Origin of the sequence: Jatrophihabitans endophyticus (genome assembly GCF_900129455.1) — a bacterium.
Taxonomy (GTDB): Bacteria; Actinomycetota; Actinomycetes; order Mycobacteriales; family Jatrophihabitantaceae; genus Jatrophihabitans; species Jatrophihabitans endophyticus.
This window is the reverse complement of sequence record NZ_FQVU01000002.1, coordinates 114877-225063: the sequence shown is the minus strand read 5'-3', so window position 1 is coordinate 225063 and position 110187 is coordinate 114877. Positions and strand designations below refer to the sequence as shown.

At 71.8% G+C, this 110187-nt stretch carries 125 protein-coding genes and 3 tRNA genes (2 of these 128 cut by a window edge); 90 read left to right on the top strand and 38 right to left on the bottom strand.

The features are described 5' to 3' along the window. The 4 genes in view from BUE29_RS06375 to BUE29_RS06360 are tightly spaced (at most 44 nt apart) and all read right to left on the bottom strand, a layout consistent with a single transcriptional unit that may run on beyond the window. Positions 1-413: the 5' portion of a succinate dehydrogenase/fumarate reductase iron-sulfur subunit gene (locus BUE29_RS06375; protein ID WP_084180789.1), read on the bottom strand. It extends 421 nt beyond the left edge of the window; only the first 413 of its 834 coding nucleotides appear in the window; its start codon is at positions 411-413; its stop codon lies beyond the left edge, outside the window. Positions 414-420: 7 nt separating this feature from the next. Next, positions 421-2349 carry a fumarate reductase/succinate dehydrogenase flavoprotein subunit gene (locus BUE29_RS06370; protein ID WP_073387774.1) on the bottom strand — a complete coding sequence of 643 codons (1929 nt, stop codon included), beginning with the start codon at positions 2347-2349 and terminating at the stop codon, positions 421-423. A 12-nt stretch (positions 2350-2361) separates the two neighbouring features. Then, positions 2362-3162: a hypothetical protein gene (locus BUE29_RS06365; RefSeq protein WP_073389413.1), complete on the bottom strand. Its 801-nt coding sequence runs from the start codon at positions 3160-3162 to the stop codon at positions 2362-2364. A gap of 44 nt (positions 3163-3206) precedes the next feature. Next, entirely contained in the window at positions 3207-3410 is a 204-nt protein-coding gene (locus BUE29_RS06360) for a hypothetical protein (protein WP_073387771.1), read from the bottom strand. Positions 3411-3608: 198 nt separating this feature from the next. Between BUE29_RS06360 and BUE29_RS06355 the strand changes: the two genes are divergently transcribed. The 8 genes from BUE29_RS06355 (at position 3609) to BUE29_RS06320 (ending at position 7685) form a co-directional block, all read left to right on the top strand. After that, positions 3609-3681 (top strand) — tRNA-Thr (locus BUE29_RS06355). A gap of 26 nt (positions 3682-3707) precedes the next feature. Then, positions 3708-3781, top strand: a tRNA-Met gene (locus tag BUE29_RS06350). Positions 3782-3834: 53 nt separating this feature from the next. Next, entirely contained in the window at positions 3835-3999 is a 165-nt protein-coding gene (gene rpmG / locus BUE29_RS06345) for a 50S ribosomal protein L33 (RefSeq protein ID WP_073387769.1), read from the top strand. Between the two features lie 285 nt (positions 4000-4284). Continuing rightward, positions 4285-4992 (top strand): TetR/AcrR family transcriptional regulator, encoded by a 708-nt coding sequence (locus BUE29_RS06340; protein WP_073387766.1) that lies wholly within the window; start codon positions 4285-4287, stop codon positions 4990-4992. Further along, the gene (locus tag BUE29_RS06335; protein WP_073387763.1) at positions 4989-5312 is read left to right on the top strand and encodes a DUF4873 domain-containing protein; all 324 of its coding nucleotides are present in this window, start codon (positions 4989-4991) and stop codon (positions 5310-5312) included. The genes BUE29_RS06340 and BUE29_RS06335 overlap by 4 nt, the downstream gene beginning before the upstream one ends. A 30-nt stretch (positions 5313-5342) precedes the next feature. Beyond that, positions 5343-5789 (top strand): MaoC family dehydratase N-terminal domain-containing protein, encoded by a 447-nt coding sequence (locus tag BUE29_RS06330; RefSeq protein ID WP_073387760.1) that lies wholly within the window; start codon positions 5343-5345, stop codon positions 5787-5789. Next, the gene (locus BUE29_RS06325) at positions 5786-6199 is read left to right on the top strand and encodes a MaoC family dehydratase (RefSeq protein WP_073387757.1); all 414 of its coding nucleotides are present in this window, start codon (positions 5786-5788) and stop codon (positions 6197-6199) included. The genes BUE29_RS06330 and BUE29_RS06325 overlap by 4 nt, the downstream gene beginning before the upstream one ends. A 10-nt stretch (positions 6200-6209) precedes the next feature. Further along, on the top strand, positions 6210-7685 hold the full coding sequence (locus BUE29_RS06320) for a M1 family aminopeptidase (protein ID WP_084180788.1): 1476 nt from the start codon (positions 6210-6212) through the stop codon (positions 7683-7685). 16 nt (positions 7686-7701) lie between these two features. Here BUE29_RS06320 and BUE29_RS06315 read toward each other — a convergent pair whose 3' ends face one another. Then, entirely contained in the window at positions 7702-8892 is a 1191-nt protein-coding gene (locus BUE29_RS06315) for a pyridoxal phosphate-dependent aminotransferase (RefSeq protein ID WP_073387754.1), read from the bottom strand. A 217-nt stretch (positions 8893-9109) separates the two neighbouring features. Here BUE29_RS06315 and BUE29_RS06310 point away from each other — a divergent pair. The 8 genes from BUE29_RS06310 (at position 9110) to rplL (ending at position 15355) form a co-directional block, all read left to right on the top strand. Beyond that, positions 9110-9182: transfer RNA gene (locus BUE29_RS06310), tRNA-Trp, on the top strand. Positions 9183-9241: 59 nt separating this feature from the next. Continuing rightward, the gene (secE, locus tag BUE29_RS06305; RefSeq protein ID WP_073387753.1) at positions 9242-9475 is read left to right on the top strand and encodes a preprotein translocase subunit SecE; all 234 of its coding nucleotides are present in this window, start codon (positions 9242-9244) and stop codon (positions 9473-9475) included. 208 nt (positions 9476-9683) lie between these two features. Beyond that, positions 9684-10601 carry a transcription termination/antitermination protein NusG gene (gene nusG / locus BUE29_RS23640; RefSeq protein ID WP_073389407.1) on the top strand — a complete coding sequence of 306 codons (918 nt, stop codon included), beginning with the start codon at positions 9684-9686 and terminating at the stop codon, positions 10599-10601. A 34-nt stretch (positions 10602-10635) separates the two neighbouring features. Continuing rightward, entirely contained in the window at positions 10636-11067 is a 432-nt protein-coding gene (gene rplK / locus BUE29_RS06295) for a 50S ribosomal protein L11 (RefSeq protein WP_073387750.1), read from the top strand. An 80-nt stretch (positions 11068-11147) separates the two neighbouring features. Then, positions 11148-11870 carry a 50S ribosomal protein L1 gene (rplA, locus tag BUE29_RS06290; protein ID WP_073387746.1) on the top strand — a complete coding sequence of 241 codons (723 nt, stop codon included), beginning with the start codon at positions 11148-11150 and terminating at the stop codon, positions 11868-11870. Positions 11871-11983: 113 nt separating this feature from the next. Next, complete coding sequence (locus BUE29_RS06285; RefSeq protein WP_073387743.1) at positions 11984-14101, top strand: hypothetical protein; 2118 nt, start codon at positions 11984-11986, stop codon at positions 14099-14101. Positions 14102-14330: 229 nt separating this feature from the next. Continuing rightward, on the top strand, positions 14331-14918 hold the full coding sequence (gene rplJ, locus BUE29_RS06280; RefSeq protein ID WP_073387740.1) for a 50S ribosomal protein L10: 588 nt from the start codon (positions 14331-14333) through the stop codon (positions 14916-14918). Positions 14919-14965: 47 nt separating this feature from the next. Then, a complete protein-coding gene (gene rplL, locus BUE29_RS06275) occupies positions 14966-15355 on the top strand; it encodes a 50S ribosomal protein L7/L12 (RefSeq protein ID WP_073387739.1) in 390 nt (129 codons plus the stop codon). Positions 15356-15427: 72 nt separating this feature from the next. Here the strand turns inward: rplL and BUE29_RS06270 are convergent, their stop codons facing one another. From BUE29_RS06270 to BUE29_RS06260, 3 genes are read right to left on the bottom strand one after another with little or no spacing between them, the layout of a single operon-like run. Further along, the gene (locus tag BUE29_RS06270) at positions 15428-16399 is read right to left on the bottom strand and encodes an asparaginase (protein ID WP_073387738.1); all 972 of its coding nucleotides are present in this window, start codon (positions 16397-16399) and stop codon (positions 15428-15430) included. Positions 16400-16401: 2 nt separating this feature from the next. Further along, on the bottom strand, positions 16402-17220 hold the full coding sequence (locus BUE29_RS06265) for a hypothetical protein (RefSeq protein WP_073387736.1): 819 nt from the start codon (positions 17218-17220) through the stop codon (positions 16402-16404). Then, a complete protein-coding gene (locus BUE29_RS06260) occupies positions 17217-17441 on the bottom strand; it encodes a hypothetical protein (protein WP_073387734.1) in 225 nt (74 codons plus the stop codon). The genes BUE29_RS06265 and BUE29_RS06260 overlap by 4 nt, the downstream gene beginning before the upstream one ends. A gap of 309 nt (positions 17442-17750) precedes the next feature. On the opposite strand from BUE29_RS06260, the gene BUE29_RS06255 reads away from it, so the two are divergent. The 13 genes from BUE29_RS06255 (at position 17751) to BUE29_RS06195 (ending at position 36867) form a co-directional block, all read left to right on the top strand. Beyond that, positions 17751-18902, top strand: coding sequence for an ABC transporter ATP-binding protein (locus tag BUE29_RS06255; protein ID WP_084180787.1), 1152 nt, complete (start codon positions 17751-17753; stop codon positions 18900-18902). Then, the gene (locus BUE29_RS06250) at positions 18902-19678 is read left to right on the top strand and encodes an MlaE family ABC transporter permease (protein WP_073387730.1); all 777 of its coding nucleotides are present in this window, start codon (positions 18902-18904) and stop codon (positions 19676-19678) included. Before BUE29_RS06255 ends, BUE29_RS06250 begins: the two co-directional genes overlap by 1 nt. A 1-nt stretch (position 19679) precedes the next feature. Next, positions 19680-20522, top strand: coding sequence for an MlaE family ABC transporter permease (locus BUE29_RS06245; protein WP_073387727.1), 843 nt, complete (start codon positions 19680-19682; stop codon positions 20520-20522). A 1-nt stretch (position 20523) separates the two neighbouring features. Beyond that, positions 20524-21822: an MCE family protein gene (locus BUE29_RS06240; RefSeq protein ID WP_073387724.1), complete on the top strand. Its 1299-nt coding sequence runs from the start codon at positions 20524-20526 to the stop codon at positions 21820-21822. Next, positions 21819-22859, top strand: a complete 1041-nt coding sequence (locus tag BUE29_RS06235) for an MCE family protein (RefSeq protein ID WP_073387722.1) — start codon at positions 21819-21821, stop codon at positions 22857-22859. The genes BUE29_RS06240 and BUE29_RS06235 overlap by 4 nt, the downstream gene beginning before the upstream one ends. Further along, a complete protein-coding gene (locus BUE29_RS06230) occupies positions 22859-23920 on the top strand; it encodes an MCE family protein (protein WP_084180906.1) in 1062 nt (353 codons plus the stop codon). The genes BUE29_RS06235 and BUE29_RS06230 overlap by 1 nt, the downstream gene beginning before the upstream one ends. Continuing rightward, positions 23920-25134 (top strand): MCE family protein, encoded by a 1215-nt coding sequence (locus BUE29_RS06225; protein ID WP_073387716.1) that lies wholly within the window; start codon positions 23920-23922, stop codon positions 25132-25134. Before BUE29_RS06230 ends, BUE29_RS06225 begins: the two co-directional genes overlap by 1 nt. Before the next feature lie 2 nt (positions 25135-25136). After that, on the top strand, positions 25137-26258 hold the full coding sequence (locus BUE29_RS06220; RefSeq protein ID WP_143168023.1) for an MCE family protein: 1122 nt from the start codon (positions 25137-25139) through the stop codon (positions 26256-26258). 7 nt (positions 26259-26265) lie between these two features. Further along, complete coding sequence (locus BUE29_RS06215; RefSeq protein ID WP_073387709.1) at positions 26266-27552, top strand: MCE family protein; 1287 nt, start codon at positions 26266-26268, stop codon at positions 27550-27552. Between the two features lie 79 nt (positions 27553-27631). Continuing rightward, positions 27632-28147 (top strand): hypothetical protein, encoded by a 516-nt coding sequence (locus BUE29_RS06210; RefSeq protein ID WP_073387706.1) that lies wholly within the window; start codon positions 27632-27634, stop codon positions 28145-28147. Continuing rightward, the gene (locus tag BUE29_RS06205; protein WP_073387703.1) at positions 28144-29052 is read left to right on the top strand and encodes a hypothetical protein; all 909 of its coding nucleotides are present in this window, start codon (positions 28144-28146) and stop codon (positions 29050-29052) included. Before BUE29_RS06210 ends, BUE29_RS06205 begins: the two co-directional genes overlap by 4 nt. 388 nt (positions 29053-29440) lie before the next feature. After that, on the top strand, positions 29441-32878 hold the full coding sequence (gene rpoB, locus BUE29_RS06200; protein WP_073387699.1) for a DNA-directed RNA polymerase subunit beta: 3438 nt from the start codon (positions 29441-29443) through the stop codon (positions 32876-32878). 86 nt (positions 32879-32964) lie between these two features. Then, the gene (locus BUE29_RS06195) at positions 32965-36867 is read left to right on the top strand and encodes a DNA-directed RNA polymerase subunit beta' (protein ID WP_073387694.1); all 3903 of its coding nucleotides are present in this window, start codon (positions 32965-32967) and stop codon (positions 36865-36867) included. 267 nt (positions 36868-37134) lie between these two features. Here BUE29_RS06195 and BUE29_RS06190 read toward each other — a convergent pair whose 3' ends face one another. Beyond that, on the bottom strand, positions 37135-37665 hold the full coding sequence (locus tag BUE29_RS06190) for a GNAT family N-acetyltransferase (protein WP_143168022.1): 531 nt from the start codon (positions 37663-37665) through the stop codon (positions 37135-37137). Positions 37666-38078: 413 nt separating this feature from the next. Here BUE29_RS06190 and rpsL point away from each other — a divergent pair, with 413 nt between their 5' ends. The 28 genes from rpsL to map all read left to right on the top strand — a co-directional run bounded on the left by rpsL (position 38079) and on the right by map (position 55267). Further along, positions 38079-38453 carry a 30S ribosomal protein S12 gene (gene rpsL, locus BUE29_RS06185; RefSeq protein WP_073387688.1) on the top strand — a complete coding sequence of 125 codons (375 nt, stop codon included), beginning with the start codon at positions 38079-38081 and terminating at the stop codon, positions 38451-38453. Continuing rightward, entirely contained in the window at positions 38453-38923 is a 471-nt protein-coding gene (gene rpsG / locus BUE29_RS06180; protein WP_073387684.1) for a 30S ribosomal protein S7, read from the top strand. Before rpsL ends, rpsG begins: the two co-directional genes overlap by 1 nt. 59 nt (positions 38924-38982) lie before the next feature. Next, entirely contained in the window at positions 38983-41079 is a 2097-nt protein-coding gene (gene fusA / locus BUE29_RS06175) for an elongation factor G (RefSeq protein WP_073387679.1), read from the top strand. 87 nt (positions 41080-41166) lie between these two features. Beyond that, positions 41167-42363 carry an elongation factor Tu gene (tuf, locus tag BUE29_RS06170; RefSeq protein ID WP_073387676.1) on the top strand — a complete coding sequence of 399 codons (1197 nt, stop codon included), beginning with the start codon at positions 41167-41169 and terminating at the stop codon, positions 42361-42363. A 144-nt stretch (positions 42364-42507) separates the two neighbouring features. Then, positions 42508-42813 carry a 30S ribosomal protein S10 gene (gene rpsJ / locus BUE29_RS06165; protein ID WP_040804197.1) on the top strand — a complete coding sequence of 102 codons (306 nt, stop codon included), beginning with the start codon at positions 42508-42510 and terminating at the stop codon, positions 42811-42813. A 14-nt stretch (positions 42814-42827) separates the two neighbouring features. After that, on the top strand, positions 42828-43499 hold the full coding sequence (gene rplC, locus BUE29_RS06160) for a 50S ribosomal protein L3 (RefSeq protein WP_073387672.1): 672 nt from the start codon (positions 42828-42830) through the stop codon (positions 43497-43499). Between the two features lie 4 nt (positions 43500-43503). Beyond that, positions 43504-44205: a 50S ribosomal protein L4 gene (gene rplD / locus BUE29_RS06155; protein ID WP_073387667.1), complete on the top strand. Its 702-nt coding sequence runs from the start codon at positions 43504-43506 to the stop codon at positions 44203-44205. Next, complete coding sequence (rplW, locus tag BUE29_RS06150; RefSeq protein WP_073387664.1) at positions 44205-44498, top strand: 50S ribosomal protein L23; 294 nt, start codon at positions 44205-44207, stop codon at positions 44496-44498. Before rplD ends, rplW begins: the two co-directional genes overlap by 1 nt. 8 nt (positions 44499-44506) lie before the next feature. Beyond that, positions 44507-45340: a 50S ribosomal protein L2 gene (gene rplB / locus BUE29_RS06145; RefSeq protein WP_073387660.1), complete on the top strand. Its 834-nt coding sequence runs from the start codon at positions 44507-44509 to the stop codon at positions 45338-45340. Positions 45341-45352: 12 nt separating this feature from the next. Continuing rightward, positions 45353-45634: a 30S ribosomal protein S19 gene (rpsS, locus tag BUE29_RS06140; protein WP_073387657.1), complete on the top strand. Its 282-nt coding sequence runs from the start codon at positions 45353-45355 to the stop codon at positions 45632-45634. 10 nt (positions 45635-45644) lie between these two features. After that, on the top strand, positions 45645-46034 hold the full coding sequence (gene rplV / locus BUE29_RS06135; protein ID WP_073387653.1) for a 50S ribosomal protein L22: 390 nt from the start codon (positions 45645-45647) through the stop codon (positions 46032-46034). Continuing rightward, on the top strand, positions 46034-47017 hold the full coding sequence (gene rpsC / locus BUE29_RS23635; protein WP_073387650.1) for a 30S ribosomal protein S3: 984 nt from the start codon (positions 46034-46036) through the stop codon (positions 47015-47017). The genes rplV and rpsC overlap by 1 nt, the downstream gene beginning before the upstream one ends. A 2-nt stretch (positions 47018-47019) precedes the next feature. Beyond that, entirely contained in the window at positions 47020-47436 is a 417-nt protein-coding gene (gene rplP, locus BUE29_RS06125; RefSeq protein ID WP_073387647.1) for a 50S ribosomal protein L16, read from the top strand. A gap of 5 nt (positions 47437-47441) precedes the next feature. Next, positions 47442-47675: a 50S ribosomal protein L29 gene (rpmC, locus tag BUE29_RS06120; RefSeq protein WP_073387643.1), complete on the top strand. Its 234-nt coding sequence runs from the start codon at positions 47442-47444 to the stop codon at positions 47673-47675. Further along, entirely contained in the window at positions 47672-47956 is a 285-nt protein-coding gene (rpsQ, locus tag BUE29_RS06115) for a 30S ribosomal protein S17 (RefSeq protein ID WP_073387639.1), read from the top strand. Before rpmC ends, rpsQ begins: the two co-directional genes overlap by 4 nt. Positions 47957-48038: 82 nt before the next feature. Then, a complete protein-coding gene (rplN, locus tag BUE29_RS06110) occupies positions 48039-48407 on the top strand; it encodes a 50S ribosomal protein L14 (RefSeq protein ID WP_073387636.1) in 369 nt (122 codons plus the stop codon). A gap of 2 nt (positions 48408-48409) precedes the next feature. Then, positions 48410-48730 carry a 50S ribosomal protein L24 gene (gene rplX / locus BUE29_RS06105; protein WP_073387632.1) on the top strand — a complete coding sequence of 107 codons (321 nt, stop codon included), beginning with the start codon at positions 48410-48412 and terminating at the stop codon, positions 48728-48730. Continuing rightward, positions 48727-49293, top strand: coding sequence for a 50S ribosomal protein L5 (rplE, locus tag BUE29_RS06100; protein WP_073387629.1), 567 nt, complete (start codon positions 48727-48729; stop codon positions 49291-49293). Before rplX ends, rplE begins: the two co-directional genes overlap by 4 nt. A gap of 3 nt (positions 49294-49296) precedes the next feature. Then, complete coding sequence (locus BUE29_RS06095; protein WP_073387625.1) at positions 49297-49482, top strand: type Z 30S ribosomal protein S14; 186 nt, start codon at positions 49297-49299, stop codon at positions 49480-49482. A gap of 75 nt (positions 49483-49557) precedes the next feature. Continuing rightward, positions 49558-49965 carry a 30S ribosomal protein S8 gene (gene rpsH, locus BUE29_RS06090; RefSeq protein ID WP_073387621.1) on the top strand — a complete coding sequence of 136 codons (408 nt, stop codon included), beginning with the start codon at positions 49558-49560 and terminating at the stop codon, positions 49963-49965. Positions 49966-49978: 13 nt separating this feature from the next. Then, complete coding sequence (gene rplF, locus BUE29_RS06085; RefSeq protein ID WP_073387617.1) at positions 49979-50521, top strand: 50S ribosomal protein L6; 543 nt, start codon at positions 49979-49981, stop codon at positions 50519-50521. Then, positions 50521-50910: a 50S ribosomal protein L18 gene (rplR, locus tag BUE29_RS06080; RefSeq protein ID WP_073387614.1), complete on the top strand. Its 390-nt coding sequence runs from the start codon at positions 50521-50523 to the stop codon at positions 50908-50910. Before rplF ends, rplR begins: the two co-directional genes overlap by 1 nt. A 34-nt stretch (positions 50911-50944) precedes the next feature. Further along, entirely contained in the window at positions 50945-51571 is a 627-nt protein-coding gene (gene rpsE / locus BUE29_RS06075) for a 30S ribosomal protein S5 (RefSeq protein ID WP_073387611.1), read from the top strand. Then, entirely contained in the window at positions 51571-51753 is a 183-nt protein-coding gene (gene rpmD, locus BUE29_RS06070) for a 50S ribosomal protein L30 (RefSeq protein WP_073387607.1), read from the top strand. The genes rpsE and rpmD overlap by 1 nt, the downstream gene beginning before the upstream one ends. Before the next feature lies 1 nt (position 51754). Continuing rightward, complete coding sequence (gene rplO, locus BUE29_RS06065) at positions 51755-52204, top strand: 50S ribosomal protein L15 (RefSeq protein ID WP_073387604.1); 450 nt, start codon at positions 51755-51757, stop codon at positions 52202-52204. A 199-nt stretch (positions 52205-52403) separates the two neighbouring features. Next, entirely contained in the window at positions 52404-53714 is a 1311-nt protein-coding gene (gene secY / locus BUE29_RS06060) for a preprotein translocase subunit SecY (protein WP_073387601.1), read from the top strand. A gap of 64 nt (positions 53715-53778) precedes the next feature. Next, positions 53779-54432: an adenylate kinase gene (locus BUE29_RS06055; protein WP_073387598.1), complete on the top strand. Its 654-nt coding sequence runs from the start codon at positions 53779-53781 to the stop codon at positions 54430-54432. Positions 54433-54448: 16 nt separating this feature from the next. After that, entirely contained in the window at positions 54449-55267 is an 819-nt protein-coding gene (gene map / locus BUE29_RS06050; protein WP_143168021.1) for a type I methionyl aminopeptidase, read from the top strand. Here the strand turns inward: map and BUE29_RS06045 are convergent. From BUE29_RS06045 to BUE29_RS06005, 10 genes are all read right to left on the bottom strand, one after another. Continuing rightward, positions 55242-56966 carry a class I SAM-dependent methyltransferase gene (locus BUE29_RS06045; RefSeq protein ID WP_143168020.1) on the bottom strand — a complete coding sequence of 575 codons (1725 nt, stop codon included), beginning with the start codon at positions 56964-56966 and terminating at the stop codon, positions 55242-55244. The two genes, map and BUE29_RS06045, sit on opposite strands and share 26 nt — an antisense overlap. 59 nt (positions 56967-57025) lie before the next feature. Then, positions 57026-57817 carry an ABC transporter permease gene (locus tag BUE29_RS06040; protein WP_084180786.1) on the bottom strand — a complete coding sequence of 264 codons (792 nt, stop codon included), beginning with the start codon at positions 57815-57817 and terminating at the stop codon, positions 57026-57028. Then, positions 57814-58779 carry an ABC transporter ATP-binding protein gene (locus tag BUE29_RS06035; RefSeq protein WP_073387588.1) on the bottom strand — a complete coding sequence of 322 codons (966 nt, stop codon included), beginning with the start codon at positions 58777-58779 and terminating at the stop codon, positions 57814-57816. The genes BUE29_RS06040 and BUE29_RS06035 overlap by 4 nt, the downstream gene beginning before the upstream one ends. Continuing rightward, entirely contained in the window at positions 58776-59330 is a 555-nt protein-coding gene (locus tag BUE29_RS22395) for a CPBP family glutamic-type intramembrane protease (protein WP_073387584.1), read from the bottom strand. Before BUE29_RS22395 ends, BUE29_RS06035 begins: the two co-directional genes overlap by 4 nt. After that, positions 59327-60190, bottom strand: a complete 864-nt coding sequence (locus BUE29_RS06025; protein ID WP_073387580.1) for a SagB/ThcOx family dehydrogenase — start codon at positions 60188-60190, stop codon at positions 59327-59329. Before BUE29_RS06025 ends, BUE29_RS22395 begins: the two co-directional genes overlap by 4 nt. Beyond that, entirely contained in the window at positions 60187-61458 is a 1272-nt protein-coding gene (locus BUE29_RS06020) for a YcaO-like family protein (RefSeq protein WP_073387576.1), read from the bottom strand. The genes BUE29_RS06025 and BUE29_RS06020 overlap by 4 nt, the downstream gene beginning before the upstream one ends. Then, entirely contained in the window at positions 61448-62383 is a 936-nt protein-coding gene (locus tag BUE29_RS06015; RefSeq protein WP_073387573.1) for a TOMM precursor leader peptide-binding protein, read from the bottom strand. Before BUE29_RS06015 ends, BUE29_RS06020 begins: the two co-directional genes overlap by 11 nt. A gap of 7 nt (positions 62384-62390) precedes the next feature. Further along, entirely contained in the window at positions 62391-62534 is a 144-nt protein-coding gene (locus BUE29_RS22390; RefSeq protein ID WP_159440832.1) for a hypothetical protein, read from the bottom strand. Positions 62535-62638: 104 nt separating this feature from the next. Next, positions 62639-63094, bottom strand: coding sequence for a hypothetical protein (locus tag BUE29_RS06010; RefSeq protein ID WP_084180784.1), 456 nt, complete (start codon positions 63092-63094; stop codon positions 62639-62641). Positions 63095-63223: 129 nt separating this feature from the next. Next, positions 63224-63604: a hypothetical protein gene (locus BUE29_RS06005; RefSeq protein ID WP_073387569.1), complete on the bottom strand. Its 381-nt coding sequence runs from the start codon at positions 63602-63604 to the stop codon at positions 63224-63226. 199 nt (positions 63605-63803) lie between these two features. On the opposite strand from BUE29_RS06005, the gene BUE29_RS06000 reads away from it, so the two are divergent. The 9 genes from BUE29_RS06000 to truA all read left to right on the top strand — a co-directional run bounded on the left by BUE29_RS06000 (position 63804) and on the right by truA (position 68885). Beyond that, positions 63804-64055, top strand: a complete 252-nt coding sequence (locus BUE29_RS06000) for a helix-turn-helix domain-containing protein (RefSeq protein ID WP_234971408.1) — start codon at positions 63804-63806, stop codon at positions 64053-64055. Between the two features lie 163 nt (positions 64056-64218). Continuing rightward, entirely contained in the window at positions 64219-64440 is a 222-nt protein-coding gene (infA, locus tag BUE29_RS05995; protein ID WP_073387564.1) for a translation initiation factor IF-1, read from the top strand. Between the two features lie 84 nt (positions 64441-64524). Continuing rightward, the gene (rpmJ, locus tag BUE29_RS05990) at positions 64525-64638 is read left to right on the top strand and encodes a 50S ribosomal protein L36 (RefSeq protein ID WP_062069916.1); all 114 of its coding nucleotides are present in this window, start codon (positions 64525-64527) and stop codon (positions 64636-64638) included. A 142-nt stretch (positions 64639-64780) separates the two neighbouring features. Then, on the top strand, positions 64781-65161 hold the full coding sequence (gene rpsM, locus BUE29_RS05985) for a 30S ribosomal protein S13 (protein ID WP_073387562.1): 381 nt from the start codon (positions 64781-64783) through the stop codon (positions 65159-65161). Beyond that, entirely contained in the window at positions 65161-65565 is a 405-nt protein-coding gene (rpsK, locus tag BUE29_RS05980; protein WP_073387558.1) for a 30S ribosomal protein S11, read from the top strand. The genes rpsM and rpsK overlap by 1 nt, the downstream gene beginning before the upstream one ends. Positions 65566-65567: 2 nt before the next feature. Continuing rightward, positions 65568-66173, top strand: a complete 606-nt coding sequence (rpsD, locus tag BUE29_RS05975) for a 30S ribosomal protein S4 (RefSeq protein WP_073387554.1) — start codon at positions 65568-65570, stop codon at positions 66171-66173. A 102-nt stretch (positions 66174-66275) separates the two neighbouring features. Beyond that, positions 66276-67301, top strand: a complete 1026-nt coding sequence (locus BUE29_RS05970; protein WP_073387551.1) for a DNA-directed RNA polymerase subunit alpha — start codon at positions 66276-66278, stop codon at positions 67299-67301. Between the two features lie 76 nt (positions 67302-67377). Continuing rightward, complete coding sequence (gene rplQ, locus BUE29_RS23630; protein ID WP_084180783.1) at positions 67378-68070, top strand: 50S ribosomal protein L17; 693 nt, start codon at positions 67378-67380, stop codon at positions 68068-68070. Positions 68071-68072: 2 nt separating this feature from the next. Continuing rightward, positions 68073-68885, top strand: a complete 813-nt coding sequence (truA, locus tag BUE29_RS05960) for a tRNA pseudouridine(38-40) synthase TruA (protein WP_084180782.1) — start codon at positions 68073-68075, stop codon at positions 68883-68885. A 54-nt stretch (positions 68886-68939) separates the two neighbouring features. Here truA and BUE29_RS05955 read toward each other — a convergent pair whose 3' ends face one another. Beyond that, on the bottom strand, positions 68940-69542 hold the full coding sequence (locus tag BUE29_RS05955; RefSeq protein WP_159440831.1) for a TetR/AcrR family transcriptional regulator: 603 nt from the start codon (positions 69540-69542) through the stop codon (positions 68940-68942). Between the two features lie 66 nt (positions 69543-69608). Here BUE29_RS05955 and BUE29_RS05950 point away from each other — a divergent pair, with 66 nt between their 5' ends. Further along, positions 69609-70523 carry a sterol desaturase family protein gene (locus BUE29_RS05950; protein ID WP_073387543.1) on the top strand — a complete coding sequence of 305 codons (915 nt, stop codon included), beginning with the start codon at positions 69609-69611 and terminating at the stop codon, positions 70521-70523. Positions 70524-70546: 23 nt separating this feature from the next. On the opposite strand, the gene BUE29_RS05945 is transcribed toward BUE29_RS05950, so the two are convergent. The 3 genes from BUE29_RS05945 to BUE29_RS05935 form a co-directional block, all read right to left on the bottom strand. Further along, positions 70547-71131, bottom strand: a complete 585-nt coding sequence (locus BUE29_RS05945) for an RBBP9/YdeN family alpha/beta hydrolase (protein WP_073387540.1) — start codon at positions 71129-71131, stop codon at positions 70547-70549. A gap of 105 nt (positions 71132-71236) precedes the next feature. Next, positions 71237-71881 carry a lysoplasmalogenase family protein gene (locus tag BUE29_RS05940; RefSeq protein ID WP_073387537.1) on the bottom strand — a complete coding sequence of 215 codons (645 nt, stop codon included), beginning with the start codon at positions 71879-71881 and terminating at the stop codon, positions 71237-71239. A 38-nt stretch (positions 71882-71919) separates the two neighbouring features. Further along, on the bottom strand, positions 71920-73284 hold the full coding sequence (locus tag BUE29_RS05935; RefSeq protein ID WP_073387534.1) for an FAD-binding oxidoreductase: 1365 nt from the start codon (positions 73282-73284) through the stop codon (positions 71920-71922). Between the two features lie 76 nt (positions 73285-73360). On the opposite strand from BUE29_RS05935, the gene BUE29_RS05930 reads away from it, so the two are divergent. Both BUE29_RS05930 and BUE29_RS05925 read left to right on the top strand, forming a co-directional pair. Next, on the top strand, positions 73361-74980 hold the full coding sequence (locus BUE29_RS05930) for an ABC-F family ATP-binding cassette domain-containing protein (protein WP_073387530.1): 1620 nt from the start codon (positions 73361-73363) through the stop codon (positions 74978-74980). After that, positions 74977-75558: a hypothetical protein gene (locus BUE29_RS05925; protein WP_073387526.1), complete on the top strand. Its 582-nt coding sequence runs from the start codon at positions 74977-74979 to the stop codon at positions 75556-75558. The genes BUE29_RS05930 and BUE29_RS05925 overlap by 4 nt, the downstream gene beginning before the upstream one ends. Positions 75559-75580: 22 nt before the next feature. On the opposite strand, the gene BUE29_RS05920 is transcribed toward BUE29_RS05925, so the two are convergent. Further along, a complete protein-coding gene (locus tag BUE29_RS05920) occupies positions 75581-76228 on the bottom strand; it encodes a class F sortase (RefSeq protein ID WP_143168018.1) in 648 nt (215 codons plus the stop codon). 217 nt (positions 76229-76445) lie between these two features. On the opposite strand from BUE29_RS05920, the gene rplM reads away from it, so the two are divergent. From rplM to glmM, 3 genes are read left to right on the top strand one after another with little or no spacing between them, the layout of a single operon-like run. Next, a complete protein-coding gene (gene rplM / locus BUE29_RS05915) occupies positions 76446-76895 on the top strand; it encodes a 50S ribosomal protein L13 (protein WP_073387519.1) in 450 nt (149 codons plus the stop codon). Further along, the gene (gene rpsI / locus BUE29_RS05910; protein WP_073387516.1) at positions 76892-77281 is read left to right on the top strand and encodes a 30S ribosomal protein S9; all 390 of its coding nucleotides are present in this window, start codon (positions 76892-76894) and stop codon (positions 77279-77281) included. The genes rplM and rpsI overlap by 4 nt, the downstream gene beginning before the upstream one ends. 7 nt (positions 77282-77288) lie before the next feature. Further along, positions 77289-78623 carry a phosphoglucosamine mutase gene (gene glmM / locus BUE29_RS05905; RefSeq protein ID WP_073387513.1) on the top strand — a complete coding sequence of 445 codons (1335 nt, stop codon included), beginning with the start codon at positions 77289-77291 and terminating at the stop codon, positions 78621-78623. An 87-nt stretch (positions 78624-78710) separates the two neighbouring features. Here glmM and BUE29_RS05900 read toward each other — a convergent pair whose 3' ends face one another. The 6 genes from BUE29_RS05900 to BUE29_RS05875 form a co-directional block, all read right to left on the bottom strand. Then, positions 78711-79763: an iron-siderophore ABC transporter substrate-binding protein gene (locus BUE29_RS05900; protein WP_073387509.1), complete on the bottom strand. Its 1053-nt coding sequence runs from the start codon at positions 79761-79763 to the stop codon at positions 78711-78713. Between the two features lie 25 nt (positions 79764-79788). Further along, entirely contained in the window at positions 79789-80628 is an 840-nt protein-coding gene (locus tag BUE29_RS05895) for an ABC transporter ATP-binding protein (protein ID WP_073387506.1), read from the bottom strand. Beyond that, positions 80625-81722: a FecCD family ABC transporter permease gene (locus tag BUE29_RS05890; RefSeq protein WP_084180779.1), complete on the bottom strand. Its 1098-nt coding sequence runs from the start codon at positions 81720-81722 to the stop codon at positions 80625-80627. Before BUE29_RS05890 ends, BUE29_RS05895 begins: the two co-directional genes overlap by 4 nt. Continuing rightward, positions 81719-82747, bottom strand: a complete 1029-nt coding sequence (locus BUE29_RS05885; RefSeq protein WP_073387503.1) for a FecCD family ABC transporter permease — start codon at positions 82745-82747, stop codon at positions 81719-81721. The genes BUE29_RS05890 and BUE29_RS05885 overlap by 4 nt, the downstream gene beginning before the upstream one ends. A gap of 62 nt (positions 82748-82809) precedes the next feature. After that, the gene (locus tag BUE29_RS05880; RefSeq protein WP_073387500.1) at positions 82810-83769 is read right to left on the bottom strand and encodes a siderophore-interacting protein; all 960 of its coding nucleotides are present in this window, start codon (positions 83767-83769) and stop codon (positions 82810-82812) included. Between the two features lie 17 nt (positions 83770-83786). Beyond that, positions 83787-84812, bottom strand: a complete 1026-nt coding sequence (locus BUE29_RS05875) for an MBL fold metallo-hydrolase (protein ID WP_073387498.1) — start codon at positions 84810-84812, stop codon at positions 83787-83789. Positions 84813-84930: 118 nt separating this feature from the next. Between BUE29_RS05875 and BUE29_RS05870 the strand changes: the two genes are divergently transcribed. Both BUE29_RS05870 and glmS read left to right on the top strand, forming a co-directional pair. After that, positions 84931-85704 carry a hypothetical protein gene (locus tag BUE29_RS05870; RefSeq protein WP_073387495.1) on the top strand — a complete coding sequence of 258 codons (774 nt, stop codon included), beginning with the start codon at positions 84931-84933 and terminating at the stop codon, positions 85702-85704. A 23-nt stretch (positions 85705-85727) separates the two neighbouring features. Next, positions 85728-87572, top strand: coding sequence for a glutamine--fructose-6-phosphate transaminase (isomerizing) (gene glmS, locus BUE29_RS05865; RefSeq protein ID WP_073387492.1), 1845 nt, complete (start codon positions 85728-85730; stop codon positions 87570-87572). Here the strand turns inward: glmS and BUE29_RS05860 are convergent. Further along, the gene (locus BUE29_RS05860; RefSeq protein WP_084180777.1) at positions 87559-88026 is read right to left on the bottom strand and encodes a DUF6176 family protein; all 468 of its coding nucleotides are present in this window, start codon (positions 88024-88026) and stop codon (positions 87559-87561) included. The two genes, glmS and BUE29_RS05860, sit on opposite strands and share 14 nt — an antisense overlap. A gap of 50 nt (positions 88027-88076) precedes the next feature. Between BUE29_RS05860 and BUE29_RS05855 the strand changes: the two genes are divergently transcribed. From BUE29_RS05855 to BUE29_RS22385, 4 genes are all read left to right on the top strand, one after another. Continuing rightward, positions 88077-89117: an NAD(P)/FAD-dependent oxidoreductase gene (locus BUE29_RS05855; protein WP_073387489.1), complete on the top strand. Its 1041-nt coding sequence runs from the start codon at positions 88077-88079 to the stop codon at positions 89115-89117. Positions 89118-89139: 22 nt separating this feature from the next. Further along, positions 89140-89511: a holo-ACP synthase gene (locus tag BUE29_RS05850; protein ID WP_073387486.1), complete on the top strand. Its 372-nt coding sequence runs from the start codon at positions 89140-89142 to the stop codon at positions 89509-89511. Between the two features lie 184 nt (positions 89512-89695). Next, positions 89696-91120: an NAD(P)H-hydrate dehydratase gene (locus BUE29_RS05845; protein WP_073387483.1), complete on the top strand. Its 1425-nt coding sequence runs from the start codon at positions 89696-89698 to the stop codon at positions 91118-91120. A 113-nt stretch (positions 91121-91233) separates the two neighbouring features. Further along, a complete protein-coding gene (locus BUE29_RS22385) occupies positions 91234-91785 on the top strand; it encodes a Uma2 family endonuclease (RefSeq protein ID WP_159440830.1) in 552 nt (183 codons plus the stop codon). Here the strand turns inward: BUE29_RS22385 and BUE29_RS05835 are convergent. Continuing rightward, positions 91771-92955 (bottom strand): low temperature requirement protein A, encoded by a 1185-nt coding sequence (locus tag BUE29_RS05835; RefSeq protein ID WP_073387478.1) that lies wholly within the window; start codon positions 92953-92955, stop codon positions 91771-91773. The two genes, BUE29_RS22385 and BUE29_RS05835, sit on opposite strands and share 15 nt — an antisense overlap. 103 nt (positions 92956-93058) lie before the next feature. Here BUE29_RS05835 and alr point away from each other — a divergent pair, with 103 nt between their 5' ends. The 9 genes from alr to BUE29_RS05790 all read left to right on the top strand — a co-directional run bounded on the left by alr (position 93059) and on the right by BUE29_RS05790 (position 102216). After that, entirely contained in the window at positions 93059-94129 is a 1071-nt protein-coding gene (alr, locus tag BUE29_RS05830) for an alanine racemase (protein ID WP_407657317.1), read from the top strand. An 11-nt stretch (positions 94130-94140) separates the two neighbouring features. Then, entirely contained in the window at positions 94141-94647 is a 507-nt protein-coding gene (gene tsaE, locus BUE29_RS05825; RefSeq protein ID WP_073389396.1) for a tRNA (adenosine(37)-N6)-threonylcarbamoyltransferase complex ATPase subunit type 1 TsaE, read from the top strand. A gap of 11 nt (positions 94648-94658) precedes the next feature. After that, positions 94659-95354, top strand: a complete 696-nt coding sequence (tsaB, locus tag BUE29_RS05820) for a tRNA (adenosine(37)-N6)-threonylcarbamoyltransferase complex dimerization subunit type 1 TsaB (RefSeq protein ID WP_073387463.1) — start codon at positions 94659-94661, stop codon at positions 95352-95354. Further along, positions 95351-95812 carry a ribosomal protein S18-alanine N-acetyltransferase gene (gene rimI / locus BUE29_RS05815; RefSeq protein WP_084180773.1) on the top strand — a complete coding sequence of 154 codons (462 nt, stop codon included), beginning with the start codon at positions 95351-95353 and terminating at the stop codon, positions 95810-95812. The genes tsaB and rimI overlap by 4 nt, the downstream gene beginning before the upstream one ends. An 8-nt stretch (positions 95813-95820) precedes the next feature. Continuing rightward, positions 95821-96831, top strand: coding sequence for a tRNA (adenosine(37)-N6)-threonylcarbamoyltransferase complex transferase subunit TsaD (gene tsaD / locus BUE29_RS05810; protein ID WP_073389393.1), 1011 nt, complete (start codon positions 95821-95823; stop codon positions 96829-96831). Further along, positions 96828-97040 carry a hypothetical protein gene (locus BUE29_RS05805; protein WP_073387460.1) on the top strand — a complete coding sequence of 71 codons (213 nt, stop codon included), beginning with the start codon at positions 96828-96830 and terminating at the stop codon, positions 97038-97040. Before tsaD ends, BUE29_RS05805 begins: the two co-directional genes overlap by 4 nt. Positions 97041-97086: 46 nt before the next feature. Then, positions 97087-100116, top strand: coding sequence for an alpha/beta fold hydrolase (locus BUE29_RS05800; RefSeq protein WP_200800081.1), 3030 nt, complete (start codon positions 97087-97089; stop codon positions 100114-100116). Positions 100117-100180: 64 nt separating this feature from the next. After that, positions 100181-100765 carry a SigE family RNA polymerase sigma factor gene (locus BUE29_RS05795; RefSeq protein WP_200800080.1) on the top strand — a complete coding sequence of 195 codons (585 nt, stop codon included), beginning with the start codon at positions 100181-100183 and terminating at the stop codon, positions 100763-100765. Beyond that, positions 100762-102216, top strand: a complete 1455-nt coding sequence (locus tag BUE29_RS05790; RefSeq protein WP_073387457.1) for a WD40/YVTN/BNR-like repeat-containing protein — start codon at positions 100762-100764, stop codon at positions 102214-102216. Before BUE29_RS05795 ends, BUE29_RS05790 begins: the two co-directional genes overlap by 4 nt. A gap of 43 nt (positions 102217-102259) precedes the next feature. Here BUE29_RS05790 and BUE29_RS05785 read toward each other — a convergent pair whose 3' ends face one another. Continuing rightward, positions 102260-103144: a type IV toxin-antitoxin system AbiEi family antitoxin domain-containing protein gene (locus BUE29_RS05785; RefSeq protein WP_073387454.1), complete on the bottom strand. Its 885-nt coding sequence runs from the start codon at positions 103142-103144 to the stop codon at positions 102260-102262. Positions 103145-103394: 250 nt separating this feature from the next. On the opposite strand from BUE29_RS05785, the gene groES reads away from it, so the two are divergent. After that, positions 103395-103700 (top strand): co-chaperone GroES, encoded by a 306-nt coding sequence (gene groES, locus BUE29_RS05780; RefSeq protein ID WP_073387451.1) that lies wholly within the window; start codon positions 103395-103397, stop codon positions 103698-103700. 84 nt (positions 103701-103784) lie between these two features. Next, positions 103785-105410 carry a chaperonin GroEL gene (gene groL / locus BUE29_RS05775; protein WP_073387448.1) on the top strand — a complete coding sequence of 542 codons (1626 nt, stop codon included), beginning with the start codon at positions 103785-103787 and terminating at the stop codon, positions 105408-105410. Positions 105411-105493: 83 nt separating this feature from the next. On the opposite strand, the gene BUE29_RS05770 is transcribed toward groL, so the two are convergent. Then, positions 105494-106378, bottom strand: coding sequence for a cation diffusion facilitator family transporter (locus BUE29_RS05770; protein WP_073387445.1), 885 nt, complete (start codon positions 106376-106378; stop codon positions 105494-105496). 9 nt (positions 106379-106387) lie between these two features. Here BUE29_RS05770 and BUE29_RS23045 point away from each other — a divergent pair, with 9 nt between their 5' ends. Next, positions 106388-106552, top strand: coding sequence for a hypothetical protein (locus tag BUE29_RS23045; protein WP_234971379.1), 165 nt, complete (start codon positions 106388-106390; stop codon positions 106550-106552). A 38-nt stretch (positions 106553-106590) separates the two neighbouring features. On the opposite strand, the gene BUE29_RS05765 is transcribed toward BUE29_RS23045, so the two are convergent. The 4 genes from BUE29_RS05765 to BUE29_RS05750 form a co-directional block, all read right to left on the bottom strand. Then, positions 106591-106872 (bottom strand): WhiB family transcriptional regulator, encoded by a 282-nt coding sequence (locus BUE29_RS05765; protein WP_073387442.1) that lies wholly within the window; start codon positions 106870-106872, stop codon positions 106591-106593. Between the two features lie 193 nt (positions 106873-107065). Next, positions 107066-107446, bottom strand: coding sequence for a DUF5319 domain-containing protein (locus tag BUE29_RS05760; RefSeq protein ID WP_073387439.1), 381 nt, complete (start codon positions 107444-107446; stop codon positions 107066-107068). An 80-nt stretch (positions 107447-107526) separates the two neighbouring features. Further along, positions 107527-110055, bottom strand: coding sequence for an ABC transporter permease (locus BUE29_RS05755; RefSeq protein WP_073389381.1), 2529 nt, complete (start codon positions 110053-110055; stop codon positions 107527-107529). 5 nt (positions 110056-110060) lie between these two features. After that, positions 110061-110187 carry the 3' end of an ABC transporter ATP-binding protein gene (locus tag BUE29_RS05750; protein WP_073387436.1) on the bottom strand. It continues 638 nt past the right edge of the window, so the window shows 127 of its 765 coding nt (coding positions 639-765); its start codon lies off the right edge, out of view; it ends in the stop codon at positions 110061-110063.

Here is a 110187-nt window from a genome sequence, read left to right as displayed (position 1 = left end):
GCTTTGCGGTAGTTGAACGAGACGTCGGTGACGAGGTCCTTCGTCACCGGGAAGGTGCGCATCGGCGTGACGGTGACGACGTCGTCCGGCGCGAAGGTCGACATGCGGGTCATGCACAGCAACCGCGGCCGGCCGTTGATCTCGGCGCTGCACGAGCCGCACTTGCCGGCCTTGCAGTTCCAGCGCACCGCGAGATCGCCGGCCTGTGTCGCCTGCAGGCGGTGGATGATGTCGAGGACGACCTCGCCCTCGTTCACGCGGACGGTGTAGTCGACGAGCTCGCCGCCGGCGGCGTCGCCGCGCCACACCCGGAAGTGGGCGTCGTAGCCCTTCCCGTCCTGCTCGGCCTTCGCCTTGACGTTCGCGAGGGCTTCGTCGGGGCTGACGCTGGCGTTCTCCTCCACAGCGGTCATCGACGGCTCACACCCCTTCTTCGGAGACGTCGGCGATCTCGGCGTCGGTGTAGTACTTGGCCAGTTCGGAGCGCGTGAACAGCGCGAGCAGGTCCGGGCGCATGGCCGCCAGCGGCTGCGCGACCACGTCGACGCCGGTGCGCGCCTCGTTCAACGCGCAGATCAGGTTCTGCTGCCGCCACTCCGCCGACATCGCGGGGAAGTCGTCGCGGGTGTGGCCGCCCCGTGACTCCTCGCGCAGCAGCGCGGCCCGTGCGACGCACTCGGCGACCGCGAGCATGTTGCGCAGGTCGAGGGCGAGGTGCCAGCCGGGGTTGAATCGTCGGCCGCCGGTGATGCGGATGTGCTGGGCGCGCTCCTTGAGCTTCTCCAGGCGTTCCAGGGCGTCCTGCACCTCACCGGCCCGGCGGATGATGCCGACGAGGTCGTTCATGATCTGCTGCAGCTCCTCGTGCAGCTCGTAGGCGTTCTCGCCGTCCTGCTTGTCGGTCGGCGCGAGGGCGATGCGACGACAGGCGTCGATCTGGGCGTCGGTGATCGCCGGGTACACGCCCTTGAGCGTCGCGACGTAGGCGGCGGCGCCGTCGCCGGAGCGCTTGCCGAAGACGAGCAGGTCCGACAGCGAGTTGCCGCCGAGGCGGTTGGACCCGTGCATGCCGCCGGCGACCTCGCCGGAGGCGAACAGGCCCGGCACGCGGCTCGCGGCCCCGGTGTCGGGCTCCACCTCGATGCCACCCATCACGTAGTGGCAGGTGGGGCCGACCTCCATGGGCTCGGCGGTGATGTCGACGTCGGCGAGCTCCTTGAACTGGTGGTACATCGACGGCAGCCGCCGCAGGATCTCGTCCTTGGGCAGGCGGGAGGCGATGTCGAGGAAGACACCGCCGTGCGGTGACCCGCGCCCGGCCTTGACCTCGCTGTTGATCGCACGGGCGACCTCGTCGCGGGGCAGCAGGTCGGGGGTGCGCTTGTTGTGCTCCGGGTCGGCGTACCAGCGGTCGGCCTCGGCCTCGTTGTCGGCGTACTGCTCGCGGAACACGTCGGGCACGTAGTCGAAGGTGAACCGCGTGCCGTCGGAGTTCTTGAGCACGCCACCGTCGCCGCGCACGCCCTCGGTGACGAGGATGCCCTTCACCGACGGCGGCCAGACCATGCCGGTCGGGTGGAACTGCACGAACTCCATGTTCAGCAGGGTGGAGCCCGCTCGCAGCGCGAGCCCCATGCCGTCGCCGGTGCACTCCCACGAGTTGGACGTCACCTTGGCGACCTTGCCGATCCCACCGGTCGCGAGGACGACGGCGGGCGCGCGGAAGACGACGAAGTTCCCGGTCTCGCGGTAGTAGCCGAAGGCGCCCGCCACCGGGCCGCCCCGGTGGGTCTGGATCAGGTCGGTGATCGTGCACTCGGCGAAGACCCGCAGACGGCTCTCGTCCGCACCGGTGTTGCCCCGGGCCCGCGCGTCGGCCTGCTGCAGGGAGACGATCTTCTGCTGCATCGTGCGGATGAGCTCGAGGCCGGTGCGGTCGCCGACGTGCGCGAGGCGCGGGTACTCGTGACCGCCGAAGTTGCGCTGGCTGATGCGGCCGTCCTTCGTCCGGTCGAACAGCGCGCCGTAGGTCTCGAGCTCCCAGACGCGATCGGGCGCCTCCTTCGCGTGCAGCTCGGCCATCCGCCAGTTGTTGAGGAACTTGCCGCCACGCATGGTGTCGCGGAAGTGCACCTGCCAGCTGTCGTTGCCGTTGGCGTTGCCCATCGCGGCCGCACAGCCGCCCTCGGCCATGACGGTGTGGGCCTTGCCGAACAGCGACTTGCAGATGATCGCCACGCGCAACCCGGCCTCGTGGGCGGCGATGGCCGCGCGGAGCCCGGCGCCGCCGGCGCCGATGACCAGCACGTCGTAACTGTGGCGCTCGATCTCGGCCTCGACTTCGCTCACGTCGCGCGCCTCTCAGTTGACGATTCGAGGATCGCTGAACGCGCCCGCGGCGACGAGCGCGATGTAGCCGTCGGTGATCATCAGCGTGGCCAGCGTCGTCCACGCCAGTTGCATGTGCTTGGCGTTGAGCCGCGAGATGAGCGTCCATGCGCGGTAGCGCAGCGGGTGACGGGAGAAGGTGCGCAGCTTGCCGCCGACGATGTGTCGGCAGGAGTGACACGACAGCGTGTAGGCCCACAGCAGCACGACGTTGGCGAGCATGACGACCGTGCCGAGACCGAAGCCGAACGCGTGACCCTCCGGCCGGAACGCCTGGACGACGTCCCACGTGTTGATCACCGAGATGAGCCCGGCCGCCACCCAGAAGTAGCGGTGCAGGTTCTGCATGACCAGCGGGAAGCGGGTCTCGCCGGTGTAGCCGGTGTGCGGCTCGGCGACCGCGCAGGCCGGCGGGGACGCCCAGAACGCGCGGTAGTAGGAGCGCCGGTAGTAGTAGCAGGTGAGCCGGAAACCGAGCAGGAACGGCAGTGTGACGATCGCGAACGGCACGATCGGCGGGAAGTGCCCGAACCACGTCCCGAAGTCGCGCGCGCCCGGTTCGCAGCTCGCGGTGACGCACGGCGAGTAGAACGGCGAGAGGTAGTGCTCGCTCGGCGCGAAGTACGCGGCCTGCCAGACGGTGCGCAGTGTCGCGTACAGCACCCAGCCGGCGAGCAGGACGAACGTGACGACCGGCGCCCGGCGCCAGTTGTCCGTGCGCAGCGTGCGCGCCGGGATGCTCGCCCGGCCGGGTGCGGCGACGCCGGCGCGCATGTTGCGGCGCGACGGACGCTCGACCGGACGTTCGGTTGCGCGGGTCACCGTGGACAGTCACCCCATCCCGGGTCGTCGACCTCGATGCGGCGGCCGAGGAGTGCGGCGTGCGCGGCGGAGGCGGCGCCGAGGGCCTGCGCGACGGCGATCGCCGCGGGGTCGTGGCGCGATCTGCCGCGAGGACCGGGGCGGCGTCCGGGGACGGTGGCGTCTCGGCGTCGCGAGGACGTCTCGACGTTCGCTGCCATCACACGCTCCCCATCGGCGGACGGTACGGCCCGAGTGTGGCCGATCACACCCGCCTTGCCAACCGGGACGACGATCGTCGGCGCGGTCGACCCTGCAGTCCCGACGAGCCGCGGCGCCGGGTGGGGCGACCGGAGTCGCCGTCGCGATCGTGTAGGCTGATCCGTCGGCGCACGGCTCTCGATCGAGACCGTGTCTCCGCCCCCTTAGCTCAGTCGGCAGAGCGTCTCCATGGTAAGGAGAAGGTCTACGGTTCGATTCCGTAAGGGGGCTCCGGCGGGCCCTCGCGGCCCGTCCGCGGCGGGGTAGCTCAGGTGGTTAGAGCACACGGCTCATAATCGTGGTGTCGCGGGTTCGAGTCCCGCCCTCGCTACACCCGGCGCCAGCCGGTAACTCGAAAGACCTCGACTGTGAAGGGCTCGGCCAGTGGCAGCCACCGACGTTCGTCCGAAGATCACCTTGGCGTGCCAGGTGTGCAAGCACCGCAACTACATCACCGTGAAGAACCGGCGTAACGACCCCGACCGGCTCTCGATGAACAAGTTCTGCCCGAACTGCGGCAAGCACACCGAGCACCGCGAGACGCGCTGACGCGTTCTGCGCTCCGTCCCGAAGGCCCCGCCGGTACCGCCGGCGGGGCCTTCGTGGTGTCCGGGTGGTTCGCGTGGTGCCAGAAGATCGCCGGGCGGGGCGGATCTTCCTGCGCCCGCGGTGCCCGGGTTCGCGTGGTGTCCGGAAGATCGCGGGGCCGGGGCGGATCTTCCTGCGCCGACCCCGACGCGCCCCGGGCGGGTCGGCTCCGAGCCGTCGCGTCGACGACAGCACCGGCTACAGTGCGTGTCACAGGTACTTCGCCCCATTTTCCGGGAGGGTGACATGGGCGGACGCGCACCGCGGGACGGCGAGACGGCCGCCGACGGCCGGCGGCTGCGCTGGACCGAGCACCGGGCCCAGCGCCGCGCCGCGTTCGTCGCCGCCGGGGCCGCCGCCGTCGACCGCCACGGCCCGGGGGCCTCCGCCGAGCAGATCGCCGACGAGGCCGGCGTCAGCCGCACGGTCCTGTACCGCTACTTCCGTGACCGCGAGGACCTGCGTCAGGCGATCGCGGAGCTCGTGGTCAAGGACGTGCTCGACGCCGTGCTGCCCAAGCTGCAGCTGTCGACCGAGACGACGCCGCGCCAGATCATCGGCGCCGCCATCGGGACCATCATCGGCTGGCTCGACGAGCACCCGAACCTCTACCACTTCCTGCGACTGCGTCGCGACGGCGGCCTCGAGTCGGTCGAGAACACCCTCGCCGACAACGTGGCGTCGCTGCTGAAGATCATCATGGTGTTCTTCGGCATCGAGGGCGACGAGGCCGACCCGGGTGCGTACGGCATCGTCGGGTTCGTCGAGTCCGCCGGCGGGTGGTGGTTGCAGCACCGCTCGATCCCGCGGGAGAAGTTCACCGCGATCGTCTGCAACGGCGTGTGGCACCTGCTCGAAGGGACGGCCCGCGAGCACGGCCTGCACGTCGAGTACGACGCACCCCTGCCTATCGGCGCGCTCGCCGCGTCCGGTACCGGAGAGGCCACCCCATGACCCACGGCGCCCCCGACGAGGACGGCTACGACGGCCCCGCCCAGCTCCTGCCCGACGGGGACGCCGCGGGGGTGGACGTCGACGTCACCCTGCGCGGCCACTTCGACCCGATCAGCGGCCGGTACAGCTGGTACGGCCGCGTCGCCGCGAGCCCGCAGGTCGCCGCGCTCGTCGCGAACGGCGGCCGCACGGTCACGCTCCGTACGCCGCACGCCGAGGTCGCCACCGCGCTGACCGATGTCGACCCCTGGGGACGCCCGCGGGTGGAGGGGTTCGGCCCGACCCCCTTCCCGGTCCTCGACACCGTCGCCGACGACTGAGCCCCCGGGCGATGGCATAGCCTCGCGGCCATGCCCGTCGACCAGTCCTACGTCGGTCGCGTCTACCCGCCGACGCCGCCGTACCGGGTGGGGCGCGAGAAGATCCGCGAGTTCGCCGACGCCGTGGGCGATCCGCACCCGGCGTACCGCGACGTCGCCGCCGCGCGCGCGCTCGGACACGACGACGTGATCGCGCCGCCGACCTTCGCCATCGCCCTCACGCTGCCGGCGGGCAACCAGGTGGTGGACGACCCGGACTTCGGCCTGGACTACTCCCGCGTCGTCCACGGTGACCAGCGCTTCGTCCACCATCGCCCCATCCGTGCGGGCGACCTCCTCCAGGTCGTGGTCGCGATCGAGAGCGTCAGGACGATCGGCGGCAACGACATCGTCGGCACCCGAGCGGACGTCAGCACGGTCGACGGCGAGGACGTCGCCACCGCCCACAGCACGCTCGTGGCGCGAGGGGACGCATGAGCCCGGCCGTCGGCGACACCATCGCGCCGCGCGAGTTCGCGGTCACGCGCGCGGACCTCGTCCGCTACGCCGGCGCGTCCGGCGATTTCAACCCGATCCACTGGAACGAGCGGGTCGCGACCGAGGTCGGGTTGCCGGGCGTGATCGCGCACGGCATGTTCACCATGGCGACGGCGATCCGCGTCGTCACCGACTGGGCGGGGGACCCCGGCGCGGTCGTCGAGTACGGCGTCCGCTTCACCCGGCCGGTGCCGGTGCCCGACCCGGGGGAGGCGACGCTGACCGTGGCCGGCGAGGTGCGCAAGGTCCTCGACGACGGCCGTGTCGAGGTCGCGCTGACCGTCACCGTCGACGGCGACACCGTGCTGACCAGAGCCCGCGCCGTCGTCCGGTTCCCGGACGCGGCGTGACGGCCACCGCATGAGCGGTCGCCGGACGCGGGTCGCCGTGGTCGCGACCGTGACCGGCTGCCTGCTCGCGGCGTGCACCGGCACCGTCGACGGCACCGGCGCGACCGCGCACCGACCGGCGGCGAACCCGACGTCGGCCGCGACGCCGGGCCCGAGGTCGAGCCCGACGGTGCCCGGGTCTTCGCGCAGCTCCGGCCGCAGCGACGCAAGCGTGTGCCCCGCGCGCTACGCCGCACCCGACCCCGACCGCCCCCGGATCGCGCTCGCCTTCACCATCGCCCCCGGGCACGCGACCGTCCGCGGCGTGGAGCAGGTCGGCTTCCGACCGGACCGGCCCGTCACCGAGCTGGTCTTCCGGCTCACCGCCAACACCCGCCCCAGCGTCGAGCAGGGCAACGGCATCCGCGTCACCTCGGCGACGGCGACGCCGGCGGGCGGGCGCTACCGGTTCTCGGCCGCCAACGCCGCGCCGTCCACGCAGGGCGGCCTGCTGCGGATCCCGCTCGGCCGCACGGTCGCCGCCGGCCAGATCGCCACCGCCCGCATCGCGTTCACGCTCACGCTCGGGGAGAACTCCTTCGACCGCTTCGGTCGCGCCGGGCGGTTCGCCTACTTCGGCTCGGCGCAGCCGCTGCTCGCGTGGGAGCGCGGCTACGGCTGGCACACCGAGGACCTCATCGACTTCACCGCCGAGAGCGCCACCAGCGAGGCCGCCGACACCGACCTGCGCGTGACCGCCCCGGCCGCCGACGTCGTCATCGCCTCGGGCAATCCCGCGGACCCGGCGCGGGCGGGGAGCAGCCGCACCTGGACGTCCCACCTCGCCGCCGCCCGCGACGTGAGCGTCGCCGCCGGGCCCTTCGTCGTCTCCGACACGAGGGTGGGCGCGACCGCGCTGCGCCTCGGCGCGCCCTCGGCCCAGGTACGCGACGCGCTCGTGCCCGAGTTCCGTCGGGCGATCCGCGAGCTGGCACGCCGGTTCGGGCCGTTCCCGTTCCCGTCGCTCGCGGTCGCCCGGCTGCCCGCGCGGGGCGGCGGCATCGAGTACCCCGGCTCGATCCTCATGTTGGACGGGTCGCGGCTGGTGGCGGTGCACGAGACGGCCCACCAGTGGTTCTACGCGATGGTCGGCGACTCGCAGTCACGCCACCCATGGCTGGACGAGGCGTTCGCCAACTACGCCGAGGAGCTGGTGGACGACGTCCCGGCCCACTCCGCCGACCTGGACGCGCCCGGCGCGGTGGACTCGTCGACGCAGTCCTACGGGTCGGACGAGCGGGGCTACTACTTCACGACCTACGACAAGGGTTCGGCCGCGCTGGAGCAGGCCAGGCGCGCCGCCGGTCCGACGAAGTGGGACGCGGCGCTGCGCTGCTACGTGGCGCGCAACGCCTGGCGCATCGTGAACCCGGCGGACTTCCGCGCCGCGATCGCCCACCTCCCGGCCGGGATCGCGGTGCTGCGCAAGGCCGGCGCGTTGCGCTGAACCGTCCCCGGTCGGATCAGCCCTCGGCGACCAGCTCGGCGATCCGGCCGATGCCCTCGGTGAGGTCGTCGTCGCCGAGTGCGTAGGAGAACCGGAGGTAGCCGGGAGTGCCGAAGGCCTCGCCGGGAACGACCGCGACCTCGGCCTCCTCGAGGATGATGCCGGCGAGCTCGGTGGTGTTCTCGGCCGTCCGGCCCCGCAGCGAGACGCCGAGCAGCCCCTTCACGGACGGGTAGGCGTAGAAGGCGCCGAGCGGTTCCGGGCAGATGACGCCCGGGATGTCGGAGAGCGCCTTCACGATCGCCTTGCGCCGCCGGTCGTAGACGGCGCGCATCTCGGCCACCGCCGACAGGTCGCCGGAGACGGCGGCGAGCGCGGCGACCTGCGCGACGTTGCTGACGTTGGACGTCGCGTGCGACTGCAGGTTCGTGGCGGCCTTGACCACGTCGGTCGGGCCGATGAGCCAGCCGACGCGCCACCCGGTCATGGCGTAGGTCTTGGCGACCCCGTTGAGCACGACGACCTTCTCGCCCGCCGAGTGGGCGATCGACACCATCTCGGCGTCGCCGTAGACCAGGTGCTCGTAGATCTCGTCGGTGACGACCCAGAGGTCGTTGTCCTTGACCCAGCTGCCGATCGCCTCGACCTGCTCGCGGGGGTAGACCGCGCCGGTGGGGTTGGACGGCGACACGAACAGGAGCACCTTCGTGCGGTCCGTGCGCGCGGCCTCGAGCTGCTCGACGGTGGCCAAGTAGCCGCTCGTCTCGTCGGTCTGCACCTCGACGGGCACGCCGCCGGCGAGCTTGATCGCCTCGGGGTAGGTCGTCCAGTACGGGGCGATGACGATCACCTCGTCGCCCGGGTCGAGCAGCGCGGCGAAGGCGTTGTAGACGGCCTGCTTGCCCCCGTTGGTCACCAGGACCTGGCTCGCCTCGACATCCCAGTCGGTGTCGCGCTTGGTCTTGCCGGCGATCGCCGCCCGCAGGTCGGGCAGGCCGGCCACCGGGGTGTAGCGGTGGTACTTGGGGTCCTTGGCCGCGGCGACGGCGGCCTCGACGACGTAGTCGGGGGTGGGGAAGTCCGGTTCGCCGGCTCCGAAGCCGATGACCGGCCGACCGGCGGCCTTGAGGGCCTTGGCCTTCGCGTCGACGGCGAGGGTGGCGGACTCGGCGATGGCGGCGACTCGGTCGGATACGCGTGCTCCCATGTGGCCATCGTCCCAGACGGGTCCACGCCGCTTCACGCGTGGACGCCGGCCGGTCGCGTGTGGTGGCGTCTGGTCGCCTGGGTCCGGTGCCGACGCCGCCGGGTTGGAGGCGGCGGCCCCGCACCCGTAGACTGGCGCGTCGGGGTCCGGTTGTGGCCTTGCGTCAGCATGTCCACGCGCATGCGGCACGAGGTGCTCCGCACTCCCGCAGGTCCCTAGGGGCGTGGCTCAATTGGTAGAGCACCGGTCTCCAAAACCGGCGGTTGCAGGTTCGAGTCCTGTCGCCCCTGCGTACGAAGGCACCACCGGTCCGCGCCCCGCGGAGCGGCGACGAACGTGAGGAGTACTCGTGGCGACGACTCGGACCGAGTCCCCGGCGGCACGCCCGTCGCGGGGTCGCGGCGGCGCCCCGACGCGTTTCGTCCGCGAGAGCGTCTCCGAGCTGCGCAAGGTGCTGTGGCCCTCGCGCAGCGAGCTCGTGACGTACTCGATCGTGGTCATCGTGTTCGTGGTGATCATGGTCGCGATCGTCGCCGGGCTCGACCTCGGTTTCGCCAAGCTGGTGATCCTCGCCTTCGGGTGATCACCGGCGGCGGCCGCCCGACACGTCGGGCCGGGCCGCGACGAACCGCATCCCGCAATCGAGCAAGAGAAGAGTGAACGTGTCCGAGTACGACGAGGCCGCCCGTCCGACCGAGTCCGACGACCCCGAGGCGCAGCGCGACGAGGCGACGAGCGAGTCGGCCGAGTCGGCCGAGTCCGGTCCGGCCGACGTCGCCGAGGCCGCCCGCCTGCTGGGTGCCGACGACGACGAACCGACCGCGAACCCCGCCGACGACGAGCTCGACGTCACGCTCGGCGGTGACGACGCCGTCGCGACGGCCGACACCGAGGCTGCGGCCGACACCGTCGACACCGAGGCCGCGGCCGACACCACGGCCGAGACCGACGCCGACGGCACCGTCGACAGCGCGGACGGCCCCGCCCCGGCCGAGGCCGAGGAGCTGCTCGGCACGAGTGTCGAGACCGCGGCCGCGATCGCGCCGGACACCACCGAGGCCGTCGAGGCCGCTGCGGACGAGGACGCCGAGGACGAGGACCCGATCGAGGCGCTGCGTCGCGAGCTGCGCATGCAGTTCGGCGACTGGTACGTCGTCCACTCCTACGCCGGCTACGAGAACAAGGTGAAGACCAACCTCGAGAGCCGCATCCAGTCCCTGGACATGGAGGACTACATCTTCCAGGTCGAGGTCCCCACCGAGGACGTCGTCGAGATCAAGAACGGCAAGCGCCAGCAGGTGCAGCGCAAGGTGTTTCCCGGCTACATCCTGGTGCGCATGGACCTCAACGACGAGTCCTGGGGCGCCGTCCGCAACACACCCGGCGTCACCGGGTTCGTGGGCGCCACCTCGCGGCCCTCGCCGCTGAGCGAGGACGAGGTCCTCAAGATCCTCGCGCCCGCCGCCAAGAAGGCCGAGGCCGTCGCCACGGGCGGCGAGAAGGCCAAGACCGGCGTCGCGGAGAAGCCGGCCGTCGAGGTCGACTTCAGCGTCGGCGAGTCCGTCACCGTCATGGACGGCCCGTTCGCCACGCTCCCGGCCACCATCAGCGAGATCGACGCGATCCACCAGAAGCTGCGGGTGCTGGTGTCCATCTTCGGCCGTGAGACGCCGGTCGAGCTCTCGTTCAGCCAGGTCGCCAAGATCTGAATCCGTACGTCCGTCCACCAGAAGAAGAGAAGTCATGCCTCCGAAGAAGAAACTCGCCGCGATCATCAAGCTGCAGATCCAGGCGGGCGCCGCGAACCCGGCGCCCCCGGTCGGTCCCGCGCTCGGTCAGCACGGCGTGAACATCATGGAGTTCTGCAAGGCGTACAACGCGGCCACCGAGTCGCAGCGCGGGCAGATCGTCCCGGTCGAGATCTCGGTCTACGAGGACCGCTCGTTCGAGTTCGTCACCAAGACCCCGCCGGCCGCGCGGCTGCTGCTCAAGGCCGCGGGCGTCGACAAGGGCAGCGGCGAGCCGCACACCAAGAAGGTCGCGAAGGTGACCATGGACCAGGTCCGCGAGATCGCGCAGAGCAAGATGGAAGACCTGAACGCCAACGACATCGACCAGGCCGCGAAGATCATCGCCGGCACGGCACGCTCGATGGGCATCACCGTCGAGGGCTGACCGTGCAGGTCGCCCCCGGCAGCACGTGTGGGAGGACGCATCCGCGTCCGCCTGACCACTGACCAGAAAGAGAACGCACCATGGCACAGCGCAGTAAGGCCTACCGCAAGGCCGCCGAGCTCATCGACGAGGACCGCATCTACTCCCCGCTCGAGGCCGCCGGCATCGCCCGTCAGGCGACGTCTACCAGTTTCGACGCCACGGTCGAGGTCGCGATGCGGCTCGGCGTCGACCCTCGCAAGGCCGACCAGATGGTCCGCGGCACCGTCAACCTGCCGCACGGCACCGGCAAGACCGCCCGCGTGATCGTGTTCGCGACCGGCGACAAGGCCGAGGAGGCCCGGGCGGCCGGCGCCGACAAGGTGGGTAGCGACGACCTCATCCAGGAGATCACGGACGGGTTCTTGGACTTCGACGCCGCCATCGCCACCCCGGACCAGATGGCCAAGGTGGGCCGCATCGCCCGCGTCCTCGGCCCGCGTGGTCTCATGCCGAACCCGAAGACCGGCACGGTCACCCCGGACGTCAGCAAGGCCGTGGCCGACATCAAGGGCGGCAAGATCAATTTCCGGGTCGACAAGCAGGCCAACCTGCACCTCGTCATCGGCAAGGCGTCGTTCTCGCCCGAGCAGCTCGTGGAGAACTACGCCGCGGCGCTGGACGAGATCCTGCGCGCGAAGCCGTCGGCGGCCAAGGGCCGCTACGTCAAGAAGATCACCTTCTCCACGACGATGGGGCCGGGCGTGCCGGTCGACGTGAACCGCACCCGCAACCTGCTCGAGGAGACCGCTCCGACCGCCTGAGCGGGACAGCGCGACGAGGGTCCGGCCGCGTGCCGGACCCTCGGCGTTTCACGGGTACGTCGGGTACGTTGCCTGCGTCCGGTTCGTCCGGAAACCGTTCTGGGAGGTCGCTCGTGCGCCGCATCGTGCTCGCCCTGCTCGCCGCCGTGCTCGGAGTGGGCGTCGCGACCGTCGCTCCCGCGGCGGTGGCCGCTGCGGCGACGCCGGCGGCCGGCACCTACACGGCCATCGCGCCCTACCGGGCGGCCAACACCGCGAACGGGATGAACGGCAATCGCAAGGGCGCGCTCCGGGCCAAGGCGGCGTCGACCGTCTCGCTGGCCGGCCGGGTGCCCTCCGGCGCGGCGGCGGCCGTTGTGTCGCTGAGTGCGACCGTCCCGACCACGAACGGGGCCCTGACGACCTATGCCTACGGCGCGAAGACCCCGTCGACCTGGACGCTGCGGTACCGCCCGAAGGTGACGAGCACGACGACGGCGATCGTGCCGTTGAGCAAGGCGCGCTTCACCGTCTACAACGCCGCGTCGTCGGGCAGTGCCGGCTTCGTGGTCGACGTGGTCGGCTACTACGGCTCCCTCAGCTCTTCGAGCGGCTCCGGTCTGCTCACCTCGCTGGCCGCCAAGCGGATCGTCGCCGCGTCGACCGCGCTGGCTGCCGGCAGTACTCGCGTGGTCCAGACCGGGCACGTCGGCACCGTCGCGATCCAGGTGCACGCCCTGAGCACCACCAGGGCCGGTTCACTGTCGGTGTACCGGACAGGTGGTTCGGTTCCCGCGCAGGGCTCGATCTATCACGGCGTCGGCAACGGCTGGTCCGAGCTCGCGTTCGCCCGCACCGACGCCACGGGTCGCGTCACGGTCGCCAACCGGGGCAAGTCGACCGTCCATCTCGCGCTCGACGTCGAAGCCGCGTTCACGGGTGACTCGACCACGGTCGCCGGCGGTTTGCAGGCGTTGGCGCCGCAGCGGGTGGTCTCGGCCCGCAGCGTCGGCGCGGGCAAGGTCTCCGCCGTCACCCTCGCCGGCCACGCGGGCATCGCGCGCACGAAGGTCACGGCGGCCGTCGTCGCCGTCACCGTCGCCGCGACGGCGAAGACGGGTGCCGTCGTGGTGGGCGCGCCGGGGCGTACCGGGAGCGGGACGCGCACCCTGTCCTTCGAGGCCGGGCAGTCGCTCGGGGTCGCCGTGATCGTGCCGGTCTCGAGTGGGCGCATCGAGGTCCGCAACGTGTCCAAGGGATCGCTGAAGGCCTACGTCGACGTGCTCGGGTACCTGCCGTCGAACGACCTGGCACCGCCGGCGAGCAATCCGGCCCGGTACCTTTCCAACCTCACCGAGACGGGCGCCGCGGGCGCCCCGTCCACCGCGGCGGACCCCAGCGAGAATCGCTCCACCCTGCGCACCGAGGGCTGCGTCGACGCCAAGGCCGGTGCGACCTTCGCCCTGCTCGACGTCGGGACGCAGTCGTACCGGTCGCGGCTGTCCACCGCCGAACCGGGCGTGGCGCTCGCCAACTCCTCGCCCACCCAGCGCCTCACGTACGCCGAGCTCGTCGACGCGGTCGAGGGATATCTCGACGGCGTCGCGGACGGCACCTGCAACGCGGCGGGAGCGGCGGTGCGGGTCGCGGTCGGCACCAACAACTCGGGCAACTTCTCCGACACCTCGGACAAGACCAACCCGCGCTACCCCGGCACCACCCGGGGCAAGGACTGGTTCACCGGCGTCGTCAAGCCGCTGCAGCAGTACGCGGCGGGGCTCGGGGCCACGATCACCGTCGCCGCCGCGAACGACATCGAGAACGACGCGACCGAGTTCGACGGGAAGTACCAGAACGCGAAGGACTGGGAGGACAGCTACCTCGCCGCCGCGAAGGGATCGACCGACGACACGCTGGTCTTCAACGGTGCGGCCATCGACTGCCCGGCCTACTTCGGCGACACCACCTCCTCGTGCAACGAGGGGTGGACGTTGGCGCAGTTCGTGGCGCTGACCACGAATCTGGGCCGGGTGCAGGTGCTGCCGCAGATCTACACGGCCACCACCGCCGCGCAGTGGACCAACGTCGACGCCAAGTCCGGTGGCAAGCTCGTCATCGCGGGCGCGCTGACCCAGCGCGCCCTGGACACGACCACCTACGGCGCCGACCAGGGCTGGGCCGCGCTCGTGCGGGGCCTGTCCAGCGTCGTCGACGCGCCCGTCGTGCCGCGGAGCGTCGCCTTCGTCGCCTGACGCGATGTGGCGTCGTCCGCTGCGCTCGCGTAGGCTCGTTCCCGATCCAACCGAAGACCGCTGGTCGTCGCGTGCCCGCACGTGACCGAAAGCCTGACGACATCGTCAGCGACCCGCGCAGGCTGGCACGTACGGCACTTCCTGCCGCCCCGTGTGCTGCTGCGCGCGGGGCGTCTCTCGTTTCGTCGGCCGACCGGCTCGAGATGAGAGACGAAAGGAGGGGGAGCACGTGCCGAACTCCGAGAAGATCGACGCCGTCGCCGAGATCACCGAACACTTCTCGTCGGCGTCCGCCGCCGTCGTCACCGAGTACCGCGGCCTGACGGTCAAGCAGATCACCGACCTGCGCCGCGCGCTCGGGCGCGACACCACGTTCGCGGTCGTGAAGAACACGCTGACCAAGCGGGCTGCCGTCGACGCCGGTGTGGCGCTCGACGAGAGCCTGCTGGTGGGGCCGACCGCGATCGCGTTCGTCAAGGGCGACGCCGTCGAGGCCGCGAAGGGGCTGCGCGACTTCGCGCGCACCAACCCGGCGCTGGTGATCAAGGGCGGTGTCCTGGACGGCAACCAGGTCACCGCGGCCGACCTCGGCAAGATCGCCGATCTCGAATCGCGCGAGGTCCTGCTCGCCAAGGTCGCCGGCGGCCTCAAGGCCCTGCCCACCCGTGCGGCGGGCCTGTTCCAGGCGCCGATCGCCCAGGTGGCCCGGCTTGCCGCCGCGCTGCAGGAGAAGAAGCCCGCCGACGCCGCACCCGCGGCCGAGGCCGCCGACGCCGCACCCGCGGCCGACAGCACCGCCGAAGAGCCGGCGGAGTAAGTACCCGAACCCGCCGGCTCACCCGGCAAGAACGAAAGGACGCCATCATGGCGAAGCTCAGCACCGACGAGCTGCTCGACGCTTTCAAGGAGATGACCCTCCTGGAGCTCAGCGAGTTCGTGAAGCAGTTCGAGGACACCTTCGACGTCACCGCCGCCGCGCCCGTCGCGGTCGCCGCGGCCGGCCCCGCCGGCCCGGGTGCGGGCGCCGAGGCCGCCGAGGAGAAGGACGAGTTCGACGTCATCCTCGAGTCGGCCGGTGACAAGAAGATCCAGGTCATCAAGGAGGTGCGCACGCTCACGAGCCTCGGCCTGAAGGAGGCCAAGGACCTCGTCGACGGCGCGCCGAAGCCGCTGCTGGAGAAGGTCAACAAGGAGGCCGCGGACAAGGCCAAGGAGGCCCTCGAGGGCGCCGGCGCCACGGTCACGGTCAAGTAGTACCTGCACCACTCGCGAGGGGCGGTCCGCTACGGCGGGCCGCCCCTCGTCACGTGCTGTGGGACGAACCGATCAGTCGAGGCCGAGCAGCGCGGTGAGCTCGGCGGACGGCCGCACCGACCCGACGACGCCGCCGCCCCCGGTGACGTCCACCGCCGACCAGCGGCGCACCGCCGGGCCGTCGAAACCCCAGTACCGCAGCGCAGCGGCCAGTAGCGGCGGCAGGGCGCGAGCAGCACCGTCCTCGACCTTGGCCGCGAAGGCCCGCCCGTCGGGGAGGGCCGCGGCCCAGACGCCTTCGGCGCCGTCCTTGGCCAGCAATCCGTCGACCTCGGCGAGCAGCTCCGACACCGCCCGGCCGGTCCCGCCGACGAGCTGCGGGTGGGCCCGGACGGCCGCGACGACGGTCGCCTCCGGGGTGTCCGGCGCGGCGACGGCGAGCGCGGCGAAGCCGCGGGCCAGCGCGACCAGCGGGACCGCGTGCGCGGGGGCGCCGCAGCCGTCGACGCTGGACGCCGCGATCGGGGCACCGCACAGCCGCTCGATCTCGGCGACGACCGCTCGCTGCAGCGGGTGGTCGGGCGCGAGGTAGCCCCCAACGTCCCACCCGGCGGCGACGCAGGTGGCGACCATCGCCGCGTGCTTGCCCGAGCAGTTGTGGCACAGCGGCGCGGGCTGACCGCCGCCGGCGACGTAGTCGATCAGCGCGTTCCGCTCGCCGGGCAGGTCGGCGGGGCAGCCCAGCGCGTCCTCCCCGAGCCGGGCCGCCGCGAGGGTGCGGCGCACCCCGTCGCGGTGCACGCCCTCGCCGTTGTGGCTTGCCGCGGCCAGCGCGACGGCCTCACGGCTGCCCTGCCAGCCGGCCCGCACCAGCGTCGAGGCCTGCATCGGCTTGAACGACGAGCGGGCGAAGACCGGGGCGTCGATCTCGCCGGCCGCGGTCTCGACCGCTCCGCCGGGACCCAGCAGGACGACGGCGCCGCGATGACGCGACTCGACCCGCCCGCCGCGCACGACGTCGAGCAGGACGGGGACCTCGGTCACGCCTACCGTCCGGTCAGCCGGTCGTGGTCGGTCGCGTCGAGCGCGCCGTCGGCGACCGCCCGATCGTAGGCCGCGGTGACCTCGGGCCCCGCTGCCGCGTAGCGCCGCGCCAGGCGCTGGGTGGGCTCGGGCGAGAGCTGCGCGAGCAGCGTGCCGAGCTCGCGCCACAGGCCCTCGGCCGGCGCGGCGGCGAGCAACTCGTCGAGCTGCGTGTCGGTGAGCATGCCGCCGACGAGGTCCAGTCGCGAGGCGTCGTCCATGACGTCGGCGACGTGCAGCAGCTGCCCGCCGCCGAGCTCGGCGACGCTCGCGCGGAGCGCGGGTTCGCTGACCTGCTCGACGAAGCCGGCGATGACGATCCACTCACCGCGGCGGGCCAGCTCGCTCGCCACGTTCGCGACCTTGCCGGGCGGGATCGCGGCGACGACCTCGGGGGCCCGGGACGCGTCCATCGCGGCGGACACGTCGGCGAGGTAGCGCTCGGAGACGCGCGTGACGAGGTCGGCGGCCTTGGCCGGTTCGAGCAGCTCGGCGGTGCGCGCGGCCAGCAGGGGCGGCAGCGTCGCCTCGGTGAGCTTCGCCGCGACCGGGAGCGGGACGGTCTTGGACAGCGCCGCGACCCGGGCGAAGTGGGGCCGGTCGGCCTCGAACAGGGCCCCGGCGATCTGACGCCGCAGGGCCCGCAGTTGGGCCGGCGGCACGGCGGCGAGCATGGCCAGCCGCGCCGGGTCGACGTCGAGGGTGTGCGCCAGCCTGCGCAGCTCCGCCGACTCGGTCGCGTTGCGGGCGTGGGGCCCCTCGGGGCGGTCGGTCCCGGTCATCCGAGCAGCACCTTCTTCACGATCCGGCGCACCGGGAACGGGACGTGCTTGAGCGTCGCGTCGAACGACTCCTCGAGGCTCTGTGCCTGTCGGCGGCGCGCGTCGGCCACGAGGTCGGCGAGCGCCGTCCGGTCGGCCTCGGGCAGGGCCGAGACGGCCTCGGGCGGGTCGCCGCCGAGCAGCTCGCGCAATCTGACGTCGGCGGCTGACTGCTGCGACACCCGTGCCCCCTCGGTACGGCCGGATCCCGGCGGGGGAGCGCCCCCGGCGCCCCTGACGCAGCGCAGACTATCCGCCGCCGTGCACAGCTCGCCCACGGCCCGCGACCGCGCCGTTCCGGGACCGAGCACAGGCTGCCGGATCTGCGGTAACGGTTGTGCACCGTGGACGGGCGATCTTCGCGTACATGTGTCACGCTGTGCCGGCCGAGTTCGGAGTTACCACCCGGTACACGAAGTCGTTACATTAGGTGCGCGGATCACTGTGTGCTGCGTGTCACGGGAAATCGTGGCCGGGGGAAGGAGTCGCTCGTGGGTGTCGAAGTCGCGGTGCACGAACTCACGAAGACCTTCGGCAGCCAGACGATCTGGGGGGACGTCACCCTCACGCTCCCGCCTGGCGAGGTGTCGGCGCTGCTGGGCCCGTCGGGTACCGGCAAGTCGGTCTTCCTCAAGTCCCTGATCGGGCTGCTCAAGCCCGACAAGGGCTCGATCGTGATCCGGGACGTCGACATCGCCCGCTGCAGCGAGGGCAAGCTCTACGAGACCCGCAAGCTGTTCGGCGTGCTGTTCCAGGACGGCGCGCTCTTCGGGTCGATGACCCTCTACGACAACGTCGCCTTCCCACTGCGCGAGCACACCAAGAAGAGCGAGCGCGAGGTCAAGTCCATCGTCCTCGAGAAGATGGACATGGTCGGCCTCGCCGGCGCCGAGGGCAAGCTCCCCGGCGAGATCTCCGGCGGTATGCGCAAGCGTGCCGGTCTTGCCCGCGCCCTCGTGCTGAACCCCGAGATCATCCTGGTCGACGAGCCCGACTCGGGGCTCGACCCGGTCCGCACGACCTACATCAGCCAGCTCTTCCTCGACATCAACGCACAGACCGACGCCACCTTCCTCATCGTCACGCACAACATCAACATGGCGCGGACGGTGCCGGACAACCTCGGCATGCTGTTCCGCCGCGAGCTCGTCATGTTCGGCCCGCGCGAGGTGCTGCTGACCAGCGAGGAGCCGGTCATCAAGCAGTTCCTCAACGGCAACATGAACGGCCCCATCGGCATGAGCGAGGAGAAGGACGCCGCGCAGATGGCCGCCGAGCAGGCGATGTTCGCCGCCGGTCTCCGCGACGGCGGCGAAGAGGTCGGCGGCGTGCCGCCGCAGATGGAGTGCTCGCCCGGCGTGCCCGAGCGCAAGGCCGTCGAGCGCCGCCGCCAGCGGGTCCGCGACCTCATGCACACGCTGCCCGACGCCGCGCAGGACGCCATCAAGAAGCTGATGGCCGACGAGGACGAGCACCGCCGCAAGGTCGAGAAGGCGACCGCGGAGATGGACCTCGACGACTCCGGCAACCCCCGGGACGGGGCGAACGGCGAGGACGCGAACAACAACAACGGCAACTCCAACGGCGGCGGTCGTCACAGCGGCGCCCCGCGGCCGCAGCCCACCCCCTCGGGACGCGGCTGATGCCCTCGCTGTCCCCCGTCGGAGGGGTGCGGCAGGCCGGCAGCCTGTTCGCGCTCTTCCTCGACGTCTTCCGGATGACGTTCAAGCGCCCGTTCCAGGTGCGCGAGTTCATCCAGCAGGCGTGGTTCGTCGCCGGCGTGACGCTGCTGCCGACGATCCTGGTGACGATCCCGTTCGGCGCGGTCATCGCGCTGCAGCTGGGCACGCTGGCCCGCCAGATCGGTGCGCAGTCGTTCACCGGATCGGCCAGCGTGCTCGCCATCATCCGCGAGGCGAGCCCCATCGTGGTGGCCCTGCTGATCGCCGGCGCGGGCGGTTCGGCCATCTGCGCCGACCTCGGCAGCCGCAAGATCCGCGACGAGATCGACGCGATGGAGGTCCTCGGCATCTCGCCGGTGCAGCGGCTGGTCGTGCCCCGGGTGCTGGCCTGCATGCTGATCGCCGTCGCCCTCAACGGCCTGGTCTCCGTCGTCGGTGTCATCGGCGGCTACTTCTTCAACGTCGTGCTGCAGGGCGGCACACCCGGCGCCTACCTCGCCAGCTTCTCGGCCCTCGCCCAGCTGCCCGACCTCTACGCCGGCGAGATCAAGGCGCTGATCTTCGGCCTGCTCGCCGGCGTGACGGCGGCCTACAAGGGCCTCAACGCCGGTGGCGGCCCCAAGGGCGTCGGCGACGCGGTGAACCAGTCCGTGATCATCACGTTCATGCTGCTGTTCGCGGTCAACTTCGTGATCACCGCGGTGTACTTCCAGGTCGTCCCGGCCAAGGGCACCTGACATGGCCATGGACGTCGCCGCGACGGCGAAGCGCATCGTGAACGCCCCGCTCGGCGGGCTGGACCAGCTCGGCGAGCAGATCTCGTTCTACGGCCGCGCGCTGGCGTGGACGCCGCGCACGATCCGCCGCTACAAGAAGGAGACGATGCGGCTGCTGGCCGAGGTCGTCTTCGGCAGCGGCTCGCTCGCGATCATCGGCGGCACGGTCGGCGTCATCGCCTTCCTGACGTTCTTCACCGGCACCGAGGTGGGCCTGCAGGGCTACGCGGCGCTCGACCAGCTCGGCGTCGCCTCGTACTCGGGCTTCATCACCGCGTTCTTCAACACCCGCGAGATCGCGCCGCTGCAGTCGGGCATCGCGCTCTCGGCCACCGTCGGCTGCGGGTTCACCGCGCAGCTCGGCGCCATGCGGATCAGCGAGGAGATCGACGCGCTCGAGGTGATGGCGGTGCCGAGCCTGCCCTTCCTCGTCACCACCCGCATCGTGGCCGGCTTCGTCGCCGTCATCCCGCTCTACATCATCGGGCTGCTGTCGTCCTACCTGGCGTCCTACGCGATCGTCGTCTACTACTACGGCGACTCGGCGGGCACGTACTCGCACTACTTCCATCTCTTCCTGCCACCGGTCGACGTGATCTGGTCCTTCTTCAAGGTCCTGATCTTCTCGGTGATCATCATCCTGACGCACTGCTACTACGGCTACACGGCGTCGGGCGGCCCGGCCGGCGTCGGCGTGGCGGTCGGCCGCGCGGTGCGGTTCGCCATCATCGCCGTCATCGTCGTCGACTTCTTCCTGTCCTTCGCCATCTGGGGCTCGACCACCAACGTCCGGGTGGCTGGTTGACATGCCCAAGGAGTCCCTCGGTCAGGTCACCAAGCGCCGGCTGTTCGGCGTGCTCTTCATCGTCATCGTCGTCGGTCTGGTCTCGCTGTCGATCGCGATCTACGCCAAGGTCTTCACCGACACCGTCGACGTGACGCTGAAGGCCAACCACACCGGCAACCAGCTGCTCAAGGACTCCGACGTCAAGGTGCGCGGGCTCATCGTGGGGTCGGTCAAGGACGTCCACGCCGACGGCGCCGACGCGACGGTCGATCTCGCGCTGGAGCCGGACAAGGTCAAGGAGATCCCTAAGAACGTCTCGGCGCAGATCCTGCCCAAGACGCTCTTCGGCGAGCAGTACGTCTCGCTGATCATCCCGACCGATCGCCAGGGGCAGATCGCGCAGGGCGACACCATCGACCAGGACCGCTCGAAGGGCGCGCTCGAGGCGCAGACGGTCTTCGACCACCTGTTCCCGGTGCTCACGGCCGTGCGCCCGGCCGACCTGAACGCCACGCTGACCGCGCTCGCGACCGCGTTGAACGGCCGGGGCGAGAAGCTGGGGCGCACCCTGGTCGACCTCGACACCTACCTCAAGGGCCTCAACCCCCACACCAAGGCGCTGGTGGACGACCTGAAGAAGCTCGGCCAGGTCGCCGAGGAGTACGACGACGTCGCCCCCGACATCTTCGACACCCTGACCAACCTGCAGACCACCGTGAAGACGGTCGTCGAGAAGCAGCGCGGCATCGACGAGCTCTTCACGACGGGCACGGACGCCTCGGTGGTGCTGTCGGGCTTCCTCGAGCAGAACCAGAGCCGTCTCATCGCGGTGACCGGCCAGACGGCCAAGATCTACCCGCTGCTCGCGGAGTACTCGCCGGAGTTTCCCTGTCTGTTCGAGGGCGTCAGCAACCTCGCCGACGGCCTGAACAAGACGATCTACGACAACTCGATCCACCTCAGCATCACGCTCGACGCGTCGAACCAGGGCAAGTACGTGCCCGGCAACCAGCCCAAGATCGTCACCGGGTACGGCCCCAACTGCTTCGGCCTGCCCCACAACGTGCCGATGACCGACGGGAAGTTCCAGATCCCGGACAAGTACAGGTGCCTCAACGACGGCGCGCCGCTCACCGACGACCCCTGCGCGGGCGGGCCGAGCGCGGCCGGCATGCGCTCGCTCAACTCCTCGCAGGAGAACGCGCTGGTGAACTCGCTGATCGCCCGCCCGCTCGGGACGACACCGACGAAGGTGCCGGCGGCGGCGACGATCCTGTCGGCGCCCCTGCTGCGGGGTAACGAGGTGACGGTCAAGTGACGCGCTTCGTCCCCCAGCTGATCAAGCTGCTCGTGTTCCTGCTGGTCACGGCCGCCTTCACCTACGTCCTCGGCGCCACGATCTCCAACCAGTCCTACGGCGACGCGACGTCCTACAAGGCGGAGTTCACCGACGTCACCGGCCTCAACGAGGGCGACGACGTCCGCATCGCCGGCGTCCGCGTCGGCGGCATCGAGAGCATCGCGCTCCGCAAGCGGTCCGACGGCCGGCGCAGCAGCGTCGCCGACGTCACCTTCACCGTGCAGAAGTCGCGGCCGCTGCCCACGAGCGCGACGGCGACCCTGCGCTACCGCAACCTCGTCGGGCAGCGTTACCTCGACATCGAGCGCGGCGCCGGCGACACGGGCAAGACGATGCGCGGCGGCGACACCATCCCGCTGAGCCGGACGAAGCCGGCGGTCGACCTCACCGTGCTGTTCCAGGGGTTCCAGCCGCTGACGCAGGGCCTCGACGCCGGCACGCTGAACCAGCTCTCGCTCGAGATCGTGAAGACGTTGCAGGGCGAGGCCGGCAGCCTGCAGACGCTGCTGGCCAACCTGGCCGACCTCACCAACACGCTGGCCGACAAGGACCAGGTCATCGGCGACGTCATCGACAACCTGTCCTCCGTGCTGACCGCGGTCGGCCAACGGGACACCGAGCTCAGCCAGCTCATCATCCAGCTGAAGAACTTCGTCTCGGGGCTGGCCGGTGACCGCAAGACGATCGGCAACGCCATCGACGGCATCAACGATCTCGCGACGTCCACCGCCGGCCTGCTCACCCAGGTGCGCAAGCCGCTGCGTGACGACGTCGTCCAGCTCAACGGGCTGCTCGGCAACCTCAACCGCAACAGCGACACGACCAAGTACGTCCTGCAGCAGCTGCCGCCCACGCTGGCCGGCCTGATCCGGACCGGGTCGTACGGGTCGTGGTTCAACTTCTACCTGTGCGCGGTGCGCGGGCAGGTGTCGCTCGGCAGCCTGAAGATCCCGGTCCCGGCCACCAACATCGGCACCGGAAGTCGGTGCGGCTGATGAGCGAGCAGACCAACGCCAACGAGGTCGACTCGACCCCGGTCGCGACCCGCAAGGCCCCGCGCATCGGCAAGTCGTTCTCCTCGCGCAATCCCACCCCGATCGGCGCGATCGGGTTGGTCTTCATCCTCGTGCTGCTGTTCGCGGCGTTCAACGCCAAGTCCCTGCCGCTCATCGGCGGCGGCACCGAGTACACCGCCGAGTTCAAGGAGTCGGCGAACCTGCAGCCCGACGACGACGTCCGGATCGCCGGCGTGCGCGTGGGGACGGTGGACAGCGTCGGCGTCCACGACAGCACGGTGACGGTCAAGTTCACGGTGAAGGACGGCTTCGTCGGCGACCGCAGCACCCTCGACATCAAGCTGCGCACGCTGCTCGGAGCCAAGTACATCTCGATCGACTCCGTCGGCACCCAGAGCCAGGACCCGGACAAGGTGATCGGCAAGGACCGCACCACCTCGCCGTTCGACGTCTACCCGGCCTTCACCAAGCTGACGAACACGATCGACGACATCGACACCAACGCCCTGCAGAAGGCCTTCGCCACGCTCTCGGACGACTTCCGGGGGACTCCCGCGTCGGTCGCCCCGGTGGTCCGGGGCCTTTCGCGACTGTCGCTGACCGTCTCCTCGCGCGACACCCAGCTGCGGACGCTGCTCGCCCGCGCCAACCAGGTCACCGGGGTGCTCGCCGCCCGCGACACCGACCTGCAGAAGCTGCTCGCCGACGGCAACCTGCTGCTCGACGAGTTGAACCAGCGCCGCGACGCCATCCGCAGCCTGCTCGTCAACACCCGCGTGCTGTCGATCCAGCTCCGCGGCCTCGTCGCCGACAACCAGAAGACGCTGCAGCCGCTGCTGGACAACCTCGACGAGCTGTTGACGCTGTTGCGCAACAACGAGGACAGTCTCGATCGCGGTCTGGCCCTGCTGGCGCCGTTCTACCGGACGTTCACCAACGTGATCGGCAGCGGGCGCTGGTTCGACAACTACATCCAGAACTTCAACGGTTCGGCCGTCGCCGGGCTGCTGGCGAACGCGCTGCCGGGAGGTAGCAGCTGATGGCCATCTCCCTGCGGTCGCTGACGAAGAACGTCGGGCGCCTCGTCGTCCTGGTCGTGGTGGCGGCGGTCGTCGTCGGGGGCGCGCTGTACTTCCTGGCCGGTGACGACATGAAGAAGGTGTCGGCGCGCTTCCCCGCGGCCGTCGGCATCTACGAGGGCACACCGGTCCGGCAGCTGGGCGTCAACATCGGCGACGTCACCAGCGTCACGCCGAAGGGCTCCTACGTCGAGATCGGCATGGAGTACGAGTCGCAGTACTCGCTTCCCCGGAACTCCACCGCCGTCGAGGTCGCCAACTCCCTCGTCAGCGACCGCTTCATCCAGCTCAGCGCCTATCCGGGCAGCGGGCCGAAGCTGGCCGACGGCGCCGCGATCCCGCTGTCGCGCACGGGCGCGCCGGCCGAGCTCGACGACATCTACAAGGCGCTGAACACCCTGTCGGTGGCGCTCGGACCGAACAAGACCAACAAGCAGGGCGCGCTGTCGACGCTGCTGCAGGTGGGCGCGGCCAACCTGAAGGGCAACGGCGCCGCGCTGGGGCAGAGCATCGCCAACCTCTCCCAGGCGGCCAAGACCCTGGCCACCGGCCGCAAGGACCTCTTCGGCACGGTCACCAACCTGCGCAAGTTCACCGGCGCGCTGAAGGCCAGCGACGGCCAGGTGCGCAAGTTCAACCTGCAGCTCAAGCAGGTGGCCGGCGACCTCGCGGCCGAACGTGGCGACCTGGGGGCGGCGCTCAAGCAGCTCGGCCTCGCGCTCGACGAGGTGAACTCCTTCGTCAAGAAGAACGCGTCGAAGTTCCACAAGGACGTCACCGGGCTGCGCGAGATCACCGGCGTGCTGGTCAAGCAGAAGGGCGCGTTGACCGAGACGCTCGCCCTGGCGCCGGTCGCGCTGGCCAACATCGTGCACGCCTACCAGCCCAACCTCGGCGTGCTCGCCACCCGCGGCAACCTGGCCTCGCTCACCGATCCGGGCCAGCTCTGCGTGATCATCAAGGTCGCGACCGACAAGGTCGCCGACCTCGGTGGCGGCGTGCTCGGCAACGTGCTCGGCCCGCTCACCAAGACCATCGTCAACACCTGCACCAGCCTGATCAAGGGCAGCAAACAGCTCACCGACCTGCTGGACGACCCCGACCTCGCGGGTCTGGGCGACCGGCTGTCGCAACTGCTCGGGGGTCTGCCCGGGCTCGTCCAGGGCGGGTCGTGACGATGCGGGCGAGACGACTGGTCGCGGTGGCGACGGCGGGCGTGCTGGCGCTGTCCGGCTGCGGTTTCAAGGGGCTGTACTCGACCCCGCTCCCGGGCGGGGCCGATCTCGGCGACCACCCGTTCGAGGTCACCGCCTACTTCGACGACGCCCTCGACCTGGTCCCGCAGTCGGCGGTCAAGGTGAACGACGTCGCGGTGGGCAAGGTGACGGCGATCAGCCTGGACGGCTGGTCGGCCAAGGTGACGATGGACGTCAACGACTCGGTGAAGCTGCCCGCCAACGCCACCGCCGAGATCGCCCAGACCTCGCTGCTGGGCGAGAAGTACGTGTCGCTGGACCCGCCCACGGGCACGGCGAGCGCCCAGCGGCTCCGCGGCGGGTCGCGGATCTTGCTCGACCACACCCGCTCGGCGGCCGAGGTCGAGCAGGTGCTCGGCGCGCTCTCGCTGCTGCTCAACGAGGGCGGCATCTCGCAGCTGCGCATCATCGGCAACGAGCTCGTCAGCGCCCTCAAGGGTCGCGAGCCGCAGATCAAGGACCTGCTCAAGCAGCTCAACACCTTCGTGGGCACGCTGGACAACCAGAAGACCGACATCACCAACGCCCTCGACAGCATCGACCGGCTCAGCGCCACGCTGGATCGCCAGAAGAAGGTCCTGACCGATGCGCTCGACACCTACCCCGCCGCGCTGCGGGTGCTCGCACAGGAGCGTGCCAAGTTCACCAAGCTGCTCACCAGCCTGGACCGGCTCGGCACGGTCGCGACCAAGGTCATCGACGGCACGCAGAGCAACCTGGTGACCTCGCTGAAGGCGTTGACCCCCACGCTGCGCCAGCTGCGGGCCAGCGGCGACTTCCTGCCCAAGTCGCTGCGCGTGCTCGGCACGTTCCCGTTCCCGCTCGGGACCACGCGGCAGCTGGTGAAGGGCGACTACGCCAACCTCAACCTGTATCTGAACCTGGACCTCACCGAGACGCTGTGCGGGCTGTCCAAGGCGCTGTGCTCCGGGCTCAACACCAGTTCCGCGAGCACGAGCAAGGCCGGCGACAGCGCGGGCCACAGCGGATCCAGCGCGCAGGTACGTCAGATGCCCGGCGTCCTCGTCGAGTCGGGGCGGTGAGGCGCGGATGCTGAGGCGATCGACGAAGATCCAGCTGATCCTGTTCGTCATCCTGACGCTGGTCGGGGTGTCCTACGTGTCGGCCGAGTACGTCGGGCTGGCCAAGAACGTGTTCAGCGACGGCTGCACGGTGTCGGCGGACTTCAAGGACTCCGGCGGCATCTTCACCAACGCCGAGGTCACCTACCGCGGCGTCACGGTCGGCAAGGTCGGCGAGATCCACCTCCGCCGCGAGGGCATCCGCGTCGACCTGGACATCGAGGACTGCGGGGACAGCCACGTCCCCACCTCGGCGGCGGCCCGCGTGAACAACCGCTCGGTCGTCGGCGAGCAGTACGTCGACCTGATCCCACCGAACGGCCGAGGGCCGTTCTTCAAGGGCGGCGAGCGGATCCCGCAGAGCCGCACGTCGATCCCGACGCCCACCAACGTGCTGCTGACCAACCTGAACCGGCTGGTGCAGTCGGTGCCGCTGGACGACCTGCGCACGACCGTGAGCGAGCTCGGCAAGGCCTTCGACGGCCGCGGCAACGACCTCGCCCGGCTGCTGGACTCGACGAGCCTGCTGCTCGACGGCGCCCAGCGCAATCTGCCGGACACGATCGCGCTGATCAACAACTCCGCCACCGTGCTGCAGACGCAGCTCGACGTCGCGCCGTCGCTGCAGTCCTACACGAAGAGCCTGAAGCTGCTCTCCGAGCAGCTGAAGAAGAGCGACCCCGACATCCGGCGACTGCTCGACACCGGCCCGGACGACCTCACGACCGTCCAGAAGCTCATCCAGGACAACCGCACCGACCTCGGCATGCTGCTGGCCAACCTGGCCACGGTCGGCGACCTCATCGTCAATCACCTCGACGGCACCGAGCAGATCCTCGAGCTCTACCCGGCGCTGGCCGCCGGCGGGCAGAGCGCGGTGCGTGCGGACAGCCTCAGCTCGGGCCACAACGTCGGCGCACTCGGGCTGGTGCTGACGAACGCCAACGACCCGGCCGACTGCGGCGCGCCGCGCGGCGGCCGGCAGGGCTACCAGGGGACGAAGATCCGCGATCCCAGCCAGACCGGCCCGATCGCGCCGAACGTCGCCGCGCGGTGCACCGCGTCGGCCGGCAGTGGCGTGAACGTGCGCGGCGCGCAGAACGTCCCAGGCGCCCCGCCCATCTCGACCGCCGGGTCCGGCACCTCGTACCCGCGCGCCATCACCAAGGACATGGTGCAGGTCGACACGTCGCTCAAGCACGTCAACCTCGGCGACGCCGGCTGGCTGGCTGTGCTCACCGCCTCGCTGCGGTGACTCTCACCGCCGCGACGTAGCATCGCCCGGTCCTCGTCGACACCGGGTCCGGACCTTCAGCTGAGGAGCACCTACGAGCATGGCGCAGTCGCGACGCCTGGCCCCCCTGGTCTGCGCGGTGGTGGCGCTGGCGGCCCTGGTGGCGGCGTTCCTCGCCTGGCGCCTCGTCGGTGACGACTCGTCGTCGGGCTCCCGGACGTTCACCGGCCAGGAGACCGCCGCCGTCGAGGCGGCCCAGACCGAGGCCGCGAACCTGCTCAGCTTCCGCCGCGCCCACTTCGACGCCGACGTCAAGCGCGCGCTCGCGGGCGCGACCGGGTCGGTCGTCACCGACATCAAGCGGCGCACCGCCGACGTCAAGAAGCTGATCACCGCCGGCAAGTTCGACCTGGTCGCCAAGGTGACCCACGCGGCCCTGGTGGGCCGCGTCGACGACGACAAGGTGACCGGCTACGTCGTCCTCGTGAGCCTCAACGGCTACCGCTCCGACCAGCTGACCAACCCCACCGCCCAGCAGAACCTCTCGGTCACCGTGGTCCAACAGAGCGGCAGATGGCTGGTCAACCAGGTCGACAGCATCGGGGTCACCTCGTGAGCGACGAGACGGACGAGACCGGCGAGACGAACGAGACGGACGAGACCGGCGAGACGAACGAGACGAACGAGACGAACGAGACGCCGAAGACGCCGGACGCAGCCCCGCCGCGGCCGCGGTCGGCGGCGTCGCGAGCCCGCCGCATCGGCGGTGCCGCGACCGGCGTCGGCCGCGGCGACGCGTCACGGCCCACTCCCGGACGGGCGCGGCCGGCGACGGAGCCGGACGCCGACGCGCCGGCCGACACCGACACCGCCGGGACGGGCGGGCCGGTCAGGCTGCGCAAGGGCGCGTCCGCCGCCGCGACGAGCGACGAGGACGCGGACGAGGACGAGGCGGCGGCCACGGGCGGGTCGTCGGCCGCGAAACCGGGCCGCCGCACCGTGACGGTCGCCCTGCCGGGTTGGGTGAGCTGGGTGCCCGCCATCGCCTTCGCGGCGGCGGCGATCGTCTTCCTGGCCCTCTTCGCCGCCGACCAGCTCGGCGGCGACGACGACACCACGTCCGCCGCCCAGCGCGACACGGTGCTGGCCGCGGCCAAGACCTGCGTGGCCCGGCTCAACACGTACAAGTACAACGCGCTGGACGCCGCCGAGAAGGCGGGCACGCAGTGCACGACCGGCCGGCTCACCACCGACTACCGCAAGACCCTGAACACGATCATCCGCAAGAACGCGCCGAAGCTGAAGGCCACCCAGGTCACCGTCATCAGTCGGGCCGGCATCGAGTCGGTCTCCGGCAACGGCAAGCAGTGGACCGTCCTGCTCTACGGCCAGCTCAACATCACCACCGCGAACCAGCCCAAGGGCCGCATCGACCCGTTCGCGCAGCTGGCCCGCATGCAGCAGGTGGACGGCAAGTGGGTCATCAGCAAGGTCGACACGGTGTCGTCCGTGGCGAGCTGACTCCCGCACACCGCGGACGGTGCGCGGCGTGAGCTGACACGCGGCCACGGGAATGCTTGACGTCGCCAGGTACGCCGGGCACAGTTTTCTTCCACACGCACGGTGCCCCGCGTTCCGCCGGGTCGATCCGAGGCTCCAGTCCCGGATCGGACGGCAGCGAGGCGGGTTCCGGGTAGCGCACGCCGAATCGGGTGTGCTTGATTGTCGCGCCACGACGCGTTACTCTTCTAGTTTGCGCTGCCCTCGTTCGTCCTGAAGGCCCGTCAAGGGCCTGTTTCCTCACGCCCGGACTCGTTCCGGGACGTTGCAGGCCGGTCGGACTTCAGTTGGGGCGCCGGCAGCGCGGGTTGCACTCGGAACCTGGTTCTAGTCCTTGGAAGGACGCATCTTGGCAGTCTCGCGCTCCGGTAAGTCACGTTCCACCCTCAGGTCCGGTATTCCCGGCGCCCCGCCGCGGACCTCCTTCGCAAAGATCCGCGAGCCGCTGGAGGTGCCCAACCTCCTCGCGCTGCAGACCGAGTCGTTCGACTGGCTGGTCGGCAACGACCTGTGGCGCTCGCGCGTCGGCGACGACCCGGCCGCCCAGTCCGGCCTCGAGGAGATCCTCACCGAGCTCTCGCCGATCGAGGACTTCTCCGGCTCGATGAGCCTGTCCTTCTCCAACCCGCGCTTCGAGGATGTCAAGGCGTCCATCGAGGAGTGCAAGGACAAGGACATGGTCTACGCCGCGCCGCTGTTCGTCACGGCCGAGTTCACCAACAACACCACCGGCGAGATCAAGTCGCAGACGGTGTTCATGGGCGACTTCCCGATCATGACCCGCAAGGGCACCTTCATCATCAACGGCACCGAGCGTGTCGTGGTGTCGCAGCTGGTCCGTTCGCCGGGCGTCTACTTCGACCGCGCGCTGGACAAGACCTCCGACGTCGACGTCTACGGCGTCAAGGTCATCCCGAGCCGCGGTGCCTGGCTGGAGTTCGACGTCGACAAGCGTTCGACCGTCGGCGTCCGCATCGACCGCAAGCGCCGGCAGCCGGTCACCGTGCTGCTCAAGGCCCTGGGCTGGACCGAGGACCGCATCCGCGAGCACTTCTCGTGGTCCGAGACGCTGCTGGCCACCCTCGAGAAGGACCACATCACCTCCTCGGACGAGGCGCTGCTCGACATCTACCGCAAGCTGCGCCCGGGCGAGCCGCCGACGCGCGAGTCCGCGCAGGCGCTGCTGGAGAACCTCTTCTTCAACGGCAAGCGCTACGACCTGGCCAAGGTCGGCCGCTACAAGCTGAACAAGAAGCTGGGTCACGACGTCGCCATCGAGACGGGCACGCTGACCGAGGACGACATCGTCAAGACGATCGAGTACCTGATCCGCCTGCACGCGGGCGACGAGGGCTACGAGACCGACGACATCGACCACTTCGGCAACCGCCGGCTGCGCACCGTGGGCGAGCTGATCCAGAACCAGATCCGGGTCGGCCTGTCGCGCATGGAGCGTGTCGTGCGCGAGCGCATGACCACCCAGGACGTCGAGGCCATCACGCCGCAGACGCTGATCAACATCCGGCCGGTCGTCGCCTCCATCAAGGAGTTCTTCGGCACGTCGCAGCTGAGCCAGTTCATGGACCAGACCAACCCGCTGGCCGGCCTGACGCACAAGCGCCGGCTGTCCGCGCTCGGCCCGGGCGGCCTGTCCCGCGACCGCGCGGGCATGGAGGTCCGTGACGTCCACCCGTCGCACTACGGCCGCATGTGCCCGATCGAGACCCCGGAGGGCCCGAACATCGGCCTGATCGGCTCGCTCGCCTCCTACGGTCGGGTCAACGCGTTCGGCTTCGTCGAGACCCCGTACCGCAAGGTCGAGGGCGGCAAGGTCACCGACGAGATCGCGTACCTGTCCGCCGACGAGGAGGACCGCTACGTCATCGCCCAGGCGAACGCCGTCATCGACGCGAAGGGCAACTTCGCCGAGGACAAGGTGCTCGTGCGCCGCAAGGGCGGCGAGGTCGAGCTGATCGACCCCGCCGACGTGGAGTACATGGACGTCTCGCCGCGCCAGATGGTGTCGGTCGCGTCGGCCATGATCCCGTTCCTCGAGCACGACGACGCGAACCGCGCGCTCATGGGCGCGAACATGCAGCGTCAGGCCGTGCCGCTGCTGCGCACCGAGGCCCCGCTCGTCGGCACCGGCATGGAGCTGCGTGCCGCGGTCGACGCCGCCGACGTCGTGACGGCCGACAAGGCCGGCGTGGTCACCGAGCTCTCGGCCGACTACATCACCGTCATGGCCGACGACGGCACCCATCAGACGTACCGGCTGGCCAAGTTCGCCCGCTCCAACCAGGGCACGAGCTACAACCAGAAGCCGATCGTCGACGAGGGCGACCGCGTCGAGGTCGGCGAGGTCATCGCCGACGGCCCGTCGACCGACGACGGCGAGATGGCGCTGGGCAAGAACATGCTGGTCGCGTTCATGCCGTGGGAGGGCCACAACTACGAGGACGCGATCATCCTCAACCAGCGCATCGTCCAGGACGACGTCCTCACCTCGATCCACATCGAGGAGCACGAGGTCGACGCCCGCGACACCAAGCTGGGCGCCGAGGAGATCACCCGCGACATCCCCAACGTCTCCGAGGAGGTCCTCGCCGACCTCGACGAGCGCGGCATCGTGCGCATCGGCGCCGACGTCGTCCCGGGTGACGTCCTGGTCGGCAAGGTCACGCCCAAGGGCGAGACGGAGCTGACGCCCGAGGAGCGGCTGCTGCGCGCGATCTTCGGCGAGAAGGCCCGCGAGGTGCGCGACACCTCGCTCAAGGTGCCCCACGGCGAGGCCGGCAAGGTCATCGGCGTGCGCGTCTTCAGCCGCGAGGACGGCGACGAGCTGCCCCCGGGCGTGAACGAGCTCGTCCGCGTCTACATCGCCCAGAAGCGCAAGATCCAGGACGGCGACAAGCTCGCCGGCCGCCACGGCAACAAGGGCGTCATCGCCAAGATCCTGCCGCCGGAGGACATGCCGTTCCTCGAGGACGGCACCCCGGTCGACATCGTGCTGAACCCGCTCGGCGTGCCGAGCCGCATGAACGTCGGCCAGGTCCTCGAGACGCACCTGGGCTGGGTCGCCAAGACGGGCTGGGAGATCGAAGGGCAGCCCGAGTGGGCGTCGCGCCTCGGCGACCACGCGCGCTCCGGCGAGCCGGACACCAACGTCGCGACGCCGGTGTTCGACGGCGCCCGCGAGCACGAGATCACCGGCCTGCTGGACTCCACGCGCAAGACACGTGACGGCCAGCAGCTGATCGGGTCGAGCGGCAAGGCCAATCTGCTCGACGGCCGTTCCGGGGAGCCGTTCCCGGAGCCGATCTCGGTGGGCTACGTCTACATCCTCAAGCTGCTGCACCTGGTCGACGACAAGATCCACGCGCGCTCGACCGGCCCGTACTCGATGATCACGCAGCAGCCGCTGGGTGGTAAGGCGCAGTTCGGTGGCCAGCGCTTCGGCGAGATGGAGTGCTGGGCGATGCAGGCCTACGGCGCCGCGTACGCGCTGCAGGAGCTGCTGACGATCAAGTCCGACGACATCCTCGGCCGCGTCAAGGTGTACGAGGCGATCGTCAAGGGCGAGAACATCCCCGAGCCCGGCATCCCGGAGTCGTTCAAGGTGCTGCTCAAGGAGCTCCAGTCGCTGTGCCTGAACGTGGAGGTGCTCTCCTCCGACGGCACGGCCGTCGAGATGCGTGACACCGACGACGACGTGTACCGCGCCGCCGAGGAGCTCGGCATCGACCTGTCCCGCCGCTTCGAGCCCAGCTCGGTCGAAGAGGTCTGATCACTTTTGGCGGCCTGGCGCAGCATGCTGCGCCAGGCCGCCAAAAGCGGCATCACATCAGCAGTTGCCACAGAAGGTAGGAAACTTTGCTCGACGTCAACGTGTTCGACGAGCTGCGTATCGGCCTGGCCAACGCCGACGACATCCGGCAGTGGAGCCACGGCGAGGTCAAGAAGCCCGAGACCATCAACTACCGGACCCTGAAGCCGGAGAAGGACGGGCTGTTCTGCGAGAAGATCTTCGGTCCCACCCGGGACTGGGAGTGCTACTGCGGCAAGTACAAGCGGGTCCGCTTCAAGGGCATCATCTGCGAGCGTTGCGGCGTCGAGGTCACCCGGGCCAAGGTGCGCCGTGAGCGGATGGGTCACATCGAGCTGGCCGCGCCGGTCACCCACATCTGGTACTTCAAGGGCGTCCCGTCGCGCCTCGGCTACCTGCTCGACCTCGCGCCGAAGGATCTCGAGAAGATCATCTACTTCGCCGCGTACCTGATCACCGGCGTCAACGACGAGGAGCGTCACCGCGACCTCCCGACGATCGAGGCCGAGATCAGCGCCGAGAAGGGCGTGCTCGAGAAGAAGCGCGACTCCGACATCGACACGCGCGCCAAGAAGCTCGAGACCGACCTCGCCGAGCTCGAGGCCGAGGGCGCGAAGAGCGACGTCCGCCGCAAGGTCCGCGAGGGCGGCGAGCGCGAGATGCGCCAGATCCGCGACCGCGCGCAGCGTGAGATCGACCGTCTCGACGAGGTCATCGACACCTTCCGCAAGCTCGAGGTCAAGCAGCTCATCGGCGACGAGCTCCTCTACCGCGAGCTGCGCGACCGCTTCGGCGACTACTTCGACGGTGGCATGGGCGCCGAGGCGCTGCAGACGCTGCTGAAGAACTTCGACCTCGACGCCGAGGCCGAGCTGCTGCGCGAGACCATCCGCAGCGGCAAGGGCCAGAAGAAGCTGCGTGCGCTCAAGCGCCTCAAGGTCGTCGCCTCCTTCCTGGCGACCACCAACAGCCCGCAGGGCATGGTGCTCGACTGCGTGCCGGTCATCCCGCCGGACCTTCGCCCGATGGTGCAGCTCGACGGCGGCCGCTTCGCGACCTCCGACCTCAACGACCTGTACCGCCGCGTGATCAACCGCAACAACCGCCTCAAGCGACTGATCGACCTCGGCGCGCCCGAGATCATCGTCAACAACGAGAAGCGGATGCTGCAGGAGTCCGTCGACGCCCTGTTCGACAACGGCCGTCGTGGCCGTCCGGTCACCGGCCCGGGCAACCGGCCGCTGAAGTCGCTGTCGGACCTGCTCAAGGGCAAGCAGGGCCGGTTCCGCCAGAACCTGCTCGGCAAGCGCGTCGACTACTCCGGCCGTTCGGTGATCATCGTCGGCCCGAAGCTCAAGCTGCACCAGTGCGGCCTGCCCAAGGGCATGGCGCTGGAGCTGTTCAAGCCGTTCGTGATGAAGCGGCTCGTCGACCTCAGCCACGCGCAGAACATCAAGTCGGCGAAGCGCATGGTCGAGCGCGCGCGCCCGGTGGTGTGGGACGTCCTCGAAGAGGTCATCCGCGAGCACCCGGTGCTGCTCAACCGTGCGCCGACGCTGCACCGCCTCGGCATCCAGGCCTTCGAGCCGCAGCTGGTCGAGGGCAAGGCCATCCAGATCCACCCGCTCGTCTGCACCGCGTTCAACGCGGACTTCGACGGCGACCAGATGGCGGTGCACCTGCCGCTGTCGGCCGAGGCACAGGCCGAGGCCCGGATCCTGATGCTGTCGACGAACAACATCCTCAAGCCGGCCGACGGCCGGCCGGTCACGATGCCGACGCAGGACATGATCCTGGGGCTGTACCACCTCACGGCGCTCAAGCCCGAGGCGGACGGCGCCGGTCGTGTCTTCGGCTCGCCGGCCGAGGCGATCATGGCCCGCGACACGAAGACGCTGAACCTGCAGGCGCCGGTGAAGATCCGGCTCGGCAGCGTCACGTCGGTCGACAACGGCCAGGGCAACGCCAAGTGGGACGCTCCCGAGGCGTGGGAGGCCGGGCAGCCGGCGATCCTCGAGACCTCGCTCGGGCGCTGCCTGTTCAACGACGCCCTGCCCGCGGACTACCGCTTCGTCAACTACCCGGTGACGAAGAAGGAGCTCGGGCAGATCGTCAACGACCTGGCCGAGCGCTACCCCAAGGTCGTCGTGGCCAACACGCTCGACGCCCTCAAGGCGGCCGGCTTCCACTGGGCCACGCGCTCGGGCATCACGATCGCCATCGACGACGTCGTGACGCCGCCGGCCAAGGCCACCATCCTCGAGCGCTACGAGGGTGACGCCGAGAAGATCGAGAAGCAGTACCAGCGTGGTGTCATCACCGAGGAGGAGCGCCGGCAGGAGCTCGTCGAGGTGTGGACCAAGGCGACCAGCGAGGTCGCCAAGGAGATGGAGTCGAACTTCCCGAAGGCCAACCCGGTCTACATCATGGTCAACTCCGGCGCGCGCGGAAACATGATGCAGATGCGGCAGATCGCCGGTATGCGCGGTCTGGTGGCCAACCCGAAGGGCGAGATCATCCCGCGGCCCATCAAGGCGAACTTCCGCGAGGGCCTGTCGGTGCTGGAGTACTTCATCGCCACGCACGGTGCCCGCAAGGGCCTCGCCGACACGGCGCTGCGTACCGCCGACTCGGGCTACCTCACCCGGCGCCTGGTCGACGTCTCGCAGGACGTCATCATCCGTGAGGAGGACTGCGGCACCGACCGTGGCCTCGTCATGGCGATCGCGGCGGTCCAGCCCGACGGCACGCTGCTCAAGGACGTGCACGTCGAGACCTCGGTCTACGCGCGCGTCCTCGCCGAGGACATCACCAACGGCAAGACGACCGTCGCGACGGCCGGCACCGATCTCGGTGACGTCCTGATCGACGAGCTCGTCGAGGCCGGGATCAGCGAGGTCCGGGTCCGCTCGGTGCTGACCTGCGAGTCCTCGCTCGGCACCTGCGCTACCTGCTACGGCCGCTCGCTCGCGACCGGCAAGCTGGTGGACGTCGGTGAGGCCGTCGGCATCATCGCGGCGCAGTCGATCGGTGAGCCGGGCACCCAGCTGACCATGCGGACGTTCCACACCGGCGGCATCGCCGGTGACGACATCACGCACGGTCTGCCCCGTGTCGGCGAGCTGTTCGAGGCACGTGTGCCCAAGGGCATGTCGCCGATCGCGGAGACCTCGGGACGGGTCCGGTTCGAGGAGTCCGACGGCTCGAAGGGCTCGTCGCGGCGCATCGTGATCATCCCCGACGACGGTGACGAGGAGAAGGAGTACCCGATCACCCGGCGTGCTCGTCCGCTCGTCAACGACGGCGACGCGGTCGAGGCGGGCACCCAGCTCATCTCGGGCGCGGTGAACCCGCACGACGTGCTGCGGATCATGGGCCCGCGCGAGGTGCAGCTGCACCTGGTGCGTGAGGTCCAGGAGGTCTACCGCAGCCAGGGTGTCGCGATCCACGACAAGCACATCGAGGTGATCATCCGGCAGATGCTCAAGCGCATCACGGTGATCGAGTCGGGTGCGACCGAGTTCCTGCCCGGTTCGCTGGTCGAGCGCACGTCGTTCGAGAGCGAGAACCGGCGGGCCGTGGCCGAGGGCAACGAGCCGGCGTCCGGCCGTCCGGTGCTCATGGGCATCACCAAGGCCTCGCTGGCGACCGAGTCGTGGCTCTCGGCGGCGTCGTTCCAGGAGACGACCCGGGTGCTCACCGACGCCGCGATCTCCGCGAAGTCCGATTCGCTGGTCGGCCTCAAGGAGAACGTGATCATCGGCAAGCTGATCCCGGCCGGCACCGGCATCTCGCGGTACCGCAACGTCGACGTCAACCCGACCGAGGAGGCCCGCGCCGCGGCGTTCTCCATGTCCGGGTACGACGAGAACGACTACTACGGGTTCGGCAACAACACGCTCGGCCCGGCCGTCCCGCTCGACGAGTTCGGCTACGACGACTACCGCTAGTGAGCCGATCGCTCGCCCGGTAGTCCGCACGACGCACGAAGGGCCGGTCCCCGCGGGGGCCGGCCCTTCGTCGTCCCCGCTTCCGCCCCACGTCGGTCCGTTGACGTCCCCTCGAGGTCGGCGCGTCGCTGGTCCGGCAGGGGTCGCGGGCCGGTGCGGCGGGCAGGTTGGCCCCATGCCAGCGCGGTGATGGGGCTCCAGCAACCGCGCTGAGGTGGGGCCAACCGGGGGACCGGCGCGCTCCGGTGAGGCCGACCGGGTGCGCGGTCAGCCGGGTTCGCGGGATGGGCCGGCGTCGCCGTCGACGAGCCGGCGCTGCGTCCACTCGACGTCGTGCCAGGCGCCGTGCTTCCAGCCGATGCGCCGGTACACGCCGACCGTCTCGAAGCCGAGCGCGTGGTGCAGGCCCTCACTGGCCGGGTTCGGCAGCGTCATCCCGGCGACGGCGGTCCGGTAGCCGCGCGCGACCAGCCGCTCGAACAGCGCCTCGTAGAGCGCGCGCCCGGCGCCGGTCCGGCGCAGCCCCGGTTCCAGGTAGACGCTCACCTCGCACGCCCACCGGTAGGCGGCGCGGGTCTTGTACCGGCCGGCGTAGGCGTAACCGATCACCCGGCCGCCCGTCTCGCCCACCAGCCACGCGTGGGCATCCTGCGCCGCCGTGATGCGGGTGGCGAACACCGTCGCGTCCGGGGCGTCGAGCTCGAAGGTGATCGCGGTGTCGGTGACGTAGGGTGCGTAGATCGCGGCGCAGGCCGCGGCGTCGGCGGGTGTCGCGTCGCGGATCCACAGCTCGGCCACCCGGCCATTGTCACCGCGGTGCGCGTTCGGCGCGGTGGGTCGGGGACGACAGGCCCGAAATTCCGACCTGATCGCGGGGAGCAGGCCCCGCTCGAGGACCTCGATCTGAGGGGATTTGGCGTCCCGCGGGCAGCTGAGTACAGTTGCTCCTTGTGCCCGGAGCAATTCGGGTCACCAGGTGTGCCCCTCGCGGTAACACCGAGCTCTTACCCCCGGCTCAGCAGTCGTGACGAGGCCGGCGGGGCCTGGGTCGGCGCGACACGCCCGACCTCGGGGACCGGGAGGTCGGCCCGCGTGGGTACGACAACAGCACAGCGTCCGGACGAGCACGCCCCTAGCGAGCCGGGTCCGACACCAGCACGACCGAAGAGCAGTACCAAGCAGAGACGACGAACGAGGAGATTGCAGGCCGCATGCCTACGATCCAGCAGCTGGTCCGCAAGGGCCGCGAGGACAAGGTCGACAAGACCAAGACGCCGGCGCTCAAGGGCTCCCCGCAGCGCCGCGGCGTGTGCACCCGCGTCTACACGACCACGCCGAAGAAGCCGAACTCTGCGCTGCGCAAGGTCGCCCGTGTGCGACTGACCAGCCAGATCGAGGTCACCGCCTACATCCCGGGTGTCGGCCACAACCTGCAGGAGCACTCGATCGTGCTCGTGCGCGGCGGTCGCGTGAAGGACCTCCCGGGCGTGCGCTACAAGATCATCCGCGGTTCGCTCGACACACAGGGCGTGCGCGGCCGCAAGCAGGCCCGCAGCCGCTACGGCGCGAAGAAGGAGAAGAGCTAGTGCCTCGCAAGGGTCCCGCCCCGCGCCGTCCGCTCGTGATCGACCCGGTGTACGCCTCGCCGTTGGTCACCCAGCTGGTCAACAAGGTGCTCGTCGGCGGCAAGAAGTCCATCGCCGAGGGCATCGTCTACGGCGCCCTCGAGGGCACCCGCGACAAGACCGGCGCCGACCCGGTGGTCACGCTCAAGCGTGCGCTCGACAACGTCAAGCCCGCCCTCGAGGTGAAGAGCCGCCGCGTCGGTGGCGCCACCTACCAGGTGCCGATCGAGGTCAAGCCCGGCCGCAGCACCACGCTCGCGCTGCGCTGGCTGGTGAGCTACTCGCGCTCGCGGCGCGAGAAGACGATGACCGAGCGGCTGATGAACGAGATCCTCGACGCCAGCAACGGCCTGGGCGCCAGCGTCAAGCGTCGCGAGGACACCCACAAGATGGCCGAATCCAACAAGGCCTTCGCGCACTACCGCTGGTAGTCCGCGACCACCGTCGCAGACACCCGCGCCCGCCCGCCAGCAAGGAAGACGAGACAGACATGGCAAACGCAGCCGAGCTCGCCAAGACCCGCAACATCGGGATCATGGCGCACATCGACGCGGGCAAGACCACGACGACCGAGCGCATCCTCTTCTACACCGGTATCAACTACAAGATCGGTGAGGTCCACGACGGCGCCGCCACGATGGACTGGATGGAGCAGGAGCAGGAGCGTGGCATCACGATCACGTCCGCGGCGACCAAGTGCTCCTGGAAGGGGCACACGATCCAGATCATCGACACCCCGGGCCACGTCGACTTCACCGTCGAGGTCGAGCGCTCTCTGCGCGTCCTCGACGGCGCGGTCGCGGTCTACGACGGTGTCGCCGGCGTCGAGCCGCAGACCGAGACGGTCTGGCGGCAGGCGGACAAGTACTCCGTCCCGCGCATGTGCTTCGTCAACAAGCTCGACCGCACCGGGGCCGACTTCTTCCGCTGCGTCGAGATGATGAAGGACCGCCTGAACTCGAACGCGCTCGTGCTGCAGCTGCCCATCGGCAACGAGGCCGACTTCGTCGGTGTCGTGGACCTCGTGCAGATGAAGGCGCTCACCTGGCGCGGCGAGACCAAGATGGGCGAGGACTACTCGGTCGAGGACATCCCGGCCGACCTCGCCGAGCAGGCCGCGGAGTACCGCGAGACGCTGCTCGAGCAGCTGGCCGACGTCGACGACGAGATCGCCGAGAAGTACCTCGAGGGCGAGGAGCTCGACGTCCCGACGATCAAGGCGGCGATCCGCAAGGCGACGCTCGCCGACCTGGTCAACCCGGTCCTCACCGGCACCGCGTTCAAGAACAAGGGCGTCCAGCCCCTGCTCGACGCCGTCGTCGACTACCTGCCCTCGCCGCTGGACGTCGACCACGTCTCCGGCACGCTGCAGGACGGCGAGACCCCGGCCGAGCGCAAGGCCGACGAGGCCGAGCCGCTGGCCGGGCTGGCGTTCAAGATCGCGACCGACCCGCACCTCGGCAAGCTGACGTTCGTGCGCCTCTACTCCGGCGTGCTCGACAACGGCTCGCAGGTCCTGAACTCCACGAAGGACCGCAAGGAGCGCATCGGCAAGATCTACCAGATGCACGCCAACAAGCGTGAGGAGCTGCAGCGCGCCGGCGCGGGCGAGATCATCGCCGTCGCGGGCCTCAAGCAGACGACCACCGGCGACACGCTGTCCGACCCCGGCACCCCGATCGTGCTGGAGTCCATGACGTTCCCGGCCCCGGTCATCGACGTCGCGATCGAGCCGAAGACCAAGGCCGACCAGGAGAAGCTGGGCGTCGCGATCCAGAAGCTCGCCGAGGAGGACCCGACCTTCCGCGTCCACAACGACGAGGAGACCGGGCAGACGGTCATCTCCGGCATGGGCGAGCTGCACCTGGAGATCCTGGTCGACCGCATGAAGCGCGAGTTCCGCGTCGAGGCGAACGTCGGCAAGCCGCAGGTGGCCTACCGCGAGACCATCCGGCGGGCCGTCGAGCGCGAGGACCTCACCTACAAGAAGCAGACCGGTGGGTCGGGTCAGTACGCGAAGGTCCAGGTGGCGGTCGCGCCGCTGGAGATGACCGCGGACGGCCCGAGCTACGAGTTCGAGAACAAGGTCACCGGCGGCCGCATCCCCAAGGAGTTCATCCCCTCGGTCGACGCGGGTGCGCAGGAGGCCATGCAGTACGGCATCCTCGCCGGCTACCCGATGGTGGGCGTGAAGTTCAGCCTGCTCGACGGCGGCTACCACGACGTCGACTCCTCGGAGATGGCGTTCAAGATCGCGGGCTCGATGGTGTTCAAGGCCGCGGCCAAGAAGGCGAACCCCGTCCTGCTCGAGCCGATGATGGCCGTCGAGGTCACCACGCCCGAGGACAACATGGGCGACGTCATCGGCGACCTCAACTCCCGCCGTGGCCAGATCCAGGCCATGGAGGAGCGCGGCGGCGCACGGCTGGTCAAGGCCCTCGTGCCGCTGTCGGAGATGTTCGGCTACGTCGGCGACCTCCGGTCGAAGACGCAGGGCCGGGCGAGCTACTCGATGCAGTTCGACAGCTACGCCGAGGTCCCGGCCAACGTGGCCAAGGAGATCATCGCCAAGGTCACCGGCGAGTAGTTCCACCCCCACCCGACCCAACACACACGTCAGAACAAGCCGGACCAAGAAGACCGGCGAACCAGCCCGAGAGGACAGGGATCCACAGTGGCGAAGGCCAAGTTCGAGCGGACCAAGCCGCACGTCAACATCGGCACCATCGGTCACATCGACCATGGCAAGACGACGCTGACGGCTGCGATCTCGCGCGTGCTGCACGACAAGTACCCGGACCTCAACCCGAGTACCGAGGCGTTCGACATGATCGACAAGGCGCCCGAGGAGCGGCAGCGCGGCATCACGATCTCGATCGCGCACATCGAGTACCAGACCGAGCAGCGTCACTACGCGCACGTCGACTGCCCCGGTCACGCCGACTACATCAAGAACATGATCACTGGTGCGGCGCAGATGGACGGCGCGATCCTCGTCGTCGCCGCCACCGACGGCCCGATGCCGCAGACCAAGGAGCACGTGCTCCTGGCCCGCCAGGTCGGCGTCCCCTACATCGTCGTCGCGCTCAACAAGGCCGACATGGTCGACGACGAGGAGATCATGGAGCTCGTCGAGCTCGAGGTCCGCGAGCTGCTGACCCAGTACGAGTTCCCGGGCGACGACGCTCCCATCGTCAAGGTCTCGGCGCTCAAGGCGCTCGAGGGCGACGCCAAGTGGGGCGAGTCGGTGCTGGAGCTCATGCAGGCCGTCGACGACGCGATCCCGCAGCCCGAGCGTGACACCGACAAGCCGTTCCTCATGCCCATCGAGGACGTCTTCACGATCACCGGTCGCGGCACGGTCGTCACCGGCCGTATCGAGCGCGGCGTGCTCAAGGTGAACGAGACCGTCGACATCGTCGGTATCCGCACCGACAAGCAGACGACCACGGTCACCGGCATCGAGATGTTCCGCAAGCTGCTCGACGAGGGCCAGGCGGGCGAGAACGTCGGCCTGCTGCTGCGTGGCATCAAGCGCGAGGACGTCGAGCGCGGCCAGGTCGTCATCAAGCCGGGCACCACGACGCCGCACACGAAGTTCGAGGCGAACGTCTACATCCTGTCCAAGGACGAGGGTGGCCGCCACACGCCGTTCTTCAACAACTACCGGCCGCAGTTCTACTTCCGCACCACCGACGTGACCGGCGTCGTGACCCTCCCCGAGGGCACCGAGATGGTCATGCCGGGCGACAACACCGAGATGTCGGTCGAGCTCATCCAGCCGGTCGCCATGGAGGACGGTCTGCGCTTCGCCATCCGCGAGGGTGGCCGCACCGTGGGTGCGGGCCGCGTCACCAAGATCGTCGAGTAGTACCGCAGTCCCGATCCACCCCGTCCGGGTGGAGCCGGCCGCGTTCACGCGCGGCCGGTACTCCGCCCGGACGGGTGCCTCCCGCCTCGTGGCGGGCGGGCTCGAACCTGCAGGACCGAACACAGTGAAGGTGAGTCAGCCACCATGGCGGGACAGAAGATCCGCATCCGGCTCAAGGCCTACGACCACGAGGCCATCGACGCCAGTGCGCGCAAGATCGTCGAGACGGTGACCCGTACCGGCGCCCGGGTCGTGGGCCCGGTGCCGCTGCCGACGGAGAAGAACATCTACTGCGTCATCCGATCGCCGCACAAGTACAAGGACAGTCGCGAGCACTTCGAGATGCGCACCCACAAGCGGCTCATCGACATCCTCGACCCGACGCCGAAGACGGTCGACGCGCTCATGCGCATCGATCTGCCCGCGTCGGTCGACGTCAACATCCAGTAAGCGCGGGAAGAGACATGGCTAACGACAGGACAGGGATTCTGGGCGAGAAGCTCGGTATGACCCAGGTCTTCGACGAGAACAACCGCATCGTGCCGGTGACCGTCGTCAAGGCCGGGCCGTGCGTCGTCACCCAGATCCGTACCGAGGAGAAGGACGGCTACACCGCCGTCCAGCTCGCCTACGGGCAGATCGACCCGCGCAAGGTGACCAAGCCGGTCGCCGGCCACTTCAAGGCCGCGGACGTGACGCCGCGTCGCCACCTGGTCGAGCTGCGCACCGACGCCGTCGAGGGCTACACGGTCGGCCAGGAGATCACCGCCGAGGTGTTCGCCGACGGCGCCCGCGTGGACGTCAGTGGCACCACCAAGGGCAAGGGCACCGCCGGTGTCATGAAGCGCCACGGCTTCAAGGGCCTCGGCGCCGGGCACGGCACCCAGCGCAAGCACCGCTCGCCGGGCTCGATCGGTGGCTGTGCCACCCCGGGCCGCGTCTTCAAGGGCCTGCGCATGGCCGGCCGCATGGGCCACGTCAAGGCCACGACGACCGGGCTCGTCGTCCACAAGGTGGACACCGAGAAGGGCCTGCTGCTCATCAAGGGCGCCGTCCCCGGTCCCAAGGGCGGCCTGCTGTTCGTGCGCAGCGCCGGCAAGTCGGGCGAGCTGAACCCGATCGAGAAGGGCCTGTGACCCGATGACGCTCACTCTCACCGTCCAGAACCCGACCGGGTCGGACGCCGACGGCGGCACCGTCGACCTCCCCGCGGAGATCTTCGACGCCAAGACCAACGTCGCGCTGATCCACCAGGTCGTGGTCGCGCAGCTCGCCGCCGCTCGTCAGGGCACGCACAAGGCCAAGACGCGTGGCGAGGTCCGCGGCGGCGGCAAGAAGCCGTACCGCCAGAAGGGCACCGGCCGCGCCCGCCAGGGCTCGACCCGCGCCCCGCAGTTCGCCGGCGGTGGCACCGTGCACGGCCCGGTGCCGCGCAACTACGAGCAGCGCACCCCGAAGAAGATGAAGGTCGCCGCGCTCCGCGGCGCGCTGTCCGACCGGGCCCGCAACGACCGCGTGTTCGTGGTGTCGTCGCTGCTCGACGGCGATGTGCCCTCCACCAAGGGCGTGGCGACGGCGCTGGCCTCGGTCAGCGGCGCCAAGCACGTGCTGGTCGTGGTCGAGCGCACCGACGAGCTCACCTGGAAGAGCCTGCGCAACGTGTCGAGCGTCCACGTGCTCGAGCCGTCGCAGCTCAACACCTACGACGTGCTGATCAGCGACGACCTGGTCTTCACGCGCGGCGCGCTCGACGAGTTCATCGCCGGCCCCGCCAAGGGCCGTACCGCCACCGCCTCGGCCACCGAGTCCGAGGCCGTCGCCGTCACGAAGGGTGACAGCTGATGTTCGACGATCCCCGTGACGTGCTGCTCGCTCCGGTCATCTCGGAGAAGAGCTACGGCCTGCTGGACGACAACAAGTACACCTTCGAGGTGCACCCGCAGGCCAACAAGACGCAGATCAAGATCGCGGTCGAGAAGGTGTTCGGCGTGAAGGTGACCGACGTCAACACCCTCAACCGGCAGGGCAAGCGCAAGCGCACCCGCGCCGGCTTCGGGACGCGCAAGAGCGTGAAGCGCGCCGTCGTGACGCTGCGTGCCGGCGACCGCATCGACGTGTTCGGACAGATTGGCTGAGTTGAGCAATGGCTATCCGTAAGTACAAGCCGACGACGCCCGGTCGCCGTGGTTCGTCCGTGGCCGACTTCGCCGAGGTCACCCGTGACCATCCGGAGAAGTCGCTGGTCAAGCCGCTGCACAACAAGGGCGGGCGCAACAACTCCGGCAAGGTCACGACGCGCCACCAGGGCGGCGGCCACAAGCGCGCCTACCGCGTGATCGACTTCCGTCGTCACGACAAGGACGGCGTGCCGGCCAAGGTCGCGCACATCGAGTACGACCCGAACCGCACCGCGCGCATCGCGCTGCTGCACTACGCCGACGGCGAGAAGCGCTACATCCTCGCGCCGCGGCTGCTCAAGCAGGGCGACCGGATCGAGAACGGCCCCAGCGCCGACATCAAGCCCGGCAACGCGCTGCCGCTGCGCAACATCCCGGTCGGCACCGTCGTGCACGCGATCGAGCTGCGTCCCGGCGGCGGCGCGAAGATCGCCCGTTCCGCCGGCGCGAGCGTGCAGCTCGTGGCCAAGGAGGGCGTCTACGCGCAGCTGCGGATGCCCTCGGGCGAGATCCGCAACGTCGACGTGCGCTGCCGCGCGACGGTCGGCGAGGTCGGCAACGCCGAGCAGAGCAACATCAACTGGGGCAAGGCCGGCCGCATGCGTTGGAAGGGCAAGCGCCCGACCGTCCGTGGTGTCGCGATGAACCCGGTCGACCACCCGCACGGTGGTGGTGAGGGCAAGACGTCCGGTGGCCGTCACCCGGTGAACCCGAACGGCAAGCCCGAGGGTCGTACCCGGCGCCGCAAGGCCAGCGACCAGATGATCGTCCGCCGTCGTCGTACGAACAAGAAGCGCTAAGAGGTAGCAGCGATGCCACGCAGTTTGAAGAAGGGCCCGTTCGTCGACGACCACCTGCTCAAGAAGGTGGACGCGCAGAACGACAAGAACACCAAGAACGTGATCAAGACCTGGTCGCGCCGCTCGACGATCATCCCCGACATGCTCGGGCACACGATCGCCGTGCACGACGGCCGCAAGCACGTCCCGGTGTTCGTCACCGAGGGCATGGTCGGCCACAAGCTGGGCGAGTTCGCGCCGACGCGGACCTTCAAGGGCCACGTTCGCGACGACCGCCGCTCGCGGCGCGGCTGAGGGAGCTGACATGACCGAGCCAGACACCGAGGTGCGTGGCGCCTTCGCCAAGGCGTCCCACGTGCGGGTGACGCCGATGAAGGCGCGCCGCGTCGTCGACCTCATCCGCAACCGCCCGGCCCAGGAAGCCCTCGCGGCGCTGAAGTTCCAGCCGCAGGCCGCCGCCGAGCCCGTCGCGAAGGTGCTCGCCAGCGCGATCGCCAACGCCGAGAACAACTTCGACCTCGACCCCGCGTCGCTGGTCATCTCCCGCGCGTACGTGGACGAGGGCCCGACCATGAAGCGGTTCCGGCCGCGGGCCCAGGGTCGCGCCTACCGCATCCGCAAGCGCACGAGCCACATCACCATCGAGGTCGAGAGCGTCGACCGACCGACGAGCAAGAAGGGACGGGGCCGCTGATGGGTCAGAAGATCAACCCGAACGGGTTCCGCCTCGGCATCACCACCGACTTCCGCAGCCGCTGGTACGCCGACAAGCAGTACGCGGAGTACGTCAAAGAGGACGTCAAGATCCGCAAGCTGATGTCGACGGGCATGGAGCGCGCCGGGATCGCCAAGGTCGAGATCGAGCGCACCCGCGACCGCGTGCGCGTCGACATCCATACCGCGCGTCCGGGCATCGTCATCGGTCGCCGCGGCGCCGAGGCCGACCGCATCCGTGGGGAGCTCGAGAAGCTCACCGGCAAGCAGGTGCAGCTCAACATCCTCGAGGTGAAGAACCCCGAGGGCGACGCGCAGCTGGTGGCGCAGGGTGTGGCCGAGCAGCTGTCCAACCGCGTCAGCTTCCGCCGCGCCATGCGCAAGAGCATGCAGTCGACGCTGAAGAGCCCGGGCGTCAAGGGCATCCGGGTGCAGTGCTCGGGCCGCCTCGGCGGGGCCGAGATGTCGCGCTCGGAGTTCTACCGCGAGGGGCGCGTGCCGCTGCACACGCTGCGCGCGAACATCGACTACGGGTTCTACGAGGCTCGCACCACGTTCGGCCGCATCGGCGTCAAGGTGTGGATCTACAAGGGCGAGGTCCCGACCGGATCGCGCAGCGAGCGCGAGGCCGCGGCCGCCGCCGAGGCGCTGCGCCAGCGTCGTGACCGGCCGGCCGGTGGCTCGCGCCCGCGTCGCTCCGGCTCGCAGGGCACCACGGGCGTCAGCACCGACGCCGGTCGCGCGGCGTCCGGCGAGGGCTCGGTCGCCACCGCCACCACCGACGCCGCCGAGCCGACCGCCGTCGAGCCCAACCTGCAGGAATCGGCCGTGACCACCGATGCCGCGGCCGCCGCCGACGTCGCCGAGGCCCCCGCCGCCGCGGAGGCCGCCGGTGCCGAGGGCATCCAGGGCAACGCGCCGCAGCCGGCCGACGCCCCGACCACCGAGAACACGGAGAGCTGATCATGCTCATCCCACGCCGCGTGAAGCACCGCAAGCAGCACCACCCGACCCGCCGGGGCATGGCCTCGGGCGGCACGCAGGTGGCCTTCGGCGAGTACGGCGTCCAGGCGCTCGAGCCGGCCTACGTCACCAACCGGCAGATCGAGTCGGCGCGTATCGCGATCAACCGGCACATCCGTCGTGGCGGCAAGGTCTGGATCAACATCTACCCGGACCGTCCGCTGACCAAGAAGCCGGCCGAGACCCGCATGGGTTCGGGCAAGGGTTCGCCCGAGTGGTGGATCGCCAACGTCAAGCCCGGCCGCGTCCTGTTCGAGCTCTCGTTCCCGAACGAGAAGGTCGCTCGCGAGGCGCTCACCCGCGCGATCCACAAGCTGCCGATGAAGTGCCGGATCGTGACCCGAGAGGGCGAGGTCTGAACCAGATGAGCACCGTGACCAACGAACTGCGCGAGCTCAACGACGACGAGCTCGCCACCCGTCTGCGCGAGTCGAAGGAAGAGCTGTTCAACCTGCGCTTCCAGATGGCGACCGGGCAGCTGGACAACAACCGGCGACTGCGCACCGTGAAGCACGACATCGCGCGGATCTACACGATCCTGCGCGAGCGTGAGCTCGGCCTGTCGGTCGCCCCGAGCGAGGGCGTGACCGCATCATGAGCGAGACCACCGAAACGGCCGCCGGCCAGGGTCGCAACTACCGCAAGATCCGCGAGGGTCTCGTGGTCAGCGACAAGATGGAGAAGACCGTCGTGGTCGAGGTCGAGGACCGCGTCAAGCACCCGCTCTACGGCAAGGTCCTGCGGCGCACGAACAAGCTCAAGGCCCACGACGAGAGCAACGAGGTCGGCATCGGCGACCGCGTCCGGCTGATGGAGACCAAGCCGCAGTCGGCCACCAAGCGCTGGCGCGTCGTCGAGGTCATCGAGAAGGCCAAGTAGCACCGGCCGGGTACCACCCGCACCACCAGTGAAACCGTCCCCTCCGTGGAGGGGAACAGGTCCTAGTTCTCAGGAGTAGGCAGTGATTCAGCAGGAGTCGCGACTTCGAGTCGCCGACAACACCGGGGCCAAGGAGATCTTGTGCATCCGGGTGATGGGCGGCTCCGGGCGCCGGTACGCCGGGATCGGCGACATCATCGTCGCGACGGTCAAGGATGCGCTGCCCGGCGCCGGCGTCAAGAAGGGCGACGTCGTCAAGGCCGTCATCGTGCGCACCGTCAAGGAGCGCCGCCGCCCCGACGGCAGCTACATCCGCTTCGACGAGAACGCCGCGGTGCTCATCAAGACCGACGGCGAGCCGCGGGGCACCCGCATCTTCGGCCCGGTCGGCCGCGAACTGCGCGACAAGCGGTTCATGAAGATCATTTCTCTCGCTCCCGAGGTGTTGTAATCGTGAAGGTCAAGAAGGGCGACGAGGTCGTCGTCATCGCCGGCAAGGACCGCGGCGTGAAGGGCAAGGTCATCGCGGCCGACCCCACCACGAACCGCGTGGTCGTCGAGGGCGTCAACCGCGTCACGAAGCACACCCGGGTCTCGCAGACCAACCGGGGCGCCAAGGCCGGCGGCATCGAGCACATCGAGGCCTCGATCAGCGCCAGCAACGTCATGGTGATCGACAGCGAGGGCAAGGCCACCCGCGTCGGCTACCGGCGTGACGACGAGAGCGGCCGCAACGTGCGCGTGTCCCGCCGCTCCGGGAAGGACCTGTCATGACCACCGCCACCGAGAACACGGCGCCGCGGCTCAAGACGCGCTACCGCGACGAGATCGTCCCGGCCCTCACCTCGGAGTTCTCGTTCGCGAACCCGATGCAGGTGCCCGGCCTGACGAAGATCGTCGTCAACATGGGCGTCGGCCAGGCCGCCAAGGACAGCAAGCTCATGGACGGTGCCGTCCGCGACCTGACGCTGATCACCGGGCAGAAGCCGCTCGTGCAGCGCGCGCGCAAGTCGATCGCGCAGTTCAAGCTGCGCGAGGGCATGCCGATCGGCGCCAAGGTGACGCTGCGCGGTGACCGCATGTGGGAGTTCCTCGACCGGCTGCTGTCGCTCGCGCTGCCGCGTATCCGTGACTTCCGCGGGCTGTCGGACCGCCAGTTCGACGGCAACGGCAACTACACGTTCGGCCTGACCGAGCAGTCGATGTTCCACGAGATCGACCCCGACTCGATCGACCGTCCGCGCGGCATGGACATCACCGTGGTCACCTCCGCGGCGAACGACGACGAGGGACGGGCGCTGCTGCGGGCGCTCGGCTTCCCGTTCAAGGAGAACTGACCAATGGCGAAGACCGCTCTGAAGCAGAAGGCCGCTGCGAAGCCCAAGTTCGCGGTGCGCGGCTACACCCGCTGCCAGCGCTGCGGGCGCTCGCACTCGGTGTACCGCAAGTTCGGCCTGTGCCGGATCTGCCTGCGCGAGATGGCCCACGCGGGCGAGCTGCCCGGCGTCACCAAGTCCTCCTGGTAAGCACCTCCAGCAATCACTCCTTCGTGCCAGGCCCGGCTGCACAGCAGGGAACCAGCACGAGAAAGAAGTAGCGCCATGACAATGACCGACCCGATCGCGGACATGCTGACGCGTGTCCGCAACGGCAACACGGCCTTCCACGACACCGTGGAGATGCCGCACTCGAAGCTCAAGGGCCACATCGCCGAGATCCTGAAGCAGGAGGGCTACATCGCCGGCTTCAAGATCGCCGACGCCCCCGAGGGGCAGGTGGGCCGCGTGCTGAGCATCGAGCTCAAGTACGGCCCCAACCGCGAGCGCAGCATCGCCGGCGTCCGGCGCGTGTCCAAGCCCGGCCTGCGGGTGTACGCGAAGTCCACCGGCCTGCCGCGCGTGCTCGGCGGCCTGGGCACCGCGATCATCTCGACGTCGTCCGGCCTGCTGACCGACAAGCAGGCTGCCAAGCGCGGAGTGGGCGGGGAAGTCCTCGCCTACGTCTGGTGAGAGGGGAGCAGTCATGAGTCGAATCGGAAGGCTTCCCGTCGCGGTGCCGTCGGGCGTCGATGTCACCATCGCCGGCCAGGACGTCACCGTGAAGGGCCCGAAGGGCACGCTGAACCACACGGTCGCGACCCCCATCGCCGTCGCCAAGGCCGAGGACGGCGCGATCGCCGTCAGCCGGCCCGACGACGAGCGCGAGTCCAAGTCGCTTCACGGCCTGTCGCGCACGCTGATCGCCAACATGGTCGTCGGCGTCACCGAGGGCTACCTCAAGCGCCTCGAGATCGTCGGCACCGGTTACCGCGTCACCGCGCGCGGCAGCGACCTTGAGTTCGCGCTGGGGTACTCGCACCCGGTCGTCGTCAAGGCACCCGAGGGCATCACGTTCCGCGTCGAGAACCCGACCCGCTTCAGCGTCGAGGGGATCGACAAGCAGCAGGTCGGCGAGGTCGCCGCCAAGATCCGCAAGCTGCGCAAGCCCGACCCGTACAAGGGCAAGGGCGTCCGCTACCAGGGCGAGCAGATCCGGCGCAAGGCCGGCAAGGCAGGGAAGAAGTAATGGGCGCATCCACGATCACCCGTCAGGCGCGCAGCTCGGCCAACGTCTCGGCCAAGCGTCGCGCGTCCCGCTCGCGCCGCCACTTCCGGCTGCGCAAGAAGGTCGTCGGGACGGCCGAGCGGCCGCGTCTCATCGTGACCCGGTCGGCGCGGCACCTGTTCGTGCAGGTCGTCGACGACGCCCGGGGCGTCACGCTGGCGTCCGGGTCGACCTACAAGGCGACCGACGGCGACAAGACGGCACAGGCCAAGGCTCTTGGCGCAACGCTCGCCGAGCAGGCCAAGGCCGCCGGTGTCACCAAGGTCGTCTTCGACCGGGGCGGCAACACCTACACCGGACGGATCGCGGCCTTCGCCGACGCCGCCCGCGAAGCTGGATTGGAATTCTGATGAGCGCTCGCACGACGAACGAAGGAGCAGCCTGATGCCGGGTCAACAGCGCGGTCCCCGCGCCGGTGGCAACGAGCAGGGTGGCGGCGGTCGTGACCGCCGTGACCGCCGCGACGGCGGCCGGGGCGGCAACGCGCCGGAGAAGAGCACGCACCTCGAGCGCGTCGTCACCATCAACCGTGTCGCCAAGGTCGTGAAGGGCGGTCGTCGCTTCAGCTTCACCGCCCTGGTCATCGTCGGTGACGGCGACGGCACGGTCGGGGTCGGCTACGGCAAGGCCAAGGAGGTCCCGGCCGCGATCGCCAAGGGTGTCGAGGAGGCCAAGAAGAACTTCTTCAAGGTCCCGCGGATCCAGCAGACGATCCCCCACCCGATCCAGGGTGAGGCGGCGGCCGGCGTGGTGTTGCTCAAGCCGGCCAGCCCCGGTACCGGCGTCATCGCCGGTGGCCCGGTGCGCGCCGTGCTCGAGTGCGCCGGCATCCACGACATCCTGTCCAAGTCGCTGGGGTCGGACAACCCGATCAACATCGTGCACGCGACCATCACCGCCCTGAAGGGCCTCGTCCGACCCGAGGAGGTCGCGGCCCGACGCGGTCTGCCGCTCGAGGACGTCGCCCCCGCGGGCATGCTGCGGGCGCGCGCGGGCCAGGGAGCCTCGTGATGGCCAAGCTCAAGATCACCCAGACGAAGTCGGGCATCGGCTACAAGCAGAACCAGAAGGACACCCTGCGGTCCCTGGGCCTGAAGCGGATGCACGACACCGTCGTCCAGGAGGACCGCCCGGAGATCCGGGGCATGGTCCAGACCGTCACCCACCTGGTGACGGTCGAGGAGGTCGACTGACATGGCAGGAAATCTCAAGGTCCACCACCTGAAACCGGCGCCCGGCTCCCACACGAAGAAGACCCGCGTCGGTCGTGGTGAGGGCTCGAAGGGCAAGACGGCCGGTCGCGGCACCAAGGGCACCGGAGCCCGCTACCAGGTCTCGCCCGGCTTCGAGGGTGGCGCCACCCCGATCCACATGCGGCTGCCGAAGCTGCGTGGCTTCAAGAACCGCAACAAGGTGACCTTCCAGGTCGTCAACGTCGCGCAGCTCGGGGCGCTGTTCCCCGACGGCGGGACGGTCGGCGTCGACGAGCTCGTCGCGGCGGGTGCCGTCCGCAAGGGTGAGCTGATCAAGGTCCTCGGCAACGGCGACCTGTCGGTCAAGCTCGACGTGACCGCGGACGCGTTCTCCGGCTCGGCTCGCGAGAAGATCACCGCGGCCGGCGGGACGGCCACCGCACGCCAGTAGTGCCCGCGCTCGCGCACCGGGCCCCTCGGTCGGGACGAATTCGCCCCGGACGAGGCGGCCCGGTGCGCGAACGCATAGAGTGAGGCGGTTCGTGGCGACTGTTAGCCTGACCGCACCGCGGCGGCGTTCCCCCAGCCCCGCGTGACCCGGCTGGCCCCCCGTCGGACGGGCCCAAGACAGCATCTCTGCAGGAGGACCCGTGCTCAGCGCGTTCGCATCGGCGTTTCGCACGCCCGACCTGCGCAAGAAGATCCTCTTCACGCTCGCGCTGATCGCGCTCTACCGCCTCGGCGCCTCGGTGCCCACCCCGAACACGAACACCTCCGCGATCAACGACTGCCTCAACGCCGCCCAGAACGGCGCCAACCGCGACGTCTACTCGCTGATCAACCTGTTCTCCGGCGGGGCGTTGCTCAAGCTCGCCGTGTTCGCGCTGGGCATCATGCCCTACATCACCGCGAGCATCATCATCCAGCTGCTCGTCGTGGTCATCCCTCGTTTCGAGCAGCTGAAGAAGGAAGGCCAGTCCGGCCAGCAGAAGCTGACCCAGTACAGCCGGTACCTGACCATCGGCCTGGCCATCCTGCAGTCGACGGGGTTCATCGCGCTGGCGCGCTCGGGGCAGCTGTTCCAGGGCTGCGACAACGACATCCTCTACAAGCAGGACGTCTGGACGCTCTCGACGATGGTCATGGTGATGACGGCCGGCACCGGCGTCATCATGTGGCTCGGCGAGCTCATCACCGACCGCGGCGTCGGCAACGGCATGTCCGTGCTGATGTTCACCTCCATCGCGGCCCGCATCCCCTCCGAGGGCCGCGTCATCCTGCAGAACGCGGGCGGCTTCGTCTTCACGCTGATCCTGGCGCTCGGCCTGGCGATCATCGTCGCCGTCGTGTTCGTCGAGCAGGCGCAGCGCCGGATCCCCGTCCAGTACGCCAAGCGCATGGTCGGGCGCCGGCAGTACGGCGGGACATCGACCTACCTGCCGCTGAAGGTCAACCAGGCCGGCGTCATCCCGGTCATCTTCGCGTCGTCGCTGCTCTACATCCCGCAGCTGATCAGCCAGCTGACGAGCGCCAACTTCAACTCGGGGTTCGCGCGCTGGGTGAACCAGCACCTGCTCACGCAGACCGACCCGATCTACCTGACCGTCTACTTCCTGCTGATCATCTTCTTCGCCTACTTCTACGTCGGCATCACCTTCGACCCGGTCGAGCGGGCCGACGACATGAAGAAGTACGGCGGCTTCATCCCCGGCATCCGACCGGGGCGACCGACGGCCGAGTACCTGCAGTTCGTGCTGTCGCGCATCACGTTCCCCGGTTCGCTGTACCTGGGCTTCGTCGCCGTGCTGCCGAGCTTCTTCTTCAATTTGACCAGCGGGAACAACCAGAACTTCCCGTTCGGCGGCACCGCGGTGCTGATCATGGTCGGCGTGGGGCTCGACACGGTGAAGCAGATCGAGAGCCAGTTGATGCAGCGCAACTACGAGGGCTTCCTGCGGTGACGAGCCGGCGCGAACGCTCGAGCCGCGCTGAGCGGGGTCACGTCCTCTCGCGGGCGGTGACCGCGTGAGGCTCGTGCTCGTCGGGCCGCCCGGGGCCGGCAAGGGGACGCAGGCCGAGTTCATCGCCGCCCACTTCGGCATCCCGAAGATCTCGACCGGCGACATCTTCCGGGCGAACGTCTCCGGCGGCACCGAGCTCGGCCAGCGGGCGAAGAAGTACATGGACGCCGGCGACCTCGTCCCCGACGAGGTCACGAACGCCATGGTGCGCGACCGGCTCGCCGAGCCCGACGCCGTCGACGGCTTCCTGCTCGACGGCTTCCCGCGCAACGTGGCCCAGGCGGAGGTGCTGAGCGACATCCTCGCCGAGATCGGCTCGCCGCTGAGCGTGGTGCTCGACCTCGAGGTGGATTTCGAGGAGGTCGTCAAGCGGCTGTCGGGCCGGCGGACCTGCAAGCAGTGCGGCCACGTGCTGCACGTGGACTACGACGGCCCGAGGTCGGAGTCCACCTGCGACCGGTGCGGCGGCGAGCTGTACCAGCGCGACGACGACAAGCCCGAGACCGTCCGGCACCGCCTGGACGTGTACGCCGAGCAGACCGCACCCCTGATCGACTTCTACCGAGAGCGTGGCACGCTCGAGGCGATCGACGCGCTCGGCGCCGTCGAGGACGTCACCGAACGGGCCATCGGCGCGCTCACGCCCTTCGCGGACTGACGTCGCCGTGCGCCGCATGCCCGAGCAGATCCAGCTGAAGTCCGCCGACCAGATCGCGCTGATGCGCGAGGCCGGCCTCGTGGTGGCCCGCGCGCTCGCCGCGATGCGCGACGCCGCGGCTGCGGGCGTCTCGACGCTCGACCTCGACGCCATCGCCCGCGACATCCTGCGCGATGCCGGCGCGACACCGTCGTTCCTGAACTATCACGGCTTCCCGGCGGTCATCTGCGCGTCGGTGAACGACCGGGTGGTGCACGGCATCCCGGCCGCGGGCGAGAAGCTCGCCGACGGCGACCTGATCTCCATCGACTTCGGCGCGATCGTGGACGGCTGGCACGGTGACTCCGCGATCTCGGTCGGCATCGGCGAGGTGGCCCCGGAGGTCGCCCGGCTCTCGGAGGTCTGCGAGGCGTCGATGTGGGACGGCATCGCCGCCGCGCGCAACGGCGGCCGGTTGACCGACATCTCCCACGCCGTCGAGTCCTCGATCCGCGGTGCGGGGCGGTACGGCATCGTGGCCGGTTACGGCGGACACGGCATCGGCTCGGAGATGCACATGGCGCCGCACATCCTCAACTACGGCAAGGCGGGCAAGGGCCCGCGCCTCGTCCCCGGCATGGCCCTGGCCATCGAGCCGATGGTGACCTTGGGGTCGCGCGCCACCCAGGAGCTCGACGACGGCTGGACCGTCACCACGGTGGACGGCTCGTGGGCCGCGCACTGGGAGCACACCGTGGCCGTTCTCGAGGACGGCCCCTGGGTGCTGACCGCGCAGGACGGCGGACGCGCCGAACTCGGTCGCCGCGGGATCACGCTGTCGGCTGCCGCCGCGTAGCCGATCGACCAGCTCTGCGCGCCACGATGCGCCAGAGGTCGGGGTCCTCGACGCCCCACGGTGACCGTCCCGTCGCGTGGTCGGCCTGCTCGACGTCGAAGCCGAGGTCGCGCAGCTGCGCCACCACCTCGCGCCCGTCGCGGTAACCCCGGAACCGGGTGCGCAGATTCTTGACCAGCGGACGGTCGGCGAGATCACGGAACTCGGCGGCAAGGACGTCACCGGGGCCGGCGGCGTCGGCGATCGCGCCCAGCAGGACGCGCTCGGCGTCGCGCGAGAGCAGGTGGATCACGAAGCGCAGGTAGAACAGCACCGGGCCGTCGTCGCGGGACAGGCCGGCCACGGCGGCGGCGAACGCCTGCGGGTCGGCGATGTCGCAGTCGCTCACCACGAGCAGCTCCGAGGCCCGGCTGCGGGCGAGCTGCAGCGGGATCGGCGCCCGCTCCAGCGCGAGCACGCGTCGGCCGCTCGCGGCGAAGGCGACCGCGTCGCGGGCGTCGCCACACCCGATGTCGACGACGGTCGGCGGGCAGTCCGGGCGTCGCAGCAGCTCGCGACAGAACGGCGAGGGCTCGTCGAAGACGGTCCGGCGGTGAAAGTCGCGCCAGTAGACGTCCTCCTGCGCGACGCGGGGCATGAACGCGTCGGTGCGCTCCTCGGTGCGGTCCAGCGGCCACGAGAAGCCCGGCTGCGGGCGTCGCCAGTGCTCGCCGTAGAGCTGGGCGAGCGTCGCCTCGGCGGCGACGGGGACCGCGAAGGTGTGGCGCCCGAACGTCGCGTCGCGCAGCCCCGTCCACTCCTCGCGCCGGACGTGGCGTCGCCCGGCCATGCCCCACGGCACCTGCAGCGCGCCGTCGGCGTCGAAGTAGTGCGGGAACAGGTCGACCCAGCGTCGGACCCCGCCGATCTCGGCGACCGCGTGCACGAGCGGGCCGAACGGCTCGACCATCCAGCCGGCGTCGAGCAGCGCGAGCGCGATGTCGTAGAGCTCCCTGCCGATCGCGGCGGGGTCGTCGTGCCGGGAGAGGTACCCCAGATCGAGGTCGTCGTCGTGGGCGATCGCGCCACCCTCGCGCACGGCACCGAGCAGGGACCCGTAGCTGAGGAAGACGTCGAGGCCGAAGCGGTCGCGCAACAGGTCCCGCACGCCGCCGGCGACGGCGAAGACGTCGTCCTGCCACGCCTGCTGCCCGGTCAGCGGACGCTGCAGGGTGCCGGTGCGCGAGAACACCTGGCCCTGCGCCAGTGCTGCTCGTAGGTCGCGCCAGCGCCGCGGGCCGCGCTCGGTCGGGGCGACGACCATGCCGCGCCCGGCGATCGGCAACGGGCGGCCGTCCGCGGCGACGCCGATACGGTCGGCGGGGCCCAGGAAGTCCCAGATGTCGCTGAGCAGGAAGCGGAAGGCGCGCACGTCGCCGGCGGGGTCACGGCGTCCCGGTGCGGGCGCGGCGGCCTCGGTGCGGGCGACCTCCACACCGTTGACGAGCAGGACGACGGACAGGCCCGGGTGACCGGGCGTCAGCGACACCCAGCCGCTGACCCGGCTGCGGCTGAACTCCTCGACCATCCCGTGACGCAGCGCCGACGGCAGCGTGCGGTGCCGCAGCCGGCGTCGTGCCGCACGCAGCCGGCGCCGCAGGGGGGTGGGCAGCCGGTGGACCACGGCGGCCCGGACGCGGTTGACGGGTCCGGACGGCACGGCGCACACCCTCTCACGGACACCGCGGTGCGGGCCGGGAGCGGCGGGACGTGCGCGTCTCAGCGGTACTGGCGCTGTTCGTCGCGGCGGTAGCCGACGACCGCGAGCACGGCGAACGCGACCGCGTAGCCGGCGAGCGCCAGGCTCTGCCCCGTCGGCCAGACCCCGCCCAGGCCGTAGTACAGCAGCAGGTCCGACCACTGCCGGGTGGGCAGCCACGGCGACACCGCGGCCACCACCCGCGGCAAGTCGTCGGGTCGGGTGTTGAACAGCCCGCCGGCGTAGGACAGCGGCAGGTAGAGCAGGTTGGTGAGCGGCAGGGCACCGCGCTCGGAGAACAGGTAGCCGAGCATGATCCCGAGCAGGCCCAGCGGCACCGCGCCGACGAGCAGGCAGCCGATCACCCGCAACCACGCCGCGACGTCGAGGTCGACGGGCGTGACGAGTACCGCGCACACGCACAGCGGGACGAGCGCTGCCACGCCGAAGCCGAGGGCGACGAGCAGGCGGGCGGCGAACCGCTGCCCGGGGCCGGCGGGCAGGGTGCGCACGTAGCGTTCCCAGGGGGACTCGCGGTCGGCGGCGATGCCGACGCCGAACTGGAACATCACGATGCCCAGCAGCGCGAAGCCGGCGAAGCCGACCAGGGCGCCGGCGGCGGCCGCGCTGCTGCCGTGCACGTTCGGCGCCCCGAAGATCAGGTAGGTGACGAGGGGGAGCGCGAGCGAGGGCACCGTCACCGCGGGCAGATGGACGAGCTCGTCCCACTGCAGCCGGGCGTTGAGCAGGACCCGGCGTGCGGCGGTGCTCCCCGAGCTGCGGACCGGCCCTCGGCCGACGGTGCCGGTCACGGCGTCCGCCCCGACAGCGCGCCGTGGACGTCGTCGACGCGGCCGGTGGTGGCGAGCAGGGACTCGAGCAGGTCGGCGAGGGGGACCGGACCGACCACCGGGTCGGCCACGGTCGGCGCGTGCGCGGCGAGCAGGGCGAGCAGCCGCAACGGCTCGTGCGTGTGCCAGCGCAACCGGCCCGGCCCCGCGGGCATGGGCTCGCCGCCGTCGTGCGCCCGTACCAGGTGGGCGACGTGCGCGAGCTCGGCCGCGGCCGGCGTGACCTCGACGCTGCTGCCGCCGAGCCGGGCTCTGACCTCGCCCAGCGTGCCGGCGAGTGCGACCTGGCCGTCGACCAGCGCGACGACGCGGTCGGCGTGTCGCTCGATGTCGGCGAGGATGTGGCTGGTGACGAGCACGCAGCCGCCGCGGCCGGTGTACTCGCGCAGCAGCTGCCAGGTCTCGGCGCGGTACCGCTCGTCGAGGTCGCTGGTGGCTTCGTCGAGGACGACGACCTCGGGCGCGTGCAGCAGCGCCATGGCCACGGCCAGCCGGCGTCGCTGCCCGCCGCTCAGCCCGCCGACGCGCCGTCCCCGCAGCCGGTCGACGCCGAGCCGGGAGTACAGCTCGGTCACCTCGCCCGAGCAGGGGGTGGGCCGGCGCTGACCGGCCACCAGCCGCAGACAGACGTCCACGCCGACCGCCGCGGGGAAGGTCACGCCCTGGGCGACGAGCGCCACATGTTCGCGCGAGCCGGGCTCGCGCACGTCGCGGCCCAGCACCCGGACCTGCCCGGCATCGGGTCGACGGACCCCGGTGGCCAGCGTGACCGTCGTGGTCTTGCCCGCGCCGTTGGGCCCCAGCAGCGCGGTGATCTGCCCGGCCGGGCAGGCGAAGCTCACCTCGCGCAGGACCTCGCGGCCCGCCAGCGCCTTGCTCACCCGCTCCACCCGCAGCGCCGTGGCGGCGGGCGCGACGGTCACGGCCGGGACCCGACGCCGCGGGCGTCGGCGAGCTCGCGTGGCCGCAGGCCGAGGGCGACCGCGTTGTAGCCCAGATGGGCGACCAGGCTCGGATGGACACGACGCGCGAGCAGGGCGGCAGCCGTCCAGGACACCGTGTTGGGCGCGTGCACCATCGTGGCGGCCATGCCGTCGCGCCGCACGTGCGCGGCGAAGAAGCCCGCCCCGCTCGCCGCGGCCAGCGCGCGGCGCCGCCACCCGGGCGCGAGCAGGGTCAGCGGCGCGCGCCACAGCAGCTCCTCGACCAGGGCACCGGAACCGACCCAGAGCGCGAGCAGCGTCAGCCCCTGGGGCGAGGGGGCGGGCAGCGTCCACCGGGCGCCGCCGGCGACGCGGGCCACGGCGACCCCCGGAGCCGTGAGCGCGAGCAGGTACGCCCCGCCGCGGCGTGCCGGCCCGGCGGGCTCGCCGCCACGGTGTCGCCGCCGGCGCCGGTGCGCCACCGTCAACACCGCGGCCGCCAGCACGCGGGACACGAGTCGTGCGAGGAAGCGCGCGTCGTCGGGCCTCATGCCCGACCACCGGCAGCGGACAGCCCGACGAGGTACACGCACGAGCGTTCGAGACCGTCGAGCTCGAGGTGGCGGTCGGCGGCGGAGTCGATGAACCCGCCCCACGGCAGGGTGGCGAGGCCGAGGGAGGTGGCGGCGGTGAGGGCGGCCTGCGCGACGTGACCGGCTTCGAGCAGGGCGAAGCGGTACCCCCGCAACCCGTACTTGGCGCGGCTGCGCGCGAAGGTGGCCACCAGCGCCAGCATGACGGCCGGGCGCGGTGGCGCGATGGTGGCGCCGACATCGGCGTGGAAGCGGACCGGGTCGAGGTGCAGGCGCGGCAGCAGGCTGTGCCCGACGGCGTCGTACACGTAGGCGCCGGGCGGCAGACCGCGGACGGCGTGCGCGACCACGACCACGTCGAGCGGGTACATCGCTCCCGCCGACGGGGTCACCCGCACGTCGGGCCGCCCGGGAACCGGGCCCGCCGCCACCGCGAGCACCGCCGACAGGTCGGCGAGGTCGACGTCGCCGCAGTCCTCGGGCAGGCCGCTGCGCCGGTGGCGGGCGAGCGTCAGCAGCTCGGCCGGCAGTGCGGCGGGGGCGGGCAACGCGAGACGGGTACCGGTGAAGGCCAGCGCCTTGCGTCCGAGCCGGAGCCGGGCGGTCGCGGACGTCGTGAGCTGCTGGCCCCCCGGCCCGAGCGCGGTCGCCGGGAAGTCGGCGTGCATCTTGCTCGCCTCGTGGAACTCCTCGGCGAAGTCCAGCGGCGGCTGGCCGTCGGCGACGAGCGGTCCGCGCGGCGAGTAGCCGTACGCGCGCCGGGAGGCCTCGAACGCGGGTGGGTGGTCGCCGACCTCCGGCGCGCCGTCGCCGCTCACGGGAACGGGTGGGGGTCGCGGTTGACGATGGCCCGCGGGTCGAGCCTGGTCCCGACGGGGAACACGTCGACCCCGACGTGCAGCGGGTAGAACCCGGGCACGGTGGCCCGCACCACCCAGAGCCCCGCGGCCCGGACGTCGGGGGAGGTGACGTCGACGGCGAACGCGGTGTGCCCGGCCGCGGCGACGCGGTCGATCAGCGTGCGCGCGGTGCGCTCGGGCTCGGCCGCCGGCGCGGGTTCGTCGAGGTCGACGTCGAGCTCGGGGAGCGCGGGATCGTGCAGAAAGTCGAACGAGCCGAGGCGCTCGTGCGGCAGGTAGTAGGCGACGTGTTCGTCGAAGTCGCGACAGTCGCCCGGCCGGGCGGGCGCGTCGACGCCGTCGGCGATCATGTGCATCGCCCAGTGGAAGGTCTGGAAGGCCTCGACGAGCGCTCGCCGACAGGCCCGGGCGAGGTCGAGGTCGGCCGCCGCTCCGACCGCCGCGCCCGGCTGGCCCGGCGCGCCGAAGGCCGCGGCGAGCACCACCGGAACGCCGGTCGGGGAGGGCAGCAGGAACAGCCGGTAGGTCTCGACCGCCCGGTCGAAACGCATGACGGCTCCTCGCGACGTGCGCCACCGCAGCCGGGACCGGATCCTCGTGACCGGGCCGCGGGTGAGCCAGGTCGTCATGAACGCGTCGCGCTCGATCACCTCGGCGAGGCCGGCGGCGAGCGCCTGCCACGGGTCGTCGTGGCAGGCGAGGCCGGACGACGTCGGGTGCAGCACGGGTGCGTCGGCGTCGAGGTGGACGAGCAGGGCCCGGGCCGCCGCGACCCAGGCCGGCTGGGCCGGCCCGTCGGCGCGCAGCCGGTGACCGGGGAGCCAGTGCACGCGTGGGTGCTCCGACGCGGCCCCTGACCAGTCGGGCCCGGCGACGTTGTCGGCGCCGACCTCGGCGATCAGCTCGGCGGGTCGCGCCAGGCGCAGCCGCGACTCGGGCGCGTGGGAGGCCGAGTACCGTTCGACGGCCTCGCCGACCGCGGCGGTGCGGGCCGCGGCGAGGTCCACGGCCATGCCGCCGGGCCGGGCGGACAGCGCCACCCCGAGGGTCGGCGCGGTGTCGGCGAGGGCGGTGAAACCGGGCGCTGCCCGCGGGTGGTCCCACCGGGTGACGCCGTCGTCGACGCTGTGCACGATGCCGACGTCCTCGGAGACGACGAGGGCGAGCGGGCCGACGAGGTGGTCGCGCGCCGCGGTCACCGGCGACGCGGCGGTGTCAGTGGTCACGGGCGAGCTCCCACGGGGCGGCGGCGACGGTGTAGTCGGGACCGGCGCAGGCCACGCAGCGCGGCACGCGGAACACGCGGGCCTGCCGCAGCGCCATGCCGGCCGGGTCGAGGGTGAGCAGCTGGCCGGGCAGGTGCTGGTCGCGGTTGCCGATCCAGTGCAACAGGCACAGCGACGCCACCGCGTATGACCACGCCCGGAGCGCGCGGGGGGTGGGCGCGGCGGCCACCGCCGACACGACCCCGTCGTACAGGTCGGCGTACTCGGTGTTGGCGGCGCGCCGGCGCACCGTGCACTCGAAGCATGCGGTGGCGCCGGGGACGACGAGCGGGCCGACGTGCAGGACGGCCCCGTCGTAGGCCGTGATCGGCAGCCAGGCCACCCGCGCGGCGAGGCACGCGGCGTTGACCTCGCGCAGCGTGCGGGTCGGGGTGTCGTCGCTGTCGGTGGCCAGGACCACGTCGTGCGCGGCGTCGAGCGACGCGATCGCCGCGGGCCCGTCGAGGACCCGGCAGCGCAGGCCCGACTCGGCCAGCATCGCGGCCAGGGCGGCGGCGTCGTCGGACAGCACGTTGACCGTGGTCGTGGCGAGTCGGTCGGCCGCGCCTCGCGGCGAGGTGGCGCCGAACGCGGTGGTCGCGGCGTAGTCCGCCCCGATCTCGCCGTGCCACGGCATACCGCCGTCGGGCACGGCGAGATCGAGGTCGGTGAGCAGGCGCCGCGCGTCGTCGACGTCGTCCCCGGACGGCGACGGCGCATGCTCGAGGTGGGCCGGGGGAACCGGCGCCACCGGGTGCTGCCGCTCGAGCGCGCGACGCACGGCGGACCGGGCCGCGTCGTCGACCTGCAACGACACGAGACGTCGGCCGTCGAAGAAGTGCATCGAGTCCGGCGTCTCGACGAGCCGGACACTCGGCAGCAGCACGGCGGCCTCAGCGCGCCTTAGAGCTGCTGCAGCAGCAGCAACAGCAACAGGCGGCTCCGTCGGCCGTCGGCAGCAGCTTGCCCTCGCGCACCGCCACCTGGACCTGCGAGGTGCCCACCCGGGCGACCTCGGACAGCGTGACCTTCTGCATTTCGTGTCCCCTTTCGTATCCGACATCAGACGAGCGCACAGTGTGGGGTGGGCCCGATTCGTCTGTCAAGACACGTTTGCCTGGCCTGTGGATAAGTGTGCGAATCACGCCGCGGTGAAGCCGTCGCCGGCTACGGCCTCGAGCGCGGTCCGTTCGGCGGCGGTGACGCCGGCCAGGCGTGCCCGGAGCAGCTGGGTGTCGACGTCCAGCAGGGCGGCGACGGCCCCGACGGCGGCTCGGTTGCCGAGCTCGCGGATGGCCCGGGCGAGATCGCCAGCGGCCACCAGACGGCGTGCGGCCTCGGCCTCGACCAGCGCCTCCTCCCGGGCGTCGCCGGGGCCGCAGGCCTGCGTGCCGCGTTCGAGATGGACGATCTCGTGCGCCAGCGTGCTGCGTCGTTGCGCCGCGCTCGTCCCGGCCCGCAGCGCGATGGACGGGTAGCGCAGGACGCCCAGCAGGTCGCCGGGCAGGGGGATCACCCGCACCGCGACCTCGGGCCAGTTCGTGGCGAGGTCACGCCACGGGTCGTAGCGAGCGGTGGGGTACGGGTCGCGGATCACGGCGGGACGATGACACGGGGTCACGACCGATCCCGCGCGGGGCTGTGGACAACCGGTCCCGGCTCGTTCGCCGGTGTGGCAGCGGCGTGTGGGCCGGGTGGGCCCGGCGCGCGCCGCCGCGCCGACCCCTCATTCCCCGGGTGGTTCCGCCTCGCCGCGGCGGGCCGCCTGCCGTGCTCCCGGCGCCGGGTCGAGCATCGCGCGGATGATCTCGTCGACGGCGCGGCGTTGCCGGCGGCTCAACCGGCTCGCCTCGGGCGGCGGGGTGTAGGGCTCGGTGGACTCCGAGGGCAGCTCGGCCGCGGCGCGCAACCGCGACATCGGGATGTCGAGGACGTCGGACAGGGCCCGCAGCGTGGCCTCGTCCGGCGTGCCGTGGGCCCCGCGCAGGTACCGCGCCGCGGTGTCGTGGTTCAGGGTGTGCCCGCGCAGCTGCGCGGCCCGGGAGATCGACCGGGCCGACAGCTGCTCGGTGTTGGCGGTCGAGATGAGCTCGGACAGCGCGCTCACGCGACACTGTCCGAAGTCTGTGCAGACACGGCGTAGACACTAGTGGTTTGTCTTGCCCGGAATCCAGGGGTCTGCGCCCGTTTTGTGCAGTCACGCACGAGACATAGCGTTTCGCCCTGACCGACGGGGCGAACGACGTCAGACATCTTCGGTACGTTGTGGCCCACGATCGCGCCGACGGCCGGAGGGAATCGTGCAGATGCGAGTACGTGATCTCGCGGCGCTCACCGCCTACGTGCGGCTGCTCGGTGTCTCGCAGCGCCGCCTGGCCGGGGACGCCGGTGTCGGCCACGCCACCGTCAACCACCTGCTCTCGGGTCGCCGCCGGCACTGCTCTGCCGAGACGGCGGCCGCGATCGAGCGGGCCCTCGGCTGCCCGTCCGGGCTGTTCTTCGAGCCGGTGGACCCCGTCGAGGCCCGCGTTTTGGCGACTCGGCGGGTCACTCGCTAGACTCGACGTTTGGCGCGCGCCGTTCCTCAGTCGTGTCCGCTGTGGCCGCGGACCGAGGAGCGGATCCCTCACGGTCGCGCCGCGTTCGAGAGCAGTCCCGCGGCGGTACGCCGCGCCAACGACAGTCGCGCACGATCCGTCGTGCACAGGAAATGCGGAGGACATGGCCAAGAAGGAAGGCGCCATCGAGGTCGAAGGCCGCGTGGTGGAGCCGCTGCCCAACGCGATGTTCCGGGTGGAGCTCACGAACGGGCACCGGGTGCTCGCGCACATCAGCGGCAAGATGCGGCAGCACTACATCCGCATCCTTCCCGAGGACCGCGTCGTCGTGGAGCTCTCGCCCTACGACCTGACCCGGGGCCGCATCGTCTACCGCTACAAGTGATCGACCGCAGCGGGCGGCCCGACGGCTCCCGCTGCCGCCGTAGTGCCAGCTAGTCCGAAGTATCACCGAGAAGGGGCCACGACCGTGAAGGTCAAGCCGAGCGTCAAGCCGATCTGCGACAAGTGCAAGGTCATCCGTCGCAACGGTCGGGTCATGGTCATCTGCGAGAACCTGCGCCACAAGCAACGGCAGGGCTGAGGACCATCAGCTAAGCGCACGCCAGCCTGCCGGCAACGGCAGGTCCACCTCCGGAACGTTGGCCGGAGCCCTCGCCCGGGCGGGTGACGGGAACGGGTGCGCACCAACACCAGCGAACGAACAGATCAGGAGAACCGCCCGGATGGCACGTCTTTCCGGTGTCGACCTCCCCCGCGAGAAGCGGGTGGAGATCGCGCTCACCTACATCTACGGCATGGGCCGTACCCGTGCGAAGCAGACCCTCGACGCCACCGGCGTCAGCCCGGACGTCCGCGTCCGTGACCTGACCGAGGCCGACGTCGTCGCACTGCGCGACCACATCGACGCGCACTACCGCGTCGAGGGCGACCTGCGCCGCGAGGTCGCCGCCGACATCCGCCGCAAGGTCGAGATCGGCTGCTACGAGGGGCTGCGCCACCGTCGCGGCCTGCCCGTGCACGGTCAGCGGACCAAGACCAACGCCCGTACCCGGAAGGGTCCGAAGAAGACCATCGCGGGCAAGAAGAAGGCAGGTAAGAAGTAATGCCGGGTCCCGCGCGTAAGGGCGCCGCGAAGAAGGTCCGCCGCAAGGAGAAGAAGAACGTCACCTTCGGCCAGGCGCACATCAAGTCCACCTTCAACAACACGATCGTCTCGATCACCGACCCGCAGGGCAATGTCCTGTCCTGGGCCTCGGCCGGGCACGTCGGCTTCAAGGGCTCGCGCAAGTCGACGCCCTTCGCCGCGCAGATGGCGGCCGAGAACGCCGCCCGCAAGGCGCAGGAGCACGGCGTCAAGAAGGTCGACGTCTTCGTCAAGGGCCCGGGTTCGGGCCGCGAGACCGCGATCCGCTCGCTCACCGCGGCCGGTCTCGAGGTCGGCAACATCTCGGACGTCACCCCGCAGCCGCACAACGGCTGCCGTCCGCCGAAGCGTCGGAGGGTCTGACGATGGCTAGGTACACCGGTCCCGCCACGCGCATCTCGCGCCGGCTCAACGTCGACCTCGTGGGCGGGGACGCCTCCTTCGAGCGGCGTCCCTACCCGCCCGGCCAGCACGGCCGCTCGCGCATCAAGCAGAGCGAGTACCTGCTGCAGCTGCAGGAGAAGCAGAAGGCGAAGTACAGCTACGGCGTGCTGGAGAAGCAGTTCCGGCGCTACTACGAGGAAGCCAACCGCGGCCAGGGCAAGACGGGTGACAACCTGCTGCAGATCCTGGAGTCGCGCCTCGACAACGTCGTGTACCGCGCCGGCCTCGCCCGCACCCGTCGCCAGGCCCGCCAGCTCGTGAGCCACGGCCACTTCCTGGTCAACGGCCACAAGGTCGACATCCCGAGCTACCGCGTCACGCAGTGGGACATCGTCGACGTCAAGCCCAAGTCCCTCGAGACGACGCCGTTCCTCATCGCCCGCGAGACCCAGGGCGAGCGCCCGGTCCCGGCCTGGCTGCAGGTCGTGCCGACCACGCTGCGCATCCTCGTGCACCAGCTGCCCGTGCGCGCGCAGATCGACATCCCGCTGCAGGAGCAGCTGATCGTCGAGCTCTACTCCAAGTAGCACCACCCGCCCGGGGCCGTCGCGGCCCCGGGCGGTGCATCACCGCAGTGCCCCGTCGGACGTCATATAGCGGTCGTCCACGAATCACCGAGGAGAACCCACGTGCTGATCTCTCAGCGCCCCACCCTGGCCGAGGAGCCCATCTCCGAGAGCCGGTCCAAGTTCGTCATCGAGCCGCTCGAGCCCGGTTTCGGCTACACGCTCGGCAACTCGCTGCGCCGCACGCTGCTCTCGTCGATCCCCGGCGCGGCCGTCACCAGCATCCGCATCGACGGCGTGCTGCACGAGTTCACGACCGTCGAAGGGGTCAAGGAGGACGTCACCGACGTCATCCTGAACCTCAAGGAGCTCGTGGTGAGCTCCGAGAGCGACGAGCCCGTCGTCATGTACCTGCGCAAGCAGGGTCCCGGCGAGGTCACCGCCGCCGACATCGCGCCGCCGGCCGGCGTCGTCGTGCACAACCCCGACCTGCACATCGCGACCATCAACAAGAAGGGCCGGCTCGAGATCGAGCTGGTCGTCGAGCGGGGCCGCGGCTACGTCACCGCCACGCAGAACAAGCAGCCCGGCCAGGAGATCGGCCGCATCCCGGTCGACTCCATCTACTCGCCGGTGCTCAAGGTGACCTACAACGTCGAGGCCACCCGTGTCGAGCAGCGCACCGACTTCGACCGCCTCGTGGTGGACGTCGAGACCAAGAACTCCATCACCCCGCGTGACGCCGTCGCCTCGGCCGGGCACACGCTGGTCGAGCTGTTCGGCCTGTTCCGCGAGCTGAACGACGAGGCCGAGGGCATCGACGTCGGCCCGTCGCCGACCGAGGTCGCCGACGCCGCCGCGTTCTCGATGCCGATCGAGGACCTCGACCTCACCGTGCGCTCGTACAACTGCCTCAAGCGCGAGGGCATCCACACCGTCGGTGAGCTCGTCGGGCGCAGCGAGGCCGACCTGCTCGACATCCGCAACTTCGGCTCCAAGTCGATCGACGAGGTCAAGGTCAAGCTGGCCGGACTGGGCCTGGCGCTCAAGGACAGCCCGCCCGGGTTCGCCCTGCCGACCGCCGTCGAGTCCTACGGTGACGACGACTTCACCGACGACCAGGACTTCGCCGAGACCGAGCAGCTGTAACACCCACTCCGACGGCCGGCGTACCTGACACGGCGTCCGGTCGAAACGCTCCACCTCTTCCAGAAAGGGCCCAGCCATGCCCACGCCCACCAAGGGTCCCCGCCTCGGCGGCGGCCCGGCTCACGAACGGTTGCTGCTGGCGAACCTGGCGACCTCGCTGTTCGAGCACGACCGCATCACCACGACGGAGGCCAAGGCCAAGCGGCTGCGCCCGCTGGCCGAGCGGCTGATCACCTTTGCCAAGCGCGGTGACCTCCACGCCCGGCGCCAGGTGATGACGGTGATCCGTGACAAGGACGTCGTCCACAAGCTGTTCGCCGAGATCGGGCCGCGGATGGCCGACCGTCCGGGTGGGTACACGCGGATCGTCAAGACCAACCCCCGCAAGGGCGACAACGCCCCGATGGCGGTCATCGAGATCGTCGAGGAGCTCAAGTCGGTCGTCGCCGAGGCCGAGAAGGCGCGCGGCACCCGGACGGCGGCCAAAAAGGCGCCGTCCGGCCGTACCCGTGAGATCGCCGAGGACGCCAAGGGCGAGTCGGCGACCGCGGCCGGTGTCGCGGCCGCGGAGGAGTCCGCCGCCGAGGAGCCGACGACGACCGCAGCGAGTCAGGAGTCGGCCGAGGGCGGCGACGAGGAGGGCGGCCTGGCCGCGCTCGGACTCGCCGACGAGGACGCCGAGGACGCCGCGCGCGCCGAGGACCAGGTGCTCGGCGGTGAGCCGGAGGCCGGCGCGCAGGAGGCCCCGGCCGAGGACGAGACGAAGTAGTCCTGCCCGACGCCACGATCGAGGCGGATCCGCTGCGGCGGGTCCGCCTCGACGTTTCCTACGACGGTACCGACTTCTCCGGCTGGGCCCGCCAGCCGGATCGGCGCACCGTCCAGGGCGTCCTCGAGGACACCCTGGCGCGCGTGCTGCGGCTGCCCGCCGTCGCGCTGACCGTCGCCGGTCGCACCGACGCGGGCGTGCACGCCACCGGCCAGGTCGTGCACTGCGACCTGCCGCAGGTGCCCGAGGTGCGTCGCGTCAACCGGGCGCTGCCGGCCGACGTCCGGGTGACGGGCGTCCGCGAGGTGCCGGCGCAGTTCGACGCCCGGTTCGGCGCGCTCTGGCGGCGCTACGAGTACCGGCTCACCGACGATCCGGCCGGGGTGGCGCCGCTGAGCCGGCGGGAGGTGGTCGGCTGGCCCCGTCCGCTCGACGACGTCGCGATGGCCGCGGCGGCCCGGCGGCTCACCGGGCTGCACGACTTCGCCGCGTTCTGCAAGCGGCGCGAGGGTGCGACGACCACGCGAACGCTGCTCTCGTTCGCGGTCCTGCGGGCCGGCGGCGACGTCACCTGCACGGTGGTGGCCGACGCCTTCTGTCACTCGATGGTCCGCTCGCTCGTCGGGGCGCTGCTCGCGGTGGGTGAGGGCCGGCGTCCGGTCGACTGGCCGGCCGCGCTGCTCACGCTCGGCCGCCGCGCGAACGACGTCACGGTGGCGCCGGCCCACGGTCTGACCCTCGTCGAGGTCGGCTACCCCGACGACGCCGGACTGGCCGCGCGGGCGGTCGAGGCCCGCGCCCGTCGCCCCGAATAGCCGGTTTTGGCGGCTGAGCGCAGCATGCTGCGCTCAGCCGCCAAAAGCGGGGGGTCAGGTGAGGATGGCGCCGAGCAGGCGTTCGCAGCGGGCGGTCATCGCGGCCGCGGACTCCTCCGGATGCTCGAGCCACCAGGTCACGAGCGAGTTCACCAGCCCGAGCCAGACGCTGGTGAGCGCGGAGGCGTCGGCGCGGCTGCGGTTCCCGCGGGCACGCAGGAAACGCGCCGAGCCGCCGGCGGCCAGCGTGGTCAGCCGGCTGCGGTACTCGTCGGCGACGTCGGCGATGGGGCCGTGCAGCGGGACGGTGGCGTCGAAGAGCAGTCGCCACGCCTCGCGTTGCGGGGCCAGGGCGGCGAACATGGCCCGCAGGGGGTAGATGCGCGAGGCGACGGTGTCGTCGACGGCGAGCTCGGCCTCGTCGAGGCGGGCGAGCAGGCCGCCGCCGACCTCGCGCAGGCAGACGAGGAACATCCCGTCCTTGGATCCGAAGTACTGGTACACGAGCGGCTTGGAGATCCCGGCCTGCCGGGCGATCTCGAGCATCGACGCCCCGTTGTATCCGGCCCGGGCGAACTCGGCGATCGCGGCGGCCACGATCTGCCCCTCGCGCTCGGCGCGGGGGACGCCCTTCGTCCCGATCACGCCACTGGACACACCAGCGATCTTACCCTACGGTAAGTGACTCAAAGGTCAGTTCACGGACGAGGAGGCCGGTCGACCATGTCGTTCACCGACAACCTGCACGACCCGGTCGTCTTCGCGATCCCGGTCTTCGCCGCGTTCATGGCACTGGAACTGTTCGCGCTGCGCTTCCTCGACGAGGACGAGGTCGGTGCCGGCGGCTACGAGCTGCGCGACACCCGGACGAACCTGATCATGGGCCTGGGGTCGGTGCTCATCAACGGCACGGCGCGCATCGTCGCCCTGCTCGGTTACGCGGCGCTCTACGTGCTCACCCCGCTGCGCATGGACCCGCACCGCTGGTGGACGTGGGTCGTGACGCTGCTGCTGGTCGATCTGATCTGGTACTCCTACCACCGCGCCTCGCACCGCGTCCGCATCATGTGGGCCGCGCACCAGGCGCACCACAACAGCCTGCGCTTCAACCTCTCGACGGCCGTACGGCAGAAGTGGAACCCGTGGGGCGAGCTGCTGTTCTGGGTGCCGCTGCCGCTGCTCGGCGTCCCGCCGTGGCTGATCTTCACCGCCTTCTCGTTCAACCTGGTGTTCCAGTTCTTCGTGCACACCGAGCGCGTCGACCGGATGTGGCGCCCGATCGAGTTCGTCTTCAACACCCCGTCGCACCACCGCGTCCACCACGCCAGCGACCCGGAGTACCTGGACAAGAACTACGCCGGCATCCTCATCGTCTGGGACCGGATGTTCGGCAGTTACGCCGAGGAGACCCACCGCCCGACGTACGGGTTGACGACGAACATCGACAGCTTCAACCCGTTCCGGCTGCAGTACCACGAGTACGCCGCCATCGCTCGCGACGTCCGCCGCGGCCGCGGCTGGCGCGAGCGCCTCGGCTACATGTTCGCACCGCCGGGGTGGCGCCCCGCCCAGGCGGCCGACACCGACACCGATACCGACGCCGTCACCGTCGCGCCGGTGCCCGAACCGGCCCGGTAGCCGGGGCCCGCGGGCGCCGGCGACTAGAAGAACGCGAGGTTGTCGCGGTTGCACCACGACAGCATCGCGGGCCACTGTCCGTACCCGGACTCGGTGTTCAGGTGACCGCCGCCCTCGACCACGGTCGTCGCCATCTTCAACGCGACGCCGTACGCCGCGGCGATTCCCTCGGGGCAGTGCTCGTCGTCGCTGCCGCCGACCAGCACGGTGCCGTCGGCGGCGGCGCGCACCGCGTCCACGTCCAGGGGCGGCGGCAGGAATTCGGCGATCTCGGGGACGTCGAGCTGCGGGGACGGCGGCGAGACGAGTGCGACGCGCGCCGGGCGGGGGCCGTCCGGCGCCGCCGCGTGGTGCAGCCAGAGCACAGCGCCCAGCGAGTGCGCGACGACGTCGAAGCCGTCGGCGGGCAGCGGCGCGAGCACCGCGCGCAGCGCTGCGAGCCAGTCGGCGAGCACGGGCACGTCCCAGTCGGGGACGTCCGGACGCACCGTCTCGCGACCGGCCGCGCGTAGCTCGCCTTCGAGCCAGGACTGCCAGTGCCCGTCGCCGGAGCCGTTCCATCCCGGCAGGACGACGGTGGGGACGGAACGGGACGGGCGGCGCGGCATGGCCTCGACTCTAGGACCCCCGAACTCCACCTTCCTCGGCGAGTTGGTCGCTCTACCCCGCCTCCAGGCCACCAACTCGCCGAGGAAGGCGATGGGGGAGTGGGGTCAGGCCGCGGCGCCGAGAAGGCCGACCAGGAGGAGGAACTGCGCGAGGTGGTAGGTCACCGCGACCACGAGGGGGCTGCGGGGCAGCGGGGTGGCGAAGCGCTCGCGGGCGAGCACGGCGTCCGAGACCACGAACAGCACGCCGCCGACCGCGAGGACGAGATGTCGCGTCCCGGCCGCGCCGGCCGCGGTCGCCGCGACCGCGAGCGAGTAGCCGCCGACCGCGAGCGGCAGCAGCCGCCCCGTGCGCGCGGTCCGGCGCAGTACCCCCGGCAGCGCCACACCGCCGATGACGGCGGCGATCAGCGCTCCGACGAGCAGTCCCGGCAGGTGCAGGCCGACGACGACGAAGGCGACGACGTAGGCCACGTGACCGAGCAGGAACGCGACCAGTCCGGTGTAGAACGCCCCGCCGGCGTCCCGATGACCGGCCAGCACGAGCGCGACGTCGCCGACGAGCCCGAGCGCGAGAGCCGTCACGACCAGCGGCTTCGGGTCGCCGAGGTCGGCGGCGAGCGCGGCCAGGCCGAGCGCCAGCAGCACGCCCGGCTTGAGCAGGTACTCCCACCGCAGCGCGCCCCGGTCGACGGCCACCCAGTCGCCGACGGCGAGCACGGCGGCCAGCACCAGCAGCGTCACCGTCACGGTCGGCGAGTATGCCGCGTCCGCGTGCCCGCCGATCCCTACGCGAGCACGACGCCGGGGTTGAGGATGCCCTCGGGGTCGAGCGCGTCCTTGATCCGCCGGGTCAGCGCCATGACGTCGTCGCCGAGCTGATCGGCGAGCCACGGCGCCTTGAGCCGGCCCACGCCGTGCTCCCCGGTGATCGTCCCGCCGAGGGACAGCGCGAGGTCCATGACCTCGCCGAACGCGAGCCGGGCCCGCTCGGTGCTCGCGACGTCGTTCGGGTCGTAGGCGATGATCGGATGCGTGTTGCCGTCGCCGGCGTGCGCGACGACGACGATGCGGGTGTCATGGGCGGCGGCGATCTCGCCGATGCCGCGCACCAGGGTCGGCAGCTCCGGCACGGGCACCCCGACGTCCTCGAGCAGCAGCGTGCCGAAACGCTCCATGGCCGGGAACGCCGCGCGCCGGGCGACCGTGAAGGCCTCGCCCTCGTCGGGGTCGTCGGTGGTGAAGACCTCCTGCGCGCCGTGCTTCTCGCACGCCGCCCGGATCGCCTCGATCTCGACGGCCGCGGCCGTCCCCGGCGCGTCCGAGCGGGCGAGCAGCAGCGCGCCGGCGTCGCGGTCGAGCCCCATCTTCACGACGTCCTCGACGGCGTTGATGCTGCCGTTGTCCATGAGCTCGAGCATGGCCGGCCGGGTGCCGGCGGTGATCGCGACGACGGCGTCGGCGGCGAGCTCGACGGTGGGGAAGCCGGCGACCAGCGTGGCCGCGGCGGGCGGCGCGGGCAGCAGCCGCAGCGTGAGCTCGGTGATGACGCCGAGCGTGCCCTCGGAGCCGACGAACAGCTTGGTCAGCGACAGGCCGGCGACGTCCTTCAGCCGCGGACCGCCGAGCCGCACGGCGGTGCCGTCGGCGAGCACGACCTCCATCCCGAGCACGTAGTCGGTGGTGACGCCGTACTTCACGCAACACAGCCCGCCGGCGTTGGTGGCGGCGTTGCCGCCGATGGAGCAGATCTCGAACGACGACGGGTCCGGCGGGTACCAGAAGCCCTGCTCGGCTGCGGCGGCCTTGACCGCGGCGTTCAACGCCCCGGGCTGGACGACGGCGACGCGCGTGACGGGGTCGACCGCGATGTCGCGCATCCGCTCGGTCGACAGCGTGACGCCCCCCTCGATGCCGGTGGATCCGCCCGACAGGCTCGACCCCGCCCCGCGGGGCACCACCGGCACCCGCTCGCGCGACGCCCAGCGCAGCGTGGCCTGGACGTCCGCGGTCGAGGTCGCGCGCACGACCGCGAGGGGCGTGCCGGCGTCCGGGTCGCGGGCCCAGTCCTGGCGGTAGGACGCGACGATGTCGGGGTCGGTGACGACGGCGTCGGCGGGGAGCTCGGCGGCGAGCGTGCGCAGATCGGCCATGCCGTCGATAGTGCCGCAGCCGGCCGTGCTGCCAATAGGGGTGCGGGCGCAGCGCCCGACCGTCGACACTGGACGCATGGGTCACGTGGAGGTCGCCGGCATCGGGCACGTGCTGGCCGACGGGCGCGCGCTGTTGACCGACGCGGGCTTTCGGGTCGGCGACGGCGTCAAGGCGGCACTGGTCGGCGCGAACGGCGCGGGCAAGACGACGCTGCTGCGCATGATCGCCGGCGACGAGCAGCCGCAGCGGGGGACCGTCACCCGCGTCGGTGGGGTGGGCGTCATGCGTCAGTTCATCGGCTCGGTGCGCGACGCGACGACGGTGCAGGAGTTCCTCGTCCGGCTCGGGCCGCCCGCGGTCGGCGCCGCGTGGGACGCGCTGCAGGCCGCCGAGCTGCGGATGATGGAGACCGACGACGAGGCCTCCCAGCTGGCCTACGCGCACGCGATCGCCGAGTGGGGCGACGCCGGCGGCTACGACGCCGAGGTGCTGTGGGACACCGTCACGGTCGCCGCGCTCGGCGTGCCGTTCGAGCGCTGCAAGTACCGCGAGCTGACGACGTTGAGCGGCGGCGAGCAGAAGCGGCTGGCGCTCGAACTGCTGCTGCGCGGTCGCGACGAGGTGCTGCTGCTCGACGAGCCGGACAACTACCTCGACGTCCCCGGCAAGCGCTGGTTGGAGCAGCGGCTGCGCGAGACGACCAAGACGGTGCTGTTCGTCAGCCACGACCGGGAGCTGCTGGCGACCGTCGCCGATCGCGTCGTCACCGTCGAGGGCGGCACGACGTGGGTGCACGGCGGGGGCTTCGCCTCCTACCACCGGGCCCGCGCCGACCGGCACGAGCGGATGGCCGAACTGCGACGGCGCTGGGACGAGGAGCACGCGCGCCTCGTCGACCTGGTCAACACCCTCAAGATCCAGGCGCGTGTCAGCGAGTCGATGGCGCAGAAGTACCGCGTCCAGGCTCGCCGGCTGGAGCGCTTCGAGGCCGTCGGTCCGCCCCCGGACCGCCCGGAGGACGAGACGGTGACGATGCGGCTGCGTGGTGGCCGCACCGGCGTGCGCGCGGTCGGCTGCGAGGGCCTCGAGCTGTCCGGGCTGATGCGGCCGTTCGACGCGGAGATCTTCTACGGCGAGCGGATCGGCGTCCTCGGCGCGAACGGCGCCGGCAAGTCGCACTTCCTGCGGCTGCTGGGCGGTGAGGACGTCGCGCACGACGGCGAATGGCGGCTCGGCGCGCGGGTCGTGCCCGGCCTGTTCGCGCAGACCCACGCGCACCCCACCTGGCTCGACCGGACGCTGCTGGAGCTGCTGTGGGACGGCGGCGAGGGCCGTCCCGGCGTCGACCGGGGCCGCGCCATGTCGCTGCTGCGGCGTTACGGCCTGGGCGAGCAGGCCGAGCAACGGTTCGGCACGCTGTCGGGCGGGCAGCAGGCGCGCCTCCAGATCCTGCTGCTCGAACTCGGCGGCTGCACGCTGCTGCTGCTCGACGAGCCGACCGACAACCTCGACGTGCTCAGCGCCGAGGCGCTGGAGGACGCGCTCGGTCGCTTCGAGGGGACCGTCCTCGCCGTCACGCACGACCGTTGGTTCGCCCGCTCCTTCGACCGGTTCCTCGTCTTCGGTGCCGACGGGCGGGTGTACGAGTCCGACGAAGCGGTGTTCGACGAGACCCGGGTCGTGCGGGCCCGATGAGCGCTCCGCAGGGCGCTGCGATTCGGCTGGACACCGGCCGGCAGCGGAGGCGGGTCGGGGTCGGGCTCGCCGTCCTGCTGGCCCTGGCCGGCGGCCTGCTGGCCGGTGCCTTCGTCGCAAACTCGACCGGCAAGCGGGTGTTCGCGAGCGTCCTGGTCGTCGTGCTGGTGGCTCTCGCCGCGCTCGTGGCGGCCGGCGGCCGAGTCGCCCTCGCGCCGCACCGGTTGCTCGTCGACCCCGCGGGCCTGGCCTGGGACGCGCGCCGGCGGCCGTGGCGGGTCGACTGGGACGAGCTCGTCACGGTGGAGCTGCACGCCGGCTGGCGTCGCACCGGGGTGGGCAACGGCACGCTGTGGACGGTCCGGCTGCGGCTGGTGCCGCGCGACCCGGACCCGTTCGCCGGTCGGCATCCGGAGCTCGCCGCGCTGCGCGGCCGACTGCGGGTCGGACCGGACGCGTTCGCGGTGCCGCTGGGCCCCACCCCCGAGCTCGTCGAGCCGGTCCACCAGGCACTGCGCTCCTTCGGGGGCAGCAGCTACGGCGGGATGGTGACCGTCCCGGGGCTGCGCGCGCCGTGACCGGTGTGCGGCCGCAATCGCGTCAGGTGGCGACGCCGTAGACGACGATGTTGTCCAGGTAGTTGCCGGTCGCCGCGTCGAACGGACCGCCGCAGGTGACGAGCGCGATGCGCCCCGCGATCTTCTGGTCGAAGATCTGCCGGTACGGCAGCGCCGTCTTGTGATACGTCCGGACGGCGGTGACGCGGAAGCGCACCTTGGTCTTGCGCGCGTTGTACTTGCCGTAGACGTCGACCACGTCGTCCTTGTGGAGCTTGCCGATCGAGGCGAACGTGCCGGTCACGCCCGCGTAGTTGATGTGGCTCGACAGCACGGCGGTGCCCTTGCGGGCGCCGGGCTTGGCCCCGGGGCTCCACCAGCCCACGATCTTGGGGTTCTTGGGGATCTCGAGCTCGCCGTCCGGGCTGGTGGCCACCTCGACGATGCGCGCGGTGGCCTTGAGCCGCGGGATGTCGATGCGGGTCGGCGCGAGGGCCGCGCGGTAGGTGCCCGTCACCGACGGGACCGGCGCGGTGTCCGGCGCCGCGGCCGCCACCCGGTCGTCGCGGCCGTAGTAGGGCGAGGTGTTCCAGGCGATGCCGGCGATCGCGACGATCAGCACGGCTCCGATCACGCAGGCGAGCGGCACCACGCCGACGCGTCGCAGCACTGCCGACGAACTGTGCTTCATCGCACTCGACTCCCGTCCCCGGGGGGGTACGGCCGGGGTGAGGTCAGGGTAGACGAGAGTGCCGGATTTGGCGGGTCGAAGTCGCGCCGGTAACCTTCGGTCTCGACGTGCGACCTCGCACGTCCCGGCCATGCCCCGGGGTACACGCCAGCGCGAGTCGTTCGGCGGTGACCGTGGGGGCGCACACCGCGTGAAGACCGACCGAAAGAGTTGCTGCATGCCGTCCAAAGGCACGTACTCCCCGAAGCCGGGTGAGATCGAGCGTCGCTGGCACGTGATCGACGCGAACGACGTCGTCCTCGGCCGCCTGGCCACCCAGGCCGCCACCCTCCTGCGCGGCAAGCACAAGCCGCAGTACGCCCCGCACATCGACACCGGCGACTTCGTCATCGTCGTCAACGCCGACAAGGTCGCCGTCTCGCCCAGCAAGCTCGGCGAGCTGCGCTACCGCCACTCCGGCTACCCGGGCGGCCTGAAGCAGGTCACCGTCGGTGATCTGCTCGAGCGTCGTCCCGAGCGCCTCGTCGAGCTCGCCGTGCGCGGCATGCTCCCCAAGAACTCCCTCGGCCGGGCCCAGCTGAAGAAGCTCAAGGTCTACGCCGGCCCCGACCACCCGCACGCGGCCCAGAAGCCGCAGCCGTTCGAGATCAAGCAGGTGTCGCAGTGACCTCTCCCGCTCCCGTCGTCGGTCGCCGCAAGGAGGCGATCGTCCGCGTCCGCATCGTCCCCGGCAGCGGCGAGTTCAAGCTCAACGGCCGCAGCCTCGAGAACTACTTCCCGAACAAGGTGCACCAGCAGCTCATCAAGGAGCCGTTCGTCACCCTGGAGAAGGACGGCCAGTTCGACGTCATCGCCACGCTGTCCGGCGGCGGGGTCACCGGGCAGGCCGGCGCGCTGCGGCTCGCCATCGCCCGCGCGCTCATCAACGCCGAGCCCGACGACCGGCCGGCGCTGAAGAAGGCCGGCTTCCTCACCCGCGACCCCCGGGTCAAGGAGCGCAAGAAGTACGGCCTGAAGAAGGCCCGCAAGGCTCCGCAGTACAGCAAGCGGTAACCCGTTCGTGGGCTCGCTGTTCGGCACCGACGGCGTACGCGGCCTCGCCAACGGTGACCTCACCCCGGAACTCGCACTGGCGGTGGCCGCGGCCGCAGTGCGCGTCCTCGTCGCCCACGACGCGTCCCACCGCCCGGTTGCGGTGGTGGGACGCGACCCGCGGGCGAGTGGCGAGATGCTGGAGGCGGCCGTCGTCGCCGGGTTGACCTCGGCCGGTGCCGACGTGCTGCTCGTCGGCGTCGCGCCGACCCCGGCCGTCGCGTTCCTGACCGGCTCCTACGGCGCCGACCTCGGCGTCGTGCTCTCGGCGTCACACAACCCGATGCCCGACAACGGCGTGAAGCTGTTCGCCGCGGGCGGCCACAAGCTGCCCGACGACATCGAGGCCGAGATCGAGGCCGCCGTCGCGGCCGGTGCGCCGTTCCGGCCGACCGGCGCGCGGGTGGGCCGGGTCCGGGTGGCCGACGACGTGGTGGAGCGTTACGGCGCGCACCTGCTCGGCGCCCAGCCGACCCGGCTCGACGGCCTGCACGTCGTCGTCGACTGCGCCCACGGCGCGGCCTCGCACGTGGCGCCGGAGATCTACCGCGGCGCGGGCGCGCAGGTGACCCCGATCGCGGCCCGGCCCGACGGCCTGAACATCAACGACGGGGTGGGCTCGACACACCTCGACGGCCTCGTCACCGCGGTGCGCGAGACCGGGGCGCACCTCGGCATCGCGCACGACGGCGACGCCGACCGCTGCCTGGCGGTCGACGCCACCGGCGCGGTGGTCGACGGCGACCAGCTGCTGGCCGTCTGCGCCCTGGCGCTGCGCGACCGCGGCTCCTTGCGCGACGACACCGTGGTGGCCACGGTCATGAGCAACCTCGGGTTCCACCACGCCATGCGCGGTGCCGGGATCGAGGTGATCACCACCGCCGTCGGCGACCGTTACGTCCTCGAGGCGTTGCGCGCCAAGGAGCTCAGCCTCGGCGGCGAGCAGAGCGGTCACCTGGTCTTCAGCGACGCCGCGACGACCGGCGACGGGCTGCTCACCGCGCTGCACGTGATGGCCCGGATGGTGTCGACCGGCACGCCGCTGGCCGAGCTGGCCGCCGTCGTGCAGCGGCTGCCGCAGACCCTCGTCAACGTGCGCGTGGGCGACCGCGCGGCGGTGGCCGACTCGCGCGAGGTCGCGGCGGCGGTCGCGGCGGCGGAGTCCGAGCTGGGCGACGCCGGCCGGGTCCTGCTGCGACCGTCCGGGACCGAGCCGCTGGTCCGGGTCATGGTCGAGGCCGCCACCCAGGACTACGCCGACGAGGTCGCGCGGCGGCTCGCGGGCGTCGTCGGCGCCGTCTGAGCCCTCCCGGTCGGTGATCGAGAGGACGTAGCGGCCGCCATGGCGACCACTACGTCCTCTTGATCACGAGTGGGGGTGTCGGGCGAGCTACTTCGCGGCGGCGGCCTTCTTCGCCGCGGCCGACAGCGTGTCGACGAGGCCGGGCAGCGCGCCGGGCAGCGACACCGCCGTCGGCGGCGACACCGCCGCCACCTTCTCGGTCCCGACGATCGCGGCGACCGCGCCGGTCTTCACCGCGGGGATGCCCTTGGCGTACGGCTTGGCCAGGAAGGTCTTGAGCAGCGCCGGGGTGTCGGCGTAGGTCACGAGGATGTCGCTGTCGATCTGGTCGACCAACTCATGACTCAGCGTGTAGTAGAACGACTCCTTGCCGTTGGCCAGCGCGTCGACGCTCGGCGCGCTGGACGGGCCCAGGTCGAGCATGAACCCGACGCGGGCGTCGGCCTTCTTGTAGACGTAGAACGTGCCGCCGACGTCCCACACCGCGGCGAGCGTCTTGCCCTTCAGCTCCGGGTGCGCGGCCGCCGCGGTCGAGATCTGCTTGTCGATGCCGGCCAGCACCTGCTTGCCCTGCTGCTCACGGCCCAGCGCCTTGGCGACCTGCGCGACGTTCGTCGTCCAGGGCGTGGTGTACGGCTTGCCGGTGTAGGCGACGGTCGGGGCGATGTCGCTGAGCTTCTTGTACTGCTCGGCGGTGATGCCCGTGGACGTGGCGAGGATGAGGTCCGGCGACGCCTTGAGGATCGCGTCGTAGGCGGGCTCCGCGGTGGCCTTGGGCAGGACGGTCGGCGTCTTGACGCCCATCGACTTGATCTTCTGCTCGGTCCACGGCGGGATGCCGTCGGCGCCGGAGCCGTAGACCTGGTACTCCATCGCGGCCGGCACGACGCCGACGGCCAGCGCGGCGTCGGCGACGCCCCAGCCGAGAGTGACGACGCGCTTGGGCGCCTCGTCGACGGTGGTCGTGCCCAGGGCGTGCTTCATCGTCACCGGGAACGCGTCGGTGGCGCCCGCGGTCGTCGCGGCGCCCGAGGAGCCGGCCGGCTCGTCGTCGGTCTCGGAGGTGGAGCAGCCGGCCAGCGCCAGGGCGGCGGCGGTGAGCGCGACGAGGGAGGCGCGCAGGAGGGGGCGGCGGGTCATGATCGTCCTCTCGACTTAGGTTTGCCTAACCTAGCGAAGAGGTGTCGGCGCGGTGCAGCCGGCCCATGGGCACGACCATCGGCGAGCCGCTCACCGGGTCGGCCACGACGAGGCTCTCCAGCGCGAACGTGTCGCGGATGGCCGCCGCGGTGATCACCTCGGCCGGTGCGCCGCCGCCGGTCACGCGGCCCTCGCACATGAGGACGACGTGGTGGGCGTAACGCGCGGCGAGGTTCAGGTCGTGCAGCACCATGACGATCGTGGTGCCGTGATCGCGGTTGAGGTCGGCGAGCAGGTCCAGGACCTCGATCTGGTGGGTGACGTCGAGGAACGTCGTCGGCTCGTCGAGCAGCAGGATGTCGGTCTGCTGGGCGAGCGCCATGGCGATCCACACCCGCTGCCGCTGGCCGCCCGAGAGCGCGTCGACCGCACGGTCCCGGACGTCCAGGGTGGACGTCGCCCGGAGCGCCGTCGCGACGATCTCGTCGTCGGAGCCCGACCACGGCGAGAACCATCGCTGGTGCGGATGGCGACCGCGCCCGACCAGCTCGGCGACGGTGATGCCGTCCGGGGCCACCGGGTGCTGCGGCAGCAGGCCCAGCGTCGTCGCGACGTCGCGCGTGCGCAGCGAGTGGATGTCGCTGCCGTCGAGCACCACCTGGCCCGAGGTGGGGCGCAGCAGCCGGCCGAGCCCCCGCAGCAGCGTCGACTTGCCGCAGCCGTTCGGCCCGACGATCGCGGTCACCCGACCGGGCGGGACGGTGAGATCGAGGTCGGTGACGACCGTCCGCCCCTCGTAGCCGAGGTGCAGGCCCGCGGCGCGCAGCTCGTGCTCGGCAGGGCGGGCGTCGGTCGAGACGGTCACGACTGGCCTCCGGTGGTTCGGGAACGGGTGGCGAGCAGCCAGAGCAGGTAGGGCGCGCCGATGGCGCCGGTGAGCACACCGGCCGGCAGCCGGGTGCCGCCGGGGATGAGGTGCTGGCCGGCGAGGTCGGCGACCAGCACGAGCAGTGCGCCCACGAGCGCCGCGGGCACCAGGGCCGACGAGCCGTCACGCAGCAGCCGCCGGGCGATCGGCGCGGACATGAAGGCCACGAAGGCGAGGGGGCCCGCACCCGCCACGCCGACCGCGGCGAACATGACCGCGAGCGCGAGCAGCGCGAGGCGGCGCCGGTCGGCCGGCACGCCCAGCCCGGTGGCGGTGTCGTCGCCGAGCTGCAGCACCCGCAGGCTCGGCGCGGCGCCGGCGGCGAGCAGCAGCAGCGCGCCCAGGCTGACGGCCGCGATGGCGTTGCCGGTCCAGGTGGCGTCGCCGACGCCGCCGACGAGCGCGACGAGCGCGACCTGGGCCTGCTGCACCTCGGCCCGGGTGAGGACGTAGCCGAGCGCCGCCGTCACCATGAACGCGACGCCGATGCCGACGAGGACGAAGCGGTTGCCGGCCACCGTGCCGTCCCAGGCGAGCCCGTAGATCACCAGCGCGACGAGGACGGCCCCGCCGAAGGCGAGCCCTGACAGCGCGACACCCGACCAGCCGAGCACCAGGCTGCCCAGCACCGTCGCGACGCTGGCGCCGCCGCTGATGCCGAGGATGTCCGGGCTGGCGAGCGCGTTGTGCAGCAGGGCCTGGAACAGGGCGCCGGACAGCGCGAGCGCGGCACCGGCGAGCATCGCCAGCACGACGCGGGGCAGCCGCAGCTGCAGCACGAGGACGTCGGTGAAGCGGGTGCCGTGGCCGAGGATCGTCCGGACGATGTCGGGCGCGGACACGGTGAGGTCGCCGACGCTCACCGCGATGGTCGCCACCGTGAGCACGGCGACGACCAGCACCGTCACGACGAGCGCGTAGCGGCGCCGGCGTCGCAGTCGCGGCGCCCGTATCAGCGCGGCCGCGGCCCGGGTGGCGGCCGCGTCGCCGGTCCGGTCGGGGGCCTGCTTGGACAGTCGGACCGCGGTCATCGCACCGGCACCTGGCCACGACGGACCAGCCCGATCATCACCGGCGCGCCGAGGAAGGCCACGACGATGCCCGCCTCGAGCTCGCCGGGGCGGGCCACCAGCCGGCCGAGGACGTCGGCGCCGAGCAGCAGGGCCGGCCCGAGCGTGGCTGCGAGCGGCAGCACCCAGCGGTAGTCGCCGCCGGCGAGACGCCGGGCGATGTGGGCGACGGTGAGCCCGACGAACGCGATCGGTCCGGCGAGGGCGGTCGCCGACCCGCAGAGCAGGACGATGGCCGTGCCCATCACCAGCTTCGCGCGGCGCAGGTCCTGGCCGAGGCCGACCGCGGCGTCCTCGCCGAGCGCGAGCGCGTTCATCGTCCGACCGCTGCCGAGGGCCAGGGCAGCGCCGACGAGCAGGAACGGCAGCACCGTCAGCAGGCTGCCGGTGTCGGGGTTGGCGAGCGAGCCCACCGACCAGAACCGGTACTGGTCGAGGGTGGTGCGGCTGGTCAGCAGGACGAGGGTGACCAGCGAGGTGCCGGCGGCCGTCACGGCGGCGCCGGCCAGCGCGAGCCGGAACGGGGTGGCGCCCCCGGTCGCGCGCGACGCGATCGCGTAGACCACGACGGTGGCGACCGCGGCCCCGGCGAAGGCGAACCACACGAAGCCGACGGGCGAGCTGATGCCGAGCCAGGTGATCGCGGTGACGACGAGCAGGGAGGCGCCGGCGTTGACGCCCAGGAGGCCCGGGTCGGCGAGGGGGTTGCGGGTGACGCCCTGCATGACCGTCCCGGCGAGGCCGAGCGCGGCCCCGGCGGCCAGGGCGGTGAGGGTCCGTGGCACCCGCAGCCCGCGGATCGTTTCCGCGAACGGGGCGCTCGGGTCGGTCAGGGCGGTGAACACGGCGCCGGGGGAGATGGCGCGCGTGCCGAGCGCCAGGCTGAGCACGCACATCACCACGACCGCGGCGAGGCAGGCCCCGAGCGCGGCGGCCCGGGCGCGCGGTCGGTGACGAGGGTGAGCGGTCGCCGAGTCGGCGACCACGGGACGCCGCGAACGACCACTCGGCGTGGGGGTGGTCGACGGAGCGGACGGGGGCACGCCGGTCAGTTCTGCTCGGCGCGGCCGTGGCGCCAGTAGCCCATGAACGCGACGCGTCTGCGATCGACTCCTGCGTCGGTGACCAGCAGTCGCCGCAGCTTCTTGATCACCGCGGCCTCGCCGGCGAGCCAGGCGTGGAACTCGCCGTCGTCGGCGGCGTCGGGGGAGTCCCAGAGCAGCTCCACGTCCACGTCGACGTCGTCGAGCTGTTGCGCGACGGCGGCGGCGGCGCCGCGCACGACGGCGGGGTTGTCGGCGATCCACGCTGACACCGCGTCCTGCAGCCGGGCGCCGCGCTCCGCGTCGCCGCGGGCCAGCCAGCGCACGTCCGCCCGGGCGAGGGTCGGCAGCTCCTGCGCGTCCCCGGCGTCGGGGACCTCGACGAGGACGGTGACGCGATGTCGCTCGTCGAGCGAGGCGAGGATCCCGGCGATGCCGGGAACGGCGGTCTCGTCGCCGGCGAGCAGGAAGCAGGTGGCCGCGCCCGGGCGCCAGTCGATGCCGCTGGCCGAGTGCAGGCTGCGGACGTCCGGGCCGACGATGACGAGCTCGCTGCCGGCGTCCGCGCCGGCGAGCCACCGCGCGGCCGGACCGTCGACGTGGCCGGTCGGCCCGTGGTGGGGGTGGATCACGAAGTCGACGTCGAGCTCGTGCGCCTCGGGACGCAGCGCCCGCACCGTGTACGTCCGCAACGGATTGCGACGCTCGTCGGGCAGCGCCAGCCAGCGCGAGTACCAGTCGCCGTCGGCGCCGAGGTCGGCCACCGGGGAGTCCGGCAGCGGCAGCAGCAGCTTGATCCGTTGGTCCAGCCCGTCGCGGCCGAAGAGGTCGAGATCCGCCCCGGTGAACGTCACCCGCCGGAAGTGCGGGCTCAGGTGCCGGATCCGGCTGACCCGTACGTGGAACGGGCGGTAGGGCGGCCGATCGTCACGTTCGAGCTGGGGCGCTGCCGCTGAAGTTAGCATTGCCTAACTTTGTCATATCAGGACGCCGCGAAGCGAATGGTTCCGGTCTCGTCGGGCTGTGAATGCAGCCTGCCGCGCTCGACGAGGACGAGCAGGTGGGCCATCGTCTCCTGGACGGCCAGGATGCGATTGACGACGTCGAGGTCGTCGAAGTGCCGGTTGCGACGCGTCCACCCGAGCCGCCGCGCCGCCTCGTAGCCGGTGTCCGCGCCGTGGTCGACCGCGGCGACGGTCTCGTCCAGGCGGCGCTCGTGGTGGGCGAGCAGCTCGTCGATCCGGGCGTGCACGGAGTCCGTCGCGGGACCGTGCGCGGGCAGCAGGCGGGCATCGGGGAGCGCGCGGACGAGCTCCAGCGAGGACAGGTAGTCGCGCAGCGGGGACGGTGGGCGGTCGAGCTCCACCCCGATCGAGGGCGTGATGTGCGGCAGCACGTGGTCGCCCGCGAACAGGCTCGCCGCGGCCGCGTCGTGGAAGACGAGGTGGCCGCGGGTGTGGCCCGGCGTCGCGATGGCCCGCAGCGTCCGCGTGCGCAGCGGGATCTCGACGCCGTCGGAGAGCCAGCGGTCGGGGTCCTCCCAGTTGGTCTGGTCGAAGCCGCCGTGCCGGTCGGCGAGGGTCGCCGCCAGCTCCGTCGCACCGGCCTCGCGGAGGCGCGCGATGTCGGGGTGGTCGGTGACGGTGCGGATGAGCTCGAGGCAGGACCGCTCGCCCTCGCCGAGGCTCACCCTGCTGCCGTGCAGCCGGCGCACCGCGACCGCCTGCGTGTAGTGGTCGCGGTGGACGTGGGTGCACAGGAACTCGCGCACCTGGTCGAGGCCGTAGCCGAGCGTCGCCAGGCCGCGCGTCAGCTCCCGCTCGGACTCGGCCAGGGCCCAGCCGCCGTCCACGAGCACGACCTCGTCCCCATCGGCGATGGCGTAGACGTTGACGGCCTTGAGCCCGTCGTTGGGCAGCGGCAGCGGGATGCGGTGCACCCCGGTGCCGACCTCGACGGCGCCGGGCCGCTCCCACTCGTGGCGGTCGGCCGTGAGGTCGGTCTCCATCCGGTGCACCGTATGCGACCGCGTCCCCGGCGCTGCGGGGAGCACCGGCTCGGACGTCTTAGAGGCCAGTGAGTCGGGACGGCGACGACCTCACCGCGCTTGGGATGCTGGCGCCATCATGACTTCCACCCGTTCTCTGCCAGCGCAGTCGGAGGACCCCACGGCCGCCACGAAGACCAAGCGGTTCGGCCTGTCCTGGACGCAGATCGCCGCCGCCGGCTTCGCGTCCATCACCGCGACCGTGATCCTGTCCTTCTTCTCCATCAGCGGCACCCTCATCGGCGCCGCCGTCTTCAGCATGGCCAGCGCCGTCGGCAACGCCGTCTACGGCCAGTCCCTGCGCTCCACCCAGGACAAGGTGCTCGACGTCCTGCCCGTGGGCAAGGCCGACCCGGCCTCGCCCACCGTCGTGCTCCCGGCCGTCGGTGACGCCGACGGTGACGCCGTCGGTGACGCCGAGCCGACGCTGCCCGCCGCGGCGCCGTCGGCGCCGGCGGTCCTCTCGCGTCGGGCGTGGAAGCGCGTGATCGTCCTCGCGGTGCTGCTGTTCGCCTTCGTCATGGCCGTCGTGACGACCGTCGAGCTGATCGCGGGGCGGCCGCTCACCGACGTCCTGCGCGGCGAGAACGGGTCGGGCACCTCCCTGGGCGGCGGCGGCCGGGCCCCGGCGCCGACCGTGACGGTGACCGTCACGCCCAGCGTCGTCGTCACCACGCCGACGGTCACGCAGACGGCGCCGACGCCGGCGGCGACCACCACCGTCCCGGGGTCGGCGACGGCCACCGTGACGAGCACGCCGACCACGACCGCGCCCGCGACCTCCTCGTCGCCGACCACCTCGCGCACCGCGACGAGCGGCACGCCGAGCTCGTCGTCGACCACGCCGCGCTGAGCGCCGGGCTAGTCTCCTAGACCATGTGCGGCATCGTCGGCTACGTGGGTCCACGCCCGGCCCTCGACGTCGTGGTCGAGGGATTGCGGCGCCTGGAGTACCGCGGCTACGACTCGTCCGGCGTCGCGCTCATCGGCCCCGACGGGCTGCAGGTGGCCAAGAAGGCCGGCCGTATCGAGAACCTGGACAAGGCGCTCGCCGACCGCCCGCTGAGCGGCGGCACCGGCATGGGGCACACCCGCTGGGCGACGCACGGCCGTCCCAACGACCGCAATGCGCACCCGCACACCGACGCCACCGGCCGGGTGGCGGTCGTCCACAACGGGATCATCGAGAACTACTCCCAGCTGCGCGCCGAGCTCGAGGGCGACGGGATCGAGCTGGTCAGCGACACCGACACCGAGACCGTCGCGCATCTCGTCGCCGGCCAGTTGGCCGGGGGCGCCGCCTCGCTCGCCGACGCGCTGCGCGCGGTGTGTCGACGCCTGCACGGCGCGTTCACGCTCGTGGTGGTCGACGCCGAGCAGCCCGACGTCGTCGTCGCCGCGCGCCGCAACTCCCCGCTCGTCGTGGGGGTCGGCGACGGCGAGACCTTTCTCGGCAGCGACGTCGCCGCCTTCATCGAGTACACCCGTGACGCCGTCGAGCTGGCGCAGAACCAGGTCGTCGAGATCCGCCGCGACGGCTACACGATCACCGACTTCGCCGGCGACCCGGCCGAGGGCAAGCCGTTCCGGATCTCGTGGGACCTCACCGCCGCCGAGAAGGGCGGCTACGACCACTTCATGCTCAAGGAGATGGACGAGCAGCCGCAGGCGGTCCGCGACACGCTGCTCGGCCACCTCGTCGACGGCCAGATCGTGCTCGACGAGCAGCGTCTCGACCAGCAGGAGCTGCGCGACATCGACAAGGTGTTCATCGTCGCCTGCGGCACCGCCTATCACTCCGGCCTGATCGGCAAGCAGGTCATCGAGCACTGGACACGGGTGCCGGTGGAGGTCGAGATGGCCTCGGAGTTCCGCTACCGCGACCCGGTGCTCGACCGGCAGACCCTCGTCGTGCCGATCAGCCAGTCCGGCGAGACCGCCGACACGCTCGAGGCCGTCCGGCACGCGGTGGAGCAGCGGGCCAAGGTGCTCGCGATCTGCAACACCAACGGCGCGCAGATCCCGCGGGAGTCCGACGCGGTGCTCTACACGCACGCCGGCCCGGAGATCGGGGTCGCGGCCACCAAGACCTTCCTCGCGCAGGTGGCGGCGGTGGAGCTCGTCGGGCTGGCCCTCGCACAGGCTCGGGGCACCAAGTACGGCGACGAGGTCGTCCGCGAGTACGACGCCCTCTGCTCCATGCCCGACGCGATCGCCGCGACGCTGCAGGCGATGCAGCCGGTGCGCGACCTCGCCCGCGAGATCGCCCACGAGAAGGCGGTGCTGTTCCTGGGGCGGCACATGGGCTACCCGGTCGCGCTCGAGGGTGCGCTGAAGCTCAAGGAGCTCGCCTACATGCACGCCGAGGGGTTCCCGGCCGGGGAGCTCAAGCACGGTCCGATCGCGCTGATCGAGGACGACCTGCCCGTCGTCGTCGTCATGCCGTCGCCGACGGGCCGGCCCACGCTGCACCAGAAGATGCTGTCCAACGTCGCCGAGATCACGGCCCGCGGCGCCCGCACGATCGTCATCGGCGAGCCCGACGACGCCGGGGCGCGCGAGCTCGCCGCCCACTTCGTCGAGGTGCCCCCGGTGCCGACCCTGCTCTCGCCGTTCGTGCAGACCGTCCCGCTGCAGGTGCTCGCGGCCGAGATCGCCGCCGCCCGCGGCTACGACATCGACAAGCCCCGCAACCTCGCGAAGTCGGTCACGGTCGAGTAGCGGCCCGCTCCATCACATCGCGGACGTCCTCGGTGGCGAGGAAGAACTGCGGGGCGAGGATCTCCCATCCTCGCTCCTTGCATTCGCGGCTGAACGCCGCATGGTCGGCGTCGATGGAGCCACTGGTCTCGTCCAGCACACCGCCGCCGGCGCCGTAGACACTGAGGTGGTACAGCCACTCCGTGCCGTCGGGGTCGGTCGAACGGAAGATCGACTCGAACGCGACCCGCTCGCGGGGCAGGGTCGCGACGCACTCGTCGTAGCGGTCGTTGAGCATCCGCATCCATTCGTCGGTGCGACCGGCCTTGCCGGGCTGCAGGCGGGCACGCAGCAGTTCGAGCCGGACGCCGGGCGGGACCGACGGCGGCATCGTCACGGCGTCCAGCCGGGCCTGGAACGCGGCCGCGGGATCGGCGGCTGAATCGGCGGCTGAGTCGGCGGCTGAGTCGGTCATGCGCTGCAGCGTAGGTCCGAAATGCGGCCCGTCCCGTTAGAGTCGCGGGTGTGACGAGCGCCTCGGTCAAGTCGGTGGACCTGCTCATCGTCGGGGCAGGGCCGGTGGGGCTGTTCGGCGCCTACTACGCGGGCGTGCGCACCCTCTCGACCGCCGTGCTGGACTCCCTCGAGGAGCCCGGCGGCCAGATCACCGCGATGTATCCCGAGAAGGCGATCTTCGACGTCGCCGGCTTCCCGGCGATCCGGGGACGCGAACTCGTCGACCAGTTGCTGGCCCAGGCGGCGCCGTTCGCGCCGCACTACCTGCTCGGGCACCAGGCCGTCGGGCTGGAGCGCGGCGCGGGCGACGGGGCCGGCGCCTTCGCCGTCACCACGGCCACCGGTCACCGCATCGAGTGCCGCGCGATCGTCGTCACCGGCGGCATCGGCACGTTCACGCCGCGTCCGCTGCCGGTCGGCGGCGAGTACCTGGGACGCGGCCTGGTGCACTTCGTCCCCGAGCCCGAGGCGTATCGCGGTCGCGACATCGTCGTCGTGGGCGGTGGTGACTCCGCGCTCGACTGGGCGCTGATGCTCGAGCCGATCGGCCGGTCGGTGACCGTCGTCCACCGGCGGGCGGAGTTCCGCGCCCACCAGCACTCGGTCGAGTTGATGCGCACGTCGTCGGTGCGCGTCATCACCGACGCGCAGGTGACGGCCGTCCACGGCGATCCGGACGTCGACGGTGTCGAGGTGACGGTGAACGGCGGGGCCGAGGTGGTACCGGTGGCCTGCGACCGCCTCATCGCGGCGCTCGGCTTCACCGCCAACCTGGGACCGCTGATGGAGTGGGGCATCGACATCCGCAAGCGGCAGATCATGGTCGCGACGACGGGGCAGACGTCGGTGCCGGGCATCTACGCCGCCGGCGACATCGTCGACTACGAGGGCAAGGTCAAGCTCATCGCGACCGGCTTCGGCGAGGTCGCGACCGCCATCAACAACGCCTACGCCTTCCTGAACCCCGGCAAGTCGGCGTTCCCCGGTCACCTGTCGGACTACGCGCCCGCGCCGACCGAGCCGGTCGGGTCCTCGCCGGCCGCGCGGTGACCCGCCGGACCGGAGCGTCGCGATGATCGTCGGGGTGGGCATCGACGTCGTGCCCGTCGAGCGGTTCGCGCGGGCCCTGGCCCGCACGCCCGGGCTGGCCGCGCGGCTGTTCACCGCGGGCGAGCAGGTGACGTCCTCGGGCACCCCGCGCGGCGCCGAGTCGCTGGCGGCCCGCTTCGCGGCCAAGGAGGCGCTGGCCAAGGCGCTCGGCGCCGGCGGCGGCATGCGGTGGACCGACGCCGAGATCCTCGTCGACGACCGGGGCCGGCCGTCGGTGTCGGTGCGCGGCACGGTGGCCGCACGGGCCGACTCGCTGGGTGTCGCGCGCTGGCACGTCTCGCTCTCGCACGACGGCGGCATCGCCTCCGCGACCGTGATCGCCGAGACGGGCTGACCCTGCCTCCCGTCCCCTGCCTCCCACCCCTGCCTCCCGCCCCCACCGACTGGCGACTTCCCCCGTCGACTGGCGACCTATAGCGCGACTGGCGAGCTATAGATCGCCAGTCGGCCGATAAGTCGCCAGTCGGCGGGACAAGTCGCCAGTCGATGGGCGGGGTGGGATGGGTAGGACGACCGGCGTGCGAGGTGTCCACGGCGTCGACGAGATCCGGACGGCCGAGAACGAGCTGATGGCCCGGTTGCCCGAGGGGGCGCTGATGGCCCGGGCGGCGACCGGACTGGCCGTCGAGTGCGCTCGCCTCCTGGGGCCGGTCTACGGCGCGCGGGTCGTGCTGCTCGTCGGCGCCGGCAACAACGGCGGCGACGCGCTGTACGCCGGTGCCTGGCTCGCCCGGCGCGGGGTGCGGGCGACGGCCCTGCTGCTCGCGCCGGACAAGGCGCACCCGGGCGGCCTCGCCGCGTTCCGGGCCGCGGGCGGACGGACGGCCGATCCGACACCGGCGGCGCTCGCCGGCGCCGACCTCGTACTCGACGGGATCGTCGGCATCGGCGGCACGGGGGGTCTGCGCGACGAGGCGGTCCCGCTGGCGCAGGCCGCCCGCGACGCGCTGACCGTCGCCGTCGACGTGCCCTCCGGGGTGGACGCCGACACCGGCGCGGTCGAGGGCGAGACGGTGCACGCCGACGTCACCGTCACCTTCGGCGCGCTCAAGCCCGGCCTCGTCGTCGGCACCGGCGCCGAGCGGGCGGGGGAGCTGCGGCTGGTCGACATCGGCCTGGCGGCCACGCTGCCCGCAGCCTCGACCCACGTGTTCGAGGCCGCCGACGTCGCGGCGCTGCTCCCGACACCGGGCGCGGCCGACAACAAGTACACGCGCGGGGTGCTGGGCGTCGCCGCGGGCTCGTCGGCGTACCCCGGCGCCGGCGTGCTGTGCACCGGGTCGGCGATCAACGGCGGCGCCGGCATGATCCGCTACGTGGGGACGGCGGCGGACGCCATCCGCGCGCAGTACCCCGAGGTCGTGGTGCAGGAGGGCGCGGCGCCGGATGACCTGCACGTGCAGGCGTGGGTGGCCGGCCCCGGGATGGGCACCGACGACGCCGCGCACGACCTGCTCGCGGCCGTCCTCGCGACCGGTGAGCCGGCCGTCGTCGATGCCGACGGCATCACGCTCGTCGGGTCGTCGCCCGGGCTCGTCCGCGACCGGGACGCCCCGACGGTGCTCACCCCGCACGACGGCGAGTTCGCGCGGATCGCCGACGGCCCGTCGGGCGACCGGCTGGCCTCGGTACGCGCCGCTGCCCGCGACCTCGACGCCGTCGTCCTGCTCAAGGGCAACGCGACGGTGATCGCCGCGCCCGACGGACGGGCCTGGGTCAACCGCACCGGCACCCCGTGGCTCGGCACCGCCGGCAGCGGCGACGTGCTGAGCGGCCTGATCGGGTCGTTGCTCGCAGCCGGCCTCGAGGCCCCGCTGGCGGCGGCGGTCGGCGCCTACGTCCACGGTGTCGCCGGCCAGCTCGCCGCCCAGGGCGGCCCGCCGTCCTCGCTCGACGTCCTGCACGCCGTCCGCCCGGCGCTGCGCGAGATCGGCCGCGGCTGAGGGTCGACGCCCCGTCGTCCACAGCCCCCCGCGGGACTCTCCGGAACTCGCCACACTGGCGCGGTGCCGCGCATACTCGAGGCGACCGGAGCTGCGACCCGGAGGTGCTGCCCGTGCAACCGACCATCCCGACCCGGCGAGACGAATGGACGTTCGAGGACGTCGACGCGCTCGACGTCCCCGACTGGTGGCGCTACGAGATCGTCGACGGGACGCTCGTCGTGAGCCCGTCCACCGGCGGCGACCACGAGCTTGCGAGCGCCGAGATCCGGATCGCGCTGCAGCGTGACATGCCGGCGGACATTGCGGTGGTCGGCCCCATGGGCGTGCGGATCGGCCGCTCCTACCTCGTCCCCGACCTCGTCGTGGCGCACCGTTCCCGGCTCCGGGGGGCGAGGACGCTCGACCCGCACGACGTCCTGCTCGCCGCCGAGATCGTGTCGCCGGGCTCGGTGACGATGGATCGCGTCCTCAAGCCGGCGAAGTACGCCGCGGCCGGGGTCGCGCACTACTGGCGGATCGAGACCGATCCGGTGGGCCTCACCGTCGGCCGGCTGGCCGGCGACGTGTACGTCGAGGCCGGCACGTGGCAGGCGGGCGAGGTCGCCGAGCTGTCCGAACCGTTCCCGGTGACCGTCGACCTCGGGCGGCTACTCGGCGAGTAACGCCGGTGCCGCCGAGCGCAGCAGCAGCCGGTCGCAGACGCCGACGACGACGAGGCCGCCGAGCGCGCACAGCCCCAGCGTGAGCGGCGAGGTGTGCGGGCCGAGCGGCAGCAGCGCGAGCAGCGCCGCCGCGACGCCGAGTCGCGGCCACGAGGCCACCCGCCACACGACGGCCTTGAACAGCGCGTGCCCGACGAGGAACAGCGCCGTGCTGCCGAGGATTAACCACGCCGTGGTCATGCCGGCGTGCCCGCTCGTCGGGTGGTGCAGCAGTTGCTCGTCGGCGGCGGCGGACACGACGATGCCGGCCACGACCAGCGGGTGCACCCAGTGGAAGGCCGAACGGGCCATCCGCCCCGGGTCGTCGGAGTTCTCGATGCGCTCGGTGCTGTCGTCGGCCGCACGGTCGAAGTACACCCACCAGAACCCGACGCTGCCGGCGAACGCGGCGGCGAAGGCGACGACCTCGGCGGTGGTCGGTTCGGCGAGGGCAGCGAACGTCGAGCCGGTGACGACGACCGACTCGCCCAACGCGATGAGGACGAAAGCCTGCACCCGTTCGGCGAAGTGACCGCCCTGGATCGTCCAGTCGTGGGTGTCGGACGCGCCGATGCCCGGGACGCGGAAGCCGACCGCGGCGCCCAGCACGTCGATCGCGATGGCCAGCAGCCACAGCGCCTCGCGACCGTGCCCCTCGGCCAGCGCGCCGAGGATCATCACCGCGCTGCTGGCCGTGCACCACACCGTGATGCGGACGAAGGTCGCCCGCAGCGCCTCGCCGCGCAGCAGCCAGACGAGCAACAGCGACCGGCCGATCTGCATCACCGCGTAGGTGACCGCGACGGTCGTGCCCCGGTCCTCGAAGGCGCCGGGCAGGGCCGTGGCGAGCACGAGGCTCCCGAGCATCAGCACGAGCAGCATCGCGCGCACCGGCAGCCGGGTCGGGTCGACGTAGGTGGTGGCCCAGGTCGTGTAGATCCAGATCTGCCACACGACCGCGAGCAGGATCGCGGTGCGGAAGACCCCCTCGCCGTCGAGGTGCTCGATGAGGGTGTGCGACAGCTGGGTGACGGCGAAGACGTAGACGAGGTCGAAGAAGAGCTCGACGGTCGTCACCCGGCCGGCGCCGGCGCCCTGCCGGAGTACCCGGGCCCGCTGCGGAACTGCCATCGGGACAGCATGCCAAGTCGGTGATACTGGTGGGGTGACCGTCGGCATCCCGCGCACCGAGGCCGTCGTCGACCTGGCCGCCGTCGCCGGCAACGTCGCCACGATGAAGGCCGGCACGACCGCCGAGGTGATGGCCGTCGTCAAGGCCGACGGGTACGGCCACGGGCTCGTCCCCAGCGCCCGGGCGGCGATCGCCGGCGGGGCCACCTGGCTGGGTACCGCGATCGTGGCCGAGGCGCTGGCCCTGCGGGCCGCGGGCGTCACGGTGCCGCTGCTGGCCTGGCTGTGGACGCCCGGGGAGGCCGACACCGTCGAACGCGCCGTCGCCGCGGACGTCGACCTGTCGGTGAGCAGCACGTGGCAGCTCGCCGCCGTCCGCGAGGCCGCGACGGCGACCGGCCGGACCGCCCGCGTCCATCTCAAGATCGACACCGGGCTGTCGCGCAACGGCGCGGCCGCGTCCGACTGGCCCGAGCTCGTCACCGCGGTCGCGAAGGCGCAGGCCGAGGGATCGGTCGAGGCGGTCGGCGTCTGGAGCCACTTCGCCTACGCCGACGAGCCGGGCCACCCCACCATCGCGCGGCAGCTCGACGTCTTCGCCGACGCGCTGGCCGCCGCGGCCCGGGCCGGTGTCGAGCCGCAGCTGCGCCACATCGCCAACTCGGCGGCGACGCTGACGCTGCCCGCGGCGCACTTCGACCTCGTCCGCCCGGGCATCGCGGTGTACGGGTTGCCGCCGGTCGCCGGCGACTTCGGCCTCGTCCCGGCGATGACGCTGCGCGCGGCGGCGGCGTCGGTGAAGCGCGTCGCCGCCGGCGAGGGCGTCTCCTACGGCCACGAGTACGTCACGCCCCGCGAGACGACGCTCGTGCTCGTCCCGCTCGGCTACGCCGACGGCGTCCCGCGGCACGCGTCGCGCGTGGGGCCGGTGTGGGTGAACGGCGAGCGCTTCCGCATCGCCGGCCGCGTCTGCATGGACCAGATCGTGGTGGACGTCGGCGAGCTCGCGGTCGCGCCGGGCGACGAGGTCGTGCTCTTCGGCCCCGGCGCCCGCGGCGAGCCGACCGCGCAGGACTGGGCCGATGCGATCGACACCATCCACTACGAGATCGTGACCCGGGTCGGCCCGCGGGTGACCCGGACGTACGTCGGCCCCCCGGGCGGAACGGCATGACGCTCGGCCCGATGCGCGGGCCGGGGCGCGCCGTCCGCGACGACCCGACGCGCAGCGTCGAGCTGCCCACCGCCGCCGACACGCACGAGCTGGGGCGGCGGCTGGCAGGGGTGCTGCGGCGCGGGGACCTCGTGATCCTCGACGGTCCGCTCGGCGCGGGCAAGACCGCGCTCGTCCAGGGCATCGGTGCCGGGCTGGACGTCACGGTGCCGGTGGTCTCGCCGACCTTCGTCATCGCGCGCGTGCACCCGCCCCGACAGCCCGACGGCATCACGCTCGTCCACGTGGACGCGTACCGGTTGGCCTCGTTGGCCGAGGTCGACGATCTCGACCTGGACGTCGACGCGGCCGCCGTCGTCACCGCGGTGGAGTGGGGCGCCGGGATGGCCGAGCAGCTCGCCGACTCCCACCTGTCGATCGCGCTGGCGCGTGCCGCGGACACCGAGACCCGTACGGCGACCCTCCGCCCGCACGGCGGCGACTGGGCCGCGCGCCTGGCCGGCGTGCTCCCGGCCTAGGCTCGATCCCCGTGTTCGTGCTCGCGATCGACACGTCGTCCCCCGCGGTGACGGCGGGCGTCGTGCTGGTCGCCGAGGGTGCCGACGGTGCGGACGCCGGCATCACGGTGCTGGCCGAGCGGGCGCCCCTCGCCGCGCGCGGCCACGGGGAGCTGCTGGCCCCGGCGCTCGCCGAGTGCCTCGGCGCCGCGGGCCTGGCGCCCGCCGATCTCGGTGCCGTCGTCGCCGGCGTCGGCCCGGGGCCGTACACCGGTCTACGGGTCGGGCTCGTCACCGCCGCGGCGTTCGCCGACGCCCTCGGCGTGCCGGCCTACGGCGTGTGCTCGCTGGACGCGATCGCCGCGCAGGCCCAGGACGAGTCGCGGCCGGCGGGGGATCTCGTCGTGCTCACCGACGCGCGGCGCAAGGAGGTCTACTGGGCGCGCTACGACGGACGGGAGCGGACCGCAGGCCCCGACGTCGCCCGCCCCGCCAACGTCCCGCTCGCCGGTGTCGCCGCCGGCGCCGGGGCCGCCGCCGACCTCTACGCCGACGCGTGGCCGGCGCTCCACCGGGTGCCGCACCGCTACCCGACCCCGGCCGTGCTGGTCGGGCTGGCCCGCGACCGGATCGTCGCCGGCGCGCCGGGCGAGATCCTCGAACCGCTCTACCTGCGCCGTCCCGACGCGGTGGTGCCGGGCACCCCGAAGGCGGTGACGCCGCGATGAGCACCACCGTCACGCTCGTGCCGATGACCCGCGCGCACATCGACCTGCTGCTGCCCCACGAGCGCGAGATGTTCGGGACCGAGGCGTGGTCGGCGAGCAGCTACCGCGCCGAGCTGGCCGACACCCGGCTGCGCCACTACGTCGCCGCCGAGGACGCGACCGGCGCGCTGCTCGGCTGGGGCGGCGTCATGGTGGTGGCCGAGTCCGCCGAGATCCTCACGGTGGGGACGGTGCCCGCCGCCCGGCGCCGCGGGGTCGGCCGGCTGCTGCTGACCGCGCTGCTCGCCGAGGCGGTGCGTCGTGGGGCGACCGAGGTGTTCCTCGAGGTCCGGGTCGACAACGACGCGGCGCTCGCGCTCTACGACGGCGAGGGGTTCGCGCGGCTGGGCGTCCGGCGCGGCTACTACGACGCCGGCCGGGTCGACGCCGTGACGATGCGCAAGGAGCTGCCGGCGTGACCGTCGTGATGGGGATCGAGACGTCCTGCGACGAGACCGGGGTCGGCTTCGTGCAGGACGGCGTGCTGCTCGGCGACGCGCTCGCCAGCAGCATGGCCGAGCACGCCCGCTTCGGCGGGGTGGTGCCCGAGATCGCCGCCCGCGCACACGTGCAGGCGATGGTGCCGACGGTGCAGGCGGCGCTGCTCGACGCCGGCATCACCCTCGCCGACGTCGGCGCGGTGGCGGTGACGGCCGGTCCGGGGCTCGCGACGGCGCTGCACGTCGGCGTGGCGGCGGCGAAGGCGTATGCGCTCGCGCTCGGCGTCCCGCTGTACGGGGTGCACCACCTCGCCGGGCACGCCGCCGCCGACACCCTGGAGCACGGGCCGCTGCCCGCACGCTCGGTCGGCCTCATCGTGTCCGGCGGCCACACGTCGCTGCTGAGCGTCCGCGACCTCGTCCGCACCCCGATCGTGCACCTGTCCGACACGGTCGACGACGCGGCCGGCGAGGCGTTCGACAAGGTGGCGCGGCTCATCGGCCTGCCCTACCCGGGCGGGCCGTCGATCGACCGCGCCGCGAAGGAGGGCGACCGCGATGCGATCCGCTTCCCGCGACCCTTCACCGGCCCGCACGACCCGCCGCTCGGCTTCTCCTTCTCGGGGCTCAAGACCGCGGTCGCGCGCCACGTCGAGGCGCATCCGGACGTCAACGCTGAGGACGTCGCGGCGAGCTTCCAGGAGGCGGTGGCCGACGTCCTCACCGCCAAGGCGCTGCGCGCCTGCCGCGACGAGGACGTCGAGACCCTCGTGATCGTGGGCGGGGTCGCCGCCAACAGCCGGATCCGCGAGCTCGCCGCCGAGCGTTGCGCCGCCGCCGGCGTCGACCTGCGCATCCCGCCGATGCGGCTGTGCACCGACAACGGCGCCATGATCGCCGCCATCGGCGACCTCCTCGTACGCGACGGCGCGACGCCGTCGGACCCCGGCTTCTCCGCCGTGCCGACCGTCGAGCTGCGGCAGGCCCAGCTCGTATGACCGTCATGTGGGAGGGCAGGGCGGCCGACGGCCGCGGCGAGGAGCTGCTGGCCTACGCGCTCGCCCACGCCGATCCCGATGCCGGGGTCTACCGCAGCGCGGACGGCCGCGTCGTCGTCGTCGACCCCAGTGGCCGCGGCCTGCCCGACGCGCCGGCCGAGCTGATGGCGCGGCCGCCGCACTCGTGGCCCTTCGAACGGGTGCGCTGACCGGTCGGAGGTTGCGGGCGGCCCGCCGGACCAGCAGAGTCGAGCCGTGACGACATCCGACGAGCGCACCGACGAGCTCGCCCCGTCAACGGGCACCACCGAGCCGACCCGGCGCGGCGGTGGCCGCGGGATCGTCGGCATGCCCGCCGCGGCCGCGCGCTACGCGAGCCGCGTCCGCCACACCGCACGCAACGTGGCCGAGGTCGTCCGCTTCGGCGGTCTCGAGACCGACGAGGAGAACTCGCCGTTCGACGTCGCGGCCGAGCGCACCACCTACCGGCTGCGGCACTACTTCGCCGCGAGCGTGCCGGCCGACGCGACGCCGATCCTGCTCATCCCGCCGCTGATGATGACCGCCGAGGTCTGGGACGTCTCGCCGACGACGTCGGCCGTCGCGGCGCTGCACGAGGCCGGCATCGACCCGTGGGTCGTCGACTTCGGCCGTCCGGACCACGAGCCGGGTGGGCTGCAGCGCACGCTCACCGACCACGTCCTCGCCGTGAGCGATGCCGTCGACCGCGTCGTCGCCGCCACCGGGCGCAAGGTCGTGCTCTCCGGGTACTCGCAGGGCGGCATGTTCGCCTACCAGACCGCCGCCTACCGTCGCGGGAAGGACGTCGACTCCATCGTCGCCTTCGGCTCGCCGGTCGACACCACCGCGCCGCTGCCGATCCCGATCGCCCCGGACGTCGCCGCGCGGCTGGCCCGCGAGATCGTGGACTCCGGCCTGCTGCGCAACCGCGCCGTCCCGGGCTGGTTCGTCCGACTGGGGTTCAAGGCGCTCAGCCCGGCCAAGACGGTGCAGGGCCGGATGCACTTCCTGATGCAGCTGCACGACCGCGACGCCTTGCTGCCGCGCGAGAAGCAGCGCCAGTTCCTGGACAGCGCGGGGTGGACGGCGTACTCGGGCCCCGCGATCGCCGAGCTGCTGGAGCAGTTCGTGGCGCACAACCGCATGCTCGAGGGCGGTTTCGACATCGACGACGAGCTGGTCACGCTCGCCGACATCGACGTGCCCGTGCTGACGGTCGTGGGCTCGTCGGACACCTTCGGTCACCCCGACTCGGCGCGCGCGATCCGGCGCGCCGCGCCGCGGGCGGAGGTCTACGAGGTGACCATCAACGCCGGTCACTTCGGGCTCGTCGTGGGCAGCAACGCCACCACCATCACCTGGCCGGCCGTCTCGGCGTGGATCGACTGGCGCCGCGGTCGCGCGCCGCTGCCCGACGACATCGTCATGGCCGACACCGTCGACACCTCCAAGCCGCTGCGGCCGACGACCGCCGCCACCGCGATCGCGCAGGCGACCGAGCTCGGCATCGGCGTGGGCCGGGCGGTGTTCACCAGCGCGCGCCGGGCGTCCCGGCTCGCCCGCAGCATCGCCCGCGAGGCTCCCGCGCAGCTGCCCAAGATCGCCCGCATCCAGCAGCTCGAGCCGGCCACGCGCATCTCGCTGGGGCTGCTGCTCGACGAGCAGGCCCGTCGCGCGCCCAGCGACATCGCGTTCCTGTTCGGCGATCGCGCGCACCGGCAGTGGGACGTCAAGGCGCGCGTCGACAACGTCGTCCGCGGCCTCGTCAGCATCGGCGTCCACCAGGGCGACCACGTCGCCGTGCTCATGGACACCCGGCCCTCGGCGTTCACGCTGATCGCCGCCATCAGCCGCCTCGGGGCCACGGCGGTGCTGCTGCGACCGGACTCCGACGTCGTCCGCGAGATCCGGCTCGGCGGCGCGACGTGGGTCGTCAGCGACCCCGAGCACGCCGGGGCGAGCGACGAGGTCGACGGCGTCACCTGGGCCGTCCTCGGCGGCGGGGGCCCGGCCGGTGGGGACGCCACGGCCCGGCCCGACCTGCCCGACGGGGTGGTCGACATGGAGCTCATCGACCCCGACGAGGTCGTCCTGCCCGCCTGGTACGGCGCCAACCCGCACCGGGCGGGCGACGTCGCGTTCGTGCTCTTCACCGGCGAGGGCGGGGGGACGAAGGCGCTGCACATCACCAACCGACGCTGGGCGCTCTCGGCGCTGGGGACGGCCTCGGCGGCGTCGCTGCGCCCCGGGGACACGATCTTCTCGACGACGCCGATCCACCACTCGTCGGCGCTGCTGATGACGATCGGCGGCGCCGTCGCCGGGGGCGCCCGCTTCGCCATCGCGAGCGCCGACGACCCGGACACGTTCTGGCAGGAGGTCCGGCGCTACGGCGCGACGCACGTCTCCTACACCTGGACCTCGCTGCGCACGGTCGTCAACGCCCCGCCGAACCCGGCCGAGCACCACCACCCCGTCCGGATGTTCATCGGCTCGGGCATGCCTCGCAACCTCTGGCGCCGGGCCACCGAGCGCTTCCCGACCGTCACGGTGCTCGAGTTCTACGCCTCGGCCGAGGGCGAGGCCATCCTCGCCAACGTGACCGGCCGCACCCCCGGTTCGATGGGACGCTCCCTGCCCGGCACCGCCGAGGTCCGCGTCGCGGGCTTCGACCTGCAGGCCAACCGGTTGCAGCGCGACGAGAACGGGCTGGGGCGCGAGGCCGAGGTCGACGAGCTGGGCCTGCTGCTGGCGCGGGTGGACCCGCGCGACTCGTTCGCCGGGGTGCCGTTGCGCGGGGTCTTCGAGGCCGGCGACGCGTGGCGTTCCACCGGTGACCTCTTCCTGCGTGACGAGAACGGCGACCTGTGGCTCGGCGGGGCGGTGGCCGAGGTCGTGCACACCGCCGCGGGACCCGCGATCCCGTCCGGGGCGCGGTTCGCCCTCGGCTCGATCCCGGCCGTCGACCTCGTCGTGGCCTACGGCGTCCACGACGCCGACCGCGGGTCGGACGTGCTGGTCGCCGCGGTCACGTTGCGCGAGGACGCCGAGGCACTCACCGCCGCCGACCTCGACCGCGTGCTCGACAAGCTGCCGGTGGTGATGCGGCCGCGCTACGTCCAGGTCGTCCCCACCATCCCGCTGACGACGTGGCACCGGCCGCACTGGCGCACGCTGCAGGCCAAGGGGGTGCCGCGCCCCGGACGCGGGCGCCGGGTGTGGGCGCTGGCGGCCGACGACGTCCACTACGAGCAGGTCACCTGAACGACCTTCCCCGGTCGTGCAACGGATCGCCGCCCGGCGCTGTCTACCGGGGGTGGAGGTACTGGTGAGCAGCGAGGTCGGTCGCCGCCGCGCGGCGGGGAGCACCCCGGTGAGCACGTCGTCGAGCGGGTACGGCGACGCCGCGGCCCGCGCCCAGGTGGAGTTCGCCGCGTTCGTGCGCGAACACGTCCCGGCGCTGACGCGCACCGCCTACCTGCTCACCGGCAGCGCGCTCGGGGCCGAGGAGCTCGTCCAGGACACGCTGGTGCGGCTGTACCCGAAGTGGGATCGGGTCGCGGCGGCGGACGTGCCGCTGGCCTACGTCCGGCGCTCGCTGTCCAACGCGTACGTCAACGACCGCCGTCGCGCGTCGCGCCGCGAGTACGCCTACGCCGAGGTGCCCGAGTCGGTCGACGAGTACGACGCGATCGGCCGGTTGGCCGACCGTGACCAGCTGCGCGACGTGCTGGCGGGGCTGCCCGACCGGCAGCGGGCCGCGCTCGTCCTGCGCTTCTTCGAAGACCTCGACGACGCCGACACCGCGGACGCGCTGGGGTGCCGCGTCGGCACCGTCCGCAGCCTGATCAGCCGCGGCCTCGCCACGTTGCGAGACCGCCTCGACCCGCCCACCGCGGGGAGGACATCATGAGGAACCCGTTCGCGCGCCGGCCCGGCGCCGGCCCCGACACCGGGGCGGCCGCCGACCACGAGGCCACGCTGCGCCGCCGGCTCGCCGAGCAGGCCCGGCAGGCGCCGTCCGGCGAGCCGCTCGCCGAGCGCGTCATCGCCCGTGCCGAGGCCGAGCACGCGGCCCGCTCGCTGCCGCGCGGCGGCACCCGTTCCGTGGCCGGGGGGCGACCGCCGTGGGGGCGGCTGGTGGCCGTCGCCGCCGCCGTCGCCGCGGTGGCCGGCGTCGGGGTCGCGGTGGCGCAGTACGACCCGTCGCCCGACCACGACCAGGCCGGGCAGACGACGATCGCCACGCCGACGCCGCCGGCCTCGTCGAGCCCGGCGTCCAGCTCGCCCGTGACCTCGACACCGACGCCTGGGCCCCGCTCGTCCAGCGCGTCCGAGGACAAGAGCCCGCAGTCGTCGGGGTCGCGCATCGTCCGGGTGCCCACGCTGTCGGGGGTCCGGGTCGTCGACATCACCTTCACCGGCCCGGACGACGGGTGGGGCATCGCCTCGGCCGACTGCCTGCGCACGTCCGGGCGCTGCACCGCGTTGCTGCGCACCACCGACGGCGGCAAGGTCTGGCAGAGCCGCCCCAACACCCCGTTCCACGTCGCCGGCGTCAACGACTGCTCGGCGCCCTGCGTCGAGCACGTCCGCTTCGCCACCGACGACATCGGCTACGCCTTCGGTCCGAACGCGCTCTTCCTCACCCGGGACGGCGCGAGGAGCTGGACGCGACTGGTCGGCGGCGCGGTCGCGATGGAGACGCTCGACGGCAACGTGATCCGGGTCCGTTCCGACCAGGCGACCTGCCCGCCGGCGTGCCGCGGCACCGTGCAGTACGCCGGAGTGGGCGCGACGACCTGGCGCACGGTGTCGCTGCCCGGTTCGGCGACGCCGGGGGACGACGCCGTCCTCTCCCGCAGCGGCACCCACGCCTACCTGCTGGCCCCGGGCTCGGGCTCCACGCTGTGGACCTCGTCCGACGACGGGCGCAGCTGGACCGATCGGGGCGAGCCCTGCCCCCAGCGTGGCGGCGAGGTCGACTCCCGGACGCTCGCCACCGCGGCGGACGGCTCGGTGGTGGTCGCCTGCCGCGTCCGTGGGAGCGGCACGCAGGCGGTGGCGGTGTCGACCGACGGCGGCGCGAGCTTCCGCGCCGGCAAAGCGGTGCTCGGCGCCGGCGGGATCCGCGCCCTCGCCGCGGCCTCGGCCGACACGGTGCTGGTGAGCTCGGACGAGACCTATCGCTCGACCGACGGCGGGCGCAGCTTCGACCGGCTGGGCGCGGCCGGCACCCCCGGGTCGGCGTCCTACCTGGGGTTCGGGTCGGCCACCGCCGGCCACGCCATCGCCGCCGACGGCCGGACGGTCTTCACCACCGCCGACGCCGGTCGGAGCTGGTCGGCGGTCCGTTTCGGCTGATCGTGGACCGACACGCCGCCACGGCGAGCAGACGGGTCCACGATCACCCGGCGGCCGTCACCTGCCGACGGATGGTCGCGACCACGGAGCCCGGGCGCTCCACGAGGTCGGCCCAGGTGAAGCGCAGCACCGTCCAGCCCAGGGCGACGAGCCGGTTCTGCCGGGTGCGATCGCGCTGGAAGCGATCCACGTCGCTGTGGAACGCCCAGCCGTCGACCTCGATCGCCAGTCGCTGATCCGGGAGAGCGACGTCGAGCACCGCAGCCAGCTCGCCGTCCACCCAGAGCGGGTAGTTGGGGACCCAACGGCTGATGCCCGCACGCCGCAGCAACCGGTGCAGCACCCGTTCGGACTCGGCGGCAGCGCCGTCGCCGCACCGTTCGAGCAGGGTGCGCAGCATCGTGTTGCCGGTCCGGCCCGGGCTGTCCCGGAGCCGCGCGGCGAGATCGTCGGGACGCAGCCAGCCGCGCTGCAGCGCCCGGTCGGCGAGCCGCTGGGCCGAGCCCGGTCGCTGCCGGCCGAGGTAGTCGAGCAGGGTGTGCGTGCGTGACGTGACCGGCAGGCCGTCCAGCCGGACCTCGACCGACGGTGCGACGGTGATCCGGTGGGGTCGCAGCTGCGGCGTCGGTCTCACCCGGCGGTGCCGGGCGATGAGCACGTCGACGCGGGCCGGTGCCTCGGCGACGACACCCCACAGGTGCGCTGCGGTGCCGAAGGCCAGCACGCCGTCGCTCGCCACGACCGCGGACCACAACGTCGCCCGGTACGTCAGCGGTGCCCCGCGGACGAGGAACACGCCGTGACCGATCGGGTGCAGCGCCTGCGCCTCGACGAGCCGCGACACCGCCGGGTCCGACAGGCCGTGCCCACGCAGCTGCGCCCGGCCGATCACGCCGTCCTGGCTGCGCGCCGTCGCCGCCCATGTCACCCGGCCAGCATGGCGTCGGCGCCACCCCGATCGGCGTTGTCCACAGACCCGGTCCGGCCTTCCGCCGATCGTGGACCGACACGCCGCCGCACCGATCGATTCGGTCCACGATCGGCCGGAGCGGGGCCCCAGCGTCGACACCTTGGCACTCGCCGCGTTAGAGTGCCAAGTCGGAGGAGGTTGACCCCCGCGACGGCAGCCGCCCCCCAGAACTGAACTCGCACCCAGTGACGCAAAGGGGAGTCATCCAGTGACCGCCACCAAGGTCAGCATCAAGCCGCTCGAGGACCGCATCGTCGTCCAGACCAACGAGGCCGAGACCACCACCGCCTCGGGCATCGTCATCCCGGACACCGCCAAGGAGAAGCCGCAGGAGGGCACCGTCCTCGCCGTCGGCCCCGGCCGCATCGACGACAACGGCAACCGCGTCCCGCTCGACGTCGCCGTCGGCGACGTCGTCCTCTACAGCAAGTACGGGGGCACCGAGGTCCGCTACGCCGGCGAGGACTACCTCGTCCTGTCGGCCCGCGACGTCCTCGCGATCATCGAGAAGTAGCCTCACCCGACTCCGCCCCGGCCCGCGCACCACGCGTGCGCCGGGGCGTTCTCGGTTGTGCCCTCATTCGTAGGAAGGAACCCCATGGCGAAGACCCTCAGCTTCGACGAGGACGCCCGCCGCGCGCTCGAGCGCGGCGTGGACAAGCTCGCGAACGCCGTCAAGGTCACGCTCGGCCCCAAGGGCCGCAACGTCGTGCTGTCGAAGTCCTTCGGCGCGCCGACGATCACCAACGACGGTGTCACCATCGCCCGTGACATCGAGCTGGACGACCCGTACGAGAACCTCGGCGCCCAGCTGGCGAAGTCCGTCGCGACGAAGACCAACGACGTCGCCGGTGACGGCACCACGACCGCGACCGTGCTCGCGCAGGCGCTGGTCAACACCGGCCTGAAGAACGTCGCGGCCGGCGCCAACCCGACCGCCCTCAAGCGCGGCATCGACGCCGCGGTCGAGGCCGTCAACACGGCGCTGGACGACGTCAGCCAGCCGGTCAAGGGCGAGAAGGAGGTCGCGCACGTCGCGACCGTCTCGGCGCAGGACGCGGTGATCGGCGGCCTCATCGCCGAGGCGTTCACCAAGGTGGGCAAGGACGGTGTGATCACCGTCGAGGAAGCCCAGACGATGAGCACCGAGCTCGAGTTCACCGAGGGCATGCAGTTCGACAAGGGCTACATCAGCCCGTACTTCGTCACCGACGCCGACGCCGGCGAGGCCGCGTTCGACGACCCGTACCTGCTCATCACCACGCAGAAGATCTCGGCCGTGGCCGACCTGCTGCCGGTGCTCGAGAAGGTCGCCGAGTCGGGCAAGGCGCTCGTCGTCATCGCCGAGGACGTCGACGGCGAGGCGCTCTCGACGCTGGTCGTCAACTCGATCCGCAAGACGTTCAGCGCGGTGGCGGTCAAGGCACCGTTCTTCGGCGACCGCCGCAAGGCGTTCCTGCAGGACCTCGCCATCGTCACCGGTGCCGAGGTCGTCGCGCCGGAGGTGGGGCTCAAGGTCGACCAGGTCGGGCTGGACTCGCTGGGTCGGGCGGGACGCGTGGTCGTCACCAAGGACACCACCACCGTCACCCACGGCTCCGCGGCGCAGAGCGAGATCGACGCCCGCGTGGCGCAGATCCGTCGCGAGATCGAGGACACCGACTCCGACTGGGACCGCGAGAAGCTGCAGGAGCGGCTCGCGAAGCTGGCCGGCGGCGTCGGCGTGATCAAGGTCGGCGCGGCCACCGAGGTCGAGATGAAGGAGCGCAAGCACCGCATCGAGGACGCCATCTCGGCCACCCGCGCGGCGGTCGAGGAGGGCATCGTCGCCGGTGGCGGCTCCGCGCTCGTCCACGCGATCGCCGCGCTCGAGGGCAACCTCGGCCTGACCGGTGACGAGGCGACCGGCGTGGCCGTCGTCCGCGCCGGGCTGGCCGAGCCGCTGCGTTGGATCGCCACCAACGCCGGCGAGGAGGGCTACGTCGTCGTCGCCAAGGTGCGCGAGCTCAAGGCCAACCACGGCCTGAACGCCGCCACCGGCGAGTACGAGAACCTGCTCAAGGCCGGCGTGGTCGACCCGGTGAAGGTCACCAAGGCCGCGCTCGCCAACGCCGCGTCCGTCGCCTCGCTGGTGCTCTCGACGCAGTCGGCGGTCGTGGACAAGCCCGAGGAGCCCGACGAGCACGACCACGGTCACTCGCACGGTCACGGCCACGCGCACTGACGCTCACCGACGCGCCACGACGCACCGCACGACGGCCCCGCAGCACAGCGTGCTGCGGGGCCGTCGCGCGTGACGGCGCGTGGTCAGTGCATCTCGGCCTCGTGGTCGACGTGCCCGGCCGGCTCCAGCTGGAAGGTGGAGTGCTCGACGTCGAAGTGACCGGTGAGGCAGGTCTGCAGCCGGTCCAGGATCTGCGGCGCGTGCCCGTCGTTGAAGCACTCCTGCTCGACGACCACGTGCGCCGAGAGGGCCGGGAGGGTGGACGTGACGGTCCAGACGTGCAGGTCGTGGACGTCGAGGACGTGGTGCGTGCCCAGCAGGTGTCGCCGGATCTCGTCGAGGTCGACGCCCTCGGGCGCCGCCTCGAGCAGAACGCGGCCGGACTCGCGCAGCAGCCCCCAGGCGGCCTTCACCATGAGCGCGACCACGAGCAGGGAGGCGATGGAGTCGGCCCGGACGTAGCCCGTGGCGAGGATGACGACGCCGGCGACGACCGTCCCGAGGAACGCGTAGAGATCGGTGACGATGTGCTGGAAGGCGCCCTCGACGTTCAGGCTGGCGCGGTTCGCGCGGGCGAGCACGGCCGTCGCGGCCACGTTCACCGCGACACCCACGATCGCGACGACGAGGACGGCGAGCCCCTCGACCTCGGGCGGATGCGCCAGGCGGCGGATGGCCTCGAAGGCCACGAGGGCGCCGACGACCAGCAGCGTGATGCCGTTGCCGGCCGCGGTGAGGATCTCCGCGCGCTTGAGGCCGTAGGTCCACGAGCCCGCGGCCGGTTGCGCCGCGAGGCGCATGGCCCACAGCGACGCCGCGAGCGCGCCGACGTCGGAGAGCATGTGGCCGGCGTCGGACAGCAGCGCGAGCGAGTCGGCCGCGAGCGCGACGACGACCTCGGCGACGAGGAACGCGCTCAGCAGCCCCAACGCCAGGCCGAGATAACGACGGTCGGCGTCGGCGCCCACGGTGTGCTGGTGGCCGGTGTGCTGGTGACCGGTGTGCTGGTGGCCGGTGTGCGGCCCACCGGTGTGCTGGTGGCCGGTGTGCTGGTGGCCGGTGTCCGGCCCACCGGTGTCCGGGGCGCCGCACCGGTCGTGGTCAGCGGGGATGGCGCGCCTCCGTCCGCCGCGCGGCAGTGATCGGACTGATCACTCTAACGCGGGGGGCGCGAGTCCCTTCAGGCCGAACGAGCCGTGATCAACCGTTCGCGCTCCTCGACCGACAGCCCGCCCCACACGCCGTACGGTTCGCGCGCGGCGAGCGCCCAGCGCAGGCAGCTCTGCACGACCGGGCACCCCGAGCAGACGGCCTTGGCCTGCATCTCGCGGCGGGCGCGGGACGGCCCGCGCTCGTTCTCGGGGTGGTAGAAGGTGGCGGTGTCCTGCCCGCGGCACGCGGCGGACATCTGCCAGTCCCAGTCGCCCTCCCGCAGTTCGGGGAGTCGTCGAATCTCGCCCATGGCGGTGTCCTCCGGTGACCCGTCGCGCCGGCACCTGGCAGGCCGGCCTTTCGAGGTCCAAAGAACGAGACGCGAAAAGGTGACGCGAGCTTCACCACATCACACGCCCCAAATCTGCCGTCTCCCCAGCCTGGGGGGCGAAATCCGGGGCCGTAAGTCGACCCGGGGACCGGAGAAGCGGTGGGTCCGGGTGCTAGCGGCGCTTGGCGAGGGCGGCGACGGCGTCGGTCCAGCCGCGGGCGTAGTCCCAGCTCACGAAGGCGTCGGGGTCGGGCGAGAAGGCCGGTTCGTGGACGTGGGTGCGGCCCTCGCCGAGCAGCGAGCGCAGATTGCCGGCCATGAGGTCCCAGCCGAAGTAGTGCTGGTCGCCGCAGTCCCCGCAGTCGACGACGATGCCGTGGACGCCGTGGGACTCGAGCGCGGCCCGGAACGCCTCAAGCTCGGCGAGGTCGGCGAGCACGTCGGCCCGCTCGTCGTCGCTCAGCGGGGCCGGCGGCTCGTCGTCGTCGAACAGTGCCGCCGGATCGTCCGGATCGCCGAGGAACGGATCGACAGGGCCGTCGTCGAGGTTCATCGCGTACCCGCTGCTTCGGTCACGTCGACCACGGTAATTGGCATCGCGGCCTTCGCGCCAACCGAGGTCGCGCCGGCCGCTCACGCCGCCGCGCCGCTCACGGCGTCGAGCGGTGGCGTGCGGGCCGCCCGCCAGCCGGGCCAGAGGGCGGCGAGCACGCCGACGACGGCCGCGAGGACGAGGAAGACGACCGCCTGCACCCACGGCACGCTGATCACCCGCAGGCCCTCGTCGTGCAGCGTGCGCGTGAACAACGACCCGTAGGCGACCCCGAGCACGACCCCCAGGAAGGCGCCGAACACCGCGATGAGCAGTGACTCGAGGTACACGGTGCGGCGCACCTGGGCGCGCTGCATCCCGACGGCGCGCAGCATGCCGAGCTCGCGCCGCCGTTCCACGACCGACAGCGCCTGCGTGTTGACGATGCCGAGGATCGCGATGACGATCGCCAGCGCCAACAGGCCGTAGAGCAGGCCGAGCAACCCGTCCACCTGGCCGGCGACGTACCCGCGGAACTCGTCGCGGTCCCGGACGTCCACGACGTAGAAGTCGTTGACGGCCCGCTCGAGCCCGGCGCGGACCGCGCCCGCGTCCGCGCCCGCCGCCACGGTCACGAGGGCGACGTCGTCGCCCCACCGGTTGTGCGGGGTGAGCGTCCGATACGTGGTGCCGGAGACCACCCAGGGCCCGACGAGGTCGGCGTCGCGGTAGACGCCGGTGACCCGCACCGTCACCGCGGGGCCGGTGCCCCCGGCGCCGGTGAAGCGGTGCGTCGTGCCGGGCCGCCAGCCGTGGTCGGCGGCGTAGGTCTCGGACACGATCATGTCGGTGCCGCCGTAGGACTCCCGCCCCACGGTCATCGTCACCGGCAGCACGCGTTCGAGCGGCCCGTCGACGGCGGTACCGGTCACCTGGTCGCCGGCGACGGTCACCACCATCGGATGCAGCTCGGTCGTCGACCCCACGCCGGCCACCTGCCCCGCGGCGGCGGCGGCCCGCACCGGGAGCGGGCCGGCGTCCGAGGTCAGGATGTAGTCGGCCCGCACGTCGCCGTTGGAGAACAGCTCGCCGATACTGGCCTTGGCCGACGCCCCCACGACCGCGATGCCCGTGACGAGCAGCATCCCGAGCGTCAGCGCGAAACCGGTCGCCGCGGTGCGGCGGGGGTTGCGCACCGCGTTGGTGCGCGCGAGCCGGCCGAGCACACCGAACGGGCGGCCCACCACCCGCCCGAGCGGATGGATCACCCACCGCGCGAGCACCGGCGACAGCAACATGGTGGCGATCACCGCCGCGAGCAGGCCGAGGCCGGTGAACGACGCGGCCGATCCGGCATCGCCGGCGACCAGGCCGAGGATCGTCCCCAGCACGGCGAGCGCGGCGACGGTCGCCCCGAGCGCCGTACGCCGTCGCAGGCCCGCCGCCGTCGGCGTCGCGAACTCCTCGCGCATCGCGGCCACCGGCGCGATTCGCGAGGCGCGCCGGGCCGGGCTCCACGCGGCGACCACGGTCACCGCCGTCCCGAGCAGGATCGAGACCACGACCGTGCGCACCAGCAGCACGAGCTCGCCGGCGGGCAGGCCGACGTCGAGCGCGTCGAGCAGCGCGCGGAGCCCGTACGCGAGACCGATGCCGCCCGCGAGCCCCAGCGCGCTGCCGACGAGGCCCGTGACGAGGGACTCGAAGACCACGGAACGCTGCACCTGCCGGCGACTGGCCCCCACCGCGCGCAGCAGCGCGAGCTCGCGCTGCCGCTGGGCGACGATCATCGAGAACGTGTTGTAGATGATGAAGGTGCCGACGAGCAGCGCCACGATCCCGAAGCCGAGCAGGATGACGGTGATGAACGACAGCGCGTCGGCGACGTCCTGGGTGTCGTCGTCGCGCACCTGCCGTCCGGTCCGCGCCTCCAGGTCGGCCGGCAGGACCCGCTCGATCCGGGCGGCGAGCGTGGCCTGCGTGACGCCGGCGCGCGCGCTGACGTCGATCGTCGTGTAGTGCCGCCCGTCGGTGAACAACGTCAGGGCCTGCCGCGGCGGGAACAGCGCGCCCAGGTAGCCGCCGGTGTCGAACGCGACGCGGTACAGCCCGACGACCCGCGCGGTGGTGACCGCGGCGTTGGGGGCGACCACGGTGATGCGGTCGCCGACCGCGAGGTGGTACCTGGTCGCGGCCGACTCGTTGACCGCGACCTGGCCCGTCGCGGTCGGTGCGGCGCCGCGCACGAGTTCCGGCGGGTCCTGCACCGTGCGACGGTCCTGCCAGGCACCGCCCTGGCTGGGGGCACCCCCGGTGCTGATCCGCGTCCCGTGGGCGTCGACGACCGCGACCTGCGCGCCGATCTGCGGCTGGACCGCGGCGACACCGGGCACGCGGGCGATGCGGCGGACGAGGTCCGTGGGCACGCCGGCGGTGAAGTCCTCGCGCGGCTGCACCCGGGCGTCGATGCCCTCGTCGCTCGTCGCGAAGATGGCGTCGAAGCTGCGCTTCAGGGTGTCGGTGAACACGAACGAGCCGCTCACGAACGCGGTGCCGAGCAGCACCGAGACGAGGGTCAGCAGCAGCCGGACCTTGTGGGACCGCAGGTTGCGGACGGCCACCGTACGCATGGCGTTCACGACTCGAGCGCCTTCATGCGGTCGAGAACCGACTCCGCGGTCGGCTCGCGCATCTCGTCCACGATGCGGCCGTCGGCGAGGAACAGCACGCGGTCGGCGTGCGACGCCGCGTGCGGGTCGTGC

What these genes read in the sequence shown, in the direction of transcription:
- BUE29_RS06365 (WP_073389413.1), bottom strand. Translation starts at nt 3,162, where the DNA reads ATGCGCGCCGGCGTCGCCGCACCCGGCCGGGCGAGCATCCCGGCGCGC.
- BUE29_RS06360 (WP_073387771.1), bottom strand. Translation starts at nt 3,410, where the DNA reads ATGGCAGCGAACGTCGAGACGTCCTCGCGACGCCGAGACGCCACCGTC.
- BUE29_RS06340 (WP_073387766.1), top strand. Translation starts at nt 4,285, where the DNA reads ATGGGCGGACGCGCACCGCGGGACGGCGAGACGGCCGCCGACGGCCGG.
- BUE29_RS06335 (WP_073387763.1), top strand. Translation starts at nt 4,989, where the DNA reads ATGACCCACGGCGCCCCCGACGAGGACGGCTACGACGGCCCCGCCCAG.
- BUE29_RS06330 (WP_073387760.1), top strand. Translation starts at nt 5,343, where the DNA reads ATGCCCGTCGACCAGTCCTACGTCGGTCGCGTCTACCCGCCGACGCCG.
- BUE29_RS06325 (WP_073387757.1), top strand. Translation starts at nt 5,786, where the DNA reads ATGAGCCCGGCCGTCGGCGACACCATCGCGCCGCGCGAGTTCGCGGTC.
- BUE29_RS06320 (WP_084180788.1), top strand. Translation starts at nt 6,210, where the DNA reads ATGAGCGGTCGCCGGACGCGGGTCGCCGTGGTCGCGACCGTGACCGGC.
- BUE29_RS06315 (WP_073387754.1), bottom strand. Translation starts at nt 8,892, where the DNA reads ATGGGAGCACGCGTATCCGACCGAGTCGCCGCCATCGCCGAGTCCGCC.
- rplK (WP_073387750.1), top strand. Translation starts at nt 10,636, where the DNA reads ATGCCTCCGAAGAAGAAACTCGCCGCGATCATCAAGCTGCAGATCCAG.
- rplA (WP_073387746.1), top strand. Translation starts at nt 11,148, where the DNA reads ATGGCACAGCGCAGTAAGGCCTACCGCAAGGCCGCCGAGCTCATCGAC.
- rplL (WP_073387739.1), top strand. Translation starts at nt 14,966, where the DNA reads ATGGCGAAGCTCAGCACCGACGAGCTGCTCGACGCTTTCAAGGAGATG.
- BUE29_RS06265 (WP_073387736.1), bottom strand. Translation starts at nt 17,220, where the DNA reads ATGACCGGGACCGACCGCCCCGAGGGGCCCCACGCCCGCAACGCGACC.
- BUE29_RS06250 (WP_073387730.1), top strand. Translation starts at nt 18,902, where the DNA reads ATGCCCTCGCTGTCCCCCGTCGGAGGGGTGCGGCAGGCCGGCAGCCTG.
- BUE29_RS06245 (WP_073387727.1), top strand. Translation starts at nt 19,680, where the DNA reads ATGGCCATGGACGTCGCCGCGACGGCGAAGCGCATCGTGAACGCCCCG.
- BUE29_RS06240 (WP_073387724.1), top strand. Translation starts at nt 20,524, where the DNA reads ATGCCCAAGGAGTCCCTCGGTCAGGTCACCAAGCGCCGGCTGTTCGGC.
- BUE29_RS06230 (WP_084180906.1), top strand. Translation starts at nt 22,859, where the DNA reads ATGAGCGAGCAGACCAACGCCAACGAGGTCGACTCGACCCCGGTCGCG.
- BUE29_RS06225 (WP_073387716.1), top strand. Translation starts at nt 23,920, where the DNA reads ATGGCCATCTCCCTGCGGTCGCTGACGAAGAACGTCGGGCGCCTCGTC.
- BUE29_RS06220 (WP_143168023.1), top strand. Translation starts at nt 25,137, where the DNA reads ATGCGGGCGAGACGACTGGTCGCGGTGGCGACGGCGGGCGTGCTGGCG.
- BUE29_RS06215 (WP_073387709.1), top strand. Translation starts at nt 26,266, where the DNA reads ATGCTGAGGCGATCGACGAAGATCCAGCTGATCCTGTTCGTCATCCTG.
- BUE29_RS06210 (WP_073387706.1), top strand. Translation starts at nt 27,632, where the DNA reads ATGGCGCAGTCGCGACGCCTGGCCCCCCTGGTCTGCGCGGTGGTGGCG.
- rpsL (WP_073387688.1), top strand. Translation starts at nt 38,079, where the DNA reads ATGCCTACGATCCAGCAGCTGGTCCGCAAGGGCCGCGAGGACAAGGTC.
- fusA (WP_073387679.1), top strand. Translation starts at nt 38,983, where the DNA reads ATGGCAAACGCAGCCGAGCTCGCCAAGACCCGCAACATCGGGATCATG.
- rpsJ (WP_040804197.1), top strand. Translation starts at nt 42,508, where the DNA reads ATGGCGGGACAGAAGATCCGCATCCGGCTCAAGGCCTACGACCACGAG.
- rplC (WP_073387672.1), top strand. Translation starts at nt 42,828, where the DNA reads ATGGCTAACGACAGGACAGGGATTCTGGGCGAGAAGCTCGGTATGACC.
- rplD (WP_073387667.1), top strand. Translation starts at nt 43,504, where the DNA reads ATGACGCTCACTCTCACCGTCCAGAACCCGACCGGGTCGGACGCCGAC.
- rplW (WP_073387664.1), top strand. Translation starts at nt 44,205, where the DNA reads ATGTTCGACGATCCCCGTGACGTGCTGCTCGCTCCGGTCATCTCGGAG.
- rplB (WP_073387660.1), top strand. Translation starts at nt 44,507, where the DNA reads ATGGCTATCCGTAAGTACAAGCCGACGACGCCCGGTCGCCGTGGTTCG.
- rpsS (WP_073387657.1), top strand. Translation starts at nt 45,353, where the DNA reads ATGCCACGCAGTTTGAAGAAGGGCCCGTTCGTCGACGACCACCTGCTC.
- rplV (WP_073387653.1), top strand. Translation starts at nt 45,645, where the DNA reads ATGACCGAGCCAGACACCGAGGTGCGTGGCGCCTTCGCCAAGGCGTCC.
- rpsC (WP_073387650.1), top strand. Translation starts at nt 46,034, where the DNA reads ATGGGTCAGAAGATCAACCCGAACGGGTTCCGCCTCGGCATCACCACC.
- rplP (WP_073387647.1), top strand. Translation starts at nt 47,020, where the DNA reads ATGCTCATCCCACGCCGCGTGAAGCACCGCAAGCAGCACCACCCGACC.
- rpmC (WP_073387643.1), top strand. Translation starts at nt 47,442, where the DNA reads ATGAGCACCGTGACCAACGAACTGCGCGAGCTCAACGACGACGAGCTC.
- rpsQ (WP_073387639.1), top strand. Translation starts at nt 47,672, where the DNA reads ATGAGCGAGACCACCGAAACGGCCGCCGGCCAGGGTCGCAACTACCGC.
- rplE (WP_073387629.1), top strand. Translation starts at nt 48,727, where the DNA reads ATGACCACCGCCACCGAGAACACGGCGCCGCGGCTCAAGACGCGCTAC.
- BUE29_RS06095 (WP_073387625.1), top strand. Translation starts at nt 49,297, where the DNA reads ATGGCGAAGACCGCTCTGAAGCAGAAGGCCGCTGCGAAGCCCAAGTTC.
- rpsH (WP_073387621.1), top strand. Translation starts at nt 49,558, where the DNA reads ATGACAATGACCGACCCGATCGCGGACATGCTGACGCGTGTCCGCAAC.
- rplF (WP_073387617.1), top strand. Translation starts at nt 49,979, where the DNA reads ATGAGTCGAATCGGAAGGCTTCCCGTCGCGGTGCCGTCGGGCGTCGAT.
- rplR (WP_073387614.1), top strand. Translation starts at nt 50,521, where the DNA reads ATGGGCGCATCCACGATCACCCGTCAGGCGCGCAGCTCGGCCAACGTC.
- rpsE (WP_073387611.1), top strand. Translation starts at nt 50,945, where the DNA reads ATGCCGGGTCAACAGCGCGGTCCCCGCGCCGGTGGCAACGAGCAGGGT.
- rpmD (WP_073387607.1), top strand. Translation starts at nt 51,571, where the DNA reads ATGGCCAAGCTCAAGATCACCCAGACGAAGTCGGGCATCGGCTACAAG.
- rplO (WP_073387604.1), top strand. Translation starts at nt 51,755, where the DNA reads ATGGCAGGAAATCTCAAGGTCCACCACCTGAAACCGGCGCCCGGCTCC.
- map (WP_143168021.1), top strand. Translation starts at nt 54,449, where the DNA reads ATGCCCGAGCAGATCCAGCTGAAGTCCGCCGACCAGATCGCGCTGATG.
- BUE29_RS22395 (WP_073387584.1), bottom strand. Translation starts at nt 59,330, where the DNA reads ATGAGGCCCGACGACGCGCGCTTCCTCGCACGACTCGTGTCCCGCGTG.
- BUE29_RS22390 (WP_159440832.1), bottom strand. Translation starts at nt 62,534, where the DNA reads ATGCAGAAGGTCACGCTGTCCGAGGTCGCCCGGGTGGGCACCTCGCAG.
- BUE29_RS06000 (WP_234971408.1), top strand. Translation starts at nt 63,804, where the DNA reads ATGCGAGTACGTGATCTCGCGGCGCTCACCGCCTACGTGCGGCTGCTC.
- infA (WP_073387564.1), top strand. Translation starts at nt 64,219, where the DNA reads ATGGCCAAGAAGGAAGGCGCCATCGAGGTCGAAGGCCGCGTGGTGGAG.
- rpsM (WP_073387562.1), top strand. Translation starts at nt 64,781, where the DNA reads ATGGCACGTCTTTCCGGTGTCGACCTCCCCCGCGAGAAGCGGGTGGAG.
- rpsK (WP_073387558.1), top strand. Translation starts at nt 65,161, where the DNA reads ATGCCGGGTCCCGCGCGTAAGGGCGCCGCGAAGAAGGTCCGCCGCAAG.
- rpsD (WP_073387554.1), top strand. Translation starts at nt 65,568, where the DNA reads ATGGCTAGGTACACCGGTCCCGCCACGCGCATCTCGCGCCGGCTCAAC.
- rplQ (WP_084180783.1), top strand. Translation starts at nt 67,378, where the DNA reads ATGCCCACGCCCACCAAGGGTCCCCGCCTCGGCGGCGGCCCGGCTCAC.
- BUE29_RS05950 (WP_073387543.1), top strand. Translation starts at nt 69,609, where the DNA reads ATGTCGTTCACCGACAACCTGCACGACCCGGTCGTCTTCGCGATCCCG.
- BUE29_RS05945 (WP_073387540.1), bottom strand. Translation starts at nt 71,131, where the DNA reads ATGCCGCGCCGCCCGTCCCGTTCCGTCCCCACCGTCGTCCTGCCGGGA.
- BUE29_RS05935 (WP_073387534.1), bottom strand. Translation starts at nt 73,284, where the DNA reads ATGGCCGATCTGCGCACGCTCGCCGCCGAGCTCCCCGCCGACGCCGTC.
- BUE29_RS05930 (WP_073387530.1), top strand. Translation starts at nt 73,361, where the DNA reads ATGGGTCACGTGGAGGTCGCCGGCATCGGGCACGTGCTGGCCGACGGG.
- BUE29_RS05925 (WP_073387526.1), top strand. Translation starts at nt 74,977, where the DNA reads ATGAGCGCTCCGCAGGGCGCTGCGATTCGGCTGGACACCGGCCGGCAG.
- BUE29_RS05920 (WP_143168018.1), bottom strand. Translation starts at nt 76,228, where the DNA reads ATGAAGCACAGTTCGTCGGCAGTGCTGCGACGCGTCGGCGTGGTGCCG.
- rplM (WP_073387519.1), top strand. Translation starts at nt 76,446, where the DNA reads ATGCCGTCCAAAGGCACGTACTCCCCGAAGCCGGGTGAGATCGAGCGT.
- BUE29_RS05900 (WP_073387509.1), bottom strand. Translation starts at nt 79,763, where the DNA reads ATGACCCGCCGCCCCCTCCTGCGCGCCTCCCTCGTCGCGCTCACCGCC.
- BUE29_RS05890 (WP_084180779.1), bottom strand. Translation starts at nt 81,722, where the DNA reads ATGACCGCGGTCCGACTGTCCAAGCAGGCCCCCGACCGGACCGGCGAC.
- BUE29_RS05880 (WP_073387500.1), bottom strand. Translation starts at nt 83,769, where the DNA reads ATGCTAACTTCAGCGGCAGCGCCCCAGCTCGAACGTGACGATCGGCCG.
- BUE29_RS05875 (WP_073387498.1), bottom strand. Translation starts at nt 84,812, where the DNA reads ATGGAGACCGACCTCACGGCCGACCGCCACGAGTGGGAGCGGCCCGGC.
- BUE29_RS05870 (WP_073387495.1), top strand. Translation starts at nt 84,931, where the DNA reads ATGACTTCCACCCGTTCTCTGCCAGCGCAGTCGGAGGACCCCACGGCC.
- glmS (WP_073387492.1), top strand. Translation starts at nt 85,728, where the DNA reads ATGTGCGGCATCGTCGGCTACGTGGGTCCACGCCCGGCCCTCGACGTC.
- BUE29_RS05860 (WP_084180777.1), bottom strand. Translation starts at nt 88,026, where the DNA reads ATGACCGACTCAGCCGCCGACTCAGCCGCCGATTCAGCCGCCGATCCC.
- BUE29_RS05850 (WP_073387486.1), top strand. Translation starts at nt 89,140, where the DNA reads ATGATCGTCGGGGTGGGCATCGACGTCGTGCCCGTCGAGCGGTTCGCG.
- BUE29_RS05835 (WP_073387478.1), bottom strand. Translation starts at nt 92,955, where the DNA reads ATGGCAGTTCCGCAGCGGGCCCGGGTACTCCGGCAGGGCGCCGGCGCC.
- alr (WP_407657317.1), top strand. Translation starts at nt 93,059, where the DNA reads ATGAAGGCCGGCACGACCGCCGAGGTGATGGCCGTCGTCAAGGCCGAC.
- tsaE (WP_073389396.1), top strand. Translation starts at nt 94,141, where the DNA reads ATGCGCGGGCCGGGGCGCGCCGTCCGCGACGACCCGACGCGCAGCGTC.
- rimI (WP_084180773.1), top strand. Translation starts at nt 95,351, where the DNA reads ATGAGCACCACCGTCACGCTCGTGCCGATGACCCGCGCGCACATCGAC.
- tsaD (WP_073389393.1), top strand. Translation starts at nt 95,821, where the DNA reads ATGGGGATCGAGACGTCCTGCGACGAGACCGGGGTCGGCTTCGTGCAG.
- BUE29_RS05805 (WP_073387460.1), top strand. Translation starts at nt 96,828, where the DNA reads ATGACCGTCATGTGGGAGGGCAGGGCGGCCGACGGCCGCGGCGAGGAG.
- BUE29_RS05790 (WP_073387457.1), top strand. Translation starts at nt 100,762, where the DNA reads ATGAGGAACCCGTTCGCGCGCCGGCCCGGCGCCGGCCCCGACACCGGG.
- groL (WP_073387448.1), top strand. Translation starts at nt 103,785, where the DNA reads ATGGCGAAGACCCTCAGCTTCGACGAGGACGCCCGCCGCGCGCTCGAG.
- BUE29_RS05765 (WP_073387442.1), bottom strand. Translation starts at nt 106,872, where the DNA reads ATGGGCGAGATTCGACGACTCCCCGAACTGCGGGAGGGCGACTGGGAC.
- BUE29_RS05760 (WP_073387439.1), bottom strand. Translation starts at nt 107,446, where the DNA reads ATGAACCTCGACGACGGCCCTGTCGATCCGTTCCTCGGCGATCCGGAC.
- BUE29_RS05755 (WP_073389381.1), bottom strand. Translation starts at nt 110,055, where the DNA reads ATGCGTACGGTGGCCGTCCGCAACCTGCGGTCCCACAAGGTCCGGCTG.